Origin of the sequence: Posidoniimonas polymericola, from assembly GCF_007859935.1 — a bacterium.
Lineage (GTDB): Bacteria > Planctomycetota > Planctomycetia > Pirellulales > Lacipirellulaceae > Posidoniimonas > Posidoniimonas polymericola.
This window is the reverse complement of sequence record NZ_SJPO01000004.1, coordinates 1-115,343: the sequence shown is the minus strand read 5'-3', so window position 1 is coordinate 115,343 and position 115,343 is coordinate 1. Positions and strand designations below refer to the sequence as shown.

Annotated in this window: 92 protein-coding genes, 1 tRNA gene, 1 other RNA gene and 1 pseudogene (1 of these 95 running past the window's edge); 40 read left to right on the top strand and 55 right to left on the bottom strand. The window is 67.3% G+C overall.

Going from position 1 to position 115,343, the window contains the following annotated elements:
• The 16 genes from Pla123a_RS09575 to Pla123a_RS09505 all read left to right on the top strand — a co-directional run.
• Positions 1–157, top strand: the end of a protein-coding gene (locus tag Pla123a_RS09575) for a hypothetical protein (protein WP_146586289.1). It extends 371 nt beyond the left edge of the window; the window shows 157 of its 528 coding nt (coding positions 372–528); the start codon falls outside the window, past its left edge; the stop codon is at positions 155–157.
• Complete coding sequence (locus Pla123a_RS09570; protein ID WP_146586287.1) at positions 154–450, top strand: hypothetical protein; 297 nt, start codon at positions 154–156, stop codon at positions 448–450. The genes Pla123a_RS09575 and Pla123a_RS09570 overlap by 4 nt, the downstream gene beginning before the upstream one ends.
• A gap of 48 nt (positions 451–498) precedes the next feature.
• A complete protein-coding gene (locus Pla123a_RS24550; protein WP_197527830.1) occupies positions 499–642 on the top strand; it encodes a hypothetical protein in 144 nt (47 codons plus the stop codon).
• 3 nt (positions 643–645) lie between these two features.
• Positions 646–915, top strand: coding sequence for a hypothetical protein (locus Pla123a_RS09565; RefSeq protein WP_146586285.1), 270 nt, complete (start codon positions 646–648; stop codon positions 913–915).
• A gap of 114 nt (positions 916–1,029) precedes the next feature.
• Positions 1,030–2,469: a matrixin family metalloprotease gene (locus Pla123a_RS09560; protein WP_197527829.1), complete on the top strand. Its 1,440-nt coding sequence runs from the start codon at positions 1,030–1,032 to the stop codon at positions 2,467–2,469.
• Between the two features lie 551 nt (positions 2,470–3,020).
• Positions 3,021–4,067, top strand: a complete 1,047-nt coding sequence (locus Pla123a_RS09555; protein WP_146586281.1) for an AAA family ATPase — start codon at positions 3,021–3,023, stop codon at positions 4,065–4,067.
• Between the two features lie 48 nt (positions 4,068–4,115).
• A complete protein-coding gene (locus Pla123a_RS09550) occupies positions 4,116–5,051 on the top strand; it encodes a DUF58 domain-containing protein (protein ID WP_146586279.1) in 936 nt (311 codons plus the stop codon).
• Entirely contained in the window at positions 5,048–7,123 is a 2,076-nt protein-coding gene (locus Pla123a_RS09545; RefSeq protein WP_146586278.1) for a BatA domain-containing protein, read from the top strand. Before Pla123a_RS09550 ends, Pla123a_RS09545 begins: the two co-directional genes overlap by 4 nt.
• A complete protein-coding gene (locus Pla123a_RS09540) occupies positions 7,120–9,315 on the top strand; it encodes a hypothetical protein (RefSeq protein ID WP_146586276.1) in 2,196 nt (731 codons plus the stop codon). The genes Pla123a_RS09545 and Pla123a_RS09540 overlap by 4 nt, the downstream gene beginning before the upstream one ends.
• Positions 9,316–9,429: 114 nt before the next feature.
• Positions 9,430–12,684 (top strand): hypothetical protein, encoded by a 3,255-nt coding sequence (locus Pla123a_RS09535; RefSeq protein WP_146586274.1) that lies wholly within the window; start codon positions 9,430–9,432, stop codon positions 12,682–12,684.
• The gene (locus Pla123a_RS09530) at positions 12,684–13,622 is read left to right on the top strand and encodes a hypothetical protein (RefSeq protein WP_146586272.1); all 939 of its coding nucleotides are present in this window, start codon (positions 12,684–12,686) and stop codon (positions 13,620–13,622) included. Before Pla123a_RS09535 ends, Pla123a_RS09530 begins: the two co-directional genes overlap by 1 nt.
• Positions 13,623–13,625: 3 nt before the next feature.
• Positions 13,626–14,468: a hypothetical protein gene (locus tag Pla123a_RS09525; protein ID WP_146586270.1), complete on the top strand. Its 843-nt coding sequence runs from the start codon at positions 13,626–13,628 to the stop codon at positions 14,466–14,468.
• Complete coding sequence (locus Pla123a_RS09520; RefSeq protein WP_391542183.1) at positions 14,465–15,535, top strand: DUF6288 domain-containing protein; 1,071 nt, start codon at positions 14,465–14,467, stop codon at positions 15,533–15,535. The genes Pla123a_RS09525 and Pla123a_RS09520 overlap by 4 nt, the downstream gene beginning before the upstream one ends.
• Positions 15,536–15,539: 4 nt before the next feature.
• Entirely contained in the window at positions 15,540–18,689 is a 3,150-nt protein-coding gene (locus tag Pla123a_RS09515; protein ID WP_146586268.1) for a TlpA family protein disulfide reductase, read from the top strand.
• 124 nt (positions 18,690–18,813) lie between these two features.
• Positions 18,814–19,968 carry an AraC family transcriptional regulator gene (locus tag Pla123a_RS09510; RefSeq protein ID WP_146586266.1) on the top strand — a complete coding sequence of 385 codons (1,155 nt, stop codon included), beginning with the start codon at positions 18,814–18,816 and terminating at the stop codon, positions 19,966–19,968.
• Between the two features lie 540 nt (positions 19,969–20,508).
• The gene (locus Pla123a_RS09505; RefSeq protein WP_146586263.1) at positions 20,509–21,666 is read left to right on the top strand and encodes a hypothetical protein; all 1,158 of its coding nucleotides are present in this window, start codon (positions 20,509–20,511) and stop codon (positions 21,664–21,666) included.
• A gap of 435 nt (positions 21,667–22,101) precedes the next feature.
• Here Pla123a_RS09505 and Pla123a_RS09500 read toward each other — a convergent pair whose 3' ends face one another.
• The 7 genes from Pla123a_RS09500 to Pla123a_RS09470 form a co-directional block, all read right to left on the bottom strand.
• Positions 22,102–22,905, bottom strand: coding sequence for an Fpg/Nei family DNA glycosylase (locus Pla123a_RS09500; protein ID WP_146586262.1), 804 nt, complete (start codon positions 22,903–22,905; stop codon positions 22,102–22,104).
• A 13-nt stretch (positions 22,906–22,918) separates the two neighbouring features.
• Positions 22,919–27,715, bottom strand: coding sequence for an Lhr family helicase (locus Pla123a_RS09495; protein ID WP_146586260.1), 4,797 nt, complete (start codon positions 27,713–27,715; stop codon positions 22,919–22,921).
• 178 nt (positions 27,716–27,893) lie between these two features.
• Positions 27,894–28,973, bottom strand: coding sequence for a DUF1559 family PulG-like putative transporter (locus Pla123a_RS09490; RefSeq protein WP_146586832.1), 1,080 nt, complete (start codon positions 28,971–28,973; stop codon positions 27,894–27,896).
• Positions 28,974–29,120: 147 nt separating this feature from the next.
• Positions 29,121–30,476: a LamG domain-containing protein gene (locus Pla123a_RS09485; RefSeq protein ID WP_146586258.1), complete on the bottom strand. Its 1,356-nt coding sequence runs from the start codon at positions 30,474–30,476 to the stop codon at positions 29,121–29,123.
• Positions 30,477–30,545: 69 nt separating this feature from the next.
• Complete coding sequence (locus tag Pla123a_RS09480; protein WP_146586256.1) at positions 30,546–33,527, bottom strand: dockerin type I repeat-containing protein; 2,982 nt, start codon at positions 33,525–33,527, stop codon at positions 30,546–30,548.
• Between the two features lie 108 nt (positions 33,528–33,635).
• A complete protein-coding gene (locus Pla123a_RS09475) occupies positions 33,636–34,544 on the bottom strand; it encodes a hypothetical protein (protein ID WP_146586254.1) in 909 nt (302 codons plus the stop codon).
• A 64-nt stretch (positions 34,545–34,608) separates the two neighbouring features.
• Positions 34,609–36,684, bottom strand: a complete 2,076-nt coding sequence (locus tag Pla123a_RS09470) for a sulfatase-like hydrolase/transferase (protein WP_146586252.1) — start codon at positions 36,682–36,684, stop codon at positions 34,609–34,611.
• 443 nt (positions 36,685–37,127) lie between these two features.
• On the opposite strand from Pla123a_RS09470, the gene Pla123a_RS09465 reads away from it, so the two are divergent.
• The 3 genes from Pla123a_RS09465 to Pla123a_RS09455 all read left to right on the top strand — a co-directional run bounded on the left by Pla123a_RS09465 (position 37,128) and on the right by Pla123a_RS09455 (position 41,268).
• Positions 37,128–37,706: a sigma-70 family RNA polymerase sigma factor gene (locus Pla123a_RS09465; protein ID WP_146586250.1), complete on the top strand. Its 579-nt coding sequence runs from the start codon at positions 37,128–37,130 to the stop codon at positions 37,704–37,706.
• 65 nt (positions 37,707–37,771) lie between these two features.
• Positions 37,772–39,592, top strand: coding sequence for a LamG-like jellyroll fold domain-containing protein (locus tag Pla123a_RS09460; RefSeq protein ID WP_146586248.1), 1,821 nt, complete (start codon positions 37,772–37,774; stop codon positions 39,590–39,592).
• 2 nt (positions 39,593–39,594) lie between these two features.
• Entirely contained in the window at positions 39,595–41,268 is a 1,674-nt protein-coding gene (locus Pla123a_RS09455; protein ID WP_146586246.1) for an arylsulfatase, read from the top strand.
• A gap of 34 nt (positions 41,269–41,302) precedes the next feature.
• On the opposite strand, the gene phnD is transcribed toward Pla123a_RS09455, so the two are convergent.
• A complete protein-coding gene (gene phnD / locus Pla123a_RS09450) occupies positions 41,303–42,376 on the bottom strand; it encodes a phosphate/phosphite/phosphonate ABC transporter substrate-binding protein (RefSeq protein WP_197527828.1) in 1,074 nt (357 codons plus the stop codon).
• 70 nt (positions 42,377–42,446) lie between these two features.
• Entirely contained in the window at positions 42,447–43,589 is a 1,143-nt protein-coding gene (locus Pla123a_RS09445) for a DUF1559 family PulG-like putative transporter (RefSeq protein ID WP_146586243.1), read from the bottom strand.
• Between the two features lie 424 nt (positions 43,590–44,013).
• Here Pla123a_RS09445 and Pla123a_RS09440 point away from each other — a divergent pair, with 424 nt between their 5' ends.
• From Pla123a_RS09440 to Pla123a_RS09430, 3 genes are all read left to right on the top strand, one after another.
• Positions 44,014–45,264, top strand: a complete 1,251-nt coding sequence (locus Pla123a_RS09440; protein WP_146586241.1) for a PEP-CTERM sorting domain-containing protein — start codon at positions 44,014–44,016, stop codon at positions 45,262–45,264.
• 115 nt (positions 45,265–45,379) lie between these two features.
• Positions 45,380–47,038, top strand: coding sequence for a hypothetical protein (locus Pla123a_RS09435; protein WP_146586239.1), 1,659 nt, complete (start codon positions 45,380–45,382; stop codon positions 47,036–47,038).
• A gap of 50 nt (positions 47,039–47,088) precedes the next feature.
• Positions 47,089–48,909: an endonuclease gene (locus Pla123a_RS09430; protein ID WP_197527827.1), complete on the top strand. Its 1,821-nt coding sequence runs from the start codon at positions 47,089–47,091 to the stop codon at positions 48,907–48,909.
• A 4-nt stretch (positions 48,910–48,913) separates the two neighbouring features.
• Here Pla123a_RS09430 and Pla123a_RS09425 read toward each other — a convergent pair whose 3' ends face one another.
• Both Pla123a_RS09425 and Pla123a_RS09420 read right to left on the bottom strand, forming a co-directional pair.
• The gene (locus tag Pla123a_RS09425) at positions 48,914–49,627 is read right to left on the bottom strand and encodes a 3-keto-disaccharide hydrolase (protein ID WP_146586235.1); all 714 of its coding nucleotides are present in this window, start codon (positions 49,625–49,627) and stop codon (positions 48,914–48,916) included.
• A gap of 233 nt (positions 49,628–49,860) precedes the next feature.
• Positions 49,861–50,946, bottom strand: coding sequence for a substrate-binding domain-containing protein (locus tag Pla123a_RS09420; protein ID WP_146586233.1), 1,086 nt, complete (start codon positions 50,944–50,946; stop codon positions 49,861–49,863).
• A gap of 382 nt (positions 50,947–51,328) precedes the next feature.
• On the opposite strand from Pla123a_RS09420, the gene Pla123a_RS09415 reads away from it, so the two are divergent.
• From Pla123a_RS09415 to Pla123a_RS09395, 5 genes are all read left to right on the top strand, one after another.
• The gene (locus Pla123a_RS09415) at positions 51,329–52,081 is read left to right on the top strand and encodes a hypothetical protein (protein ID WP_146586231.1); all 753 of its coding nucleotides are present in this window, start codon (positions 51,329–51,331) and stop codon (positions 52,079–52,081) included.
• Positions 52,082–52,122: 41 nt separating this feature from the next.
• Entirely contained in the window at positions 52,123–53,133 is a 1,011-nt protein-coding gene (locus tag Pla123a_RS09410) for a hypothetical protein (RefSeq protein ID WP_146586229.1), read from the top strand.
• Positions 53,134–53,222: 89 nt separating this feature from the next.
• Positions 53,223–54,371: a DUF1559 domain-containing protein gene (locus tag Pla123a_RS09405; RefSeq protein ID WP_146586227.1), complete on the top strand. Its 1,149-nt coding sequence runs from the start codon at positions 53,223–53,225 to the stop codon at positions 54,369–54,371.
• A gap of 223 nt (positions 54,372–54,594) precedes the next feature.
• Positions 54,595–55,950, top strand: coding sequence for a hypothetical protein (locus Pla123a_RS09400; RefSeq protein ID WP_197527826.1), 1,356 nt, complete (start codon positions 54,595–54,597; stop codon positions 55,948–55,950).
• A gap of 127 nt (positions 55,951–56,077) precedes the next feature.
• Positions 56,078–57,382: an MFS transporter gene (locus Pla123a_RS09395; protein WP_146586223.1), complete on the top strand. Its 1,305-nt coding sequence runs from the start codon at positions 56,078–56,080 to the stop codon at positions 57,380–57,382.
• Between the two features lie 56 nt (positions 57,383–57,438).
• Here Pla123a_RS09395 and Pla123a_RS09390 read toward each other — a convergent pair.
• A tRNA-Val gene (locus Pla123a_RS09390) sits at positions 57,439–57,512 on the bottom strand.
• A 147-nt stretch (positions 57,513–57,659) separates the two neighbouring features.
• On the opposite strand from Pla123a_RS09390, the gene ssrA reads away from it, so the two are divergent.
• Positions 57,660–58,024, top strand: a transfer-messenger RNA (tmRNA) gene (gene ssrA / locus Pla123a_RS09385).
• A 207-nt stretch (positions 58,025–58,231) separates the two neighbouring features.
• Positions 58,232–59,215: a DUF1559 domain-containing protein gene (locus Pla123a_RS09380; RefSeq protein WP_197527873.1), complete on the top strand. Its 984-nt coding sequence runs from the start codon at positions 58,232–58,234 to the stop codon at positions 59,213–59,215.
• Between the two features lie 42 nt (positions 59,216–59,257).
• Here the strand turns inward: Pla123a_RS09380 and corA are convergent, their stop codons facing one another.
• Both corA and Pla123a_RS09370 read right to left on the bottom strand, forming a co-directional pair.
• Positions 59,258–60,316: a magnesium/cobalt transporter CorA gene (corA, locus tag Pla123a_RS09375; protein WP_146586219.1), complete on the bottom strand. Its 1,059-nt coding sequence runs from the start codon at positions 60,314–60,316 to the stop codon at positions 59,258–59,260.
• Positions 60,317–60,379: 63 nt separating this feature from the next.
• Positions 60,380–61,540: a transporter substrate-binding domain-containing protein gene (locus tag Pla123a_RS09370; protein WP_197527825.1), complete on the bottom strand. Its 1,161-nt coding sequence runs from the start codon at positions 61,538–61,540 to the stop codon at positions 60,380–60,382.
• A 150-nt stretch (positions 61,541–61,690) separates the two neighbouring features.
• Here Pla123a_RS09370 and Pla123a_RS09365 point away from each other — a divergent pair, with 150 nt between their 5' ends.
• From Pla123a_RS09365 to Pla123a_RS09355, 3 genes are all read left to right on the top strand, one after another.
• Positions 61,691–62,485 (top strand): sulfotransferase, encoded by a 795-nt coding sequence (locus Pla123a_RS09365; RefSeq protein ID WP_146586214.1) that lies wholly within the window; start codon positions 61,691–61,693, stop codon positions 62,483–62,485.
• Between the two features lie 30 nt (positions 62,486–62,515).
• Entirely contained in the window at positions 62,516–63,418 is a 903-nt protein-coding gene (locus tag Pla123a_RS09360; protein ID WP_146586212.1) for an aminotransferase class IV, read from the top strand.
• Positions 63,419–63,513: 95 nt separating this feature from the next.
• A complete protein-coding gene (locus Pla123a_RS09355; protein ID WP_146586210.1) occupies positions 63,514–64,167 on the top strand; it encodes a hypothetical protein in 654 nt (217 codons plus the stop codon).
• Positions 64,168–64,913: 746 nt separating this feature from the next.
• Here Pla123a_RS09355 and Pla123a_RS09350 read toward each other — a convergent pair.
• The 29 genes and pseudogenes from Pla123a_RS09350 to Pla123a_RS09210 all read right to left on the bottom strand — a co-directional run bounded on the left by Pla123a_RS09350 (position 64,914) and on the right by Pla123a_RS09210 (position 93,994).
• A complete protein-coding gene (locus Pla123a_RS09350) occupies positions 64,914–65,894 on the bottom strand; it encodes a hypothetical protein (RefSeq protein ID WP_146586208.1) in 981 nt (326 codons plus the stop codon).
• Between the two features lie 75 nt (positions 65,895–65,969).
• Complete coding sequence (locus Pla123a_RS09345) at positions 65,970–66,794, bottom strand: hypothetical protein (RefSeq protein ID WP_146586206.1); 825 nt, start codon at positions 66,792–66,794, stop codon at positions 65,970–65,972.
• A 593-nt stretch (positions 66,795–67,387) separates the two neighbouring features.
• Positions 67,388–67,621: pseudogene (locus Pla123a_RS24975) on the bottom strand (DUF1559 family PulG-like putative transporter); the annotation flags it as partial.
• A 943-nt stretch (positions 67,622–68,564) separates the two neighbouring features.
• The gene (gene flhB, locus Pla123a_RS09335; RefSeq protein WP_146586202.1) at positions 68,565–69,647 is read right to left on the bottom strand and encodes a flagellar biosynthesis protein FlhB; all 1,083 of its coding nucleotides are present in this window, start codon (positions 69,645–69,647) and stop codon (positions 68,565–68,567) included.
• A 45-nt stretch (positions 69,648–69,692) separates the two neighbouring features.
• On the bottom strand, positions 69,693–70,505 hold the full coding sequence (locus Pla123a_RS09330) for a flagellar biosynthetic protein FliR (RefSeq protein ID WP_146586200.1): 813 nt from the start codon (positions 70,503–70,505) through the stop codon (positions 69,693–69,695).
• Between the two features lie 113 nt (positions 70,506–70,618).
• Positions 70,619–70,885 carry a flagellar biosynthesis protein FliQ gene (gene fliQ, locus Pla123a_RS09325; RefSeq protein ID WP_146586198.1) on the bottom strand — a complete coding sequence of 89 codons (267 nt, stop codon included), beginning with the start codon at positions 70,883–70,885 and terminating at the stop codon, positions 70,619–70,621.
• 43 nt (positions 70,886–70,928) lie between these two features.
• Positions 70,929–71,837 carry a flagellar type III secretion system pore protein FliP gene (fliP, locus tag Pla123a_RS09320; protein ID WP_231956376.1) on the bottom strand — a complete coding sequence of 303 codons (909 nt, stop codon included), beginning with the start codon at positions 71,835–71,837 and terminating at the stop codon, positions 70,929–70,931.
• Entirely contained in the window at positions 71,827–72,819 is a 993-nt protein-coding gene (locus Pla123a_RS09315) for a flagellar biosynthetic protein FliO (RefSeq protein WP_146586194.1), read from the bottom strand. The genes fliP and Pla123a_RS09315 overlap by 11 nt, the downstream gene beginning before the upstream one ends.
• 115 nt (positions 72,820–72,934) lie before the next feature.
• Entirely contained in the window at positions 72,935–73,558 is a 624-nt protein-coding gene (fliN, locus tag Pla123a_RS09310) for a flagellar motor switch protein FliN (RefSeq protein ID WP_146586192.1), read from the bottom strand.
• 43 nt (positions 73,559–73,601) lie between these two features.
• A complete protein-coding gene (locus tag Pla123a_RS09305; protein ID WP_146586190.1) occupies positions 73,602–74,159 on the bottom strand; it encodes a hypothetical protein in 558 nt (185 codons plus the stop codon).
• 24 nt (positions 74,160–74,183) lie between these two features.
• Positions 74,184–74,891 carry an OmpA/MotB family protein gene (locus Pla123a_RS09300; protein WP_146586189.1) on the bottom strand — a complete coding sequence of 236 codons (708 nt, stop codon included), beginning with the start codon at positions 74,889–74,891 and terminating at the stop codon, positions 74,184–74,186.
• Positions 74,892–74,924: 33 nt separating this feature from the next.
• The gene (locus tag Pla123a_RS09295) at positions 74,925–75,698 is read right to left on the bottom strand and encodes a motility protein A (RefSeq protein WP_146586187.1); all 774 of its coding nucleotides are present in this window, start codon (positions 75,696–75,698) and stop codon (positions 74,925–74,927) included.
• 12 nt (positions 75,699–75,710) lie between these two features.
• Positions 75,711–75,965 (bottom strand): flagellar FlbD family protein, encoded by a 255-nt coding sequence (locus tag Pla123a_RS09290; protein WP_146586185.1) that lies wholly within the window; start codon positions 75,963–75,965, stop codon positions 75,711–75,713.
• Positions 75,966–76,142: 177 nt separating this feature from the next.
• The gene (locus tag Pla123a_RS09285) at positions 76,143–78,584 is read right to left on the bottom strand and encodes a flagellar hook-basal body complex protein (protein ID WP_231956375.1); all 2,442 of its coding nucleotides are present in this window, start codon (positions 78,582–78,584) and stop codon (positions 76,143–76,145) included.
• A gap of 115 nt (positions 78,585–78,699) precedes the next feature.
• A complete protein-coding gene (locus Pla123a_RS09280; RefSeq protein WP_146586181.1) occupies positions 78,700–79,467 on the bottom strand; it encodes a flagellar hook assembly protein FlgD in 768 nt (255 codons plus the stop codon).
• A gap of 13 nt (positions 79,468–79,480) precedes the next feature.
• Positions 79,481–80,995, bottom strand: a complete 1,515-nt coding sequence (locus tag Pla123a_RS09275; protein WP_146586179.1) for a flagellar hook-length control protein FliK — start codon at positions 80,993–80,995, stop codon at positions 79,481–79,483.
• A 35-nt stretch (positions 80,996–81,030) separates the two neighbouring features.
• Positions 81,031–81,708, bottom strand: a complete 678-nt coding sequence (locus Pla123a_RS09270; protein WP_146586177.1) for a hypothetical protein — start codon at positions 81,706–81,708, stop codon at positions 81,031–81,033.
• A complete protein-coding gene (locus tag Pla123a_RS09265) occupies positions 81,705–82,169 on the bottom strand; it encodes a flagellar export protein FliJ (protein WP_197527824.1) in 465 nt (154 codons plus the stop codon). Before Pla123a_RS09265 ends, Pla123a_RS09270 begins: the two co-directional genes overlap by 4 nt.
• Before the next feature lie 15 nt (positions 82,170–82,184).
• Complete coding sequence (locus tag Pla123a_RS09260) at positions 82,185–83,567, bottom strand: FliI/YscN family ATPase (protein ID WP_146586173.1); 1,383 nt, start codon at positions 83,565–83,567, stop codon at positions 82,185–82,187.
• 33 nt (positions 83,568–83,600) lie between these two features.
• Entirely contained in the window at positions 83,601–84,269 is a 669-nt protein-coding gene (locus tag Pla123a_RS09255) for a FliH/SctL family protein (protein WP_146586171.1), read from the bottom strand.
• Positions 84,269–85,369, bottom strand: coding sequence for a FliG C-terminal domain-containing protein (locus Pla123a_RS09250; RefSeq protein ID WP_146586169.1), 1,101 nt, complete (start codon positions 85,367–85,369; stop codon positions 84,269–84,271). Before Pla123a_RS09250 ends, Pla123a_RS09255 begins: the two co-directional genes overlap by 1 nt.
• 40 nt (positions 85,370–85,409) lie before the next feature.
• Positions 85,410–87,062, bottom strand: coding sequence for a hypothetical protein (locus tag Pla123a_RS09245; protein ID WP_146586167.1), 1,653 nt, complete (start codon positions 87,060–87,062; stop codon positions 85,410–85,412).
• A 97-nt stretch (positions 87,063–87,159) separates the two neighbouring features.
• Positions 87,160–87,459 (bottom strand): flagellar hook-basal body complex protein FliE, encoded by a 300-nt coding sequence (gene fliE, locus Pla123a_RS09240; RefSeq protein WP_146586165.1) that lies wholly within the window; start codon positions 87,457–87,459, stop codon positions 87,160–87,162.
• 39 nt (positions 87,460–87,498) lie between these two features.
• Positions 87,499–87,909, bottom strand: a complete 411-nt coding sequence (gene flgC, locus Pla123a_RS09235; protein WP_146586163.1) for a flagellar basal body rod protein FlgC — start codon at positions 87,907–87,909, stop codon at positions 87,499–87,501.
• 26 nt (positions 87,910–87,935) lie between these two features.
• Complete coding sequence (gene flgB, locus Pla123a_RS09230; RefSeq protein WP_146586161.1) at positions 87,936–88,364, bottom strand: flagellar basal body rod protein FlgB; 429 nt, start codon at positions 88,362–88,364, stop codon at positions 87,936–87,938.
• A 202-nt stretch (positions 88,365–88,566) separates the two neighbouring features.
• Complete coding sequence (locus Pla123a_RS09225; protein ID WP_146586159.1) at positions 88,567–89,967, bottom strand: sigma-54-dependent transcriptional regulator; 1,401 nt, start codon at positions 89,965–89,967, stop codon at positions 88,567–88,569.
• On the bottom strand, positions 89,964–90,974 hold the full coding sequence (locus Pla123a_RS09220) for a sensor histidine kinase (protein WP_146586158.1): 1,011 nt from the start codon (positions 90,972–90,974) through the stop codon (positions 89,964–89,966). The genes Pla123a_RS09225 and Pla123a_RS09220 overlap by 4 nt, the downstream gene beginning before the upstream one ends.
• A gap of 4 nt (positions 90,975–90,978) precedes the next feature.
• A complete protein-coding gene (locus Pla123a_RS09215; RefSeq protein WP_146586156.1) occupies positions 90,979–91,473 on the bottom strand; it encodes a flagellar export chaperone FlgN in 495 nt (164 codons plus the stop codon).
• 19 nt (positions 91,474–91,492) lie between these two features.
• On the bottom strand, positions 91,493–93,994 hold the full coding sequence (locus Pla123a_RS09210) for a tetratricopeptide repeat protein (protein ID WP_197527823.1): 2,502 nt from the start codon (positions 93,992–93,994) through the stop codon (positions 91,493–91,495).
• Between the two features lie 208 nt (positions 93,995–94,202).
• On the opposite strand from Pla123a_RS09210, the gene Pla123a_RS09205 reads away from it, so the two are divergent.
• From Pla123a_RS09205 to Pla123a_RS09190, 4 genes are all read left to right on the top strand, one after another.
• Positions 94,203–95,453: an LptF/LptG family permease gene (locus tag Pla123a_RS09205; RefSeq protein ID WP_197527822.1), complete on the top strand. Its 1,251-nt coding sequence runs from the start codon at positions 94,203–94,205 to the stop codon at positions 95,451–95,453.
• 173 nt (positions 95,454–95,626) lie between these two features.
• Positions 95,627–97,384, top strand: a complete 1,758-nt coding sequence (locus Pla123a_RS09200; RefSeq protein WP_146586150.1) for a sensor histidine kinase — start codon at positions 95,627–95,629, stop codon at positions 97,382–97,384.
• A gap of 78 nt (positions 97,385–97,462) precedes the next feature.
• Complete coding sequence (locus Pla123a_RS09195; protein ID WP_197527872.1) at positions 97,463–98,815, top strand: sigma-54-dependent transcriptional regulator; 1,353 nt, start codon at positions 97,463–97,465, stop codon at positions 98,813–98,815.
• Positions 98,816–98,900: 85 nt separating this feature from the next.
• The gene (locus Pla123a_RS09190; RefSeq protein ID WP_146586145.1) at positions 98,901–99,773 is read left to right on the top strand and encodes a hypothetical protein; all 873 of its coding nucleotides are present in this window, start codon (positions 98,901–98,903) and stop codon (positions 99,771–99,773) included.
• On the opposite strand, the gene Pla123a_RS09185 is transcribed toward Pla123a_RS09190, so the two are convergent.
• The 3 genes from Pla123a_RS09185 to Pla123a_RS09175 all read right to left on the bottom strand — a co-directional run bounded on the left by Pla123a_RS09185 (position 99,770) and on the right by Pla123a_RS09175 (position 102,159).
• Positions 99,770–100,897, bottom strand: coding sequence for a sodium ion-translocating decarboxylase subunit beta (locus Pla123a_RS09185; RefSeq protein WP_146586143.1), 1,128 nt, complete (start codon positions 100,895–100,897; stop codon positions 99,770–99,772). The two genes, Pla123a_RS09190 and Pla123a_RS09185, sit on opposite strands and share 4 nt — an antisense overlap.
• A gap of 1 nt (position 100,898) precedes the next feature.
• Positions 100,899–101,279, bottom strand: a complete 381-nt coding sequence (locus tag Pla123a_RS09180; RefSeq protein ID WP_146586141.1) for an OadG family transporter subunit — start codon at positions 101,277–101,279, stop codon at positions 100,899–100,901.
• A 91-nt stretch (positions 101,280–101,370) separates the two neighbouring features.
• On the bottom strand, positions 101,371–102,159 hold the full coding sequence (locus Pla123a_RS09175) for a biotin--[acetyl-CoA-carboxylase] ligase (protein ID WP_146586139.1): 789 nt from the start codon (positions 102,157–102,159) through the stop codon (positions 101,371–101,373).
• A 204-nt stretch (positions 102,160–102,363) separates the two neighbouring features.
• Between Pla123a_RS09175 and Pla123a_RS09170 the strand changes: the two genes are divergently transcribed.
• Positions 102,364–103,245: a hypothetical protein gene (locus Pla123a_RS09170; protein WP_146586137.1), complete on the top strand. Its 882-nt coding sequence runs from the start codon at positions 102,364–102,366 to the stop codon at positions 103,243–103,245.
• A 398-nt stretch (positions 103,246–103,643) separates the two neighbouring features.
• A complete protein-coding gene (locus tag Pla123a_RS09165; protein ID WP_146586135.1) occupies positions 103,644–104,981 on the top strand; it encodes a sulfatase family protein in 1,338 nt (445 codons plus the stop codon).
• Between the two features lie 7 nt (positions 104,982–104,988).
• Here Pla123a_RS09165 and Pla123a_RS09160 read toward each other — a convergent pair whose 3' ends face one another.
• The 6 genes from Pla123a_RS09160 to mtnB all read right to left on the bottom strand — a co-directional run bounded on the left by Pla123a_RS09160 (position 104,989) and on the right by mtnB (position 110,485).
• Positions 104,989–105,354, bottom strand: coding sequence for a hypothetical protein (locus Pla123a_RS09160; protein WP_146586133.1), 366 nt, complete (start codon positions 105,352–105,354; stop codon positions 104,989–104,991).
• A 90-nt stretch (positions 105,355–105,444) separates the two neighbouring features.
• Positions 105,445–107,241 (bottom strand): sodium:solute symporter family protein, encoded by a 1,797-nt coding sequence (locus Pla123a_RS09155; protein ID WP_146586131.1) that lies wholly within the window; start codon positions 107,239–107,241, stop codon positions 105,445–105,447.
• 197 nt (positions 107,242–107,438) lie between these two features.
• The gene (locus Pla123a_RS09150; protein ID WP_146586130.1) at positions 107,439–108,143 is read right to left on the bottom strand and encodes a hypothetical protein; all 705 of its coding nucleotides are present in this window, start codon (positions 108,141–108,143) and stop codon (positions 107,439–107,441) included.
• Between the two features lie 271 nt (positions 108,144–108,414).
• Positions 108,415–109,146: an acireductone synthase gene (gene mtnC / locus Pla123a_RS09145; RefSeq protein ID WP_231956374.1), complete on the bottom strand. Its 732-nt coding sequence runs from the start codon at positions 109,144–109,146 to the stop codon at positions 108,415–108,417.
• Positions 109,143–109,724, bottom strand: a complete 582-nt coding sequence (locus Pla123a_RS09140) for a 1,2-dihydroxy-3-keto-5-methylthiopentene dioxygenase (protein ID WP_146586128.1) — start codon at positions 109,722–109,724, stop codon at positions 109,143–109,145. Before Pla123a_RS09140 ends, mtnC begins: the two co-directional genes overlap by 4 nt.
• A 101-nt stretch (positions 109,725–109,825) precedes the next feature.
• Positions 109,826–110,485 carry a methylthioribulose 1-phosphate dehydratase gene (mtnB, locus tag Pla123a_RS09135; protein ID WP_146586126.1) on the bottom strand — a complete coding sequence of 220 codons (660 nt, stop codon included), beginning with the start codon at positions 110,483–110,485 and terminating at the stop codon, positions 109,826–109,828.
• Between the two features lie 104 nt (positions 110,486–110,589).
• On the opposite strand from mtnB, the gene Pla123a_RS09130 reads away from it, so the two are divergent.
• Entirely contained in the window at positions 110,590–111,528 is a 939-nt protein-coding gene (locus Pla123a_RS09130) for a hypothetical protein (protein ID WP_146586124.1), read from the top strand.
• Here Pla123a_RS09130 and Pla123a_RS09125 read toward each other — a convergent pair.
• Positions 111,503–112,141 carry an ECF-type sigma factor gene (locus tag Pla123a_RS09125; protein ID WP_146586122.1) on the bottom strand — a complete coding sequence of 213 codons (639 nt, stop codon included), beginning with the start codon at positions 112,139–112,141 and terminating at the stop codon, positions 111,503–111,505. The genes Pla123a_RS09130 and Pla123a_RS09125 overlap by 26 nt on opposite strands.
• A 170-nt stretch (positions 112,142–112,311) precedes the next feature.
• Between Pla123a_RS09125 and Pla123a_RS09120 the strand changes: the two genes are divergently transcribed.
• The gene (locus Pla123a_RS09120) at positions 112,312–112,923 is read left to right on the top strand and encodes a GNAT family N-acetyltransferase (protein WP_146586120.1); all 612 of its coding nucleotides are present in this window, start codon (positions 112,312–112,314) and stop codon (positions 112,921–112,923) included.
• A 137-nt stretch (positions 112,924–113,060) separates the two neighbouring features.
• Here the strand turns inward: Pla123a_RS09120 and Pla123a_RS09115 are convergent, their stop codons facing one another.
• Positions 113,061–113,825, bottom strand: a complete 765-nt coding sequence (locus Pla123a_RS09115) for a hypothetical protein (RefSeq protein WP_146586118.1) — start codon at positions 113,823–113,825, stop codon at positions 113,061–113,063.
• Positions 113,826–114,151: 326 nt separating this feature from the next.
• A complete protein-coding gene (locus Pla123a_RS09110; RefSeq protein WP_146586116.1) occupies positions 114,152–114,865 on the bottom strand; it encodes a hypothetical protein in 714 nt (237 codons plus the stop codon).
• Between the last annotated feature and the right edge of the window lie 478 nt (positions 114,866–115,343).

Sequence of the window (115,343 nt, the reverse complement as noted above, 5' to 3'; positions counted from 1 at the left end):
CGGTTGCTCGGGTGGCCTGCACGACCTGGTCCACGAGGGACGCCACGTTGGCTTTTTCTTGCGGCGCCCCGGGGACGGCGAACCGACCACCCGGGCGGCGTCTTGCGGCGTTCTCCGCGTGACTACCGCGACAATCCAACGAGGAACCTTCCGATGAAATTGATTCTAGCGGGCACGCTCCCCCTTTTGCTGGCGGTTCCGGCCGCCGCCGATCATATTAGTTTTGACGGGCGCGGCCTGTGCGGGCGGGGCCATGGCGGCGGTCACGACTTCTCGATTCACGGCCATCGTGGCTGGGACTACGACGGCGACCTCCAGTCGTACTTCGAGGACGCGTTTGCCCAGATCGTAGACGACTACGACACCGGCCTGGCTGAGATTGAGGACTACTACGCCTCGGACAACTACGTGGGGGTCCTAGACAGCCTGGAGCGGCTCGTCACGCGGTGAGGCTTTTTTGTTGACGCTGCCGAGCATCGGCTCGACCGGCTCGATTCCTTGATCACCTTCACCACCGAGGAGCTCGAAGACTACACGCTGCTGCTGGAGGAGTATTCCGTGACCGCAGACGCGGACGGGTGGCTGACGAACGCCGTGAGTCGGCTCGAGAACACCACCGAGCGGCTCGCGTCGCGTCTGTAGTCGTTGACAGAACGGCAGTCGTCGCTCGCAATCGACGTGGCGGGCTACGCCACACTCGGCGACAGCCTCGACGCCTACCTGGCGACGATCAGCGAGGCCGGCGGCGGGGTTTCCACCGACGTCACCCCCGACGCCGCGCTCGCAGCGACCGCCAGGGACGAGTCGACGCTCGGCGCCCAGGCGGCCGTGGCGCCCGAGCCGCTTGGCCGAGTGCTGGCGCTGTTGGCGTCGTGCCTGCTGGCGGCGGGGCTGCGTCGTCGGTCAGCCGCCTAGCGTGTTGTTCCGTTAGCTACTAACCTTCGGGGCGCCAGCGGCGTGCTGGTTGGCGGTGGACCGCCAACGGCCATCAGCCGCCGCTGCGTCCCCGCTTGCTCACCGGATACCACCGTGAAGACTACTTGGCTCATTGCACTCGTGCTGGCGAACTCGGCCGCGACCGCGGTGGCCTACGTGCCCGACGACGCGTGGACGACTACCGCGTCGGGGAGGGTGTCGGCGGGACAGGGCGCCACGCTTACTTGGGGCATCGCCGAGGACGGGACCACCATCTCGGGCGAGGACCCGAGCGACCTGGTCAGCTACCTCGACGACCTCTTCAGCGAGACCTCCTCCTCGTCCGACCTAACCTCGCGCAGCTGGTTCAGCGTTTTTCAGCAATCGGTCGACCGCTGGTCGGAGTTGGGCGGCATCACGTTTGTCTACGAGGAGAACGACAACGGGTCGATGGTCGGGGGATCGGCGGGGCGGCTCGGCCAACTGGCCGACGTCCGGATTGCCGGCTCGTACAACGACGGGCCCAGTGGCACGCTCGCCTACACCTGGTTGCCCAACAACGGCGATATGGTTATCGACACCGGTGAGACCTCCTATTTCTCTCGCACCGCCAGCGACTACCGGACGTTCCGCAACACCGTCATGCACGAGCTGGGCCACGCAATCGGGCTGTTGCACATCGAGTCCGACACGTCGTCATTGCTGATGGAACCGTACATCAACACCACTTTTGACGGCCCGCAGCTCGACGACATCCGTGGGCTCCACGGGCTCTACGGTGACGTCTACGAGAAGGCGTACAGCGGGCAAGGCAACGACACCGCCGCCCGCGCGACATCGCTGGGGCTGCTTTCCTCGGGCGGGGTGCTTGGCGTTGGCCTCGACGCGGCGGGCGACCAGGCCGTAGCCGCTACCGAGACCGACTTCGTCAGCATCACCGACGGTTCGGACATCGACTACTACTCATTCTCCGTCGACACGCCGCTTGAGGTCTCCCTGACGCTGACGCCGCGTGGCGGGTTGTTCCAGCAGGGCGTGCAAGGGGGCACGCAGAGTACGTTCGACGCCAACGCCCGCAACAACCTGTCGCTGGCGGTCTACGACTCGGATGGATCGACGCTACTCGAGCAGGTCGACCTCACCTCCGCGGGCGGGGCAGAGTCGATCACCGGGCTGCAACTGGCGGCGAGCGGCGAGTACTTTGCGCGCGTGTTGGGCGCGGATGACAGCGTGCAGATGTACGACTTGGTGATCTCGGCGTCCGCCATGCTGGTGGCGTTGGCGGGCGACTACAACGACGATGGGCTGGTCGACGCCGCCGACTACTCGGTATGGCGGGACTCGCAGGACGACATTGGCGGCAGTCTGGCGGCCGACGGAGACCACGACGGCGATGTCGACCTGGCTGACTACGTCGTTTGGAAAAACGGATTCGGGTCCTCCTCGAGTGGGTCGTCACCGCTGGCCGTTCCCGAGCCGGTCGCGACGCTGCTCGCGGCCTTCGGCATGCTCTTTGCTCGGCACAGGCGACGCGCCCTCTCGCGAGGCTGCTAGCCGTTTTCTAAACCTGCGGCGCCAGCCTCGAAGGCGCCGCGCCGCGACGGCCATTTCTAGCGATATCTCTTGCTCTATCGCGCAGGCGAACGCCCCGAGGCGAACAAGTCTCGATTTCTTCTGAGCAGTGGGGAACCCTCGCCCGCGTTGGTTCGTCTTAGACGGCGGCGTGGCGGGCTGCTGGGGCGCGGGCGAATTCGGCTGCTAAGTCGCGGGCGACCTGGTCCCATGGGCTCTGTTCTTGGCTACGCTGGATTTTCCCGACATCGATCCACGGCCAGCGAATAAGTGGTCCGTCGAGTTGCGAACGTGGAGCGCGTGGCTGCCGAGCGAGATTTAAACAATCTGAAAAGAAGTGAGTGAATTCTCGCTTGCGATCGTCTATAAGAAATGGTCGCAGGTAACCGCATCCGTCCCGCCGCCCGCCTCAAATAGATCCTGCGACAGTAGATCCTGCGACAGTAGATCCTGCGACAGTAGATCCTGCGACAGCGGCCGCCGTCACGCGCGTTCCCTTACTCTCTAACAGTGCCCCCAGCCTGGTCCGGTCTATGACTCAGACGTTCAATTCTGCGGCGACACCCGAATCTGCTCCCCACGCGCTTAGCGATGACGATGTGCAGGCAGTCGACGAGCTGCGTGGCGCCTACGCCAGGCTCCGCGAAGAACTCGGCCGGGTGATTGTCGGTCAGCGAGAAGTCGTCGAGCTGCTGGCGATCTGCCTGTTCGCGCGGGGGCACTCGCTGCTGATGGGCGTGCCTGGGCTCGCCAAGACGCTGCTGGTCAGCAAGCTTGCCGAGACAATGTCGCTAAAGTTCAGCCGCATCCAGTTCACCCCCGACCTGATGCCGATGGACATCACCGGCACCGACATCCTGCAGGACACCGGCGACGGCCGGCGGGCGTTTGAATTCATCCACGGCCCGGTGTTCGCCAATGTCGTGTTGGCCGACGAGATCAACCGCGCCCCGCCGAAGACGCAGGCCGCCATGCTCGAGGCGATGCAGGAGAGCCGAGTGACCGCGGTCGGTAAGACCTTTACGCTCGACGCTCCTTTCCTGGTGCTGGCGACCCAGAACCCAGTGGAGCAGGAGGGCACCTACCCGCTCCCCGAGGCCCAGCTCGACCGGTTCATGTTCCTGATCGAGCTCGACTACCCGAATACCGAGCAGGAGGAGATCGACATCGCGCGCAGCACCACGGGCGACGCGCTGCCGACCCTCGACCACCTGATGGACGCCGAGGAGATCATCCGGCACCAAGAGCTGGTGAGGCGGATCCCGGTTCCGGACCACATCTACACCTACGCTGCCCGCCTGGTCCGCAAGACCCGCCCCAATCACCCCGACGCGCCGGACTGGCTGCGGCCGCTGGTGGCGTGGGGCGCCGGGCCCCGCGCGGTGCAGAACCTGATCCTTGGCGCCAAGGCGCGGGCGGCGCTGCTGGGGAGCTACATGGTGCGGCTCGAGGACGTCCAGGAGGTGGCCAGCCCGGTGCTGACCCACCGTGTCATCACGACCTTCGCCGCCCAGGCCGAGGGGACCGACGCCAAGGCCGTGGTCCGTCGCCTGATCGAAGAGGCCGACACCGAACGCTAGCCTGTCGCAACCACGGAAGCCGCGCCACACGAGGAAGCCGCCGCTAGTATGGCCGCCCCGGATCAATCCCGATCGTTCCTAGAGCCAGCCGTCCTCGCGCGGCTGGCGGCGGTGCCGCTGTTCGCCCGCCGGGCGATGCAGGGGAGCGTCTCTGGCCGGCACCGCAGCCCCCACCGCGGCGCGAGCGTCGAGTTCGCCGAGTACCGCAAGTACGTCCCCGGCGACGACCTCCGACGGCTGCACTGGCGGGCGCTCGCGCGGACCGGCAGGCAGTACGTCAAAGAGTTCGAGGCCGACACCAACCTGCGGTGCTGCCTGGTGGTCGACACGAGCGGCTCGATGCGGTTCGGCTCGCACCGCCAAGCCGATTCTGGACGGGGCGGGCTGAGCAAGATCGACTACGCCCGCCGCCTGGCCGCCTCGCTGGGGTACCTCGCCATCCAGCAGGGCGACGCCGTGGGCCTGTCCTGCGTGTCGGAGAAGATCACCACCGAGATCCCCCCCCGCCGCAACCCGGCGCACCTGAGCTACCTGTTCGACACGCTGGAGCAGATCCGCCCAGCTGGGGCGACCAAGCTGACCCCGGCGCTGCACGAGCTGGCCGAGACCATCCGCCAGCGGGCGCTGGTGGTGGTGATCTCCGACTTGTTTGTCGATCCCACCGAGTTGCGCGAGTGCTTCGAGCACTTCCGTTTCCGCAACCATGACCTGGCCGTGTTCCACCTGCTGGACCAGCAGGAACTGAACTTCGAGTTCAAGCGGCCGATGCGGTTCGTGGACCTGGAGGGGGGCACGAGCATCCTCGCCGAGCCGACCGAGATCGCCGACCGCTACCACAAGGCGCTCAAGGCCTACCTCGACGCGCTCAAGCAGGCCGTGCTCGAGACCGGCGTCGACTACCACCCGGTCCGCATCGACGAGAGCTACGAGAGCGTGCTGCGTCGGTTCCTTGTGCGTCGCACCCAGAGGACCGGCGCCCGATGAGTTTCCTCCAGCCGTGGCTGTTGTGGACGCTGCCGATCGCCGGCCTGCCGATCCTCATCCACCTGATCAACCAACGCCGCTACCGCACGGTCGAGTGGGGGGCGATGCAGTTCCTGCTCTCCGCCAACCGCATGTCGCGCGGCTACGCCCGGATCCGGCAGTGGCTGATCATGGCGATGCGGGTGCTGGCGATCGCCGGGCTGATTATGGCGATCAGCCGCCCGCTGTCGAGCGGGTGGCTCGGCCTGACCGCGGGCGGCCGGGCAGACACCACCGTGGTGCTGCTGGATCGCTCGCCGAGCATGCAGCGTCGGGTCGACGGCGTGTCGGGCATCGACTCCGCCCGGCGGCAGCTGGCCGACGTGCTGGCGACGCTCGGCTCGAACCGCTACGTGCTGATCGACAGCGCCACCGCCGAGGCGCAGGAGATGGAATCACCAACCGCGCTGCTCGAGTCGCCCGCCGCGACCGGCGTCAGCGCCTCGGCCGACCTGCCGGCGATGCTGCAGACGCTGCACGACTACATCAAAGACAACAGCCCCGGCCGCACCGAGGTGTGGATCGCGTCCGACCTGCAGGAGAACGACTGGCAGAGCGAGGACGGACGCTGGGCGTCGCTGCGGGACGCGTTTGTCGAGTTCCCGCAGGAGGTGCGTTTCCACTTGTTGAACTATTCGCCGCAGACCAGCCCGGCCGCGGTCAGCGCAGCGCGGCCCAACCTTTCGATCCGCGTCACCGAGGCCCGCCGCGTGCTGGTCGACAACCAGCCAGAGCTGCTGGTGTCGGTCGTGGTCACCCGCGACGCAACCGGCGTCGACGAGCTGCCGCCGATCAGCCTGCCGCTGCAGTTCGAGATCGACGGCTCCCGCACGCAGATGCGGATCGACCTGACCGGGGGCAGCTTCGAGCTCAAGGACCACCGGATCCCCTTGGCGGCCGATGCGGTGCGAGGCTGGGGGCGCGTGAGCCTGCCGGCCGACGTCAACCCGGCCGACGACGGCGCGTACTTTGTGTTCGACGAGCCGCCGCTGCGGCGGACCATCATTGTGTCGGATAACCCCGACGCGGTCCGGCCGCTCCAGCTGGCGGCCTCGATCGCCCCCGACGCCGCGCCGAGCGAGGCCGAGGTGTTGTCGCCCGACACGCTCCAGACGCTCGCGTGGGAGGAGCTCGCGTTGGTGGTCTGGGCCGCGGAGATCCCTGCCGGCAAGACCGCGGAACAACTAACCGACTTTGTCGCCCGCGGCGGGCAGCTCCTCTTCCTGCCGCCAGAGTCACCCGGCGGCGAGTCGTTCCTCGGCGTCCGGTGGGAGGCGTGGCGACAGGAGCCGCGCCCGCTGACGCCGGACAACTGGCGGAGCGACCAAGACCTGCTGCAGAAGACCGCCAGCGGCGCCTCGCTGCCGGTTGGACGCTGGCAGGTGCAGCGCTACTGCTCGCTGGCGGGAGAGTTCAACACGCTCGCCAGCCTGCCCGGCGGCGCGCCGCTGTTGGCGCGGGTGATCACCGAAGCCGGCGGCGTCTACTTCCTGGCGACCACTACCGAGCCGGACGCGTCGTCCCTCGGGGCCGACGGGGTGGTGCTGTATGTGTTTACGCAACGCGCGATCGAGGTGGGACTCGGCGTGCTCGGCGACACCCGCAGTCAGCCGGCCGGCCCCGCGCTGCCGGCGGTGGTCGACCCATGGCGGCGGCTTGCCGGGGACACTGCCCCCGCCGGCGAAGAAGTGCTGTCGACCGACTACCAGTACCACCAGGGCGTGTACGTCGCGGGCGATAAGCTCGTCGCGCTGAACCGGGTCTTGGGGGAAGACACGCCGCTGCAGGTCGCCGACGACCAGATCGGGCGGCTGTTCGCGGGGCTCGATTTCGATCAGGTCGACACGCAGCCCGGCTCCGACGCCAACCTGGTCCAGGAAGTCTGGCGGCTGTTCCTGGGGGCGATGATGATCGCCCTGACGGTCGAGGCCGGGCTCTGCCTGCCCCGGGTAGTGAAGCCCAGCCAGGAGTTTGTGTTGTCTCCTCGACCCGCGGCCGCCGCCCCGGAGCGGTCCCTGGAGGAGGTGGCATGAGCACGCGCAGCTCGCTGCTGTTCCAGACCGGTCCGTTCACGATTGCGATGGCGGTGGTCTCGGCGCTCGCCACGGCCGCCTTCGGCTACATCGCCTGGCGGCGGAGCGGCTACCGCCGGACCATTGGTCTGCTGGAGCTGCTGCGGTTGTCGATCGTGATCGCCGCTGGCTTGCTGTTCAATCAACCGGAGTGGGTCAAAGAATCTCGTCCTACTTCCAAGCCTGTGGTCGCCGTGCTGTGGGACAACTCGGTCAGCATGCAGACGCGCGACGTGGTGGCGAACGGAAAGCCCGGCGCCCCGGCGCAACGGAGTGAGAGCATCAAGCCGCTCACCGAACCGGGGTTCTGGAGCGAGCTGGCCGATCGGTACGAGGTCGTGCTGACGCCGTTTTCTTCGGCGGCGGGCGACACCGCGAGCGACCTGCACACGCCGCTGTCCGACGCTATTTCGCAGCACGGCCAGCTCAGGGCGGTGGTGCTGGTCTCTGACGGCGACTGGAACACGGGCGCCCCGCCGGTCGACGCCGCGACGCGGTTCCGGCTCCGCGAGACGCCGGTCTTCGCCATCCCGGTCGGCAGCGCCATCCGGCTGCCCGACGTCGAGCTGGTGAGCCTCGACGCGCCGACCTTCGGCATCGCGGGCAAGCAGGTGCGGATCCCGATCACGATCGAGAGCTCCCTGCCGCAAGACTACGTCACGAGCGTCCGGCTCGAGACCTCCAGCGGCGAGACCGTCGAGAAGCAGGTGCTGGTCGGCGCCATGAGCCGCTCGACCGACACCCTGGTCTGGAAACCGGAGCAGACCGGCGACTACACGCTTAAGGTGGTCATCCCGGAGCACAACGACGAGCAGATCCTGACCAACAACACCCGCACCGCTCCGATCGCGATCCGCGAGGAGAAGCTGCGGGTGCTGGTGGTCGAGTCGTACCCGCGGTGGGAGTACCGGTACCTGCGCAACGCGTTGTCGCGGGACCCGGGCGTTGAGGTGTCGTGCCTGCTGTTCCACCCCGGGCTGACGAAGCAGGGGGGCGGCAACGCCGACTACATCAAGGAGTTCCCGTCGGGGCTCGACGAGCTGTCGAAGTTTGACGTTGTGTTCATCGGCGACGTCGGCTGCTCCGGGGACCAGCTTACCGCCGAGCAGTGTCGGCTCATCAAGGGCCTGGTCGAGCACCAGGCGAGCGGGCTGATCGTGATGCCGGGCTGGCAGGGGCGGCAAGTCAGCCTGCTCGACACCGAGCTGGCCGACCTCTACCCCGTGCAGCTCGACGTGTCGCGGCCCGAGGGCTGGGGCGCACGCACGCCCAATCACTTCCAGCTCACCGAGACCGGCCGCCGCAGCCTGCTGACCAAGCTGGCCGACACCCGCGACGAGAACGCCGAGATCTGGGCCGACCTGCCCGGCTTCCAGTGGTACGCGCCGGTGCTCCGGGCCCGCGCCGGCAGCGAGGTGCTGTGCGTGCACGAGTCGGCCAGCAATCAGTACGGCCGTCTGCCGCTGCTGGCGACCCGCACCTTCGGCGCCGGCAAGGTGCTGTTCATGGGGTCGGACGGCGCCTGGCGGTGGCGCAAGGGGGTCGAGGACAAGTACCACTACCGCTTCTGGAGCCAGGTGATCCGCTGGATGGCCTACCAGCGGAACATGGCCCGCGGCGAGACCATGCGGCTGTACTACTCGCCCGACCAGCCGCTGCTCCGGCAGACGCTCACCATCAACGCCAACGTGATGGAGAACTCGGGCGAGCCGCTGGCCGACGGTGAGGTCGTCGCCCGCATTACCGCGCCGTCGGGCAAGGCGGAGACCATCCGCTTCCAATCAACCGGTCAGGAGTGGGGCGCCTTCAGCGGGCGGTTCACCAGCAGCGAGCCGGGCAAGCACACAGTGGCCCTCTCGGCAAAGCCTACCGGCGGCCTGCTCGAGACCTCCTTCTACGTCCAGGGCGACCTCGCCGAGAAGATCGGCCAGCCCGCCCGCATCGAGGTCCTCGAGGAGATCGCCCGCGTCAGCCGGGGCCAGACCATCACCATCGACAACGCCGACGACGCGATCAACCGGCTGACCGCGCTGCCCGACCCGCCCGCCGCTATCCGCCGCCTGCAGCTGTGGAGCAACCCGTTCGTGGCCGCGTCGATCGTGACGCTGCTCGGGGTGTTCTGGGTGCTGCGGAAGGCGGTCGGCCTGATCTGACCACACCCAGAAACCAAAGCAACTCGATAGCATCTACCCGATACCAAGGCACGCGACTCCCGCCGATCCGAGCGGGGCGACCAGGATCCTTCTTCCCTCACAAGCAGCGAACCCATGAACACGGATGACAACAAGCTGTTCGTTCCCGAGTCGCTCCAGCAGCAGCTCGGCGACTACCGCCGCCGCGTGTGGCTGCTGAAGATCACCGAGGCGCTGGCGGTCGCGCTGTTCAGCATCGGTTGCGCCTACGCGGCGGTGTTTGTGCTCGACCGGTTGTTGGACACGCCCCGCGCTGTCCGCGCGGTCGTCTTTGTGGCGGCTCTGGCTGGCTGCGCGACGCTGCCGTGGTTCCTGCACCGCTGGGTCTGGCGCCGACGCACGCCCGCACAGTTGTCACGGCTGCTGGCCCGCCGGCTCCCCCGCATGGGCGACCAGCTGCTCGGCGTGATCGAGCTGGCCGAGAACCGCTCGGAGCAGGCCCGCTCGCGGACGCTGGTGCGGGCCGCTATCGAGCAGGCGGCCGCGGACGCGACGCGGAGCGACTTTGCTGCCGCGACGCCCCCCTCCCGGCGGGCCATGTGGGCCGGGCTCGCCGGCGTGTTCCTGTTGATCGCGGCCGGGCTGGTCGCGGTGTTCCCCGCGGCCGCCCAAAACGCCTGGGCACGGTTCCTCCAGCCGTGGGGCTCCACGGCCCGCTACACGTTCGCCGCGGTCGAGCCGCTGCCGAGCGAACTCGTGGTCGCCCACGGCGAGCCGTTCAACCTGCGGGTGAACCTGGCGCCCACCACCGAGTGGCGGCCGGAGAGCGCCGAGGCGCGCATCGGCCGGCAGCGACCCGTGCAGGCGCCGCAGGCAGACGACGCGTACGAACTGCTGATGCCGGCCCAGATTGGCGAGGACGAGATGCGCATCCAGGTCGGCGATGCGTCGCACAGCGTCCGCGTGAAGCCGACGGTCCGCCCCGAGCTGACGGGGCTCGCCGCCCGCGTCCGGCTGCCGGCGTACCTCGGCCGCGAAGAGCCGGTGGAGAAAGAGATCCGCGGCGGGGCCGTGTCGGTGGTGAAGGGGAGCACGCTCGGCGTCACCGCGACCGCCAGCCGCCCGCTTGAGTCGGCGACCGTCGACGCCGAGCCGCAGGCGCCACGGGACGCGTCGTTCGACGTGCCGGACGCGCTGATCGAGGAGTCGCAGCAGCGGGAGTTGGCCTGGGTCGACGAGCTCGGACTGTCCGGCGCGGATCCGCTGCGGGTGTCGATCACCGCGCTCAATGACGAGCCGCCGTCGCTGATTGTAGAGAACCTCCCGAACCAAGAAGTGGTTCTCGAGTCCGACATCATCAACTTCACCGCCCGGGTTCGCGACGACTACGGCGTCCGCCGGGTAGGTTTCGAGTGGAGCAGCCTGCCGTTCTCGCGGCGCCCCCCGGAGAAGGGCGAACGCTACCTGGCCGCCGGCAACTCCTACGCCGAGGCGCTCAACGCCCAGGGCGCGTTCTCCGCCAGGTCGCTTGGCATCACGCCGCAGCCGCTGGCCGTGCGGGTGTTCGCCGAGGACTACTTCCCCGAACGCGGCCGCGTCTACTCGGCGCCCCACGTGCTCTACGTGCTGACCCCCGACGAGCACGCCATCTGGATCACCGAGCAGCTCAGCAAGTGGCGCCGCCAGGCCCTCGAGGTGCGGGACCGCGAGCTGCAGTTGTACGAGGAGAACCGGGCGATCCGCGGCCTGGCCGCCGACGACCTCGACCAGGCCGACACCCGCCAGCGGATCGAGAAGCAGGCCGCGGCCGAACGCGCCAACGGCCGCCGGCTCCGCCGCCTGACCGCGGCCGGGGGCGAGCTGATCCGCGAGGCCGCCCGCAACGCCGAGATCGGCGTCGGGCACATCGACCGCTGGGAGTCGATGATGAAGCTGCTCGATGAGATCTCGGCCAACCGGATGCCGTCGGTGGCGGACCTGCTCAGCGAGTCTTCGGACGCGCCGAAGGTTGCCCAGAGCCAGCAGCCGTCGGCGCCGAACGCCGGGCAGAACCGAGATGCGTCGGGCGGCAAGCCGGGGCAGAGCGACCCCAACTCGAAGCCGAAGCCGGCCGTTCCGACGATCGCGGACCGAGAGTCGAGCTTCCGCGGCCCCGATGAGCCCGGCGGCGAAGGCAACCCGACCAAGAAGAAGAGCTCCAAGGCCAAGCTGACCTTCCCGGTCACGACAATCGCCGGCTCCGCCAAGCCCAAGGCCGGGGGCGACAACCCCGCGGGGCAGAAGATGGAGCAGGCGGTTACCGAGCAGCGGGACCTGCTCGATGAGTTCAGCAAGATCGCCGACGAACTCAACGAGATCCTCGCCAACCTCGAGGGGAGCACGCTGGTCAAGCGGCTCAAGGCCGCGGCGCGGGCCCAGTACCAGCTGGCGGGCGATCTGGGCCAGAGCATCCCGGGATCGTTCGGGCTGATCAAGCAACGCATCGACAAAGAGGTCAAGGAGGTCCTGAGCGGCGCCACCGCGCGTGGGGACGAGAACGTCCAGGCGGTGTCGTACATCATGGACGACATGCACGCCTACTTTGAACGCCGGCGGATGACCCGCTTCAAGCTCGTGCTGGACGAGATGCGCGAGCTCGACATCCTGCAGGGGCTGCGACGCGTCTCCGGCGACATCGAGAAGAAGCAGGGCCTGGCCATCGCGCAGAGCGAGTTCTGGTCGGACACGCTCGACCGCTGGGCCGACGACCTTGTCGACCCGGCCTGCTCGGGTCAGTGCCCAGGCGGCGCCTCGCCCGAGAGCCTGCCGCCGTCGATCGTGCTCGAGGCGATGCGGATCCTCGAGGCCGAGATCGGCCTCCGCGAGGAGACCCGCGTCGCCGAGCAGTCCAAGCCGGCGGTCGAGGAGCTTGAGCACAACCGCGAGGCGGTCCGGCTGAGCGAGTCGCAGCGGGGCCTCGAGCTCCGCGTCGGCGAGCTGAGCGACCGCATCCTCGAACTCGAGGAAGCCGAGCGGCACTTCGCGAAGGAGCTGCGGCTGCTGCAGAACGTCTCGATCGTGATGGACGACGCCGTGGACATCCTGTCCCGCCCCGAAACCGGCTCCGAGGCGATCGCCGCCGAGACCGAGGCCATCGAGCTGCTGCTGCGTTCCAAGAAGCTCAACCCACGCGGCGGCGGGGGCGGCGGCTCATCGCCGGGCGGCGGCGGCGGCGGCGACACCGACACCCCGGCCCTCGAGCTGGCCGGCGAGGGCAAGAACGACAAAGAGGTCCGCGAGCACCACGATGTCTCGCAGGTGACCGGCGAGTCGGGCCAGGCGTTGCCGGCCGAGTTCCGCGCCGGCCTGGACGAGTACTTCAGCCGGCTCGACAGCCCGGGGGGCGCCTGATGAGCGGATCGATTGGAAGATCGCTTCTTGCGGCGGGCGTCGCGGCGGCCTGCGTTGTTGCGGCCACGGCGGCGCCAGCGGCGGCCGATGATGGGGAAGTGTTTGAGGTGGTCGTAGAAGCCGAGGCCGCGGCCGCTCCCGCGGTGCAGCTGCAGGCGGTCCAGCCGGCGCCGGTGATTGCGTTCGAGGCTCAACCGGGCGACGGCCCCAACGACGAGCTCGACGCGCAGGCCAAGGCGATCATCGCCGAGCTGCGGCCGCAGCTCGCCGGCAAGCTCAACGCCCATCTGCACGCGATCCGGAGCGTCGCGAATCCCACTAAGGAGCAGCAGCAGGCCATCCTCGAGCGCACCAGCAAGGTGCTCGACGAGTCGCTGCGGGAGTACGCCAAGCAGATGGTCAAAGGCAACCAGAACATGGCCCAGTTTATGAACGGCGTCGTGTTCAACGGACAGGGGAACGCCAACGAGCCGTGGGATGTCGTCCGCGAGGCCATGGCGGAAACGCTGAAGGAGACCCTCACCGACGAGCAGTACGCGCTCTACGAGCAAGAGCAAGAAGCCCGGGAGGCGTTCCTGAGAGAAGCCACCGCAACCAATTTTGTCAGCGCGCTAGACAAGCAGCTCGGCCTCAACGAGGACCAACGCGTGCAAATCCACGACGCCATCCTCGATGGCTGGCAGGATGGCTGGCAGGGATCGCTGCGTGGCCTGCTCCACAACTCCACCTACATGCCCAAGCTGCCCGCAAGGATCGTGGAGCCGCACCTCACCAAGCGGCAGCAGCAGGTCTGGCACAAGACGCAGTGGCACGGGCAGGTGATGTTCGGCGACAACGGCTTCCTGGGGCACGGCGAGTTGGAAGTCCCGCAGTTTGAACCGCAGGAGCAGGTCGCCGCCGACGGGCCGGCTGCCGCCGTCGCCGAGGCAGAGGAGTAGCCAATGCCCATCATCCCCCATCGCAGACAGCACATTGCCGCGGCCGCCGCGTTGGTGGTCCTCGTGGCGTCCGGCGGCGTTCGGGCCGAGGACGACGGCTGGCTCGAATTCGAGGAGAAACCTCAGCAGCAGCAGGACCAATGGCTGGTGCAGCCCGAGCACTTCGACCAGTGGGTGTTCCAGAACGCCCGCGACGTGCCGGGGCAGCGGGCGGCGTTCGAGAACAAGCTCGAGGTGAACATCGAGATGCTGCGGCAGACCTGTGGACTGACCGACGAGCAGGAACGCAAGCTGCGTCTGGCGGGGGAGCTCGAGATGCGCCGGTTCTTCCTCCGCTATCAGAAGGTCAAGGACCACTACATCCAGAGCAAGCCTAACCAGAACGAGTTCAATGAGATCTGGCAGCTGATCGAGCCGCTGCAGCAGCAGGCCCAGGCGGGGCTGTTCGGCGCCGGGTCAACCTACAAGCACGTCGCCCGCAACGCCCTGAAAGAAAATCAGCTCAAGGCCCACCGCGAGGTCGAGCGGCAGCGGCGGGAGTTTCGTTACCGGGCGTTGGTCGAGATGTATGTCATGATGCTTGATGAGCACGCCACGCTGACCGCGCCGCAGCGTGACGGGTTGGTTGATCTCCTGCTCACCAGCACGGCGCCGCCCAACGAGTTCGGGCAGTACGACCAGACCTACATCATGTACCAGGCCAGCACCGTAGGCCCCGAACAGATCAGGGAACTGGTAGACGGCCCGATCGGCGAGATCGTGGTGGGCGCGTTCCGCATGGGCCGGGGCTACGAACGCCACCTGGAAAGCCAGGGTATCCACCCCTTTTCGGAGGACGACGAATGAAACCGGGAATGAGCCTGACGGCCTGGGGGGTGTTGGCGATTGCGTTTGGCGCGCTTGGCTTGCCGCTGGCCTGCCGGCGTGCGGCAGCGCAGCCGCCGATGGCGATGCACGGCGAGGCGGTTCCGCGTGACGTCCGCGAGATGTACGACCGGGGCCTGCAGTACCTGGCGGGCGCCCAGCACGAGGAGGGCGGCTGGGGCGGCAGCTACCAGGGCGCCGGCACCACCGGCATGGCGGTGATGGCGCTGCTCGCCTCGGGCGAGGACCCCAACTTCGGCGTCTACAGCAACCACCTGCGGCGTGCGCTGCGGAGCATCATCCGCCAGCAGGATGCCAACACCGGCTACTTCGGCAACAGCATGTACCACCACGGCTTCGCCACGCTCGCGCTGTCCGAGGCCTACGGCGCCGTCGACGACCGCGACCTCTGGCCCGAGGGGGAGGCCCGCGACCAACGCTCGATCGGCGCCGCGCTCGAGCTGGCGGTCCGCGGGGCCCTGACTTCGCAGCAGGGCAACCCGACCTCCGCCTGGCGGTACTCGCCCCAGGCCAACGACGCCGACACCTCGGTCAGCGGCGCGATGCTGATGGGCCTGCTGGCGGCCCGAAACGCCGGGATCGAGGTCCCCGACGAGTCGATCGACAAGGCGATCGAGTACTTCACCAACATGACCAGCGAGAACGGCATGGTCGGCTACTCCGGCGGCTTCGGCGGCGGCTTCGACGAGTCGATGGCCCGGATCTCGATCGCCACGCTGGTCTACGCTATATCCCGCCGCAAAGACCTGCCCGAGTACGAGGCGACCCTCAAGCACCTGATGCAGAACCTCGAGAAGACCGGCGGCGGGCACTACCAGCAGTACACCGACTACTACCAGGCCCAGGCCCTGTTCCAGGGCGACATCAAGTCCTGGGAAAAATGGAACAAGCTGCTCGTCCGTCGGCTCAAGGAGAGCCAGCTCGAGGACGGCAGCTTTACCGGGCAGTTCGGCGGCGAGACCAGCACGCAGCTCAACCTGCTGGCGCTGGCGCTCAACTATCGTTTCCTCCCTATCTACGAGCGGTGACCGCGTGCCTGCCAAACTACTGCTGAAACTGGGCGTGCTGCTGCTGGTCGCCGCCGGGGCGTCGGCCGCGGGTCCGCCGGGGACCCTGCTGCTCTCCAACGGCGACTTCCTCGCCGGCGAGTGGCGGGACAGCGAGTCGGCCGAGTGGATCAAATGGCAGCCGTCGTTTGTGGCTCGGCCGTACGAGTTCGAATGGTCGGCTATCGGCTCGATCGCCTTCCCCCCGCCCGCCGAGCCGACGCCGATCGCCGGAGCGTTCCGCTTCGACCTGTTCAACGGCGACGCGCTGATCGGCGACCTGGTCGCGGTGTCGGACGAGCGGTTCACGATCGCCACGCGGCTCGAAGGGCAGGGCGAGCCACAGCAGCTCTCGGCGCCGCGGAGTCTTGTCCGCAGCATCCGCCGGGTCGGCTCCGACGCCGGCAAGCTGAGGTTCTCTGGGCCCGGCGACCTCGCCGACTGGAATACCATCAAGAACGTCGGCTGGGTCTACAGCCGCGGGGGGATCGCCACCAACATCAAGGGCGCCAGCGCAAGCCGCGACGTCCCGCTGCCGCACCTGGCGCTGATCGAGGTCGCGCTGTCGTGGGACAAGAAGGCCGACTTCTCGCTGGAGCTCGGGGTCACCAAACGCCGGCTCAAGGCGATCACCGACGGCTTCGAGATCTGGATCCAGGACGTCAACGGACAGCCAGTCCGAGTGCGGGAGGCCCGCAACCAGCGGCAGATCGAACGCGAGCGGCAACGCGACAACCAGGTGACCGACGCCTTCCGCTTGGAGGTGGTCGGCGACAACCTGATCGCCGTGCGCGAGACCCAGGAGTCCGCGGACCTCCAGCCGCTGCAGCAGATCGAGCCGGGGGCGGGGCGGCTGCAGCTGCGGCTGTACCTGGACCAGAACAACAACCGGTTGATCGTCACCACCGCGAGCGGCGTTACTCTGGCGGACCTGCATGTCGAAACCCCCTACAGCCCGTTTGATAGTGGTGTGCAGCTCAACAACCGCGACGGCGACATCCGGCTGGACCGGCTGTCCATTACCGAGTGGAACGGCGAGCCGCCGGTGAGCGGCGCGGTCGACCAGTCGGCTTTCCAGCTTGCCAATGGCGAGACCCTGCGGGGCGACCTGGTTGGCTTCCGCGCCGCGGACGGCGAGCTCTTGATCGCGGCCGAGGCGGACGCTTCTAACCAGCCGGCGAGCGGCGACGACCGTGACGCCGGGCAGCCCGAGCCGGGCTCCGACAGCTCGGACTCCGCCGAACCGGCGGTAGCCGAGCCGGACGCCGAAGAGTCGGACTCCGAAGAGCCAGACGCCAAAGAGTCGGACGCCGAAGAGCCAAGCACACAAGAGCCACGCACGGAGGATCCCGACGCAGAAGACATGCCCGCCCAACAATCGCCGCACGTGGTCCGCCTCGACCAGCTTGTCAGCGTTGTTTTTCCGACCCCGGCCGGCGCCGACGCCTATCGGCGCGCGGGCGACGCCACGCTGCTGACCGCCACGTTGCAGGGCGGGGTGCAGGTGACCGGATCGCCCCAGGGCTTAGTGGACCGGCGCCTTCGGTTGTTCTGCCAAGATTTTGACGCCACCATCGCGGTCCCGCTGGCGATGCTGCAGTCGGTCCGCGTGGCGTCGGCGGGCCTGCCGGCGACGGCCTCTGCGGCGGCGGGTGCGAAGCCCAGCAAGTTCCCGCGGCTCGAGACCGATGATGTCCGCTCCGTGGGAGAACTGGCCGGCGCCCCCGATACGGACGGCGCCAGCTGCCTGCTGTGGCGGCCCTTCGGCAGTCGGAACGCGGAGCCGCTGCTCGACGGGGTGTCGGGCCGGGTGCTGTTCCGTGAGCCTCCCCCCCCGAAGTCGGCCGAGCCCGACAAGGTCGCGGCCCCGCAGCCCGCCCGGCAGCGCGGCGTGCTGGGCGCGATCGCGTCGGTCTTCTCGTACACGCCGCCCAAGACCACCAAGCAGGCGAGCGCCCCCCAGCCCGCCACCATGTACCTTCGGGCGGGCGACAAGCTGCCGTGCGCCATCGAGCGGATCGACGACGAGGGCGTCTACTTCAGCTCGCCGTTTTCCGCCGCCGGTTTCGCCCCCCACAAACACGTCAAGGCGATTGAGCTGGTGACCAGAGGGGTCGATGGCCGCCTCACCCCCGACCGCCGCGACCAGCTGCTCACCCTCCCGCGCGGGCAGACCAACAACCCGCCTACCCACCTGCTGGTCTCTACCAAGGGCGACTACCTGCGCTGCCGGCTGCTGAGAGTTTCCGAGGAGACGGTCGCCGTTGAGGTCCGGCTGGAGGAGCTGGAGATCGACCGCTCGCGCGTCGCCCGCATCATCTGGTTCGATCCGCCGCCCAAGGATTCGGAGGAAGCCGCCGCCGGAACCGGCCGCGACGAACCGGGCGACCACCCTCGGGTCCAGGCGGTCCGACGCGACGGCGTGCGGCTGACCTTCGACCTGCGGCGGCTCACGTCCCCCCAAGGCGAGGACGCGCCCGCCGCTCGGCTCGAGGGCGTCAGCGAGGTGCTGGACGAGTGCAGCGTGTCGCTTGACGACATCGACCTCTTGCTGATGGGCCACCGCGTCGAGCAGGCGGCCGCGGAGCTGTCGTATCAGCGGTGGAAGATGAAGAACGCCATCCTCCCCCGCGAGCCCGAGGAGGGCGACGCCGGCGACGCCTCGGCCAGCTTCCCGCTGGTCGGCGAGGTCGCCCCCGAGTTGCCGCTGCCGTTCTTCGACGGAGGCGCCGAGCCGCCCGCCAAGGAGCTCGACCTAGCGAGCTTCCAGGGCAAAGTGGTGGTGCTCGACTTCTGGGCCAGCTGGTGCGGACCCTGCATGCAGGTGATGCCGGTGCTGCACAAGCTGGGCGAGGAGTACGCCGATCGGGACGTGCTGGTCGTGGCGGTGAACCTGCAGGACCCGCCCGAGGCGATTGCCGCCGCGCTCGACCGGCTGGGGTTCAAGCCGGTCGTGGCCCTCGACCGCGACGGCGTGGCGGCCCAGCGGTACCAGGTTACCGGGATCCCGCAGACGGTGGTGATCAACCGCGAGGGCGTCATCGCGAATGTCTTCGTGGGGGGCGGCGCAAAGTTTGAGCAGCGGCTGCGGGCGGCGATCGAGGCCGCGGTCCAACAGGCGAAGGTCGAAGAATAGCGTCCCCGGTTGACGCGCGGCGGCTTCAAAAGCCGGCCGCGGCCGGACGGGAGGTTGCAGACGCGGCTTTTGTTAGCCAAGCTGGTTGGTGGGCGGTTCATCCTCTTACCACGATTATTCTTTCGTGCCTAAACGACAGCAGATTGCATTGGCGTTCCCGCGCGGGGCCCACCAGGAAGCGTTCATCCACGGGGTGTTCCAGTACTCGTCCGACAAGGGGCTCGACTGGACCTACACGATTGCGCCGGAGTCGCTGGCGTTGTCGGTGCTCGACCTGGTCGACTGGCCGGGCGACGGCGTGCTGGCCGCGCTCAACACGGCCGAGGAGGCCGAGTACGCCAAGGCGATGCGGCAGCCGGTGATCAATATCTCCAGCGCGCTGCCCGAGTCGCCCGTGCCGCGGGTGATGGTCGACAACATCGCGGTCGGGCGGGTCGCGGCCGACCACCTGATCACGCGGGGCCTGCGGAGTTTCGCGTTCTACGGCCTGGCGGACGTCGAGTACTCCAAGCGTCGGTGGATGGGTTTCGTCGAGCGGCTCGCCGAGTCCGACTTCACCGCCACCCAGCACCTGGCGACCCCCACGTTCGGGTTCCGCGGCTCGGTCTGGATGCGGCAGCACAAGGAGCTGGCCGCTTGGCTCAAGTCGCTGCCGACGCCGTGCGGCGTGTTTTCGGTCTCCGACTACCGGGCCCGCCACGTGCTGGACGCCTGCCAGCAGGTCGGCCGCAAGTCGCCCGAGCAGATCGCCGTGCTGGGCGTCGACAACGAGCACGTGATCTGCGAGCACATCTCGCCGACCCTCAGCAGCGTCGCGCGTAACGACGCCCTGGAGGGCTACCGCGCTGCCGAGCTCTTGCACCAGCGGCTCAACGGCGAGTCGTCCGACGACGCCGAGGCGCCGGTTCCCCCGCTGGAGGTGGTCTCCCGCGAGTCGACCTCGGCGTTCGCGGTGTCCGACCCGCGGATGAAGACCGTGCTCGAGTACCTGCTGTCGAACGTGGCGGAGCCGATCACGATCGACGAGCTGGCCGAGCACGCCGACGTCTCACGGCGGTGGCTCGAGTACGCCTTCCGCGACGCCCTCGGCGAGACCCCCTACCACTACCTGCAGCGTCAGCGGCTCCTGCTGGCCAAACGCCTGCTGCGCGACGACCCGACCTCGCCCATCTACCGCATCGCCCAACGCACCGGCTTCTCGTCGGTCAAGCAGCTCAACAAGGCGTTCCAGAAAGAGTACGGCGCGACCCCGGGCGAGTACCGGAAGCTGTCGCAGTAGGGTGAGCACGCGTGGCAACGCCTATCGGCGTCACTGTCTTGCTTGCTGGCAGTGCGACGCGTGCGCCGGATTCGCACTGCCAGACGAGCTGGCAGTGGGACCCGGCGCCGCGGTCGTGCACGCGACCTCCAACGGGCTTGCCGACGCCTTGCTCGAGATCGAGGTGCGCTAGCACCGACGGCCTCATCCGGCGGCCGGGCGTTCGCCCTGCGAGTCAGGGCTCGGAAGATGGAACCGCCAAGTCGCCAAGACGCCAAGTACGGGTGTCGCGCCCTGTCAGGGCGTGGTGAGTCACTAGTTGGGTCTCGCATCGACTAGCGAGGCGCCAGAAGCGGTGCGTAGTTCCCGTCGGCGGATCGAGCGCAGATCCGGCTGGGGAAAGCTGTTACGGGGGGAGCGGGCCTGGTCGCGGTTGGGGTGGGCGCGGTTGTGCCGATCGTTGGGCGGCCGTCATTTCTGGCAACGCCGGCACAAACGCGCAGGCGATACACGAAGCAAAGCGGGGTCTCCCGAGGTAACCGATCGAGAGAGGTTCGTGCAATGAAGGCAGGGAAGCTGGCTGGTCGTCTCGTTGCCGCGGGAATCGTCGCGTTCACTCTCGGCCGGACGGTCAGCGCGAACGGCGATCTCGGCGGTTGCGGCAGCGACCGTTGGGAGGTCGCCTGTGGCGACTCGGTAGAATCGAGCCGGGTGCGTCACGATCCCGTAGTGGGGATGTTTGGCGACGGCGGTCTCGTCAATCCTCGGGCCAATCCGCTGAACGGCGGCCTGCAGGTCTTCTTCCAGAACCACGCCTACAAGGCCGCGGAGAACAACACGGCGCTCCCCCAGGACCGCGTCGGATTCAACTTCAACGCGATGCAGGATGTCTACAGCGGTCAGTCGGGCGGCCCGGTTGAAAACGACATCTACGAGTACCGACTGTTCGGAGAGAAGACGCTTGCTGACGGTCGACTCTCGGTCGACCTGATGGTCCCGTTCTACACGACGTCCGTGTACGACTACGACCCGCTTGACCTGGCGCTCAACGGGCCGAGCACCGACGGCTCGTTCGGTGACCTGGCTTTTGGCTTCAAGTGGCTGGTGCACGAATCGTGTGCATCGGCCTGCTCGCTCGGGTTGCGAATCGAGGCCCCGACCGGCGAGGAGATGGTCGCACGAGGCGCCCTGAGCAGCTTCTACACGTCTTTGGACGACGACGTCTGGCACTTTACGCCGTACGTCGCCAACCTGTGGACGCCCTCGGACAGGACGTTCATCCAGTCGTTCCTGTCCTACCGCCTGACTTCTTCGAGTCTCCAGAGCTCCTCGGGCGCCTCGTCGATCCGGGAGCAGAGCTACTTTATGGGCGACATATCGGCGGGATACTGGCTCTTCCGAAACCGATGCGGGAGGCGGCTGACGGGGCTAGCCACGGTCCTGGAGCTGCACTACACGGGGGCGTGGGACAGGGAGACCGCGCTCAACAGCGGCATCGCGGTCGACACCAGCACCAATTCGATCTACGGAAGAACCGACCGGCTCAGCCTGACCGCGGGCCTCTCGGCGTTCTTTGGTCCGCGTTGCTCGGCCGGCGTTGCGGTGGCGGTGCCGCTCCGCAGCAAGGAGGTAGGCATCGCTGGCCCCGCGGTCGTCGCCACCGACCGGGCGTACGACTGGGCGGTCCTTACGCAACTGACGTACTACTACGGGCGCTAGTTAGGCCGATTCGAGCGTCGGCCGCCCGTGGCGGGCGGCTGAGTAATCGAGGACCGCTACGAAGCACGCCGGCAGGTGGCGCCAAAGAGCCTGCTTTGCCGCTGCTGTGAGAATCCTTCTTCCTCGAACATTTTCTTGTGGCAGGTCACCACTCCGCGCGGTCCAATGGTGGTAGTCACACGCTCTGTCGCCTGAGGTCGCTGCTCGGTATCCACCGTGCGCTCGGTTCGTGCTGCGCGGTTGGGAAGGTTGGCTGTTCCGTTGGGTGATTGCGGCGTGGTTTTGTCCCCTAGGGCAGGCGGACAAAACTGGCGGACAAAACCCTCGGCCCCGGCGGAACCGCTCGAGCCATTCATACTGGTATAGAAGCGTGAAACAAGAACGAGGGGGAAATCGGCTCGGGGGTTTTGTCCCCTCCACTCGATATTCCGGACTTTACCGTGCAGGCGGCTGGCAGCGGGGGCACCAGTAGGTGGTGCGGCCGGCGTCGCCCTGGCGGCGGAGGCGGATCGGGGTCTCGCACTTGAAGCACGGCTCGCCCCGGCGGCCGTAGACCCAGAACCGCTGGCCGTCGCCGGCGAAGCGGGTGGTCCGCTTGCCCGACTTGCGGTTGATGCGCATCAGCCGGTGGGTCTCGGCCAGGTAGTCGGTGAGGCGGAGGTCGCTCAGCTCGCCGACTAGCGTCCACGGGTTGATCCGGCAGATAAATAGGGTCTCGGACTTGTAGACGTTGCCGATGCCGGCGGCGATGGTCTGGTTCATCACGGCCTCGCCCATGGGGGCCGCGTTGTGCACCCGCAGCCGCGGCAGCACGGCGGCGAGCTCGACGCCCGGCAGCATCAGGTCGGGGCCGAGCCGCTGCAGGTAGTCGTTGCGGCGGAGCGTGGTGGCGGTGACCAGCTTGAGCAGCTTGGGGTTGAAGTTCACGACCTCGTGCGTGGCGGTGCGGAGGGCCAGGCCGGCCTGGCGCGGCGGCTTGCGCCACGGGTCGCCGATGCGGTAGGCGTGCCAGGAGCCGGTCATGCCGAGGTGCGAGTGCACCACGCGGTGGTCGTCGAGCGTGATCAGCAGGTGCTTGCCGCGGGCCTCAACCGTGGTGACCACCCGCCCGACCAGCGACTGGGCGTCGATCGCGGGGACCTGCGGCGAGGCGTTGCTCAGCGCGGCGGCGATCGTCTGGCCCGCCAGCACGGGCCTGACGTTCTCGGCGATGCGGTAGAGGGTGTCGCCTTCGGGCATGGTGGTAGGTCGGCTACCGCGGGTTGGCGGGGAGTTCGGACGCGTCGTCGAGGCTGCGGGTCCAGCGGTCGCGTTTGCCGCCGGCCATGAAGTCGCTGCGGCACAGCAGCCCGCGGGTGGTCGGCGAGAACCCGGCCGCGACAAACGCCTGGGAAAGGGGTGAGGTGATCGCCGGTCGTTTGTCGATCTCCTCGATCAGCAGCGACCGCCGCCGGTGCGATTCTTCGGCGAGACACTCGGCGAGCCGCTTCGCCTGCGTGGCGCGGCGGGCCTCGTCGGCGGACAGGAAGGTGGTGAGCGCGCGGTCGCCGCGGCTGAGGTAGCCGAGCAGGTCGCCGCCAAGCAGCACGACGCGGGCCCCGGCAGTGCGCTGCGGCCGGGCCGACTCGTCCTCAGCGGCGGGCCAGGGGAGGGCGGCGCCGTAGGCGTTGGCCGGGTCGGTGGCGGCGAGCAAGAGCGTCGGCTCGTCGTCCTTGGGGGCGGAGCGGAGCAGGTCGTCGGCGCCGGAAGCAGCGAACTGGGCGCCCCCTTGGCCCTCGACAAAGTAACCGCGGCGGATCTTGCCGGCCTCCTCCATCGCTTTGAGCACGGGGTAGACCGCGGAGAAGCCGCCCTCGATCTGTTCGCGGCTGATCTGCTCGCGGGTCAACACGCCGTGCCGCTCAATGAGCTGCGCGGCGAGGGCGGCGGCCCGTTGGGTAGGGGTTGCCGGCTCGGCGTCGGCCAGCGGGAGCAGCGACCAGCGGCCTTCGGAGCCCGGCAGCCGCTGGCGGCGGCGGGAGCGGTACGCGCGGCGGCCCCGTCGGGTGGCGGCGCCGACCGCCTCGCGAGAGCCGCTCCCGCCGGAGCCGATCAGCGAGCGGAGCGGCGCGAGCGTGTCGTTGGTGACTTGGCCCCGCCACACCAGCCGCCAGAGCGCAGCGAGCAGGTCATTGGGGAACGAGCCGGTCGCGCGGCACAGCTCGTCGAAGAACAAGGCGCCGCGTTCGGTGAACAACTCGAGCAGCCGCGCGGCCAGCGGGTCTTCCTGCGGGTCATCGGCCACAGGGAGGCGGCCGAGCAGCGGCAGCTGATCAGGCAAGTACAGGGAGACCCGACCATCCGAAACGCCGACACTCTCCAGACCCTGCCACGCCACCTCGCCGGCAACGAACAACTCGTCGAGCAGGCCGGGCTGGTAGTCCTTGACCCGGGCGGGGAGGATCTGGGTCTCGAGCACGCTGGCGGCGAGCGGGGCGCCCTGCAGCTGCTCGACCGCGTCGAGCACGCCGTCCGGCCCCGCGCGGCGGTTGGTCACCCCCTGCCACACCGGCAGGAAGCGGGCGTAGGCCTCGGTGGGGACGGCCTCGACCTGCTGGCGGAGGGCGGCGAGTGATCGGCGTTTGATGATCCGCAGCACGCCGGCGTCGCACCACTCGCGGCCGCGGCGGCCGGGGAGGAACTCCCCCTCGACCACGCGGCCGGCCTCGCGGAGCTGCTCGAGGGCGGTGCGGACCGGCGCCTCGCCGAGGGCGAACCGCGCGGCGGCCTCGGCGGCGGTGAACGGAGCGTGCGTGCGGGCGTAGCGGGAGAGCAGGTCGCCGAGCGGCGCGGCGACGCTCTCCAGGAACGCGCCGGGCAGCCCGGCCGGCGGCGCGACGCCGAGCGCGTCACGCAGCCGCGCGGCGTCTTCGGCCGCGGCGTAGCGTTGCTCGCCGGCGATGCGGACAAGGATGATCCGCCGGGCGGCCTGCAGCTCGGCGAGCCAGGCGTCGAGCGCCGACCGGTCGGCCGCTTGATGGTCGCAGCGGGCCCACAGCTCGTCGGCGGTCTGGTCGCCAAGCGAAAGGAGCAAGTCATGCACGGCGTCGGCGCTGCGGCAGGTCGGTTCGACGAGCCGCTGCAGCTCGAGGGCGACCTGGTCGATCACCTCGCCGCTCAGCAGGTCCCGCATCTCGTCGCCGCCCAGGAGCTCGCGGAGCTGGCTGTGGTCGAGCGCGAGGGCCTGGGCGCGGCGTTCGGCGAGCGGCGCGTCGCCCTCGTAGACAAAGTTGCCGACGTAGTTGAACAGCAGCGAAGCCGCGAACGGGGAAGGCTGCTGCGAGCGGACCTCCTCGACGCGGACCGCGCGGCGTTCGATGTCGCGGAGCACGCCGATCAGCCCCGGCAGGTCGAACACGTCGCGGAGGCACTCGCGGTAGGTCTCCAGCAGGATCGGGAAGCTCGGGTAGCGGGCGGCGACCGCCAGCAGGTCGGCCGCGCGGCGGCGCTGCATCCACAGCGGCGAGCGGCGGCCCGGCTGCCGCTTCGGCAGCAGCAACGCCCGGGCGGCGTTCTCGCGGAAGCGGGCGGCGAACATCGCGGTCGAGCCAACCTGCGAGGTCACCATGTCCTCGACCTCGCTGGAGCTCGGCACGAAGAACTCGACCGGCGGCGGCTCGGGCGACTCCGGCAGGCGGAAGATCATGCCGTCGTCGGACCAGCTGTAGTCGACCTCGCCGAGGTCTTCCTGCCGCAGCCGGGCCGCGATCGCCATCGCCCACGGCGCGTGCACCCGCGAGCCGAGCGGCGAGAGCACGCAGACCCGCCAGTCGCCGATCTCGTCGAGGAACGACTCGATGATCACGGCCTTGTCGCTGGGGGGCTCGCCGGTCGCCTCGGCCTGGTCACGGATGTACTCGATCAGGTTGCGCGCGGCCTTCTCGCCGAGCGCGTGGCGGGTGGTGAGCTGGTCGTGCATGGCGTCGGCGTCGCCGTGGGCCAGCTCGCCTGCGAGGCGGCCGATCGCGCGGCCGAACTCCAGCGGCCGCCCGGGGCCGTCGCCCCGCCAGAACGGCATCTTGCCCGGCTCGCCGGGGGCGGGCGCCACGAGCACGCGGTCCTTGTCGATCTCGAGCACACGCCAGCTGCTGGCGCCGAGCAGGAAGACGTCGCCGGCGTGGGTCTCGAAGACCATCTCCTCGTCGAGCTCGCCGACGCGGCTCCCGCCCGTCCCGCCCGGGCCGTCGCCGACCAGGAAGACGCCGTACAGCCCGCGGTCGGGGATGGTGCCGCCGTTGAGGACCGCGATCCGCCGCGACGTATTACGAGGCGACACGACGCCCTGCACGCGGTCCCAGGTCACGCGGGGGCGCAGCTCGGCGAACTCGTCCGACGGGTAGCGGCCCGACAGCAGGTCGAGCACGCTATCGAACGAAGTGCGTGGCAGCTCGGCGAACGACGCCGCCCCGCGGACGGTCGCGTACAGCTCGTCGACCTCGATCGGACCGTCGGAGATCAAGGCGACCATCTGCTGGGCGAGCACGTCGAGCGGGTTGCGCGGGTAGTAGGTCTCTTCGACGTGGCCGGCCAGCATCCGCCCAGTCGCGCCGGCGCAGGCCAGCAGGTCGCCGCGGTACTTGGGGAAGATAATGCCGTTGGACAGCAGGTCGACGCCGCGGCCGCTGCGGCCGATCCGCTGCACGCCCGACGCGATGGTGGGGGGCGCCTCGATCTGAATGACCAGGTCGACCGCGCCCATGTCGATGCCAAGCTCGAGCGAGCTGGTGGCGATGATCGCCGGCAGCTGACCCCGTTTGAGCCGGTCCTCGATCTCGGCCCGCTTGTCCTTGGCCACGCTGCCGTGGTGGGCCAGGCAGATCTCGACCGGCGCCGTGGGCGGGGCGTCGTCGGGCTGGTTTTTGTTCAGCTCCTCGTTGGCCAGCTCGTTGATGGCCGCCGCGAGCCGCTCGGCCAGGCGGCGGCTGTTGACGAAGATCATCGTCGAGCGGTGCTGCTGGATCAGCTCCAACAGCCGCGGGTGCAGCGCCGGCCAGATGCTTGGCGTCGACGGTCCCATTGCGGTGTTGGCGTTCTCTGCCGGGGCCGCCGGCGCCGGTTCCGCGGGCTTGCCGTCGGCCGCTTCGTCGAACCCACTGGCGTACTTGGCCTGGCGGGTCTCGTCGACTTCGTCGTCGCCCAGGAAGGTGTGCATCGGCTGGGCGAGCCGGGCCATGTCCTCGACCGGGACCTCGACGCGGATCTCCAGCCGCTTGGGCTCGCTGGCGTCGACGACACGCACCGGCCGGGGGCGGGCGGGCTCTTCCGGGTCGGCGGTTGTCTCGGCGCCGCCGAGCAGCCGGGCAACCTCGTCGAGTGGGCGTTGGGTGGCGGAAAGGCCGACCCGCTGCAGCGGCTGGTAGCTGCGTTGGTCATTGTCCGCGGCGAGCCGTCGAAGCCGCTCCAGGCGTTCGAGCGTGAGGAACAGGTGCGCGCCCCGCTTGGACGGGACCATCACGTGGATCTCGTCGATGATCACGGTCTCGACGCGCGACAGGATGCCGCTCGCCTTGCTGGTGAGCATCAAGTAGAGCGACTCGGGCGTGGTGATCAGGATGTCGGGCGGGTTGCGGGCGATCCGCTGCCGCTCGCGCTGGTCGGTATCGCCGGTGCGGATGGCGATCTCCGGCACGCGGAAGTTGCGGCCGGACCGTTCCGCAGCGGCCCGCAGGCCGGCGATCGGCGCCCGCAGGTTGCGGTCGATGTCGACGCCCAGCGCTTTGAGCGGTGAGAGGTACAGCACCCGCACATGCCGGTCCGCCTTGCGGCTGCCCTTTGTGGGTGACGGCGCCGACGGATCGAACATCAGTCGGTCGAGCAGCGAAAGGAACGCGGCCAGCGTCTTGCCCGAGCCGGTCGGCGCCAGCAGCAGCGTGCTCTCGCCCGATCCGATCGCAGGCCAGGCGAGCTGCTGGGCCTTGGTCGGACCGGCGAATGACTCCCGGAACCAAGTGCGTGTCGGCTCGTAGAACGAGTCGAGTGGGTCGGCGTCGATCGGTGTCGGTTTGCTCACCCCACTAGTGTAGAAAGATACAGCGGGGTGACCATGCCGTGGCCGACTAAACCCTGCGCCGAGCTGGAGTTAGCACGCGAATAGACACGCCCCGGACGGGAAGCCCGACCGGGGCGTGCTGGGCAACTCAGGGTCCTGGCATCCCGAGTTGCTGACTGGTCTCGATTTCGGAGAGACGCTAGCTTCCGAACGGCCCGCCGCCGCCGGAGCCGACCGCCTGGGCCGCGTCGACCTCGCCGCCGGAGATGGTCGCCTTGGCCTCGAGGACGTAGATGTCGGTGTCGGGCGTCAGCGAATCGACGTGCCCGTCGAGGTAGGCAAACTGCATCACGCCGGCCGAGTGCTTGGACGCATAGGCAAAGCGGCACGGCTGGTCGACTAGGCCGAGCTCCGACTTGCACTTGGCGAAGTCCGGCGTGCCGATGGCGCCGAGCATGTTGCTGCTCGAGTAGTTGGGGCTGTAGACCGCGCCCATTGACATGTACGCCCGCCAGCTCGACCACGACGCGTAGTTCCAGTTCGATTGGTTGGCAGGGTCGAAGATCTCTTCGGTGTGGTACTCGCCGATGGCGAGGGTGTCGCTCGTGCCGTCGGAAACCATCCGCAGCTTAATCCGCTTGATGCCAGTCGGCTCGAAGACGGTGGTGAACGCGCCACGGAGCCGCTTGCCCGCGGGGTTGGTCGCGAAGCCCTGCGGCTTGCCGGTAGTGGTGTTCATGACGCTCTTCACGCGTCCCCACGGCCACTGCCCGCTCGCGACGCCCGAACTGCCGACATACGACGAGCGGCCGAAGTCGTACGGCTGCTGCCCGTAACCGCCCGGCAGGCCGTCGGAGGGGCAGAGGAACTCGGGCAGCTCCTTGTTGAGCAGCGAGCGATTGGGCTGCTGGTCGAGCCGCAGTCCGTCCTGGAACGCGTCGCTGAGCGCCTGGTTCTCCATGTACGGCAGGGCTTCGACGCACCAGGTCGCCCAGACCGCCTTGAAGGTGTTGTCCTCGGGGACATCCGCCGGCTGGCCGTTGGCGTTCTCGAACACGTTGATGCCGGCGGGCAGCTCGCCGTGGGACGACTCGAAGTTCAGGATCGCAAGTGCCTGCTGCTTAAGCTTATTGGTGCACGAGCTACGCCGGGCCGCCTCGCGGGCTGCCTGCACGGCGGGCAGCAAGAGGGCGATAAGCACGCCGATGATCGCAATGACAACGAGCAACTCCACAAGCGTGAACGCCCGGTTGCGGCTAGGTGAGGTGGTCCGTTTCATTGCGAAAATCCTTTAGGGCTGGTTGGGCGGTAAGGGACGGGACGCTGCCCCGCGTCCCGTCCTGGGTGGCGTGCGATCGCCTGTCGTGATTCCTTCGGGTCGATCGGTGTGGCTTACGGGTTTGCTCCGGGACTCCCCGGTTGATGGTTAATGATTGCGCCGACGCGGGCCGCAGCAGGCGAGAGCACCCGCTGCGAGCAGCACGCAGGCGGTCGGTTCCGGTGCGGCGTTCAGCTGCGCTAGCGACGGCAGCGATCCGAGCGGCGGGTTCAGCAGCCGCAGCACGACCCAGTCGTCGACGTCGGTGTCGCCGTCGAGGTCGAGGTCGCCCAGGGCCAGCGTCTGGTAGTCGCCGACCTGCAGGCCGGCGCCCGGCAGGTCGGGCCGTCGGGAGAGCCAGCCATCGATGAAGACCTGCACGTCGTCGGCGTCGAAGTCGCCGTCGAAGTCGATGTCGCCGTCGATCCACTGCTGGCTGTTGTGCCCCGTGGATGCATTCAGGGTGAAGCCGTAGCCCGACTGCGACGGAAGGAAGACGTCCGTGAAGTAGCCGTTGTCGGTCAGGTAGTCGAACTGGCCGTAGGCGGAACCGTCGTCGATGACGAACATCTCGATCTCGTCGATGATGCCGGCGTAGAAGCCGGGGTTGGTCAGGTCCGCGGGGGGAATCTGCAGGTCCGCGTCATCAGTCTCGGAGTTGGCGCCGACTAGCAGCTTGGCGACCGAGCCGGAGTCGTAGCCGAGCCCCTGCGTCGAGGTAGCGATGCCGTTCACGTAGGCGGCGCCCGTGCCAAGGCCGGCCTCGTCGTGGACTACCATTAAGTGGTCCCACCCGTTAGTCGTGGCCATGACGCCGGAGTCGACGTTGTCGTCACGGAGCTTGGCCGACCAAGCGCCGCCGGTGGCGAGCGACACGCCGTGCTCGTCGCCGTCGTCGACGAGCCACTGGGGGATCTCCCCGGGGCTGAACGGGTAAGCCCACAGCTGGAAGCCGCGGTCCTGGGTGCTGTAGCTGACGTTCGAACCGGGGGCCGTGACCGACGGGTCGTTGAGGGCGACGCCCTCGAGATAGTCGTCGACACCGTCCAGGCGGATGCCGAAGCTGTTCATCGAGCTGGCTCCGGCGACCGGGGCGGCCGGGTTGCCGCCGACGCCGTACTGGACGTAGGTCGGCGCGCCGTCGGCTCCGATGGCCGTCAGAGCTTGGAAGCTATCGTTGTCAGTTGCGGCGCTGTCGTAGGTCACGCCCGCTATCGAGGCGTTCGATCCGACCTCGGCGCCGTTTGAGGCCGACTCGGCGCTGCCGGTGCCGGCGAACAGCATGTCGTCGCCCATCTGGTACCAACGGTCGAGCGTGTAGGCGGCTCCGGCCCGCTCTGCCGACAGCCCGATCGCCATGCAGGCGAGGGCGCCGAACGCGGCAAGCTTGACGAGGCTCATCGAGCGAGGGTCCTGATTCATGGCTTCCAACTCCATCGTGTTGGGCTTGGTGAGAAGATTCATAGTGTGTTTCGCTTGTCTGAGGCGGGGCGGCCGCCAAGGTGCGACGACCGCCCACGCTGCGATTTCGGGTTACTTCGACAGACCGTTGCGACGGCGTCGCAGCAGCGGCAGCAGTCCGAAGGTGAGCAGCACTGCCGAGGGCTCGGGGGCCGACACGGTTCCGCTCGGCGCAACGAGCACGGTGGCGCCGTAGTTGGCCTTCCAGATCGAGTAGTCGGCTGCAGTGACGTTCCCGTCGCCATTAGCGTCGCCGTCGGCGAACGCGGCGCCGCCAATCGTGCCCTCATTGTCACGCCAGACGGTGTAGTCGGCGGCGTCGACTGTGCCGTCGCCGTTGAAGTCGGGCAGTGAGGTCAGGCTGAGGTACTCGACAAATCCCGGCACCGTCGAGCCATCCGGCAGGTCGTAGAAGAACTGCAGGTCGCGGCTGTCCGCCGTGGTGTCGTACACAGCGCCGAGCGAGGTCGCCGCCGCGCCGGCCGACACGGTCGACGATGCCTGCAGGTAGCTCTCATTCAGCAGTCCGCTGGTCTGCACGCCGCCCTGCTCCCAGCCGTTGCCCGAGCCGTCGCCGGCGGGGAAGCCGGCGGCGCCGGCCAGACCGGTGAACGCTCCAGCGACCAGGCCGCCCGTGGCGCTGCGGATCTCGTAGTAGTCGAGCTCGTTGGCGACGTCGCCGCCCGCGATCGAGACGCTGCCGGTCGCGGTGTCGACCTGCAGCCGCAGCGGGTTGATGGCGGCGTCGGTGACGGTCTCGACCGCGAAGTTGTCAAAGATCACGGCGCCGCCGTCACGGCCGTCGATGCCAATGTAGTTGCTCTGGTCCTCGGACCACTGGAAGGCGCCGTAGCCCATCGACACGTCGTCGACGAAGACCTCGTAGGCGACCGCGTCGCCGGCGTTGAAACCGGTCGGAGCGAACGTCGCCGACACAACGCCGGTCTTGGCGGCCAGGGCGCCCTCGGCGGCGCCGTAAATCGGGCCGTTGCCGCCGCCCCAGGCGAGCGAGTTGTTGCCGCGGATCGCGACCCAGAAGTCGGAAACTACGTTCTCGGGCGCCGGCAGCGTATTGCCGATGAAGCCGAGGTCGTTAAACGCGGCGGTCATCATCACGTCGTCGCCGCCGGCCGCGTCGCCGGCCGAGTCGGCCCGGGCCTGCGACATTCCGATCGCGAATCCGCCGCCCTGGCCACGGGTCCCGCCGCCGTAGCCGAGCACGCCCAGTGTGACCCTGAAGCCGCCGTCGGCCAGGATCTGGTTGTTGACGAAGTTGTGGTTGACATACGCGTTAGACGTTCCCGCGCCGACCGCCAGCTGAAGCTGGCCGCCGAGGATCTGAGTGCCGCCGCCGTTGACGGCGTCGCCGTCCTGGGGGCCGGGGTCGTTGGCCGGGTCGACGAACGGCTGCGAGTAGACGCCGCCTACGCCGAGCGTCGTGCCGGTGTTGTTGGCGACGCCGGTCAGCTCGGCGTCGATGTTGCGGGAGTCGGCGCGGTCGAACGTGTCGGCGAACAGCGTCACAGCCTGGGCGCTGGTGGCGCTCAGCGAGAGGCCAAGCACCAACGCGACAACCGCCGCCCCGCGGCGACGCGCCGCACACGGGGCCGCCAGCAGACCCAGGGCCAGCAGGGCGATCGAGGTCGGCTCGGGGGCCGCCACCATCGCGGCGAAACTCATCCCCGGGTTGGCCGCTTCCCACAGCCCCTTGAACTGCCGGAAGTCCGCGCGGTCGACCACGCCGTCGCCGGTCAGGTCGCCGCTCAGGTAGGCCTCGAACGGCGTCAGGGACGAGACGTCCGAGACCAGGTTGTCGCGGATGGTGGGCCAGTCGCCGGCGTCGATCGTGCCGTTGCCGTTGTAATCGCCGGCCTGAATCGGGTCGCCGACGTACTGAACCACGACGGGTACGTCGTTGCCATTGACGTCACGCAGCTCGAGCTGGACGTCCTCTGCCGGGCCGGGGATCCAGGCATCCCCGAAGTTGATGGAGTCGTTGGCCGAGCCGGACGCGCCCAGCGCGTACGAGCCGACCGTGCCCTCGGAGATGTCTGTCAGCACAGGGCCGGTGGTGTCGGTGAGGGTGATCCAGTCGTCGTCGGCGTCGATGCCCTGAGACTCGATCGTTGCCCAAGCGTCGCGGTCGAAGCCGCCGTTCTGCGAGGTAATCGAGTAGACGATCATCGACAGGGGCTGGGCGGTTTCGTTGGTCAGTGTGATGTTGCCGGTGGCGCGGTCGATCGTTAGCGACGGGACCACGGGCGGGGTCGATGTCTCGACCGTGAAGTTGTCGAGGCTGAGGGCGTTCCCCGTGCGGCCGTCGAGGCCAATGAAGTTGGCGTTGTCGTTGCTCCACTGGAACGAGCCGACGCCGACATTGACTCCGTCGAAAAACACCTCGTAGGTCACAACCGATCCGGCACTGAAGTCGGACACGCCGAAGTTGGCCGAGACCGTGCCAAACTTATTGCCGACCGGGGCCGACTGTATGGAGTCGCCGTCGCCCCAGGCGATGGTCGAGTCGCCGCGGATGCCGACCCAGAAGTCGCCCACGGGCGTGCTGTCGGGGTTGAAGGCGTCGGAGAACGTAGGGCCGCCGCTGCCGGCGCCGTTGGCGTCGCCCGCGGTGTCGGCGTCGGCCTGGGTCATGCCAATCCCGAAGGCCGCGCCCTGGCCGGCCGACGTTCCACCGTAGCCGTCGAGCACGTCGAGCGAGACGCTGAACGCGCCGGCGGTGAGGATGTCGCTGTTGGTGAAGTTGTGGTTGACGTACGCGTTGGATGTGCCCGCGCCGACCGCGAGCTGCAGGTTGCTGTTGAGGATCTGGGCTCCGCCGCCGTTGGTGGCGTCGCCGTCCTGCGGGCCGGGGTCGTTGGCCGGGTCGAGGAACGGCTGGCTGTAAACGCCGTCCACGCCGAGTGTGGTCCCGGTGTTGTTGGTGATGCCGGTCAGCTCGGCGTCGATGTTGCGGTTGTCGCTCCGGTCAAAGGTGTCGGAGAATAGCACGACCGCGGAGGCCTGCCCCCCGATGAATATGAGAGCCAGTGCGGCCACAACCGCCGCCTGCAGACGATTTCTGCGAGATCCAAATAATTGCATGTCCGATGTTCCTTAGCAGTGTGGCCGTACTGGCTTGATTCCTGCGATTGACGGAGGAGTTAATTACAGGCGGCGGCCCACCAGGCCGCAGCCGCTGATCATGGCGAGCAGGGCCAACGAGCCGGGCTCGGGGAGCGTGCTCACGCTGAAGTTGTCGAGCGACACGATCTGCGCGTCGCGGGTGTCGATGCCGATGTAGTTGGCGTCAGAGTCGCTCCACTGGAACGCGCCGGTTCCCTGCAGCACGCCGTTGAAATAGATCGAGACCGCCACGTCCGAGCCGGCCGCGAAGCTGCTGAAGCTGAAGTCGGCCGAGATCGTCCCGGTTTTCGAGTCGAGGTCGACAACCTGGAAGCTGGGGTCGCTGACCGGCACCGGGCCGTTCCCCCAGGCGAGCTCCTTGGTCCCGTCGCCGCGGAGACCGACCCAGAAGTCGGAGACCGTGTCGGTGAACTCGGTGGGGAAGGCGTTGGTCATCTTGGCGTTTGAGGGGTTGCCGTTGAAGGCGTCGTTCGTGGCGGCCGCTTCGGCGGCGGTCATGCCGACCGCAAAGGCCCCGCCTTGTCCCTCGCTGTTCTGGCTGAAGTCGTTCACGTCCAGCGAGACGCGGAACCCACCGGCAGCGAGGATCTCTGGGTTGATGAAGTTGTGGTTGACGTAGGCGTTGGAGGTGCCGGGGCCGACCGCCAGCTGCAGCTGGTTGTCGCCGATCTGGGCTCCGCCGCCGTTGCCGGGGTCGCCGTCGTAGCCGGTGGTCTCGTTGGCCGGGTCGACCCAAGGCTGCGAGTAGACGCCGTCGGCCGACAGGGCCGAGCCGGTGTTGTCGACGATGCCGGTCAGCGATTCGTCGATGTTGGCGCTGTCGGCGCGGTTGAAGCTGTCGCTAAACAGCACGCCGGCGTTGACGGTTGCCGGCATGGCGGCGAGCGCCGCCGCGCCGATGGCGAGCCGATGGATCCAGTGGTTACGCATTAGCTGTCGCTCCCAAGTTGCAGAAAAGAATCGGTGGATCAAAGAGGAGATGAGGTTGATTGGGCTATTTCTTGCTGTCGGTCGAGGGGCGTTGGCGGCGGTGGAAACCGAGCCGCGCCAGCAGCATCGCGGCCACCGAGGCGGCGCCCGGTTCCGGGATCGACAGGGAATTGGCGAACGACTCGACCGCCTGCGCCTGGCCCAACTGGCCGAACGCCTGGTAGACGAGCACGAAGTCGTCGATGTCGGTGTCGCCGTCGAGGTCGACGTCGCCCAGGGCGAAGGTCGAGTTCGAGCCTAGCGCCTCGCGGTGCAGCCAGCCGGTCTTGAACGCGGCGAGGTCCGCGGCGTCGAGCACGCCGTCCTTGTTGAAGTCGGCGGCCGACCAGGGCAAGGCGGACGACACCTTGTTCTGGTATGCCCACCGCTCGTAGCCGGCCAGCATCAGGCTGAACTGGTCCGCGTACGCGGCGTTGTCGGCCAGGTCGACGCTCTCGGTCGGGTCGGTCGACAGGTCGTACAGCTCCCATTCGTCGACGCCGGCGCCGCCGGGTTGAGTGCTGCCAAAATTACTTGAGACCAGCTTCCAGTCGCCCAGGCGGAAGGCGCGGTTGCCCTCGTGCTGCCAGCCGAGCTCGCGGTCGCCGGTCTCGACGCCGGTCGCCAGGTATTCGGCCAGGCTCTCACCAAAGATGGGCTGGGTGCCGTAAGTCTGGCCCGACAGGTCGGTCCACTCGGAGGGGTACTGGGCTCCGGCGACCGCCAGCAGCGTCGGCATCAGGTCGCGGACGTCGCCGACCTGGGTCCCGACCTGGCCGACGAGCGACGGGTCGAGCCCGTTGTTCCACTGCACGATCGCCGGCGAGAGGATGCCCCCCTCGTGGGTGTAGTGCTTGTAGTTGCGGTAGGGGGACTGCCCCGCGTTCGCCCAGCCGGAGCCGTAGAAGATCTTCTCGTCCACCGCGTTGGTGGTCGTGCCCATGCTGTCGAGGTCGGCGCCGGTGCGGGGGACCTCGCCGGCGTTGAAGCCAAACTCGTGCCACTCGGCGTCGGCGCCGTTGTCGGAGAGGAACATGACAATGGTGTTGTCGAGCTCGCCATTGGCCTCGAGGTCGTCGAGGATACGGCCGACGTTGTAGTCGACGCGTTCGACCATCGCCGCGTAGATCGCCATCCGACGCGTCAGATCGGCCTGCCGGGTCGAGTCGAGGGAGTCCCACGCGCGGATCTGGTGCAGCGCCTCGCCGTGGCCGGTCTGGGCGACGTCGCCCCGCGGAGTTAGCTCGATGTTCGGATCGATCAGGCCCTCGTCCTTGAGGCCCTGCAGGCGGCTCTCGCGGAGGGCGTCCCAGCCCTGCTCGTAGCGGCTCACCAGCGGGTCGACCCACTCGTCGCGGGCCTGCAGCGGAAAGTGCGGGGCCCCGAAGGCGACGTACTCGAAGAACGGCTGGTTGTCGCCCTCGGCGTTCTTCTGCCGATTGTGCTCGAGGAAGTCGAGCGCATAGTCGCCGATGGCGTCGGTCTGGTAGAACGTGCCGGGTTGGCCGTTGCCCGAGGTGGTGGTGTAGCTCCGCTCGGGGACCTCGTCAGAGAGCAGCCGGTAATTCCCCTGGAAGTTGTCCTGGCTATGGTTCTCCGTGAAGCCGTAGTAATGGTCGAAGCCGCGGACGCGGGGGTCACGGTCGTGCCCGTCTGGCAGCGAGCCAAAGTTGGTCGTGTTCCCCAGGTGCCACTTGCCGGACATGTAGGTGCGGTAGCCGCTGTCCTGCAGCACCTCGGGGATGAACACGTTGTTCTTGGGGAGCCGCGTGCCGTCCCCCGCCAGGTTAGGCAGGCCGACCGCGTGCGACTGCTGCCCCGTCAGCAATTGGGCGCGGGTGTTCGAACAGCGGGGCGTGACGTAGAAATTCTGGAAACGCACCCCCGCCGCGGCCATCGAGTCGAGGGCCGGCGTGTTCATCTCGCTGCCGTAGGGACCGATGTCGGTCCGACCGAGGTCGTCGGCCATGATGACCAGGATGTTGGGACGCGTGGCTTGCGCCGCGGCCTGATTGCCGAGCGACGTTGCTAGCAACGCCGCGGCGATCATCGCCACTCTGCGGCGAGCCGCGTTGGTGGAGGCGACTCCGACGAGCTTCATAGGTGCTTCTTCTCTGCTGTACACAGCCGTCGGCACGCCTCAGGGGGAAGGCCGGGTGCGGCCCGCAATCCGGGAAAACGTGCGACAAATCACCGTGTTCGATAAGACGGCTGCCGCGGCGGCCCTGGTTGGGGATGCCACGACAGGTCTGATAAGCTGCTGCGTAGAGGCCGTGTGAAACGGGCGCCTCTGCTGGAGTAATGCCTGGGGCGGGGGCGATCTGAGTCTGAAAAGCCAAAAAACGCGCCGCACATCGGTCGTTCGAGGCCGCGGTGGTGTTGGCGGTAGGGACCCCGCTTTTTTCAGAACTTTGTGAGTCATTTTGGGGGATGGGACGGCATATAGGGTTGGTGGCCGTTGCGTGCTGATTCCCCTGGTTCGGCTAGGCGCAGGGCTGAAACTACTGCCCGGACTCCAGTCCTCACTTATCTGCGGCGTGGCGAATGTCTGAACCAGACGGCAGCGAGTCCCGTGATGAAGAATTCCTGCAACTGTTTGCGCAGTCGCAGCGGGCGCTGCACGCCTACCTGATCGCCCTCGTGTTTGACCCGAACACGGCGGCCGACCTGCTGCAGGAGACCAACATCGTGCTGTGGCGGAAGTTCGATCACTACGAGTCGGGGACCAACTTCTTCGCCTGGGCGAGAGAGGTCGCGCGGCTGACCGTGCTGCGGCACCGCCGGACATCGTCGCGGCGGATCGCGACGCTCGACCCGCAGCTGCTCGAGGAGTTGGCGGGGCGGTTCAGCGAGTCGCAGGAAACGGCCGACACCAACCTGAACGTTCTCAGCGGGTGCCTGGATCGGCTAAGGCCTGGGGACCGTGAGTTGATTGTCGGCCGCTACGCCCCGGGCGCGAGCGTCACCGGACTGGCCGAAAAGCTGGGCCGGCCGGCCAACAGTATTTCCCAGTCGCTCTGCCGCATCCGCAAGGCCCTGGCCGACTGCGTGCAGCGGCAGGCGTCTGCCCTTGAGCGGGGCGCCGATGGCGTCGGTGGAGCCTGGTCCAGTGTGGACGCGTAGCCGCAGATAGCGTTAGATAGCGACAGGCGAGAGTTTCAAGATCCCGTGATGAGATCGTCGGACCAATGGACCGCAAGACCATACAACTACTGAACGACCTGATCGAGAGTCGTCTCGACCAGGAGCAGGCCAAGCAGCTCAGCGAGCTGCTGCGCGACAAGCCCGAGGCCGCCCGCGCCTACCTGAGGCTGCTTGGGATCCACCTCCAGATGGCAGAGTCGGTCGCGCCGGTGCGGCCGTTCTCGCTCGAAGAGCTTAAGGCGATGCGGGCGGTAGACGCCACCTTCGGTGGGGGTGACCCGGACACGGGCGTCGAGGCCGCCCCTGCCGCCCCTGCCGAGGCTAGCCGGGGCCGCTCGGCGGCCGCCGATCCATCGGACCTGCGTCGGTCGCAGCTCTGGACGCTGGTGTTGTCGCTCGCCGCGGTGGTCTTGCTGGCAGTGGGGGTGATGAACTGGGGGGGAGCGTTGCTGGACGGGGGAGGGGATCCCAAGGAGGCGATCGCTCAGGGCAGCGTTGGCGTTCCCGGAGTTGAGCTGAACCCGGTGGTGGCGCGGATTACCAAGAAGATCGATTGCGACTGGGAAGACGACCGCTGGAGCGTGGCGACCTCGGCAGAGATCACGGCCGGCCAGCGGATCAACCTGTCGCGCGGCCTGCTGGTGCTCGAGTTTACCTCTGGAGCAGTAGTGGCGCTCAACGGACCCGCGACGCTCATCCCGACCTCGCCGCTAGGCGCCCAGCTGCTGGACGGCACGCTCAGCGCGAACGTCCCACCGAGTGGGCGCGGCTTCAAGATTGAGACCCACGCCGGGCAGTTCATCGACCTCGGCACCGAGTTCGGAATGGTGGTCGGCGACGACGGCGCCGTCGAGACCCACGTCTTCAAGGGGAAGGTGATCGCGGAGCCCAGCGGCCTCGCCAACCGCCGCACCGAGCCGGTAACCCTTGAGGGCGGGGCCGGCTGGACGCGTTCCGGCATGAACGGCGTCGACTCGATGATCAAGGCCCGGCCCGAGCGGTTCCTGCGGCCCATCATCGACGGCGAGAGCGAGGGGCTCAATCAGCCGCCCGATGTCGGCAAGGTGGGCGTCTGGTTCAACGCCGAGAGCCGGGTCCAGCAGGACCAGCGGGGACGCGTTTCTGCGTGGGGCGACAGCCAGTGCGCCGGCAACCCGACCTCCGAGGACGCCTGGCAGGTGCTGGGAAACAAGCGGCCGCGGTACGTGGCCGACGCGATGAACGGCCGCCCGGCGCTGCGGTTCAACGGCTACCAGTCCTTGGTTACCGAGCCGATGCCGCTCGGCGCCAACCAGTCGTCGGCGGTGGTGTTCCGCGTCAACCGCGAGGCCGCCAGCCGGCTGGTCCGCCGTCGCCGGGACTACAAGCACTTGGGCGTCCAGCTCTTGAACCTCAACGGCCCGCCCCACACCGTTGTGCAGATCAACGGCGACGCCCGACTCGAGGCCCGCGTCCACCTGGCGTGGTTGCGGAACACCAAGATCCCCGAGGACACCGGCCTGCTCCGCAGCGCCACGCCCGTCAGCGATGGTCCCCACGTGGCGGTCTACTCGTACAACAGCGATCAGTCGACCGCCACGCTCTACCTGGACGGCGAGTTGATTAGCGAGTCGGCCGACGCGCCGGTGGTCAACTCCACCACGTCGCCACGCTATATCGGGTCGCACTTCGACCGCGACGGTTTTGGTTTCACCGGCGACATCGCCGAAGTACTGGTTTACGACTCAGCGCTCTCGCACGACCAGTCGGCCCGCCTCTCCGCCTGGATGGCGGAGAAGTACGGCATCCCCGGCGTCGAGCAGCCCGCTGCAGGGCAAACGGAAGTTCAGCAAGAGTCTCCCCCAGAGGAAGGCTCACAGGAGTAAATATGCGGACCAAGTCTTTTGTCGAGTTTTGTCTGGCGGTGGCCGTTTCGGGCGCCGCAGTAGCCGCGGACGTCGGCAACGCCGCCGACGAACGGCCCGCGCGGCGGCCGAACATCGTGGTCGTCATGGCCGACGATATGGGCTACTCGGACGCCGGCTGCTACGGCGGCGAGGTCGAGACCCCCAACATCGACGCGCTGGCCAGCGAGGGCGTGCGGTTCACGTCCTTCTACAACTGCTCGCGCTGCTGCCAGACCCGCGCCAGCATGGTGACCGGAGCCTACCCGCACCGCGTCGGCATGGCGGAGTTTGGCCAGACAATGGACCGCACCGTGCCGACCGTCGTGGAGAGCCTCAAGACCGCCGGCTACTCCACCGGAATGGTCGGCAAGTGGCACCTGACCAAGCTGCCGGCAACCGACAATGAACAGGACCGCATCCGCTGGATGAACCACCGCTTAGACCTCAACATCCCCTTCGGCGACATCCGGAGCTACCCGACCCGCCGCGGGTTCGAGAAGTTCTACGGCATTATCTGGGGCGTCGTCGACCACTTCGACCCGTTCAGCCTGACCGACGGCGAGCAGCCGGTCCCCGAGGTCCCCGAGGACTTCTACTTCACCGACGCCATCACCCGCCGGTCGGTCGATCAGATCGAGGAGTTCAGCCAGCGGGACAAGCCGTTCATGATGTACGTCGCGTACACGGCGCCGCACTGGCCGCTGCACGCCCGGCAGGAGGACATCGCCAAGTACAGTGGCCGGTACGACGCGGGCTGGGAGTCGATCCGCAAGAGCCGCAGCCAACGCCAGGCCGAGCTGGGCGTGATCCCCGCCGACGCCCCGCTGGGTGAGAACTCGGCGCGTCGTTCCAACTGGGAGCGGCTCAGCCCCCGCCAGCAGCGTTTCCAGGCGGCCAAGATGGAAGTCCACGCCGCGATGATCGACCGCGTCGACCAGGGCGTGGGGCAGATTGTGGAGAAGCTGCGCAGCACCGGGCAGCTCGAGAACACGGTGGTGTTCTTCCTGTCGGACAACGGAGCCTCGCCTGAGATCCCCGGGCACGCCGGGTACGACCGCAACGGCGGCACGCGCGACGGCCGCGACTCGCTCCGCGAGGCAGAGTTGCGGCGTGGCGACAATGTCGAGAAGGTTGGGACCGAAGAAAGCTACGCCGGCATCGGCCCTTCCTGGGCCAGCGTCAGCAATACCCCGCTCCGCTACTGGAAGGGCGAGTCTTACGACGGCGGCTGCCGCACGCCGATGATTGTGCACTGGCCCGCCGGCCTGCGTGTCGCGGCGGGGGAGATGACCAGCGAGGTGGGCCACGTTATTGACCTCGCGCCGACCTGGCTCGAGCTGGCCGGCGCCGAACCGCTGCCGGGCTCGCTGCTCGACGGCGTCAGCCTCGCGCCGGTGCTGGCCGGCAAGGTCCTCGACAAGGAGCGGACCCTGTACTTCGATCACCAGGGCGGGCACGGCGTCCGCAAGGGTCGCTGGAAGGCGTCCAAGCTGTCACGCGGCGATTGGCAGCTGTTCGACATTGTCGCCGACCCCGCCGAGACGCGCGACCTTGCCGAGAGCCGACGCCCCGTGCTCGACGCGCTCGTGCAGCAGTGGGACAGCTGGCTGGAACAGGTCTCTTCGGAGCGGAAGAAAGAATTCGCCGCCCGGTGATGCGGCAGCGCCGCCCAGCCCTCAAGCGGTCGAGCTACTCGGACAGGTTCCGCATGGCGTCGTCGATGCGTCGGATAACGGCCCAGTCGTCCTTGTAGTCGACCGCCACAAACTTGACGCTGCCGGTCGGGCCGAATCGCTGCTCGAGATCGGTGCCGGCCCAGTCCAGGCCGACCAGTGCGGTGCGGATCTGATCGACCATCTCGGCCGGTAGATCGTGGGCGCAGCCAATCACCGCCGGTGGGAAGGCCTCGGACTCGTAGAGGATGGTGTACTCGGCCTCGTCAATGTCGCCCTGCTCGAGCATCTTAGCGAGGATGTCGCTCGCAACCGGCGCCACCCGGGCACGCCCAGCGACCACGTCCTTCATCGAGCCTTCGTGGGACATCGAGAAGCTCCACTCGTAGTCGCGTTCGGGCAGCAGCCCGGCGTCGTTGTAGAGTTGGACCAACGCCGCCTTGAAGCCGGAGTTGGAGGTCGGGCGGACAAATACCACCTTGCTGCCCTTGATGTCGGCGAGGTCCTTGATGCCCGCATCGGCGGCGGCCACCAGCAGCATCTTGTAGCCGACTTCGCCGTCGGCGTTGGCCATGGTGCACAGTGGCACGTAGCCGGCGGTGTTCACCGCTAGGGGCGCGGCCCCCGTTCCCAGGCCGAGGATGTGCAGCTCGCCCGTGCGCATCGCCTCGAGCTGGTCGTTCACCTGCTCGTAGGCCCGCACCTTAACGGGCAGCCCCGTGGCGTCGCCGACCGCGGTGGCCAGGGCGCCCCAACCATCGGCTTCGGTCGTCTGGTCCGACTCGTCGCCCTCTTCGGCGATGTAGGAGAAGACCAGCGTTTCAGGCGACTGCAGCTTCGCCTCATCGGTCGGCGTGTCGGCGACCAGGTCTTGGTTCGCGTCCTTGTAGTCGGCGGCCAGCTTGGAGCTATCGGCCCAGTCGGGCAGCATCACCGAGAGGACGTTCTTGTTCAGCTCGTCGGTGGCCGACTGCTGAAGCGAGGCCCCCCACCACTGAACGGCAAAGGCAGTGACCGCTGCCGCGGGGACGGCCACCAGCAGGGTTCGCAGCACCGACGAGCCCTGCGAAGACTCCGTATTCGCGTCCATCAACGATCCTCTCGCAGTCATGCGGTTATGAGAATTGAGCCTCACGCCACCGGACGAACCGAGGAGTCCGCTATTCTGCGAACGACTCTCCGCCGTTGCGAGAGCCCGACGCCCGCCACACATTGAGGTCGACGCTTTCGGTGACGAAGTCGACGTGACCATCGCCATACGCGACATTCACCCCGCCCGGATGGTCGCTCCTGGCCGCCACTACAGCGTGCTCATGAGGGGCGTCCGGGATAGAGTTCACGCCGCAGTCAATACCAGACCAGTTTGGCGGAGCGACGTGGTTATACTGCGTGCTGTCGTAACCCGCAAAGGGCCAACCATTTGACCAATCTCCAACCCAGCGTCCGGCGGCTCCGAAGACGTAGCCCATTGGCTCGGCTGGCGGGGTGCTCTCGGCGATGAACGCGCTCTCGATAGCCGTCGCCTGCGCCCGCGGATTCACCAGAGTTGAGCTCCGGCACCGAAGCATGTCGGCGCGGGTCGGCACGACCTCGGCGCCGCTCTCATAGTCGTGGCCACTCCCCTTGATACGTTCCGAGAAGAACGCGGTCTTGGAGAGTCCGTCGATGTACTTGCCGACCTTCAGCCCCTTCGCGCCGCTGGTGAACGCCCCGTTGCCGCCGACATGCCAGGTTTCCGTGGGGACGATGCCGTAGGCGGCGTTGCCGTTCTGGCCGCTCCTTCCTCCGGCGCCCGGAGTGCTCCCTCCGAAGTTAGATCGGTAGTTGTTCTCCGAAATGACGATCCCGGTGTTCGCATCGCTGGGGCAGATGAACAAGTCTTGAGCGGTCGAGTAGGCGTCGAAGTGGGGGTTACGCGGGTTCTGCATCTTCTTGTGCTGACCGATACTGAAATCGATCAGGTCGAAGACGTTGCCTGCCTCCATGTAAGGGAGCAGCCAGATATGAACCGAGTAGAAGCCGGTGCGCGACCGCGGCGAGATGCCATCATACTCGGTGTAGCCGAGCGGCAGCTCCTTGTCGACGATCGCCCAGTCGGGGCGCAGCCGGCCCGGGGGGAACCGCCCCTGACCGCTCTCGTAGTTGATCGCGCCCAGCGCCATTTGCTTGACGTTGTTCACGCACTGGGTGCGCCGTGCGGCTTCGCGTGCCGCCTGCACCGCGGGTAGCAGCAGTGCGATCAGAATGCCGATGATGGCGATCACCACCAACAGTTCAACGAGCGTAAATCCATTGCGTCGCATGTGTGCCTCATATGCGAAATACTCTTACTTGCCTGTTCCGCTAGAAGAAGCGATTGTAGCACTCGCATCGCCGACGGAAACGATATTTAAGGAAAACGCACGCTGCTGACAGCTGATCACCGCTAGGGCCGCTACCAACTGCATGGGATGCAGCTGTCTCGCAATAGTGAGAATGGCGTGCGCCTTTCGATTGGAGCGTGCCGGGACTGCCGCGTTGAGGCCAGGTCGGCGTCACCGGTTGGCGGTGGTCCGTGTTCTTGCGGGAGGCCGAAGGGGTTCTTCGCTGATTCTTAATGCCAACATGCTGGTGAGGGTTGTGCCGGTTGCGCTATACTGAGCAATTGTTCCAACCGGCCGCCCACCTGATCCCACCTATACGGCCGACTCCGCCCAAGAAGCCGCACCACTTCGGAGCCAGATTGCCATGACCAGTGTTCGTTTGAGTTTCTGCGTCGCGTCGCTCGCGATGGCCCTCGCCACCAGCGCCGCGCTAGGGGCCACCCCGTTTGCCGGCGAAGATTTCGATAGCGGTACAACCAATGGCGGTTTCACCTCGATCACGCAGACGCTAACGCCGGACCTAGGGCAGGGCGGCGCATTCTCGAGCTTCTTCGACCGTTTTGGTGTGATGAGCCGCGCCGACGGGCTTCCGTTCGACTTCCTGGACGATTCGGCTGGTGACTTCACTGCAGACACCTTCGGCATCATCCGTACCGGTAAGACCGACAACTTCATCGGCGTCTCCGACCCCGACAATGGCGACAACCCCGGCGGCGCCGTCAGCGGCGTGTGGACTTTCGATATCTCCGGCCGCTCGAACATTGAGCTTAGCATCGATCTGGCGATGATTGGTGACTTCGAGGCATCCGGCGACACGTTCGATTTCAACTACTCAATCGACGGTGGAGAGGCGACGAACGCCTTCAGCATCCGCGCCATAGACGGCGTCCAGTACGGCGTCACCCTCGAGTCGGGGGCGTTCAGCCCGGTCTACACCGACCCGTTCAGCGGCTTCGACGAGCCGTTCTGGACAGACCTCTCGTTGGGCGGCATGTTTACCGACCCGAACGATGACGTCATTTACGACTTCCTAATGGAAGACGACGGAACCACCAACGGCGACAGCACCGCGAATGACGGTTTCGTTCCGATCGAGGCCGGCGGCGGCTTCGTCGAGGTGCGGGCCTACCGCACTTCGGATGACAGCGGCGAAACCTTCGACCTACAAATCGAGAGCGAACCGTTTAAGGACCCGCTGTTCCTAGGCGACACGCAGCTCACGAACAACCTGACCACCTACACCACGCCGTTGTCCGGCGCCGGCAGCACTCTGACCCTCGAGTTCGCTGGCGTCTCGAACGGCAGCCTCGAGTACTTCGTGTTTGACAACATCTTGCTGAGCGAGGGTGACGGCCCCGCAGACCCCGGCGACTTCAACGGCGACGGGGTCGTCGACGCCGCCGATTACACCGTGTGGCGTGACAACGAGGGGGCGTCCGAGGGTACGCTGCTGAGTGGAAACGGCACCGGCGGCACGATCGACGGCGACGACCTCGCCCTGTGGCAGACCAACTACGGCGCGGGCACTACCTCCGCTGCGTCTGCCGTACCCGAGCCCGCTGCTCTGTGCTTCGCGGCTATCGGCCTGGTTGCTGGGCTCGCGCGGCGTCGCTAGTTCTGAGAGATTTAGAACGGATTCAAGCACCCCACCCGAGACCTCGCGAAAGCGTTGGTCTTGGGTGGGGTGCTTTTGTGAATCGAGCACCCTCCGCCCTGCACCGGACTATCCGTTGAACGCCCGAAGACTCCTCGCGCTCGCATCTGCCTGCCTGCTCTCGGCTCCGCTGCAGGCGCAGCTTCGGGTGGTCACCTACAACACGCTTGACAAGCCGGCCTCCGAAACCGACTTAGACGATCTTGGCCTGATCATGGCCGCCATCTCACAGACGCCCCGCAACGGGATAACAAAGCGGCCCGATATTGTTGCATTGCAGGAACAAACGACCTTTTCGCTAATAGACTCCACCGCTGTACGGGTTGCAGACACGCTCAACGGGCTCTTCGGCGTCGAGTCGTATGAGGCGAAGGTGCTCGGGTTTGGGGTGGATCGACTCGCGGTCGTTTACGATTCCGCCACTGTCGCCGTGGGGGCTTCATCTGGCGTCGGTACCGGCGGACCGCGGCCTGTGCAGCGGAGCTCGTTCACGCTGCCGAAATATCCTGAAAGCGGGCCGCTGTACCTCTACAACGCTCATTTCAAGGCCGGTTCGGCAAGTGCGGACAGGTTGACTAGGTCTGGTGAGGCAACTGCACTGCGGTCAAACCTGGCGGGGGTAGGTCCCGATGTGAACGCAATTGCGCTAGGAGACCTCAACATCGGCGCCAGCAGCGAGGCGGCCTTCGCGAACCTGACCGCGTCAGGCACGCCGAGCCTCATAGACCCTATCGCCCTCGGCAGCTGGCCCAACTCGGCGGCTGCTATCCACATGACGCAATCGACGCGCACCAGCTTCCTCGCCGACGAGGGCGCCACCGGCGGAATGGATGACCGCTTCGACATGCAACTTGTTACCCAGACGCTGCTGGACGGTGAAGGGCTGAGCTACCTGGGACCGACATCTGCCGGGTCGGGGGCGACTGAGCATTCCTACTATGCCTTCGGCAACGACGGTGTGTCGTGGAACACCCGGATCAACAATACCTTACTGGGGCGATCACAGTCGGCCGAAGTGATCAACGCTCTCCACGATCTGAGCGACCACCTGCCGGTGGTTGCCGACTACCAGCTCCCCGCCGTTCTCGAGGTGCTGGCGGGGTCCCTGCCGGCGACGCTGACGCAGGGCGAGGTGTTCGAGCTCGAGGTCGTGGTGCGGAACGCGGCCGACGTGCTCGCGGCGATCGGGGCCGACGAGCTCGACTACACGCTCTCGGTGACGGGCGACCTGACCGGTTCATTCTCGGGAAGCGTGCCGGCGCTGGCCGATGGAGACACGCTGGGCGTTGGTCTTGAGACCAGCACGCTCGGGCAGAAGGGCGGCGTGCTGACGGTCTCGACCGACAGCCAGGGTGCCGCCAACGCGCTGTTCGAGCTGCCGATCGCGTTCGAGGTCGTCGCGCCGATGCTGCTTGGCGACTTCAACTTCGATGGGCATGTCGACGCCGCCGACTACGCCGTCTGGCGGGACGGCCTGGCGGGCGGCGGCTATGACCAGCAGGACTACCTCGATTGGCGGGGCAACTACGGCAATTCAGCAGCGACGACCAGCTCCACGGCGCCCGAACCGTCGGCGTGGATGCTGATCGCGGCGGCCGCGGGGTCGCTCTTTGCTTCAGGCCGATCGGCAAGCGGCTTTTTTCGAGGGCCTGCATCCTTCGGCCCCGGTTCGCCGCAGCTTCCAACAGGCGGGGCGCCATCCGGGCGCGTGCGACGATCGACCGGTCTACAATGAGCCGTTCGCAGTCAACGGGCGGATTTTTGGGAAACGCAAGCAGGGTTGTTGTGTTGTTTGTTTCGAAGCAGAGTTGGTTCTCCCTGGTCGTCGTCTGGTTGCTGGCCGCCACGGCGGTCGCTCAGTTTGACCCACCGGTTGGCTACTACTCCGCGGCCACCGGGACGGGTGCGCAGCTCAAGAGCCAACTGCACAACATTATCGATGGCCACACCGACATCGGCTACAACGCGTTGCGGACCGCGCTGCAGGTGACGGACGAGGACCCGGACAATCCAGGACATATCTTGCTAGTCTACGACCGGACTTCGCTCGACTTGTCGAGGATCGGCGGCAGCCTCTCCGGCTGGGACAACGGGAACTCGTGGAACCGCGAGCACACCTGGCCACGGGCACACGGCGTCGACAGCTCGGGGCCCGACAACAGCGACCTGCACAACCACCGCCCGTCGGATCCGCAGATAAACTCGGACCGTGGCAACTTCAACTTCGGCGGCGCCTACGGCGGCCAGTCGTACGGCATCGTCAGCGACGCCGGGACCAAGTGGTACCCGGGCGACGCCGACGCGGGCATGATCGCGCGGCAGGAGTTCTACATGGCCGTCCGGTACGACGGCAGCGACTCCGCGACCACCGACCTCGAGCTCGCCGCCGGCGATCCTAGCGGCAGCCTGCTCGGCGACCTCAACCGCATGATCGAGTGGCACTTCGCCGCGCCGGCAGACGCGTTTGAACGCCGCCGCAACGAGCTCATCTACGGCTACCAGAACAACCGCAACCCGTTCATCGACCACCCCGAATTCGCGTGGAGCGTGTTTGTCGACCAGGCGAACGACAGCCAGGTCACTTTGGCGGGTGGGGCCTACACGGGCAACGGCGGGACCGCGCTGAACATCAACCTCGGCCGGGTCTACAAGGGCGGCGCCGGTCCTCAATCCCAGAGCGTCACGCTCAGCAAGGCGGGGGTGGACGGAACGTATTTCGGTGTCACCGCCGATGGCGCGGCGACCAGCACGCGTCTGGGCAGCTACAACGCCTTTCGCACTGGGCAGACCGACTCGGCCCAGATGGTGGTTGGCCTCGACGCGACTTCCTCTACGCCAGGTCTGTTCAGTGGCGAAGTCCGCGTTGACAACCTCGACGTGACCAGCGGCGGGGGCTCCGGCCGCGGCGCGCTGGACGCCGACGACGTGATTTCACTCAGCTACAGCGTGCTGGACCACCCGGTTGCCTCGTTCGCGGCGGACTCGATTCAGCAGAACCTAACGATCGACCTCGGCACGCTGCCGCGTGCAGACGAGGTGCTGCCCGTTTCTCCCTTTTCCGTCTTCAATTACGCCGGCGCCGGCGGCCCGTCTTTCGCGTCGTTCCTCGAGATCGACGCGATCATCGGGCAGGGCGACACCACGCAGTTGCAGCTTTCCGCAGCTCCGTTTGGCGATCTGGAGCAGGGCGAGGCCGGACTGCTCGACGCGGCGATCGACGCCTCGACGGTGGGGCTCTTCTCCGCCACGTACGAGCTGCTGCTCTCGGGCGAGGACCTGGTCGGCGACCAGACGCAGTCGCTGTTCCTGACGCTGCTGGCGACAATCGAGTCGGCGGGCCTGCCCGGCGACTTCGACGCCGACGGCGTGGTCAACGCGGCCGACTACGTCGTGTGGCGGGACGCCAACGGCTCGGCGGCCGACCTCAATGGCAACGGCGTCGACGATGGCGTTGTCGACGCGCTGGACTATCAAGTTTGGCGAGAAAACTTCGGCGCGGTGGCGGCCGGCCCGTCGTCGACCAAAGCAATCCCCTCGCCGGGGTCGCTCACGCTGCTCGTCAGTCTGTTGACTCACACGCCGCAACGCCGTGGCCGGCGCCGCTAATTCGCTACTCGGCGGCCTCGCCGTCGAGCGGACGGAGGTAGATATTGCGGAACCGCATCTCGCCGCCGTGCGTCTGCAACTGGATCGGGCCGCGCTCGGGCAGCTTTCCTTGGCGATCAAAGTAGTTGTGCATTTCGGCGTCGTCAACCACCAGCACGTTGTTCATGTGCACGGTGACGCGGTCGCCAACCATGCGGATCTTCAGGGTGTTCCACTCGCCCACCGGCCGGTCGGCCAGCGCCAGCGGGTCCTTGCCGGGCGAACCGGGGTTGTTGTTCCACAACGCCCCAGAGCCCAGGTGGCCGCCATGCTGCTTCTTGCTGGGGTCGGAAGGATCCCAGATCTGCACCTGGGGGCAGCCGCGTAGGTAGACGCCGCTGTCGGTGTTCGGGTCGACCATCTTCCAATCGATTAGCAACTCGAAATCACCGTAGTCGTCCACGGTGGTGCAGAACACGCCGTGGCCGTCGTTGACGATCTGTTCATCTTCGACGCTCCAGTGCTCGGCCAGATCGGCGTCGGCCTTTGTTTGGCGAGCCTCCTTCTCCTCGTCGGGCAGGTTGCGGTATTCAACCGGGTCGACCTGCTCGCGGCCGCACCAGCCGGTCAGGTCTTCGCCGTTGAACAACGAGACAAAACCCTCGGGAGCTTCTCCGGCCAGCGAGGAGGAAACGCACAATGACAAGGTCCAAAGCAGCGCGGGTACAGAGCGTGGCATGCAACAATTCCTTAAAGTTCTCCGCGGCGCGAGTCCGCAGTTGTTTGCCAAGGCGGTAGGTGGGACGCCGCCCACGCCGCGACGCGAGGGCAGGGCCGCATACCCTGGATGATAGCCTCGTTCACTACGGGTCGCGAGAGGTCAGCGGAGACACGGACCGCCGTTTTGCGCACGGCGTCCGCGCAAGTACGCAGCTGCTGAGGGGCGCGGATCGATCTCGATTGGCGCCGCTCTTAGCGACTGCCATGCGAACCCGCGAACGCCACGCTGGGCGCCCCGGCCGACTCGCCCGCGAATAGCGCCGACCCGGATGGTTCGAGGAGCATGCGCCCGCGCCACGAAGAAGTCCCAGCAAACCAGTCGAAGCACTTGGCAAGCACGCCGGTTAGTTCGGGCGTGTTGAGGCCGGTGATCGACGGGCAGAAGAACTCCGCGGGTGGCTCGAGATTGACCGCCGCAATCGACAGATCCGAGCCGACGGCTAGCCCCCGTTCGTAGCACGCCCTGATGGCGCCAATCGCCGCGGGACAGGTCGTGCCGATGAAGGCAGTCGCCTCGACTTGGCGTTGATCGAGCAGCCGCGACATTAGCCGGTAGGCCACGATGGTTGGGTCGGTCGCTACGGGCGCGGGGTCGTCGTGCAGCTCGCCCTCGATCGAGTGGCGCTCCTTCCAGCGGCGCCAGATCTCGATCCGACGCTCAATCTCGAGGTTGCGGTTCTGGGTGTTCAGGCAGTCGAGCCGCCGGTGTCCGAGGCCCCGCAGGTGATCGAGTACGGCCACGATGCAGTCGTCCGAGAAGAGCCGCACCGACGGCAGCCCTTTTGTCGAAAAGTCGCCGTCGAGGATCACGACCTTGTGCGCGTTGAAGTGGTGGAGCAGCCGCGATGGGATCGGCGGCCCGTGGGGGATAATGATCGTGCCCTTCGCCTGCGACACGTTGTCGTATACCAGCTTCTCATCCCAATGAACAAACTGCGTCGGCCGCAGATTGATCGTCCTGCGGGTCGCGAACTCTGAGACCGCAACCCGGAGCTGGGTGAGGTAGCTCGAGGGGTACGCCGGGTATAAGAGCACGACCTCGGCGGGCTTGATACGTTTGGTGTAGGTCGGGTGCACCTCGAGTGCACCGCTCTCGTCGCGGATTAGCACTTCGTCGTCGAGCAGTTGTCGCACCGCGCGGCGGGCGGTCATGTAGCTGACGCCGGTTTCTTCAGCCAGGCGGCGTTCGCCGGGGATGCTGTCGACGAGGTAGTCCCCCTCCGAGATCCGGCGCTTGATGACCGACATCACCTCGTTGTACTTGGCGGGCGCCGCCATCTTGGGTTGCTCCGAGGCTAGGGGCGGGGCCGGTCGGCATCCGCGTCGGAAGAATTGTAGCTCTCTGACACAGCAGGTTTCGAACGCGCCGAGTCCCGGCTGTGCGGTGGACCCTCAAGCCATTTTTTGGCCGGAAAGAGTTTGACACGCCGATACAGAGACTATAGCATATGTGCTATACATTGCCAGTCGGCGTCCGGCCGGCAATGGAACACCTTTTCAGTAGAGCTATTCCTGGCGCGAGGCTCCGGACGGGGTGGTGGTGATCCTCCAGCAACCTCCGGAGCAAGGTTTGAGAGTGATGAGCATGCCTTGCTAGTCGAGGCGCGTCTGGCTTGTGACTTCTTATTGCGCAATACTCTTCTACAACTGGGGACGACTCATGGCCAACAGTGACTCGATTCGGCGTTCCACGGCCGCTTGCGCGGCAGCGGCATTGATTGTGTTAGGTTGCTCGGCGGTACAAGCCGAATCATGGCTAATCGACCTAGGGAACGACGCCTCGTACCGGGGCGCTTCGACGCCCAGCGCAGACGCCAACGGCAACTACTGGACGAGCGTCTGGTCGGGCGCGTTCTACCAAGACCTCCCCAACTCGGACGGCGTCACGACAGCGGTCGATTTCGGTTTCACCACGCCCGGGGGCACCGACTCCTACAACGGTCCCGCAGGCGCGACCGATGGCGGCCAGCCGCCCTCTAATTCTGTGTACGATGCGGCGGCGCTTGGTGACCTGGGAGTGGACGAGGCGGTTTACGACTTCTATACCAACTCGACCTTTCAGATCCAGGAACTCCAAGTCGGCGGACTCTATGACCTGACGTTCTTCGGGTCGCACAAGTACAACGGCAACAATACGACAAGGTACACGGTCTACACCGACGCCTCGTTCACGACGCCGGTCGCTTCGGTCGATTTGGTAGTCGGCGTAGACGACCTGCACAATCAGGACACGGTTGCGACGCTCAGCGGCGTGTCGCCGGCGGCCGACGGGATCCTGTACGTTGGTTTTGGGGGCGCCGGAGGTGGCGAGGGGTACCTCAACGCGATCCAGCTGACCGCCGTGCCCGAACCAGCGTCCTTGGCGCTATTGGCGGCGCTGTGCGCCCCGATCTGGCCCGCGCGTCGCCGTTAGGGGTTCGCACCTACCCACTACACCGAACTGAGGCGACAGCTATGCGAAGACTAGAGTTAAGGCCGAGGTCCCCCCGGCTGTGGGCGGCGGTCGCGGTGGCGATTTGCCTGTCGTCGTCGGCCCGCGGGCAGAAGCTGCTGCTGGATTTCGGCGCCGACTCATCTTTCCGCGGCCTGAGCGTCGCGGGCGCTGACGACAACGGCAACTACTGGACCAGCATCCCGACCGGCGTGTTCATCGAGAACCTGGTCGACGTCAACAACGTGCCGACAACCGTCGATTTTGGTTTCAGCACGCCGGTTGCCACCGACAGCTACAACGGGCCGGCCGGACCGACGACCGCGGGCCAGCAGGCGTTTGATGTGTTCCTGACCGACATTGACGCGCAGGCGTTGGGAGACCTCGGCGGTTCGCTCGCCGCGGCGTTCGACTTCGTCGCCGGCCCGGGGACCGACCCCAACAACGTCCGCTTCGAGCTGCAGGGCCTCGACGCTTCGAAACGCTACAACCTGACGTTCTTCGGCTCGCACAAGTACAGCACCGACCAGACCACGGTGTACTCGGTATACAACGACAACACTTACTCCACGCTGGTGGACTCGGTGTCGCTGGAGGTGCAGGACGGCGTGGACGCGTCGTCGCACAATCGAGACGCGGTGGCCGAACTCATCGGGCTGGCGCCCCAGGACGGGGCGATCCTTTATGTCGACTTCGTCGGAGCCCAGGGCTCGCTGGGGTACCTGAACGCGATGAGCATCGAAGCCGTCGACGTCCCCGCGATCCCGGGCGACTTTAACGGCGACCTGGTCGTCAACGGCGCCGACTACACCATCTGGCGTGACAACCTCGACGGCGACGAGTCGGCGTTGGGGGGCGCGGGAGACGGCAGCGGAATTGTGGACGGCGAGGACTACGACCTGTGGGTCAGCAACTACGGTGGCCCTGCGACCCCGCCGGGGGTCGGTTTTACGGCGTCCGTCCCATCACCCCCCGCCGCGTGGCTGATCGCCGTCGCCACGGTTGTTGGGTGCGGTCCGCGGCGACGCGGTTAGCGTCGGAACTCGGGGGCTGGGGCAGGCCCCCGACTTACTGCGGGCGGCGTGCGCAGGAGCTCTCTTCAGGCCCGGATCAGGAGGTTGGAATGGCCAGTCAGCAACATCATCGGCGAGCATTCACGCTCGTAGAGCTTCTCGTTGTGATCGCCATCATCGGCGTGCTGGTAGCGTTGCTCCTGCCGGCGGTGCAGTCGGCGCGCGAGGCCGCCCGGCGGACACAATGCACCAGCAACCTCAAGAACATCGGGCTGGCGTTGCAGAACCACCACGACACCTACGGGTACTTCCCGAGTGGCGGCTGGGGGTACCTGTGGATGCCAGAGCCTGACGGCGGCGCCGGAAAGTCTCAGCCCGGCAGCTGGCTCTACAGCATCCTAGCGTTCCTGGAAGAGGGGACCCTCCGCGAAATAGGAACGGGCACGGCGCCCAACTCCGCTGCGCGCGACGACGCCATGCGACAACTGCTGGTGACGCAGATTTCCGTGATGAACTGCCCCAGCCGGCGCCAGGCCGACCCGTACCCTCTGCTGGATAACGGATCAAACAACAACAGTGGCTACCGCAACACGGGGGCCGACTTCGCTCAGAATCCGGGGCTGGCCTTCCGCAGCGACTACGCCGGGTGCCGGGGTGGCGGCACGCAGCAGGCGTACGACGCGGCGGCCGCGTCGGGCAGCGCCGTCGAGGTGCGTCGTTTCCTCATGCTCGACGGTCCGGGGCCGAGCAGCTTTGCCCAGGCCGCGGCCTGGGACAAGAGCCTGCCCGGCTTGGGCGTCGACAACTGGTTCGCGCGGATGGGGTCAGGCAGCAACGGCATGATCCTGCCGCGAACGCCGGTGCCGATGCGCAAGATTACCGACGGCACGTCGAAGACCTACATCGTCGGCGAGCGGATGCGCGAGTCGGACCTGTACTCCACCGGCACGTCGTTGTTCGACGACCAGGGCGCCTACAACGGCTTTGACCGCGACAACATCGTGTCGGCGTGGGTGCCGCCGCTGCCCGATATGAGTTCGGGTGAGTACCAGCAGTGGATGACGAAGACCGGCGACTCGGCCTACTACCCAGCGACTGCGAGCGAACGCACGTTGCAGTTCAACTTTGGTTCGGCCCACACTGGCGTGTTCCAGGTCGTGTTTTGCGATGGTTCGGTCGATAGCGTCAGTTTCAATATCGACCTGGAGGTCCACCGGGCGCGAGGGAGTCGCAACCTAGAGGACCTGGTCGCGAACTAGCCGACGCCCCTCCCGGCGGCGTGTTAGACTACAGCGGTCGACGCAGGCCCGCGTGCGTTGTCATCTCATTCCATCCGCAGCTCCGGCGTCTCGGATCTCTATGCGTATTGCCTCTCGAAGAACAATTCTCTGGCTCTTGTTGGCTCTGCTGCTACGAGTATGCTGCTGCGTGACTCCGGCGCACGCCGCTCAGGTTGAAAAGTCGAACCCGGCGAAGGTGTACATGCACTACATGCCCTGGTTCGAGACCCCCGACACCCTCGGCCCTGGACAGTGGGGCTGGCACTGGCGGATGAACACGCAGAACCCCAACGTGATCGACGCCAGCGGTCGCCGGCAGATCGCGTCACACTACTACCCCAAGATCGGGCCGTACGCCTCGAGCGACCCCGACGTGATCGAGTACCACCTGCTGCTCATGAAGCTCTCGGGCGTCGACGGCGTGATGATCGACTGGTACGGCGTCGAGGGGACCAACGGCGACATCGGCAGTCTGCTGTCGAACAGCAATGCACTTGTCGACCGGCTCGGCGACTTTGGGCTCGACTTCGCGGTCGTGCTCGAGGACCGCTTCTCCGCCAACATCGGACAGGCCGAAGCGAACGTCTCGTACTTGAACGATAACTACTTCAGCCACCCGAGCTACATCCGGCTGGGCCCTTCCGCAGAGCCGCTGCTGGCGTCCTTCGGCCCGATCAACTTCCAGACGGAAAGCCAGTGGACGCAGATCCTCGCCCAGGCAGACGAGCCGGTCGCCTTCATGCCGCTGTGGTACGAGTCCCAGGACGCGGGCGGCAACGCCGCGGGCGAGTACGCGTGGATCTACGAGGACGAGGCGCAAAACAACCACCTTGGGCATCAGGACAGCTTTTATCGCTACCGTGCGCCGAACCTCGAGTTGGCCGGCGGCGTCGCCTACCCAGGTTTCGACGACTTCTACTCCGAAGGGGGCGCCGGCTCGCCCGTGCCGTTTGAGATCCCCCACGATGGCGGCGCGACTCTCGACGCCGTATTGAACCAGGCCGCTCAGTTCGCCAATCGAGTCGACTTCCTGCAGCTCGCGACGTTCAACGACTTCGGCGAAGGGACCATGTTCGAGCCGACCAACGAAACCGGCTTCGACTACCTCGCACGCGTCCAGGAGCACACGGGAGTCGCCTACGGTGAGGCGGAACTCGAACTCGTGTACCGCTTGTTCCTGGCGAGGAGGTCCTACGCCGAGGACGCCGGGGCCATGTCGAACCTCGACGGGGTCTCCGGCATGCTCGCCGCGCTCGAACTATCGGCGGCCGCTGAGCTGCTCGAGTCGACCGCCCCCACGGGCGACTACGACCACGACGGCGTCGTGGGAGCGGGTGACTACCTCGTGTGGCGGGGAGCGTACGGAGCAAGGACCGCCGTCTACGGCTCGGGCGCCGACGGCAACTACGACGGCGTCGTCGACGCCGCCGACTACGCCGTCTGGCGTGACCACTTTGGCGGTAGAAGCCTTCCGGCGGCCGCCGTCCCCGGTCCCAGCTCGCTCGCGCTGATCGGTCTCGCGAGTCTCGGCTGCTGGGCGCGCGTAGGACGATCGTGATGTGACGGTCTGGGAGCGAGTCGGTGGCGTGCGGCGGCTGGCGCTGCTACTCTTGAGTGTGCCCTACCGCAGCCCTGCTGGGCTGGTGCGTGGCCGCTGAACGCTCCAACGCCGCCGCTCGCTCTTCATGCCCGAACGCCCAACCAGCGGCGACACGAGACCGCCCAGCAACATCTTCCCGCGGATCGCCGCGATGATGTTGCTCCAGTACTGGCCATTGGGCGTCTGGGCAGTGACCGTGGGGACGTACATCGGCGCCAACACCGGAGAGCAGGGCGCCGCGATCTTCTCCGCGGGGTTTATTGGCTTCAGCACGATCTCCGGCGCGATCGGGAGTCTGGTCTCGCCGCTGGTATTCGGGTTCCTCAGCGACCGCTTCCTGGCGGCCGACCGGTTGGTCGCGTTGCTGCACGTCGGTTGCGCGGCGGCGGCATGGTGGATGCACTCGACCGACAGCGAGCAATGGTTCTTCGTCGCGTTGCTGCTCTACTGGAACTGCTTTAACCCGTCGTGCTCGCTGACCAACAAGATCGCGCTCGAGCACCTCTCCGATCCCGAGCGGCAGTACCCCCACGCGCGGCTGTTCGCGACCGGCGGCTGGATCTCGGCGGGCCTCTTTATCGGCGTTGGCTGGCCGTGGCTCTTCGGCGCCGAGATCGAGAGCACGGGCGTTCCGCTGGCAATTGGCGCTTGGTCCAGTCTGGCGATGGCGGCCTACGCGTTGAGCCTTCCTCGGACCAGGCCCATGCTCGCCGAGCGCGGCGGCCAGCAGAAGGACCGCCGCCCCACGCGGGGGCTCGCGTCGAACCGACCGCTCATCGGCTTCCTGGTCATCGCCGCATTGGCCGTGGTGCCGAGCATGGCCTACAACAACTACGCCAACCTGTTTCTTAATTGGGCCGGCTACCCTAGCCCCGCGGCGTTGATGACCCTGGGCCAGCTGTCGGACCTCATGTGCCTTGCCGCCCTGCCGATGTTGTCCGCGCGGCTCGGGCTGAGCCGGGTCTTCTTCCTAGGCGTCCTGGCCTGGTCGGTTCGGTACGGACTGCTGACGCTCGCGTCGTCTCTCGGTTGGACCGCAGCCGTGTACGGTGCCATCATCGTCCACGGCCCCTGCTACGTGTTCGTCTATGTAGCGGGCGTGATGATCGTCGATCAGCTCTCGGGGCCGGCGCAACGCGGCGCCGCCCAAGGCCTTAACGCAATCGCGACCGGCGGCGTCGGCCACCTCGGCGGCGCGCTCTTGGTCGGGTTTATGCAGCAGGCTTCGCTCACGCCCGAGGGGGTGTCGCCACCGCCGTACGATTGGTCGACCTTCTGGCTGGCGCCCGCCATTCTCAGCACGGCCACCGCCGTGGCGTTCGCGATGGCGTTCCTCGTACGCGGCCGTGCCGCCCGACGGGCCGCACCCGACCCTCAGCGAGCTAGCTAGCGCGGCGGGTCCAATCGGGCCCCAAAAACGACGTTTCCGAGCAGCAGAAAAAGAAGTGGGCGATGAGGGACTCGAACCCCCGACATCCTCGGTGTAAACGAGGCGCTCTAGCCAACTGAGCTAATCGCCCGCAAGACCCCAAGAATAGTAGGAGGCCGGCGGCGGTGTCAATCGAGCCAACCAGGGAGTTTGACCCGAAGTCGCCGCCTCCCGCGGATTTTCGCTGCTATCCGCGGTGCAGCCGACCGAATACAATAAAGAGCTGCGCTAAGCTTTCGGGGGCGAACTGGGTTCGACCGGATGGCAGAAGCGTGCAGTTGCGTGCCGTGGTTGATCGGTGGCCCACGTAAAAAGCCGATTAAAACCTTCAATTGCCGAAGGTAACTACGCTTTGGCTGCCTAGAACTAGGCTGCCCGAGTCCCAGTTGGTCGCCGGAATCGGCTGACGACTCGTATAACCCCCTCCGGATCGTCGCGGGTCACTGCTGGGCACGCCCGCGACTAAATCAAGTTCTCGGCTAGCGTTGCGGTAGCCCTGTCGGCGAGGCGACCGTAGCGCGAAATCAAACCCGCCGACTATGCACGTAGACGCTCACGTGGAACTATTGCGGGACGCGGGTTCGATTCCCGCCGCCTCCACTTTTCATCGCCGGTCCACGCTTTCGGCGTGGCCGGCGTTTGCGGTCGGTTCCGAGGTTTCCTGCCTCCCCCTCGGCGCCGTTCTGTCCCGTGCGGGTTAGTTGGACTAGCATGGAGGCACCGCGTGGCGTGCGTCTGTCCGCCACCGAGCACCCCCGCAACGTACGCGGCTTTTGCCGCTGCGCTACCAACCCGAGGCAAGGCACTCCGTTGACGCTTGCGCACTGCAACCGCCGCGCGTTCACTCTGGTTGAGTTGCTGGTTGTCATTGCCATCATCGGGACGCTGGTCGCGCTGCTGCTGCCGGCGGTGCAGGCCGCCCGCGGCGCCGCCCGGCGGGCGGCGTGTTCCAATAATCTCAAGCAGCTTGGTTTGGCGCTGCACTCGTTCCACGCCGCCCACCGGCGGTTCCCGGCGGGGCGGGGGGCGCCGCTGCCGGAGGTCTTCTCTGCCCAGACACACCTGCTCGAGTACCTCGAAGGGGGAAATCTGTTTGCAACGATGGACCTTTCCCAGGCGCCGACGACCTTCGGCATCGGCGGCGGGGTGGTGTTCGATGGTCAGGCAAACTACCCCGCGGCGACGACGCCGGTCGCCACCTTCCTCTGCCCCAGCGAGCCCCACGCCCCGCGTGTTCCGGGGGTCGAGTTCGCCGCAACAAGCTACGCCGCCAACGCCGGTTCGGGGACCGTTGACTACGGCAGCCTGACCGACGCCGACGGCGTGTTCTATTCGGCCTCGACCACCCGCTTCCGCGACCTGACCGACGGCTCTTCGCACACCGTTGCGTTCGCCGAGCGGACCCTCGGCCCGGGAGCGGCGCCGGCGGACCTCGTCCAGCCGACCGGCGCCCAGTCGCAGGAGTACATGCTCGAGCTCCCCGGCGGCGCCGACACTCCGGCGGGTGACTGCCAGTCGGCGTCGAGCGGCGGTTGGTACGGCGAGCGCGGCGCCAAGTGGGTTCTCGGGAACTACGGCAACACCCTCTACAACCACGCCCTGCTGCCCAACGCTTCCGAGTGGGACTGCATGAACGCCCGTCAGCAGAGGGCCCGCCTGGCCGCCCGCAGCCACCACCCCGGCGGCGTGCAGCTGCTGCGGTGCGATGGTTCGGCCGCGTTCGAGTCCGGTTCCGTGGAGCTTTTGGTTTGGCTGGCGGCCGCGACACGGGCCGGCGGCGAGGCGCCGCCCTAGGCTTGCGGCCTCGTTTCTGCGAACGCTACGAGCCTCCCAGCACTACGGCCCTCCCCCCAGCCAGCCCTTCCGCCAGAAGAACACCAGCATCCCGCCGGCGGTGGCGATCATCGTGAACCACACGGCCGGGTAGGCCCACTTCATGTGCAGCTCGGGCATGTGCTCGAAGTTCATGCCGTAGATGCCTGCCAGGAAGGTCAGCGGGATGAAGATGCTGGCCATGATGGTGAGCACCTTCATCACCTCGTTGGTGCGGTTGGCGACCGCCGACATGTAGGTGTTCATCAGGCCGGTGATCATCTCGCGGTACATCTCGGCGACCTCGGCGGTCTGCACACAGTGGCTGTAGGTGTCGCGGAGGAAGACCCGCAGCTCGTCGGTGATCAGCTCGCTGTCGTCCCGCATCAGGGTGTTGACCGCCTCGCGTTGGGCCCACAGCCAGCGGCGGAGCATCACCAGGCGGTTCTTCATGTCGTTGAGCCGGCGCAGCAGCTCGGGGCTCGGCTGGCTGATCACGACCTCGTCGAGCGCATCGATCTCTTCGCCGATCGCGTCCAGCACCGGGTAGTAGCCGTCGATGATGGTGTCGGCGATGGCGTACGCCAGGTAGCTGGCGGGCTGCTGGCGGATGATCCCCTTGCCGCCCCGCAGCCGCCGCCGCACCGGGTCGAGGATGTCGCCGTGTTTCTCCTGGAAGGTGAGCACATAGTGCGGCGCCAGCACGATGCTCACCTGCTCCGCGTCCAGCTCCCCCTCGTCGTCGAGCCGAACCATCCGCACCACCAGCAGCAGCTGGTCACCGTAGTCTTCGGCCTTGGGACGCTGTGGCACGTTGACCAGGTCCTCGAGCAGCAGCGGGTGCAATTCGAACATGTCACCGAGCTCGTGCATCAGCGAGCGGTCGCCGAATCCTTGCACGTCGATCCACGTGACGTCCGACTCGTCGAAGGCCTGACGCAGGTCGTCGGTCTCGGTGACGGGTCCCTCCTGCAGCTTGTCCGGATCGTAAGTGATCATATGGATCCGCGGCTCGGGCGCCCGTTTGGGGATCGCCAAGGTGCCGGGGCGGGCGCCGATTTGGGGGCGACGCTTGCGAAACATAGGGAGGGTCCTGGAGGGAAGGCGGCCAGAGTGAGCTCGAGGGGGCGGCGGGGCAGGCGACGATTACAGCTCGTCGAAACGCTCGCCCAAGTACTTCTCCAGCGACTGCCGCCAGGCCGGCTGGCCGGTAACGCGGAGCAGGGTGCGGTTGATTGGCTCGCGGAGTTTGCTCTCGTTGGGGAGTGGGAACGCGTATTCCTGCGGAGCAAAGATTACCGGCAGCGCCGCGAGCCCGCCACCCGATTGCTGCGCAACCTGGTAGCGGAGTATCGGGGCGTCGTAGACCACCGCGTCGACCTCGCCGCTACGCAGGCTCGCCAACGCGTCCGCCGCCGTGCCGTGAAGACTCGCACCAACGCCACGCGCCCGCAGGTAGGCGTCCGCGGTCGAGCCCTCGACGGTCGCGACGCGTGCGTTGACTAGATCGCCGGGGCCCGTGATGCCTGCCTTGAGCTGGTTGATGGTCAACGCCGAGGTCACCGACGCCGTGAAACTGGCGATGATGAACAGCCCGGCGAACATCCACACCAACCCGATCAGCCGACCGGGCAGGGTCTTCGGCGCCTTGTCGCCGTAGCCCACCGTGGTCAGCGTCACCGCCGCCCACCACATCCCGGAGCCGATCCCGCGGACCGCTCCGCCGCCGAACTGCTCGGGGTTGCCACGCCGCTCGAAGAAGTATACCGCCACCGCGCTGACCAGCAGCGCCGCGAACAGGCCGGCCACGACCTTGACGAAGGTCGGCGACAGCACCGCCCGGGCGACCCCCAGCCAGCTGTCGTCTTGTTCCTGGGAGCCAATCGCGATGCCGAGGCCCGAGCTGTGGAACGGGTGCGAGAAGTCCATCCGCCGCTCCCGTTCGTAATTGACCGTGATCGCGCCGACGCCGAGGTCCACCTCGCCCTGCTCGACCGCGGCGAGCAGTTCGTTCAGGCCGAGCTCGCGGAACTCCAGCGAGACCTCGTTGTCGGTCGCCCCCTGCAGGTCGGCCTGCACCTCGCGGAGCAGGTCGATGCAGATGCCGGACCACTGCCCGTCGGGGCCCTTCATCGTGAAGGGCGGCGTTTCGCGGGCGGCGATCACGATGGTCTCGCTGGCGGGCGCTTCGGTGGCGTCTTGCTGAGAGTAGCCGGTCGCTGGCCAGGCGAGGGCCACGCTGAGCACAGCCAGCAGGGCGGGGGGGAAAAACCGCAGGGGGACAGCAGCGAGCGATGGTGACGGCATACAACTCCTTTGCGAATCGGCGGGGCGGAACTCGTGTTCGGCCGCGGCGGACTGCGTGGGGGCCGCCGGCGCCCCTCTTCGGTAACAGGCGGGGCGGCTCAGTTCAAGGCGCCGCTCGTGCGGCGGGGACTTCCCCGGTAGATTGGTGGCATGCAAACCACCAAGTACCCCTCCGGTGATCCGGAAACTCAACCCGCGGCGCCCCATCGTATCGCGATGTGGTCCGGGCCGCGGAACATCTCGACCGCGCTGATGCGATCCTGGGGCGCCCGCCAGGACACCGTGGTCTGCGACGAGCCGCTCTACGCCTACTACCTGTTGCAGACCGGCATCACGCACCACCCGGGCTGGCAAGAGGTGGTCGAGGTGCACGAGGGCCAGCTCCCCGAGGTGCTCGCCTGGCTGACCGGGCCGACGCCGGCCGGCAAGTCGATCTTCTACCAGAAGCACATGGCCCACCACCTGCTGCCCGGCATGCCGGTCGAGTGGACCGACCAACTCACCAACCTGCTCTTGATCCGCGACCCGCGCGAGATGCTGCTGTCGCTGACCAAGGTGTTCGAGTCTCCCTCGCTCGAGGAAACAGGCCTGCCCCAGCAGCTCCTGCTTTTCCAACGCGAGCTCGACCGCACCGGCCATCCGCCGGTGGTGATCGACAGCCGGGACCTGCTGCAGAACCCCGAGGCGATGCTCCGCCAGGTGTGCGAGCGGGTCGGCGTGCCGTTCGACCCCGCGATGCTGAGCTGGCGGCCCGGTCCCCACGACACCGACGGCGTGTGGGCCAAGCACTGGTACGACAACGTCTGGAAGTCGACCGGTTTCGACACGCACCGCCCCCGCGAGGGCGATCTGCCTGCGGAAATGCAGGACCTTCTCAAGCAGTGCCAAGAAATCTACGACCAGCTCGCCGCCGCGAAGCTGACCTGCCCCACCGCCGGCTGCTAAACAATCCCCGCCACGAACCCGCACGACCCCATGCTGCAGAAGTACGACGAGCGAAACGCCGACCTGATCATCAACATCAACGGCGACCTCAAGCACCGCGACCAGGCCGGCGTCAGCCCGTTCGACTCGGTCGTCCAAGGTGGGGACGCGGTGTGGGAGGGGCTTAGGCTGTACGACGGGCGGATCTTCCGGCTCGAGGAGCACCTCGACCGCCTGGCCCACTCCGCCAAGGCGCTCGCCTTCCGCGAGATCCCCACGCACGAGCACATCACGAGCGAGATCCGCCGCACGCTCGAAGCCAACAACATGCGCGACGGCGTGCACATCCGGCTCACGCTGACCCGCGGGGTGAAGATCACCAGCGGCATGGACCCGCGGCTCAACCAGGCGGGCCCGACCCTGATCGTGCTCGCCGAGTTCAAGCCGCCCGTGTACGACAAGTCGGGCGTCAAGCTGGCGACCTCCTCGTACCGCCGCCCGGCGCCCGACGTGCTCGACCCCAAGATCCACCACAACAACCTCCTCAACTCAATCCTCGCCAAGATCCACGCCACGGCCGCCGGGGCCGACGACGCCCTGATGCTCGACCCGCGTGGCTTCGTCGCCGAAACGAACGCCACCCACCTGTTCGCCGTCGACGCCGGCCGCGTGCTGACCCCGCGGACGGTCGCCTGCCCGGAGGGGATCACCCGCTCGGTGGTCCTCGAGCTGTGCGATCAGCTCTCCATCCCCGCCGAGGTCCGCGACATCAGCGTCCCCGAATTCCTCCGCGCCGACGAGGTGTTCTGCACCGGCACCATGGGCGAGCTGGCCCCGGTGCTGGCGATCGACGGCTGCCCCATCGGCGATGGCGAACCGGGTCCGATGTGCGCCCGCCTGGCCGACGCGTTCCGGGCCCTGACCGCGCAGTCCGGCACGGTGATCGTCGACTAGTTCTCCTGGGGGCTACCGGCTCTCGTTGCAGTTGCACGCAGTCCACAACCGATCTAGGTAAGCGGACGCCGACCGACCGCAGCGAGGACGCTAGCATGGACCGTGACCCGCTCTCATTCGCCAATCAAACACCCGCGCAGAAGTTCTGTTCGCACTGCGGCCAGCCCGCGGAGAACAAGTTCTGCGCAAGTTGTGGCCAGCCCCTGGCCGGGCCCGCGCCGGCCCCGGCCGACGCTAGCTGGCGGCAGGAAATCAAATTCGATCGCATCGCCTCGGTCCCCGAGGTCCGCGCCCGTATCCAGGCGAGCTCCGCCCGCAGTTCCAAACGCATGTCGGGCGAGGAGTTCCTTTCGGTCGCCGCGACGGTCATGTCGATCCCGGTGCCGCTCGATAAGCTCGCTGGCCTGGTACAGCCGATGTACGCCCGCTGGGGCGTGAAGACCGGCAAGGAGCAGCAGCAGGCGGTCGCAATCCCACCCGGCGAGGTTATCGTGCGCGTGCTTTGTTCCCTTGCCGAGCGTGGCCAGGAGCTCGAGGCCGTCGAGCAGGGGGACGACGCGTGCACCCTGGTGGCGACCTTCCCGTCTGACATTTGGGCCCTGGCTGGCAAGCTGCTGATTACGGTGTCGGCGGCTAACGGCGGCAGCCTGGTCACGGCGGCGACTAAGATCGAGGGGCAGTACTTCGACTGGGGCAAAAGCCGCCGCGGACTCGAGCGGCTGTTCGACGACGTCCGCCGGGCGGCCTGAGCGAGTCGCGGCGACTGTTTAGTCCGATTATTCGACCGAAGGGGACAAAACCCCCACGCCCGTCATCAAGGAATTGCCACAACTCCTTTCCTGGTAGCGGGTTGCGGATTCGCCGCTGTGGACGCGCCTGGGAGTTCTGTCCAAGCACCACGCGAACCCACAAGACTCTGGCCCCACTAATCGCGTCCCACCCTACGCAAGCTCAGCCCATCACGCCCACGAGCCAACCGGCGAACCCCTTAGTCTACCACGGGCCGGGGCGGACTTCTTAAAGAATCAGGGGTTGCTCGGCGCCATTACTACTGGCGCCTCGAACTTGCTTGCCTGCCGCAGGTCAGCGCCGCGGGCCTGAGAGGCGCCGCCCGTTGAAGGGCAACCGTCGCTGAAACGTGCGGCGCCGGTTGGGAGCTTGAGGCACGGAGACGCCAGTTGCGGTTGTGACAACCTCAGCGGGGTCGGGGATTCTCTCCGGCGCAGCGGACGATGCAACCGATGTGAATTGGGACGCTCTCGCCCATCCGAGCGATGCGTTGATTCAGTATTTCAACAGCTGATCGACACGCTCCGGGAAAGGTTATCGTTATTCGCTGCAGCGAACCGCATCGAATCGACGGTCGGGCTGTCGGCTGGAACATCCGCAATTCTTGTCACAAGCTAGTCTACTACCCCCTTGTGAGGGGAGAATCGGCGGCCACTTGACACAGCCAGCTGAACGAGCGCGAGCCTCAGAAGAGGTGTCGGGCGCCTCAATGATTCAAACGACGTGCGGGCGCGGTGCAAACGAACGCAGCGAGAACAAGCAACGCAACGCCTGTCGGCTCGGGCGTCGAATAGCTCACCAGCAATGCGACGTTCGCCATCTGATCCCGCCACACGGTGTAGTCTGCTGCGTCGACGACGCCGTCGTAGTTCCCATTGGCGCTGCCGTTGCCGATGGCGAAGTCGCCCGATGATCCGAACTGCTGGCGCCAGAGCATGTAGTCCCACGAATCAACCTCGCCGTCGAAGTTGAAGTCGCCCTCGAGCAGCAGATCGTCGACGTGCTCGGCTACCCAGGGCAGGGCGACATCGTCCAGTACGCTCGCGGGGATTGAACTCGTGGCCGCGGCGACGAAGAACGGCTCCGAGCTGGCGAACCCGTCTGCCCTCACCTGCATCGCAATGAGGTAGATGCCCTCGGGGGTCGATGTCTGCGAGTCCATAAAGAACCATCGGTGGGCGTGCAGGGCAAGGTTGTCGGCGGTGGTGACCCCCAGCCGCTTGCCCCGCACCATCGCCGCGGCGCCGTCGACGCTGGCGTTATCCGTAAATCCCTGCGTGTACAACGTCAGTGTGGTGTCGGTTTGCGGCGCTGGCGAGAAGTGAACGTCTTCGGGTTGACCGCCCGATGCGTCCCAAAACATCAGGTTTGATGTCACTCCGTCGAAGTGCATAGGCAGGAAGTCCCAGTAGAGGTTCGACCCCACCGGCAGCGACGCACTACCGCTTGGGGCCTGCGCGAACGACAAGAACGATGGGACGTCGTTTGCGAGGGAGGAAGGGAAAAGCAACGCGAACGCGCGGTCGCCGATGGTCTGCAAACCGCTTGTCTCGTCGTCGTAGCCGGTAACCAAGCGGCCATCGATCTGCTGCACAATGATGCCGCCCTTGTGCGCCATTGCGGAGTGGCACAGTAGCGTGGCGCAGATGAGCAGCGGGAGCGCTACTCTTGCGATTCGGTGCGTCATAGGAACATGCCTTGGGAAGCGCCGAGAACACCGCCGGGGCGGACCCCGGCGGTGCGTTACTCGGCTTAGGGGTAGCTAGAACGAGCTTCGCTGAACGCGGGCCGCGGCGCCGAACGCCAGGCAGAGCGCGACTAGTACGCCACTAGCCGGCTCCGGAACGGACGCCATGCCGCGCACGTGCATCACCGCCTCGGCGTAGTAGGTGAAGTCCACCCCTTCGTAGACAGGAGTTGGGCTAGCGAGTGGATCCGCGGCGTAGTTGCGGACCAGCGCACCGATGGCCTCTGCGGCTTCGATGCGGTGGTCCTCGTCGGTGATTGCGGTGACGCTGTCCGAGATTAGCGAGACCATGTAGTAGGGGTCCGAGTCGCTCAGCCCTTCGACGCTCACGGTCAGTTTGCCGACGTAGACGCCTGCCGGCGGCGCGGCGCCTGCTCCCTCAACTCCAAAGAGCGGGTGGGAATGGAACCCGCCGTCGGGGAACGACTGCAGCGGCTGGGGCGCAACCCCGCCGCTGACTCCGGTAAGTGACGAGAAACTCATCGGCCCGGCGCCATTCCAGTACTGTAGCTCGATCAGGTTCATAACGATCTCGGCGCTTGGCGGCAGCGAGCCCTCGTTCGCGTCGAGCCCCGGCTCGGGCGACCCAAAATCCCAAGGGACGACCGGATTAGGCGCCTGCGGAAGTAGAACCGAGAGGAAGACATTTTCGTCGGGGTCGAACACTACCTGCAGGTCATCGTCGTCGTCGAGGATGGCGAAGCCAAGGTCCGCCTGCCCGTCGGTCGCGAAGAGGGCGATGTCGCCGCCCCCTCCGTGCCCGTAGGCGGTTGAACTACCGGCGGCAACGGCGGCAGCGAGCACGCAGGCGACGGCGTGTTGTAGGTGGAATCGTCTCATGGGAGTATCTCCAAGGTTAGATCTATGAGGTATAGCGAGCCACAGCTCCAGGCGTGGCGCGGAGCGTCGAGTTGCAGAAGCTACTGCGGCGGTCGGGCAAAGTTCTCGCCCGAACGGCACCACTCGACAATCGTCTCAGCCGGGAGCGCGTCCACGTGCCCATCGGCGTACAAGTAGTTCGCAACTTGACCGGTGTGACGGTCGGTCGCCACCTCGGCGGTCACCGCGTCAACCACGAGTTTGTTGCGAAGGTTCTCTTCCGCGAACCACAGGTAGCTGTGCACGTGGTCGTAGTGCACACCTAACCGGGCGGCGGTCCCCTCGAACATCACGATCGTCGCGTGGGTCTTCAGGAGGTCGTAGAGCTCAGGCACCAGGCCGTCGTTCCTAGCGGCAACAGCGGCGGCCAAGGCAGGCGGCAGGCCCGAGGTGTCGATGTCGTCAGCCTCTCGCAGGTAGCCGTTCATGGCGTAGCTGGTGGCCGTGTCGAACACCTGTTCGCGCCGCTCAAGGTCGTCCGGGCAGAGCCGCAGCTCGTCGACTTTCTCTGCGTAGGGCGACAACGTACTAATCCACGACTTCTGTTCTTGCAGCGACGGCGAGCTCGACTGGTTGTGGTACGCCATCAACGGGAAACGCCCCTTGTGAGTGGAGGCGTACTGATGGATCGCCAGCCCCAGCTGCCTCATGTTGTTTGCGCACTGTGACCGGCGGGCGGCCCCGCGGGCGGCCTGCACGGCGGGAAGCAGCAACGCCACAAGTGCAGCGATGATGGCGATGACAACCAGCAACTCAACCAGCGTCATTGCGCAGCGGCGGACGCCCATGCAAACGCACCTCGGCCAAATCTAAATGCCCCGGACCCGCTGCGCGCACGCGCCGAGAGGGTCGGTCAATGCAAGATGAGAGGATCTACGCGAGAGCCAAAGAGGGTGGGCCGCGAGGAAATCGCAAACGGAGCGACTGTTGGCGCCGACGGAGAGTCGATCGGTCTTGACACGTGGAAAGGACCCGAGGGCTTAGGAAACGGGTGCTCCACGGGTTGTACCCGATCTTGAGTGTAGAACTAAGCGACAGGAGGTGGCACGCGTGCGGTTGGTGTGTTGCACCCGCTCCACGCAATACGTTGTGGCCGGCTACCTCGGGAACACGGCCTTCCTGCGCGATCCCGATCGGCTGATCCTGCGCGGCGCTGTGGAAGTGCCAGTGGTTATCTGGCGAGTGGCAGTGAAAATAGCCGTGTGGGTGATTGTGGCCGTGCGATTCGGCATGCCCCTCGCTCGTTGCTAACTTGTCTGCGAGTGGATGTAGCGCATCGCCAGTCAGCCCAACCGCCAGGTACACCAGCGAGAGCAGCAGGCAAGTCGTTTGATTAACGCGTCCGGCGGGCATTTGGATGTCGATCTTCGGAATGGGCCTAGATTATGCCCCATTCCTCACCAGGGGTGAAGCATTGCCCGATTGACTTACTTTTGAAGGGTGCACTTGGATTTCGATCTCCGGAGCGGGCTGGATCTTGCCTCAATCCTCACCAGGGGGGCAGGGCTTCATACGATCAGAAGACGACGCGACTTGCAGTGGTCCCCAAGCGGTCGGCCGCATGCATGCCGAAGTTGGACCTACCGACCGAAGCTAGCCCCGCCGCTAACTCGCCGAGCTGTTCCCAGCCTCAGCAGTTGCTCCCTCTTTCCAATACCAGCCGCGGCGGGCTACGCCGAACGCTTGTGGCGTGGGCAAGAACATCGGGACGAGACATCGAGCCTTAGTCACCTACGCCGCGCGCGGCTGCGGCGCCTTCTTGCCCTTCAGCTGGTAGACATAAGCCAGCACCTCGGCGACGGCGGCGTAGCTGTTGTCGGGCACGGGGTGGTTGAGCTTGACCTCTTTGTAGAGCAGCTGGGCGAGCGGCTTGCGCTCGACGATCGGCACGTTGTTCTCCAGCGCCAGGCGGCGGATCCGCTGGGCGATGACGCCGGCGCCCTTGGCCACCACGATTGGCGCCGCCATGCGGTCGGGGTCGTAGCGGAGGGCGACCGCCAGCTCGGTCGGGTTGGTCACCACGACATCCGCCTGCGGCACCTCCTGGCCCATCCGGTTGAGGGCCATCTGCCGCTGCACCTGCTTCCGCCGGGCGATCACCTGCGGGTCGCCCTGCAGGTTTTTCATCTCCTCCTTGACCTCCTGGTGCGTCATCTTCAGGTCCTGCTCGTGCTTCCATTTCTGGAAGGCGAAGTCGGCCAGCGCCAGGACCAGCAGCGCAATGCCGACCCACAGCAGCGACTGCGTCACGACGTCGCCGGTTAGGATGGCGAGGCCGCCGATCGACAGCGCGCCGGCGTTGAGGATCTCCTCGGACCGCGCCAGCACGACCGCGGTGCTCACGGTCGAGACGATCGCCACCTTGAACATGCCGAACCCCAGCCGCATCACGCCCTGCAGCGAGAGGATCCGCTTGACCCCCTGCAGCAGGCTGAGCCGCGACAGATCGGGGGCCAGCCGGTTGGGGACAAACAGCAGGCCGGTCTGGAACACGCTCGACGCGATCGACGACAGCATCAGCAAACCGAACACCGGCAGCAGGGTCATGCCGATCGCGGCGCCGATCTCCATCGACTGGTCGATCATCGCCTGGGGATTGGCGTGCAGCACGCCGACCTCGCCGAGCTGGCGGTGGAGCATCTTGGCGGCGGCCTCGGCGACGCGGCCGCCGAGCGACATCATGATCAGCGCCGCCGCGACCAGGAGGGCGGCCGAGCCGAGGTCCTGGCTGTACGCGACCTGCCCCTTCTCGCGCGCCTGCTGGCGCCGGTGCGGGGTGGCGTCGAACGTCTTGTCGCCGGATTGCTCGGCCATCTGGGGTTGCTACTCGAGCGGCGTGAAGCCTTTGCGGCTGGGTGGCTACGGGACGGCCGACTCGGTCGACTGCACGGTCTGGCTGAGGTTGATCAGGGCGTCCTCTAGCGGCTGCTGGAAGACCCAGGCGATGCCGCCGATCGTCGCGAAGCAGAGGCCGAGCGTCAGCAACGCGTTGGCGCTGAAGCCGACCACGATCACGTTGATCTGCGGCATGGTCCGGCTGATTAGGCCGAGCACAATAGTCGAGAGCAGCAGCGCAATCAGCAGCGGCGCCGCCGCCCGCAGCGCCAGGTCGAAGCTCTGACTCAGGAGCGTGACCATCAAATCGGCGTAGTCCTCCCCGAGCGACACCCGGCCGGGCGGGGCCCAGGTGAACGTGTTGAGCAGCGCCTCGATCGCCATCCGCAGGCCGCCGATGGCGACAAACGTGGCGAAGGTGACGTAGTAGAACATCGTGCCGAAGATCGACACGCTGCTGTCGAACCCGGGGTCGAACAGCTCGCCGATCGCCATGCCGGACATCTGGGCGACGATCTGTCCGGCCATCTGCACGCCGGACAGGATCACCATCACGCCCTGGCCGAGCATCGCCCCGACGATCACCTCGAGGATGATCATCTGGCTGAAGAGGACCAGGTTCATCCCGTCAGACAGGATCGAGTCGGCGCTGGTCAGCGGGGCGCCGTGGCTCGGCAGGATGAGCAGCGAGAGCGCCACCGCCAGCAACGCCCGCACGCGGATCGGCGCCGCCTGGGCGCCGAACAGCGGGGCCGTGCCCAATAGCGCCCCAACCCGCGCCAGGATCAGCGTGAACGCCGCGGTCTGGTTCAGCAGGTAGGGTTCGAGCCAGGGCATGCGGGGCGGTCGGTGGCAGAGATCGCGTTTGGGCGATCAGGAAACTAAAGGCGGTCGGGGCCCGCGTAGACAGGCGGTCAGGGCCGGCAACAAAAGACGATCAGGGCCCGCATCTAAAGGCGATCAGGGATCGACGCGATCAGGCCGCCGGAGTACTCCATCAGCCGCGACAGCAGCCACGGCAGCGTCATCGCCAGCGCGACGACCATTGCCAGCAGCTTGGGGACGAACGCGACGGTCTGTTCTTGGATCTGGGTCAGCGCCTGCAGCAGTCCGATCAGCAGGCCGACGATCATGCCCGCCAGCAGCACCGGGGCGGCGATGATGGTGGTGACCAGCAGGGCCTCGCGGCCGAGGTCGATGGCTTGTTGTGGGTCCATGGGGAGTGCAGCTCGCTAGCGGCGCCGGTCGGATTACCGGGGTTTAAATGACCGTGAACAGCGAGAAGCTGTGCAGCAGCATCTCGATGACCAGCCGCCAGCCGTCCAGCAGCACGAACAGCAGCAGCTTGAACGGCAGCGAGATCAGCACCGGCGGCAGCATCAGCATGCCCATCGAGATCGTGACGCTCGCGACGATGATGTCGAGGATCACAAACGGCAGGTAGATCTGGAAGCCGATCAAGAAGGCGGTCTTGAGCTCGCTGAGCATGAAGGCGGGGAGCAACGCGGTGATGGGGACCAGCGTCTCGCCCTCCTGGAGGTCGTAGTAGGCGTAGTCGCGCATCTCGCCGGTGTCGGGGTCGATGCCGCCGTCCGGCTGGTGGCTGAGGAACAGGTAGACGTCGTCGTGGTTGCCGGTGTGCGAGATCTGGTCCGCCATGAAGATCCGCACCGGCTCGGTGGACCGCTCGAACGCCTGCTGCAGGTCGATCTCGCCGTTGGAGTACGGCTTGATGCCGTCCTCGTAGCTCTTGGTCCAGACCGGGGTCATGATCAGCAGCGTCACGAACAGGGCGATCGAGGTCAGCACCTGGCTCGGCGGCAGCTGCTGCGTGCCGAGCGCCTGACGCAGCAGGCCGAGCACGACGATGATCCGCACGAAGCTGGTGGTCATCAACAGCACCGCCGGGGCGAGGCTGATGACCGTGAGCATCAGCATGATCTGCAGCGACGAGCTCAGCCGCTCGCGGCTGGTCCACTCGCTCGGCCCGCCGATCCCCTCGATGGCAGACTCGGCGGTGGCGTCGAGGCTGCCGAGCGGCGAGTTGGCCGACGTGCTCGCGGCGGTCGTGGTGGTCTGAGCGGTCGCGGTCGGCGCCGCGGAGCCGCACAGCGTCAGCACAACGGCTACCGCCCAGGCACGCGTATTTGTATTCAGTCTAGCGTCCACCGCGGCCTCCCGGCGTGTTGGCATAGGCGGCCGCCAGCTCTTGGCGGTTGACCAGTGACGACTCGGCGCCGAGGAAGCCCGGCGTGGCCGGCTCGGCGGCGAGCTTCTCGAACACGTCGGCGAACGCGGTCGACGCGCTGTGCTCGCCGCCCTGCTCGCACAGGCCCAACAGGCGGTTCACCTCGGCCGGGTCGGTGACCTCGGTCAGCGGCTTGGCGCCGTCGGGCGTGATGTGCACGAGCACGAGTTTCGAGCCGACCTTGAGCAGGTGGGCCGACTGCTTGCCGCCCAACGAAATCCGGCCGAGCAGGCTGCCGACCTCGCCCGGCAGCAGGCGTTGTGACTTGGGGGCCGCGCGTTTGAAGACCGCCGCGGTGAGCAGGAACAGCCCGACCACCAGGCCGAGGGCCGCGGCGGAGGTCGCCGGCTCGACCGGCAGGTCGTTCCAGTCGAAGCCGAGCAGCCGGGGACGCTCGCCCGCGGTGGGCGCCTGAGTGCTCGGAGTCGGGGGCGCCAGGCGGCGGAAGCTGTTGTCGGCCGCTGCCGAGGCCGGCGGCGGGGACAACGGCGTGCTCACGGCCGTCTGGCCAACCGAAGCGGTGTCGAGTGCAAGCGGCGGCGGGACGGGCGACCGGGCTTGCTCGGCCTCGCTCGGCTCGGCCGAGGAGGGCAGGGCGGGGGCCGCGTCGTCGACCACGGGCGTGAGCGGGTGTTCTGCCGGGCGCGCTTCGACAGGATCGTCGGTTGGCAGCGGCAGCGGCGGCTCGGCGGGCAGGGCAGCCGGCGTTCTGTCGCCCACGATCGGTTCCTCAAACGAGGCCTGGCGGACGGGGCTGGGGAGGCCGACCGGGCCGTACGCCCGGAACGGGTTGCGGGCGGGTTCCGTAGAGTTGTTGGTCGACGGGGCGCTGGTCGATTGGGCGGGCGCAACGGCGGCCGACGCGATCGCCAAGGCGGTCAGCAACACACGGGTAGCGGCCATGCTCGCACTTGCTCGGGGGGTAGCGATTCCAAACGGGAAGCTGTCGAGCAGGGCTTATAGAAAAGACGCGCGGCGTCCGCCACCTCATTCTTGGGGGTGCTAGCAAGCGGTCGGGCTACGCGACTGCGCTGTCGCCTACCACGAGCTCTGTAACACGCACGCAGAAGTTGTCGTTGAGCACCAGCACCTCGCCGCGGGCGATCAGCCGGCCGTTGACCAGCACGTCGACCGGGTCGCCTGCTAGCTTGTCGAGCGGCACCACGGCGCCGCTCTTCAGCCGCAGCACGTCCTCGAGGTGCATGTGGGTGCGGCCGAGCTCGATCTTGAGGTCGAGCTGGACGTCGCGGACCAGCTCGAGCGTGGCGGCCTCGGTCGAGGCGGGCGTGCCGCCAAGGTCGTCCAGGGCGAACGGCTTCATGCCCGCGGGCAGTTCGCCGGCCGGTTGGTCGATCGACGCGATCGCCTCTTCGGCCTTGCTGAGCAGCACCTCGACGTCGCTCGCCATCGATGTGGTGGACGGCGGGGAGCCTGCCGCGGCGGGCGGGGTGAACTTCTGCGGGGGCGCCTCGGAGGTGGGCGCCTGCGAGATCAGCCGCTCGATCTCACTCTGGTCGAGCGAGATGTCGCCGGCCGGCGGCGGTGGATCCGGGGCCTTGGGGGCGGGCGGTTCGGCCGCGCCGCCCTGCGCCTGCTTGAGCAGGGCCTCGATCTCGTCCTGATTGATTTGGTCGTCGGCCATGGGGATTCCTTTCCCTGCCAGGCGTGCTAGCGGCGGCGGCCGCCTACCGCTGAACGAAGTTAAACCGCGTGAGGAAGACCTCGCGCACCAGCGGCTTGCCCAGCGCGCGGTTGGTTCTCTCTAAAATGCGGCGTTTGATCAACCCCAGCCCGCCGTCCGACAGCTCGGACGGCTCGGCCGCCTGGATCGTGAGGTTGATCTGCTCGCGGACGCGGTTCTTGTTGGTCTTGTAGATCTCGTTGAACTCGTCCTGCTCTTCCGCCAGCACGGTCGCGTAGACCTCCAGGTCGATGTTGACCGTCTTGTCGGCCTCCATGTTGTAACGCGTGATGCTGAACCCGTCGATCAGGATCTCGACCACCTCCTGCTCGGGGGGGCCGGCGCTGTCCTCGGTGTAGCTCGCCTCGGCCAGCTCGTCCGACTCCTCGCCCGACTTGGCGGAGGCCAGGTCGCGGGCCAGCTTCTCGGTCGCCTCGGGCGTGGGGATCACAAACGACGCCGCGACCACCTGCACGATGACCAGCACCGAGAGGATCGCGAGCGCCTTGATGATCCCCATCAGGCCGCCCTTGGAGTTCGCTTGTTCTTCGTTCTTGGCCATGCTGGGCCTCGCTGGTCGTTGGGGTTAGAGCGTCGTCTGCGTCGCGATGGGTTCGTCCCACATCAGGATCTCGACGCGGGCGTTGCGCTTGCGGTTTTCTTCGTTGAGCCCGTTGTCGAGCGGCTCGGTGTCGGCGGCGGAGCTGACGCGGATGCGTTGCTGCTCGATGCCTTGCTGCAGCAGGTAGTGCATGGTCGCCTCGGCCCGGTTGAACGCCAGGGCCCACTTGTCGCCGTCGGCCGGCGGCTTGCGTGACGCGTGGCCGCGGATCTCCAGCCGCTGCGGCTTGCCCCGCACCTGGGCGGCAATCTGCCGCAGCTGCAGCTTGGTGTCCTCGCTGAGGGTGTCGGAAAGCTCGTCGAAGAAGATCACGCCGCCGGTCGTGGAGCTGGTCCCCGGCCGGATGGTCTGCACCTGGGGGCTCTCGCCCGAGACCGCCTGCACGGGGTTGCCGCCGCGCATGATGTCGAGCCGCTTGGCCCGGCCCATCGACGCCAGCGACGACATGGTCGAGTTGCGCGGGGTGCTGTCGCCCGGCAGGATGTTCGAGACCGTCGCCTCGTGGCCGAACTGGCGGCGCATCGACTCGAGCATCGCCTGGAACTTTTTCTCTTCCTTGATCTCGCTCATCGAGACCAGCATGATGAAGAACGTCAGCAGCAGCGACATCATATCGCCGAACGTGACGACCCACTCGGGGATGCCCGGTTCTGGTTCTTCTTCAATCGCCATAGCAGTCTCCTCGGCCGCGTCGACCCGGTGGGGTTAGGCGGCCTCCTCCTCGGTCACGCGTTGCTTCGGCGGGATGAACGTGTTGAGCTTCTGCTCGATGATCCGCGGGTTCTCGCCCGACTGGATCGCCATGATGCCGCGGACGATGATCTCCATCGTCAGCAGCTCTTGCTTGTTGGTGAAGCCGAGCTTCTCGGCGAACGGCAGGAACACCACGTTGGAAGCGATGGCGCCGTACAGCGTGGTCAGCAGCGCGACCGCCATGCCGGCGCCGATCTTCGACGGGTCGCTCATGTCGCCGAGCATGATGATCAGCCCCATCAGCGTGCCGATCATGCCGAACGCCGGCGCGAAACGCCCCATGCAGTCCAGCAGGCCCTTGCCGTCGCGGTGGCGGGTGGCCACGGCGTCCATCTCGGTCCGCATGATGTCTTCCATCACCTCCGGCCGGGCGCCGTCAACCGCCATCTGGATCCCCAGCACGATGAACGGGTGCTCGATCTCCGCGACCCGCCCCTCGAGCGCCAGCAGCCCGTCGCGGCGGGCGGTCTCGGCCAGGCTGACGAGCTGGGTAATCACGTCCTGCGTGGAGTGCAGCTTATACAGGAAGACCTTCATGCTGACGCCGAACACCGACAGGAAGTTCTTGAGCGGGTACGAGATCAGCGTCGCGGCGATGGCGCCGCCGATCACGACCATCACGGACGCGGGGTCGATGAACGCGCCGAAGCTGCCCCCGCCCAACACAATGGACACCAGGATCAGCACGATCGCGATCACGACGCCGGCGGAGGATGCAATGTCCATGGGAGCAAGTAGCTAGGTGGTTGCGGTGTGCTTTGGTGTGGTCGATTTGGCCACGCCGCAGCCAAGGGCGGCTTGGGCGCCGGGGATCAGGTTCTTCGACTGCTGGTACTCGACGGCCGCCCGCAGCACCTGTTCGGGGGTCTCGCCCACGACAATGTGGTCGCCCGTGGTGAGGGTCAGGATGGTGTCCGGGCACTTCTCGACATACTTGATCAGCTCTGCGTTGAGGATGAACGGCTCGCCGCTCAGCCTGGTCAGCTTGATCATCGTTACTACCCTTTCATCCGGACCCGCCCCGTTGGGGGCGCAGCCATCGCGCACGGCCCCGTCAGCCGGGGTCCGAGCAACCGTAGCTCACCCTGGCGGCGCCCACGGGCTTTTGCCCGCAAATCGGCCCGTGGAAGCCCGATCCGCCGGTCATCTAGCCGCTACCCGCGGCCCCTTCTACCTCCGCAGGGCCATCAGCTCGTCCAGCAGCTCCTGGGCGGCGGTGATCACCCGGGCTCCGCCGCGGTACTGCGTGGAGGCCAGGATCAGCTCGATCAGGTTCTGCCCGATGTCGGTGTTGGACAGTTCCACGGCGCCGGAGGTGAGCGTGCCGATGCCCTCCTCGCCCGGCTTGCCGATCACCGGCTCGCCCGAGTTGACGCCCACCGAGTACAGGCTGTCGCCGACCTGCTGCAGGCCGCTGTTGTTGGTGAAGCGGGCCATCATAAGCTGGCCGACCGTGCGCTGCGTGCCGTTGGAGAACTGGCCCTGGATGAGCCCGTCCTCGGTGATCACGAAGTCGGTCATCACGCCCGGCGGGAAGCCGTCCTGGCTGCTGACGTTCAGCGTGCTGATCGGGTTGCCCTGGGCGTCGACCTCGCCGAGCGACTTGACCGACGAGAAGTCGAGCGCGATGTCGAGCGGCGAGGAGCTGGCGGTCTGGGTGCGGAAGAGGGTGATCCGCTGGTCGCCGGACGAGGCGATCAGGTCGCCCTCGCTGTCGAACGTCAGGATGCCGTCGCCCACGACCGTGGTGTTGCTGCCGGTCGCCTCGTTGTCGGCGCTGGTGGCGTACCACCGATAGCGGGTGCTGTTGCCCTGCTCAGAGGTGGGCGACTCTTCCAGCACGGTCGTGACGCGGACCTTGAGCGGCAGGCCGAGGCTGTCGTAGACGATCATTTCGGTTGACGTGCCGGGGCCGTTGGCCGCCTGAATCGTGCCGAAGTTGAGCGTCACCGAAGAGCTGACGTTGCTGCCGGTGGGGAGCAGCGTGAAGGCGGACTGCGAGATGCTGATCGCGTTCTCCTCGCCCATGTTGCTGGTGACCTCGATCTTCCCGTCCACCAGCGCGACGTCGGCCGTGGGGGTGGGCAAGCCGTTGTCGGCGCCGCCCACGTCGGAGGTCTTGTCGAGGCCGAGCGCGCCCTCCATGAAGAGCATGAGGTCGGAGATCGTGGTTGTGGACGTGACCTCGAAAGTCTGCTCCGCAATGTCGACGCCCGACTTGGTGCCGCCGAAGGTCAGTGTGCCTTCCTGGAACGGCGTCTCGTAGATGTCGCCGTTGCGGGTCACGATGGCGGTGAGCGCGGTTCCGTTGGTGGCGTTGGGGCCGTCGAGGTTGAGCTCGGGCTGCGTCGCCAAGAACGCATCGTCGGCAGTGTCGACGTAGCTGTCCACGAAGCCGCCGGCGCCGGGAGCAGGGACTGTGTCGACCAGCCGGAAGTTGGACCCGTCGGTTGAGGTGTTGCGGTAGATCCGGATCTGTGTGAAACGAGAGTCGGTCGGCGTGCCGATGCCGTTGAGGTCGAGCCGGATGCGTCCGCCGGTCGCCTCAGAGATTGACTCGCCGGTGATCTCCGCGGTGGGTCGGGTCTCCAGGCCGCCGCTGGTCGGGTCGTAGTAGGTGACGAAGTAGCCGTAGTTGCCGGCGTCGATGTTGGTGTCGTCTAGCACGGCGCCGCCGGTCAGCGCCGCCTCGCTGACATCGTCGGTGAACGTGTCGGTATTGGTCGTGCCCACCTGGTAGAACGTGCCCGTTCCGTCATCGCGGTACACGGCGGTGCTGACCCACGGCGAGTTGGGCAGCGGCAGGTCGGAAAGGTCGATCTCGTTGCCGGGCGTGCCGTGCGCGACCGTGAACGCGGCCGAGATGTCGCTCTCCAGTCCGTTGGCGTCAACGAACGCGAAGCGGTAGATCTCGGTGGCGTCGGCCGGACCCACTACGCCGGCGCCCGATGCGCCGACCATGGAGGCGGTGGAGGGCTCGCCGGCGAGCACGGCCGGGTCGGTGATTGTGCTGCTGAGGGTTGGCTGCTCGATCGCGCCGTTGCCCAGCACCATCGACTCGATGATCTGGGGCGAGGTGCCGGCCGGGACCGCCGGGTTGAGGACGCCCTGCAGCACGGCGCTCTCGGTCGCCTGCGCGACGCGCTCGGCGCCGAGCGGGATCTGCAGCGTGGTGAGGTTGTCCGTCTGGATGTCGTACTGGTCGTTGACGCCGTAGCCGAGCACCCGCTGGCCGGTGGTGGTCACCACCTCGTTGGACGAGTTGAGCTTTAGCTGGCCGTTCCGCGTGTAGTAGCGGTCGCCTCCGCCCTGGACCATCAGGAAGCCATCTCCCTGGATGGCCACGTCGAGTGGGCTGCTGGAGATCTCGATGGTGCCCTGGGTGAAGTCGGGCGTGATCTCCGCTACCTTGACGCCGAGGCCGATCTGGCGGGGGTTGGTGCCGCCGCCGTTGGTGCTCGGCGCCGAACCGATCGACTGAGTCTGGAGGAACTGCGTGGCGAATATGACGTTCGACTCCTTGAACGCCACCGTGTTGCTGTTCGCGACATTGTTGCCGACCACGTCGATCGTGGTCTCGGCGGCTTGCAGCCCGGTGAGGGCTGTCGTCATGGCGGATTGAAGGCCCATGTTAGTTCACTCCCTTAGATTCTTACTGGCTTGTGTGTGGCGGGTTTGGCGTTGCGTGCCGCGGAGTCCCCTTCCGCGGCCGGGGGCAGCGCTCTTGCTAGCGGGGCGGGTTGATCTCGGAGATGTTCTTCAGCGAAACGGTCGCCTTGCGGGCGAAGTCGACCAGCTGCGGCTGGGTGTTGAGCGCCTCGGCGCCGCGGTTGGCGTCCGAGACCGTGTCGAGCATCGCGGTGGCGCCGCCGCGGATCGAGCCGATCAGCTGCTTCGACCCCGAGCCCGACTTGTCGGTGCGGTAGATCAGCTTCTGAGTGGAGGTCTCCGGCAGGTTGTTGATCTGCACGGATCCGTCGAAGCCGGTCAGGCCGGCGGTGTTGGCCTGAACCTCCATGCCGAACAGCGCCCCGCCGGCCCCCTCCCAGACGATGTTGTAGAGGTACGTGCCGTCGTCGAGGTCGCCCTCGGTCGCGCCGGCGGACGTGCCGATGTCGACCGCCAGGTCGAGCTTCGGCTGGCCGTCGGCGATCGTGACGCTCTGCACGTTGCCGTTGACCCGCTCGCCCTTGTCGGTGAGCGCCACGACGTCCGCGCCGATCAGGTTGGTCGCGCTCGAGACGTTCTGCCCGATCAGCACGGCGTCGAGGGTCTCGGTCAGCTTGTCGGTGGCGCCGACCTCGCGGATCTGACTAATCTGCGCGAGCAGCTGGTCGTTCTCGAGCGGGTTGAGCGGGTCCTGGTTCTGCAGCTCGGTGATCATGAGCTCCAGGAACACGTTGAGGTCGATGTCGTTGAACGCGTCCTTGCCGGTGGACGCGGTCGCCGAGTTGGAGCCGGCGCCGGCGCCGAGCGCGTTGGTGAGTTGGGACATGTTCGCGGCTTCCTTAGGCGACTAGGTTGATTTGATCGGCCCCGGGCGCCACGGCGCCCGGCGGGGACGCGGAGGCGTCCTGGGGGGCGGCGTTCGCCTCGCCGGTTGGGGCCGGGGCCGAGCCCGGTGTATTGAGACGCTGCGCCCGCTGCTCGTCGCGCTGCTGCTTTGCGCCGCTCCAGTCCTGCTGGCCCTGGCCGTCCTGCTGGACGTCGACGTCGAACTGCTCGATGCGGATCTCCATCGAGGCGAGCCGCTCGCGGAGCGCAGGCAGGTTGTCGAGCAGCACGGTCCGCGCGGCGGCGGTCTCGGTCTCGACCGAGGCGTGCATCGTCCCCTCGGCGGTCACCGACAGCTTGATCTGCATGGCGCCGAGTTCGGGCGGGCTCAGCCGCAGCCGCACCTCGCCGCCGCGCTGGCTGGCGGCGTCGAATGCCTTGCTGACCCGGCTAACAAAACGGGCCGGGTCGACCTGGGGTTGCGTTAACGGGCCGGAGGCCTCGGCGGTGCGGCCGCTGCCGAACCGCGAGGAGGCCAGCCGCTCGAGCGAGCTGTGCGCCGGCTGCGACGGGGCCGCCGGCTCGGGCTTGGAGTCGGTGGCCGCCTCGAACTCGGCCGGGGCGTCTTGGCCGGCGGTTCCGACGACCGCAGCGACTGCGCCTAGCTCCGCGGTCGGCTGCTTGGTGGCCTGTTCGTTGGTGGCCGTCTCGCCAGCGTCGGCGGAGGGCCCGTCGCCCCGCTGGGGGCGGGTTTCGCGGGCCGCCGACTTTGTCCGTTTGTCGGCGGCTTGCTGTTCGGTGGCTGCCTGCTCGGCAGCCGGCTGGGTCGCGTCGTCAGTGGCTTCGAGCGAGTCGTCGGCGCCCGCATCGGTCGTGTCCGTTGACGGGACCGAGGTGGCGGCGGGGCGGGGCTGCTCGGAGTCGCTGGCGGGCTGCTCGGCCTCGGCGACCGGCTCTTCGGCTTGAGCCGAGTGGTCGCCTGCGGGCTGCTGGCCGGTGGCCGCGGCTGGCAGCGGCGCCTCGGGCTGATTGGTTTCGGCTGCCGGCTCGTCTGGCGAAGAAGCCTGCGCCTCTTCGGGGGCGACCGGCTCGGCTGCGGCCTCCGATTCGGTGTGGTCGGGCGTCTCGCCGCTGGCCGATTCGGCGCCTTCTTCGCTGGCGGTCACGGCGACCTCGGCCGAGATCTCCACGACGTCTTGCGGCTGCGCCGCCGCGGGCGCGGCGGCCACGGCCGCCTCGACCGCGTCGCCGGTGTCGTTCTGGTCGGCTCCGGCGTCGTCCTGGGTGTCGGGGTCCTGCTGCTCAACGGCCGCCGCGGTTTCGTCCTGTTCGGGGGCCGCCGGGGGCGCGTCCTGCGGCTTGTCGGCCGGCTTGCTGTCGGCGGCTTTGGGCCCTTCCTGCGGCGCGCGCCTGCCCGCCTTGCCGGCTTCGGCAAGCCGCTCGGCGAACGCGTCGCGGTCGACCCGCTCGCTCTTGGGGGGCGAGGGGGGCGGCAGCGGCAGGCTGGGGTCGATTGAAATCTGAGTCATGGCGTCTTGCCTCGGCGGCCGGGGCCGCGGTCCGTCTACTTGGACTTGAGCTTGTTGAGTTCTTCCAGGGCGTTCTCGAACACTTCCTGCTGCGGCCCACCGTTGAGCATCGACTGCAGGATGGTGTGCAGCTCTTCCTGTTCTTCGGGGAGGATAAACCGCTGGAGGATCTTCTTCAGCTTGTTGGTGTTCATGGTCTTGGTTAGCTTGATGACATCCGCGACGCCGTCCTCTTCCTGCAGGATCCGCCGCAGCTCTTCCTTCGCCTGGTCGGCCTTCATCAGCTCCAGGTTTTGCACCACCTTCTGCACACTTTGCTTGTTGGAGAGTTCGCCTTCTTCCTCCAACTCCTTCTGCAGCTTGGTGGCAATCTCGTCGAAGCGGTCCTTCTCGGTGATCAGCGCCGAGAGAGAAGCGTCGAAGTTCAGCTTGCCCCGCTTGAGGGCCTCCATCTTGACCTCGTGGTTGCGGGCCAGGATCTGGCGGCGTAGGCGGACGTCCTCCGGCGAGGGCTCCTCGTCGGGGATCTCCTCGGCCGCGACCCCGGTCTCCTCGGCGATGCGGTCGACGTCGACGTCGTGCAGCAGCGCGACCATGCGGAACATCTTCTCGTCGTCGACCCGGTTGGTGCCGTACAGGTAGGCCAGCCCGAGCGTGACCGAGAGCACGGTCGCGGTGCAGACGTAGCCGACAAGCGTCATCAGCATTCTCATTGCCGTTTACCTCCTGCCCGGCGGATCGCCTGCAGCTCGAGTGCCGTGGCGTCCATCGCCTTGGCCTCGGCGCGCTGCTGGTCGACGCGGTGGGTCTCGCGTTGGCGGTCTTCGAGTTTGTCGAGGGTGCGGACCTCGCGGTCGGCCTCGGCGACCAGCTGCCGCCGGCGTTCTACCTCGTCCTCGACCAGCTTCAGCTTCTCGGCGAGGGCAGCGGCCTGGCCCTGCAGCACCAGTTCGTACCGCTGGTGCTCGACCATGCTGCTGATGCTCAGGTTCGTGTCCCGCGCGATGGCCTGCTCGCGGGCGCGGATCACGCGGAGCTCCTGCAGCACCTTCTGCCGCTCTCCGCTGACCACCTCGGCTGCGCGGAACGCGTCGGCGAGCTGACCGCGCAGCTCGTCCCGGCGCGCCTCGCGGAGGCGCCGCACGGGTTCGAGTCGGAAGCGGTAAGCGGACACAGGCAAAGCCAAGGGTTAGACGGTGGTTGTGGGGGCAGCGATCGGCGCGGCGGTCGTGACGATCGGCGCGACCGGGGTCGGCTGGGTCCCGAGCGCGGCGGCCGCCCGAGCCCCGAGCGCGTTGAGCGCCTGGATGGTGGTTTCCAGCGGGCTGTGCTCGTCGCGGGTCTGGCGGAGGAAGCCGTTGATCTCGTCCCGCAACGCGAGCGCGGCGTCTACCGTGCGGTTGCTCCCCTTGCGGTAGGCGCCGATGGTGATCAGGTCCTCGTTCTCGCGGTACGCGGCCAGCAGCCGCCGCAGCGCGATGGCCGACTGCTGCTCCTGCTTGCCGGCGACCTCGCTCATCAGACGGCTGATGCTCTGCAGCAGGTCGATCGCCGGGTAGTGGCCCTCGCCCGCCAGTTTGCGCGACAGCCAGACGTGCCCGTCGAGCAGGCCCCGCATGGTGTCCGCGATTGGTTCGTTCTCGTCGTCGCCCTCGACCAGCACTGAGTAGAAGGCCGTGATGCTGCCGAGTTTGTTGCGGCCCGCCCGCTCGACCAGACGCGGCAGCAGACTGAAGGTGGACGGGGGGTAGCCGCGGTTGGTGGGGGGCTCGCCGGCGGCCAGCCCGATCTCGCGGTTGGCCATCGCGGTGCGGGTGACCGAGTCGACCAGCAGCAGGACGTCCTTGCCCTGGTCGCGGAACCACTCGGCGATTGCAGTCGCGGCCGAGGCCGCCTGCAGCCGCATCAGGGCCGGCTCGTTGCTGGTGGCCACCACCACGATGCTCTTCGCCAGGCCGTGGGGGCCGAGGTCGCGTTCGATGAAGTCGTTCACCTCGCGGCCGCGCTCGCCGACCAGGCAGATCACGTTAACGTCCGCCGCGGTGTGCTGCGCCATCATTCCCAGCAGCACGCTCTTGCCGACGCCCGACCCGGCGAAGATGCCGAGCCGCTGCCCGCGGCCGCAGGTCAGCATGCCGTCGATCGAGCGGACGCCGGTCGACAGCGGCTGCAGGATCCGTGGCCGGTCGATCGGCTCGGGCGCGTCGCGCTCCAGCGGCGTGCGGTCGGTCAAGAACGGGTGGGGCTTGCCGTCGATGCAGCGGGCGTGGGCGTTGACCACGCGGCCCAGCAGGTTGGCGCCGACGCGGATCTGGCGCTGGGTCCGCTTCAGCCGCACGCGGCAGCCGCGGCGGACGCCGGCGATGCTCTTGAGCGGGTACAGCACGGCTCCGGCGTCGGAGAAGCCGACCACCTCGGCCTCGATCGCGTCGCCCGACGGCGAGGTGATCTCGGCCAGCGCGCCGACCGGCGCAGGGAAGTCGGCCGCGGTTGCGGTCAGGCCGACCACCTCCACAACGCTGCCGGTCAGGGCAGCGGGCGTGGCGTTCTGTAGTGTCCGTTCATAGTCCATGGGGACGGTCCATCGTCCGGGGGTCGCCTGCCGTTAACTCAACTCTTCCGCAATCCGTTCGAGCTGCGACTCTAGCTGCAGGTCGATCGAGCCGTGACGCGTCTCAACCAGGCACCCGCCGGGGCTGACCGCGCTGTCGGCGATAATCCGTGTCTGGGCCAGCTTGCCCAGGTCCTGGGCGATCTCGTCGGCCTTCGGCGCCAGGTGCGCGTGGTCGGCCGGGTTCAGCCGGACGGCGATGTCGCCGCCCCCGGCCGCCATGGTCAGGGCTTCGGCGACCCACTCGGCGGAGATCTCCGGCCGGGCGGTCAGCTCCCGCCGGACCAGCCGCTCGGCGATCTTCACCGCCAGGGCGACCGCCGCCTCGCGCCAGTGCTCCTGCCAGCTGTCGCGGGTGGCGTTCAGCTGGTGCACGATCTTGTTGACCGCCGGGCGGAGCGTGTCGATCTGCTTGCCGACCATCTCGCTCAGCACCTTCTCGATCGCCTGCTCGGCGGTCTCGCGTCCGGCCTGCTCGGCCTTGCGGCGGATCTGCTCGGCGTCGGAGTGCGCCTGCTGCACGATCTTGGCGGCCTCGTTCCGGACCTCTTGGATGTACTCTTCGGCGCGGTGCGACATGTCGTGGAAGTCGAACGCCACGGCCCGCACTGGGTTGTTCGTGGCGTGCGCCGAGTCGACGCCGCCGCGGATGATGCTCGCCATCAGGCTGCCCTCCGCGCGGGGCCAAGCACGCGGGCGGCGGCCTGACCGACGACCTGCTGGGCGTGGGAGATGTCGCTGAGCCGCAACGGGCCGAGCCGCTTGATGCTCTGCTCGAGCGCCCGCTGCTGCTTGGCGGTCGTGACGCCGCGGATCCGCTGGAGCAGGTTCTCGCTGGCGCCAAACAGGGCGACCAGCAGCACCGAGCGGTCGACCTCCCCGAACACCGCGGCCAGCTGCTGGCCGTCGAGCGACTCTAACTGGGCGAAGGGGATCTCGGGAGGCGGCGCGATCGGCTTGCGCGGCGCCGGGGGGAGCACGACCGATACCTGCGGCGGCTCGGGCCGAGGTTCGCGTTTGGGCTTTGGAATCGGCTCTGGTTGCGGTTGCGGCTTGAGCTCGGGGAATCGCGTCGCGAGGCGGTCGACCAGCAGCCCCCGCGTGCCCGCCGGCGACGCCAGGAGGATCGCCTGCAACGCGGCCCGACGGTCTTCCTTGCGGCGGCGGTCCTGGGTGTGCTGCGCGATCCACGACTCGAGCTCCGACGCGATCACGTCGAGGCTGTCGGGGTCGATGTCGCCCATGTCGGCCAGCCGGTCGATCGCCCGGCACCGCGCCTCCTCGGGCAGGCGGCTGAGCACCTCGGCGGCGCGTTGCGGCGGCAGGCAGGACAGCACCACCGCGATGGTCGCCGGCTGCTCGTGGGTGAGGTACGCGATCAGGGCCTCGGGGTCGGCCTGACCGAGCTTGTCGATCCGCGGGTTGGCGTTCTCGATCGGGCTCGGGGCGGCGGGCCGGGCGAACGCAGCCGCCGAGGGCGCCGAGTAGGCGCCGCTGACCGCAAACTCGACCCCAGCCGCCGCCGGGGCGGGCTCGCTATCGAACTCTGCCGGCTCGTGGGCGCCGCCGCGGAGGGCGGCCGCCACGGCCTGGCGGTCCTCGTCGGTGATGTGGTCGAGCTCACGCACCGCCTGCCGGACCGCCTTGGCCTCGGCCGGTGAGAGCCGCGACAACAACGCGGCGACCGACTCCGCGTCGAGGCTGCGGACCAGCACCGCCGCCTTGCGGATCGAATGGTCGGATTGGAGGGTCGCGGTCGCCATGGGTGCTTGCTTGGAGGTGCGGTGTCGTTTCAGGAGGGGCTTAGCTGGCGTTGCTGATCCAGTTGCTCAGGATCGCCGCGGCCGCGTCGGGGTCGTCGCGGACCATCTCGGCCAGGTCGTCCTTAACCGGGTCGGGCTTCTTGAGGCGGAGTTTGGGGCGGTTGTCGTCGTCCATTTCGGTCTCGCCCGCGGCGCCCGCCGACTTCTCGGGCTTGAGCTGCAACGCCGGTCCGCCGAGGGGCTCGTCGGTCGAGCCGCCGCGGACCATGGTGCGGAGCATCAGCAGGCTGAACGCGGCCAGGCCAAGCATGGCGAGCGAGTTGCCGTACTCGCCCAGCCAGTAGAGCCCCTGCGAAGCGATTGACGGCTCGGGGATGGGGTCGCTCGGCACGGTGTCGTAGACCACGACCTTGACCTGCGAGAAGTCGTCTTTGCCGGCGCTGAGCTCGGTCATCAGCGGCTCGACCGAGGTCTTGATGTCGTTGATGATCTTGGCCTCAACCAGCTTGACCTCTTCGGGGGCGACCAGGTCGGGCTCCTTGCCCTCTTCCTCCAGCTTCTTCTTCCGCCAGATGCCGATGACGTACTCGCGGGGGATCTCGATGCTGGCCCACATCGACTTGGGGACCAGGCCCGAGGTCACCGTGGCGACCCTTGCCTCGAACGGCTTGGTGGTCGACTCGGCCTTGCGGACGGTGCTCTCCGACGAGTTGGTGCGAGCGGGCGCCGGGTCCCGCGTGCCGCGGCTCGGGCCGGACGCCGTGAGTCCGGGGGGCGCCCCGCCGTCGTTGTTGGTCATCTTGCTGGTCTCTTCCATCTCCGACTCGTGGGTGGTGACCGGCGTTCCCTCGGGGCGGGTGGCCAGCGACTCCTCGGAGAGCTTCTCGTCGAGCTCCACCTTGATCTGCACCTTCGCGCCGCGGATGTGGCTCAGCAGTTGCTGCACGACGGCCTTCTTGGCGCTCTCCAGCCGGGCCTGCTCTCTCAGGTACAGCGTGTGGAAGTCGTCCGGCGAGACCTCGGCGTTGCCGGCCAGTTCGTCGCCGTTGAGGTTGATGATCACCACGTCCGCCGGCTTCATGCTGGTGAACGCGCCGGAAACCATGTTCTGCAGGGCCCGCTGGCGGCGGGTGTCGATCACCTCGCCCACCTTCGGCCTAACGGAGACCGTCGCCGAGGCGACCGTCATCCGCCGCAGGCCGCGGACGTCCTTCTCGTCGTACATGACGCTGGCGTGCTCGACCCAGTTCATGTTGCTGATGTTGGAGGAGAACTGCTGCTCGCGGGCCGCCTTGTACTGCTGCTGCTGCTGCACGTTGGAGCTGAGCGGGCTGAGGCCGTTGATCGCGTCGGCCATGATCGACTTGCCGTCCTTGGGCCCGGCGTCGGCCGAGGCGATGGCGGCCAGGTACAGGTGCTTCTTGGTCCGCGGGACCTTGACCATGTTGCCGTGGACCGCGTAGTCCGACAGGTCGGCCTGCGACAGCGCGTGCTGGACGTCGATCAGCTCCTGCCGCGTGAGCGGCTCGCCGCCGTACAGGTACTCGTCCGGCCCGGAGGTCGACTGCTTGAACAGGAAGCCGATGCTCACCACCACCACGGCCAAGAGCGCGCCGGTTGTGAGCCGGGCGCCGGGCGTCATGCTCGCGAACAGGTCGCGGAGCTGTTCGAGGTATTTGTTCAGGAAGTCCATTAAGTGGGCGCTGGTTGTTGGGCGCTGGGCGCTAGTGATCTTGGGATGCGGTCTGCACGCGTGATCCAGCGCCTAGCGTCTGGATCGTTGCGCCTCACTAAATCCGGATGTCTTTGATCTCTTGGTAAACTTCCATCGCCTTGTTCCGCATCTGCATCGTCAGGCGGAACGCGAGGTCGGCCTTCTGCACGGCGGTCAGCACCTCGGCCGGGTTGACGTCGCCCCCGGTGAACAGGGTCTCGACCGCCTGGTCGGCCTGCGACTGCATCGAGTTGACGCTCTGGATCGAGTCGACCAGCATCCCCTTGAACTGCCCGGCGTCCGGCGCGTTGCCGACCCGCAGGGCGGGGCTGGTCAGGTTGGTCGGCTGGAATCCGCCGGCGGTTATGGGGTTCATAGTCGGTTAGCCCTGCGGCTGTGCGGTCCGTGGCGGACGCTAGGCAATAATCCTGAGCGTCTGGGCGCCCAGGTCTTTGGTGATCTCGATGACGCCGATGTTGGCCTCGTAGGCGCGGGTCGCCTCGAGGGCGTCGACGAACTCGGTGGTCATGTCGACCGCCGGGTACGCGACAAAGCCGTGCTGGTCGGCGTCGGGGTGGCCGGGCTGGTATTTCATGTTGGGCGGCTCGGTCGACTGGTCGACGCTCGCCACCCGCACGCCGGCCCCGCCGCCGGAGGTCTCGATGCCGGTGTCGGTCTGGAAGGTGACGTAGCGGGGGCGGTAGGCCTCCGGCTCGCCGTACTCGTTCCGGGTGGTGGACATGTTGGCCAGGTTCGACGAGATCGCGTTGAGGCGAGTTCGCTGCGCCACCAGGCCGCTTGTGCTGACGTCGAATGCTGTGAACATGTTGGTTGCCGGGAGTTAAGTGCTTGTTAGACCTGACGCTCGCTGATCGCCGACCGCAGCTGGCGGAACTGCGTGCTCATCAGGTTGACCGCCAGGTTGTGCTGCGCGTGGTTCTTGCTGATCTCCGCGATCTGGTGCTCGAGGCTGACGTCGACGCCGTCGTGGCGGAGGATGCTCTTGAGCGAGTCCTTCACCTTGGCGATCGAGTCGAAACGGTCCTTGCCTCCGCCCCCCGACGCCGCGCCGGCCTGGCCAGCGCTGGCCGGCCGTCGGCTGTCCTCGATCGCCTGCTTGAGGTTTTCTTGGAACAACTCCGGCGACAAGTCGCGGGTCTTATAGCCGGGCGTGTCAAGGTTCGCAATATTGCCCGCGAGCACCCCGTGGCGTGCTTGCGAGAAATTGACCACCTGCTCCAGGACCGGCAGGGTCGACGAGCGGAAGATGTCAGGAGCCATGACTGTTCAGCGGTTGAGGTTGGGGAGTGGGAGGCAGCCTAGGCAACCGGCGCGCCAACGGGGCGGCCGATTCGCAGTACGCTTCGCAAGTCGTTGTGGCTTCACCAGATCGCCACCTCAAGCCTGTTGTGCGCCGTCCCCCCAGTTGGTTTGCCAGCGGCAGCTTCTGCCGCTGGCGCCCGGCAGACACTGCCGGCCCGCTTCAGGCAGAACGGGCCAGCTGCTTCTCGCCGGGTGGAACGCCGTAGTCGCGTAGCTTGCCGCTCAGCGTCCGCACGCCGATGCCGAGCGCCGCGGCGGTCCGCGCGCGGTGCCCGTCGTTGCGGCTCAGCGTGGCCAGGATCACCTCGCGTTCGATCTCGGCCAGCGTCCGGTCCGCGCTGGTTTGGTGGGCGAGCGTCGGGAACCCGCCCGCCGCTGCTTCGTGAGAGCGGATCGACTCTTCCGCCAGCCACGGGCAGATCAGGTCGGCCTCGATCTGGTCGGACTCGGCCAGCACGCACGCCCGCGTGATAATGTTCTGCAGCTCCCGCACGTTGCCGGGCCACGAGTAGCTCATCAGCAGATCGCGGGCGGAGTCGGACACCACCCGCTGGCGCTGGAGCCTCGCGGCGGCCTGGCCGGCGAAGTGGTCGGCCAGCAGCAGCACGTCCTCGCCGCGGTCGCGCAGCGGCGGCGCGTCGATCGGCACCACGGCCAGCCGGTAGTAGAGGTCTTCCCGGAACCGCCCCGCGCGGACCTCGTCCTCGAGCCGCCGGTTGGTGGCCGCGACGACCCGCGCGTCGAGCGGGGTGGGCTCGCTCGAGCCGACCTTCTCGAACACGCGTTCCTGCAGCACCCGCAGCAGCTTGGCCTGCAGCTGCGGGCTGATCTCGGTGACCTCGTCCAGCAGGATGGCCCCGCCCTGGGCGGCCTCGAACCGGCCGACGCGGTCGGCGTCGGCGCCGGTGAAGGCGCCCTTTTTGTGGCCGAACAGCTCGCTCTCGGCCAGCTGCTCCGACAGCACCGGGCAGTTCACCCCGACGAGCGGGCCCGCGGCCCGACGGCTGAGCGAGTGCAGGGTCTGGGCGATCAGCTCCTTGCCGACGCCGCTCTCGCCGCAGATCAGCACGGTCTCGTCGGTCGGGGCGATCAGCCGGATCTGCTCCATCAGCCGCCGCATGGCGGGGCTGTCGCCGATCACCCGCGGCGCGTCGGACGCCGCCTCGGCCAACCCGCGGCGGCTCACCGCCCGGGCGACGCTCGCCTCGAGCCGGTCGACGTCGAACGGCTTCTCGATGTAGTCGAAAGCCCCGATCCGCATCGCGTCGACCGCCGTCTGGACGCTGGCGTGCGCGGTCATCATCAGCACCTGGCAGGCGTGCCGGCGGCGGGTGAGCTCCTGGATGAACTCCAGTCCGTTCATGCCCGGCATCTGCAGGTCGGTCACCACGACGTCCGGCTCGGCGCGCTTCACGTGGGCCAGCGCCTCGACGGCGCTGGCGCACTGCTCGACCGCGTACCCGGCGCACGACAGCACGTCGGCGACCGAGCGTCGGGCGGCGGCGTGGTCGTCGACAACCAGCACCGAGGCGTTCGTGTTGGGCGTGTTCGGGTCGCTCACGCGGCGGCCTCCATGGCGCGGCGGGGGATCTTCAGCGTGAAGGCGGCGCCGCCCTCGGGGCAGTTGATCGCGGTCACCTTGCCGCCGTGCGACTCGGCGACATGGAACACCACCGACAGGCCCAGACCGGTGCCCTTGTCTTTGGTGGTATAGAACGGCTCGAACAGGCGGCGCTTCTGCTCGTTGGACAGCCCGGGGCCGCTGTCTGCGACCTCGAGCTCGAACTGGCGGACGCCGTCGTAGCCGGTGATGACCAGCTCGCCGCCGGAGGGCATGACGTCCATCGCGTTGAGCACCAGGTTCAGCACGGCCCGGCGGATCATCTCGCGGTCGGCGGTCAGCACCGTGTTGGGCGGGACGTCGATGTCGATGGCGATGTCCTGGGCCTCGAGCTGCGGGGCCATCGACTCGCACACCTCTTCCACCAGCGAGCAGACCAGGAAGCTGCGCCACTGCGGCTGACGGTGGGCGGTGAAGCTAAGTAGATCGTTCACGGTAGCATCCAGGGCGGTGAACCCTGCCTCGACGTGAGAAAGGATGTCCAGGCACTCGGACTGTTCCGAGAGCCGCCTCCGCAACAGGCTCAGGTAGAGATTGACCGGCACCAGGTTGTTGCGGACCTCGTGCGCGACGTGGGAAGCCATCTGGCCGAGGTCGGCCAGCCGGTTTTTTCTTGCCAGCTCTTGGTTCTTGATCTCCAGCTCGTTGCTGAGCCGCGTGACCTCGGTCTGCAGCACGGCGTGCGTGTGCTCGAGCCGCAGGGTGGCGTCGTTCCAGGCGGTCAGGAGCTCGGCGATATCATTGGCTCCGCCTGCTGGCGCCTGCTCGTCGAAATCGCCGGCCTCGCCCGCTGACGCTTGCTCGTCGAAATCGCCGGCCTCGCCCGCTGGCGCTGGCCCGGCGAAATCGCTGGTTTCGTCTGCTGGCGCCTCGGGCTCGTCCAGGCCGACCACGCGCAGCCGCGGCGCGTCGGTTCGGGCAGTTGGTTGTTTCTTGGCGGGCTGCATGGGTTCAGGTTCCGGAGGTTAGGTCGAGGCTCTCGCTGGGCGGGCCCAGGTCGACCGGCGGGGCCGGCGTGTGCCGGCGGGCCTGCCGGCCGTAGGCGCCCGCCGCCTGGTGGGCCGAGTGCGCCGTGCGGAGCTGCTGCGCGACGCGGTCGCGTTGTGCGGTCATGGCTTGTTCGTGTTCGCGTTCCATCTGCACGACCGCGTCCAGCAGCCGCGCGCACTCGGCCGCGTCCTCGGCGGCCGCCGCGCGGTGCCCGGGGGTGGGCCACGGACGCGTCTCGGGGTCCTGGTCGCGGAACGGGGCCAGCGCCTTCTCGGTCTGCTGCAGCGCGGACAGCAGCGTCTGCTTGGCGCCGAGCACCTTCAGCAGCAGCGACGCGTCGCCGCCGCTGACCAGCTCGCCCTGGCGGACGCCGATCCGGTGCAGCTGCGTCAGCACCTGCCGCTTCTGGCGGAGGAGCTCCGCGAGCCGTTCTGGGGTGTGGGGCTGAGTCGTCATGCGGGTTGGGCGCTGGGGATCACCAGCTCTGCATCTCCGTGAGCATGGCGGTCCATTCGTTGCGTGACAGGTTGGTCGTGGAGTCGAAGTCCATGTCCCGCGGCATCTGATCGAGCAGGCCCAGGGCACGGACAATCTGGCCGCGGGCCTTGACCTGGTCGTCCAGCCGCCGCCAGCACTGCGAGATCTGCACCAGCACCTCGAGGATGATCGGCTCGTCCTGGAACTGGGCGGAGAGGTCCGAGTACGCCTGCACCGCGGCGGTCAGGTGCTCTTTGGCCTTGGCCGTGTGGGCGGCCGTGACTTCTTGTTTGCCGTCGCCGGCGGAGCGTTCGGCCTCGTCCTGCTCGAGCACGCCGAGCTGGAACAGCACGCTCCCTTTGAACAGGTAGCAGTTGCGGATCATGGTGCGGTCGTCGCTCGACCACGCACTCTGCAGGGCGATCTCGCGGCGGACGGTTTCGTAGTAGTCGAGCGCGGCGCCAAGGTCGCGGTTGACATTCTTGTAGTTGAGCTCCCGCTCGTTGACGGTCTTGGCCTCGGCGTAGAGCCGCAGCGGCGCCTCCGCGGCGTAGCGGTACGCCTCGGCTACCAGGTACTGCGCCAGCCGGGTCTGGGGGTTGTCCGGGTAGCGGAGGATGCACTCCTCGAGGTGCTCGATGGCGTCGCCGTACTGCTGCTGCGCGTGGAGCAGCCGGCCCAGCTCGAACTTCGAGTCCCGCCACTCGGGACTCTGCGGGGTCAGCGTGCTGCCGATCAGGTTCTCGTCGAGCAAGGCCCGCGCCTCGTCCGGCTTCTTGACGTCGCGGTACGCGCGGGCGCACTCCAGCCGGGCCGAGTAGGTCGCCGCGTCCCGCGGGTGGAACTCGATGCACTCGTTGAACGCGTCGATCGCGCCGGCCGGTTTGTCCATCGCCAGCAGGGTCTGCCCGAGCCGCAGCAGGGCCAGCGCGTTGCGTTGCTGCGGTTCGTTCTTGAGGTACTTGCGGATCACGCGCAGGGCGCTGGTGTAGCTCTGGCCGTTGAAGTAGGCCTCGCTGGCCTCCCAGAGGTGCTCGGTGAAGCGTTTGGTGGCGAACCGGGCGTCGGCGAGCAGCTCGTAGTTGACGCCCGCCTCGCGGAGCTTGGCACGACCCTCTTCGCGGAGTTTCTCGGCGGCCCAGTCTTCTTTGCCAGCGCGCTCTAGCAGTCGCGTGCCCCAGGCGGCGTAGGTGTCGGCCTTCATCTCGAGCTGCTCGTTGCGCGAGAAGACCGGGTGCATCCGCTCGACCAGCTCGGCCGCGGCGTGGTGCTTGTCCTGCGCGGTGAACGACGAGTGCGCGGCCATGATCTGGGTGTGCAGCTGCGCCAGCGGCAGCAGCTCGCTGCGGTAGCTGACCGGGTCGTTGACCGAGTCGAGCGCGACGCGGTACTTCTGCACCGCCAGCTCGTCCTCGTTCAGCTCCTGGTACAACTGGCCCTCGGCGACCGCCGCCGCGACCCCCTCCGGCTCCTGGCCGTGGGTCTGGTGGACCTCTTCCAGCAGGGCCAGGGCCTGGGTGTTGTCGCCCTGCATGCGGTTGATCAGGGCCCGGAAGTAGTTGTTGGCTCCGCGGCGGGTCGCCAGCTTGTCGGCCTCCCACGCCTTGTCGAGCAACGCCAGTGTGTCGGCGAACCGCTGGTCACGCTCGGCCGGGGCCGGCGGGGAGAGCGAGGTCAGTTCGTGCTCCAGCTTCTGCACCTCGATCTGCGACGCGACCAGCAGCTTGCGGGCGGCGCCCCCTTCGGGCTCCGCCTGGGCGAGCGTCGCGGCGGCCTCGTCGAACTGATCGAGCGCCGCCAGCGAGAGCGACTTGAGGATGATCGCCTGTGAGCGCTCTGGCTCCTCCAGGGCGGGGGTCGCCAACGCCTTGTCGAGGTGCTTGAGCACCAGCGGGTAGACGGGGCGTTCGGAGTAGTAGTAGGCCTCGGCGATCAGCCGGTGCGTGTCCTCGATCTGGTTCTGCTCGGTGTGCAGCGCTTCCTCGAGCACCCGGATGCCCTGCTTGAGCTGGTTGCTGCGGATCAGCGCCTTGCCGAGCAGGTACAGCCCCTCGTGCTCGCGCCCCGGCGGGAACCCGGCGTCGCGGGCCTTAGTCAGGTAGCCGGCAGCCAGCAGGTAGCCCCGGCGGCGGAGTTCCGGCGAGAATTCGGCGGCGGAACGGGCCGCCTTCACCGAGCCCAAGACGAACAGCGGTCCGCCGATGTCGTTCGCCGCCACCACCCCCGCGGCCTGGATCTGCAGCACGAGGTCTTCGGCGTACTCGTACTCGCCGCGGTCGAGCGCCTCGAGCGCGTTCTCTACCGAGGCCATCTGGTGCGGCGAGGTCATGTCGGCCAGCACCAGCCAGCCCGCCATGGTCGCGACCGCGGTCAGCCCGAGCAGTCCGCCGACCAGCATCGTGCGCTTCGGGTGCTCGCGGCTCCACTGGCGCAGCCGCTGCATGCGGCTCGCCTGTGGGGCGTCCTCGGCGTCTTCGGTGTTCGGGGCGTTGTCGGCCACGGGGTGGGAAACCTTTAGCGGAATTTTTAGAACCGCGCGGCTTGTACAAGACCGCCGGCAGGGGTGTCAATGCGCGTTGCCCGCCCGGCCGGCGGGCGGCGCCGGTGCTAGCGTGGGGGATTGTCGTTCACCGGCGGCGGAAGCCTTGCTACACTCCGCCCCACGCCGCGTCCCCGCTCCCCTCAACCAAGCAACCGCCCGCCGTCCCGTGCGCATCCTCACCCGCTACGTGCTGATGGACCTTGTGCAGGTGTTCCTGGTGACCCTCATCGGGATGACGACCCTGGTGTTCGTCGCGCTGGTTGGCAAGGAGGCGGTCGACCGCGGCATGGGGCCGGGGCCGATCATCCGACTCGCGCCCTACATCCTGCCGCAGGCGATGCAGTTTGCCGTGCCCGGCGCGCTGCTGCTAGCGACCACCAACGTGTTCGGGCGGCTCTCGGCGTTCAACGAGCTCGTGGCGATCAAGTCGATGGGAATCTCGCCGTGGGCGATCGCCTGGCCGACCTTCGCCTTTGCGGCGGCGGTCAGCCTGGCCGCGGTCGCGCTGAACGATGTCGCGGTCTCGTGGGGGCGGATGGGGGTCGAACGCGTGTTCATCGAGTCGCTAGAAGAGGTGATCTACGGCAAGCTCCGCGTCGACCGCGCCTACACCGACCGCAACCTCAGCATCACCGTGCAGCGGGTCGAGGGCAAGAAGCTGGTCCGCCCGGACGTCACCCTGCAGGACAAGGGGGGCGGCAAGGACTGGAACGTCACGGCCGACTGGGCCGAGATTGGCTCGCAGCCCGGCTCCCGGCAGCTGGTAATCCAATTCTACAACGCCATGGTCGACGGCCCGACCACGGTCGCCTACCCAGAGAAGTTTGAGCATGTCATCGACCTCGACGTGCTGTTCGGCGACGACCGGTCGAGCGGGCGGAGCCCCTCGACGTACTCGCTGGCCGAGATCGGCCCGGCGATCCTCCGCACCGAGGGCGACATCGAGCAGATCAACAACGACATGTCCGCCCGCGCCGCCTACTCCATGCTGACCGGCGAGTTCGAGCAGGTCTCGCGGGCGTCGTGGGAAGAGCGGGGCCGCGACCTCGACGGCGCGTACTTTGTCCTCAACCGCCTGCACGTCGAGCCGTACCGCCGCTGGGCGGGCGGGTTCTCGTGCCTGGCGTTTGCGATGGTCGGCGTCCCCGTGGCGATGATCCTGCGGAAGAGCGACTTCCTGGCGAGCTTCTTCGTCTGCTTCGCCCCGATCCTGATCGTCTACTACCCGATGCTGATGGTCAGCGTCGACCAGGCGAAGGGGGGAAAGTTCCCGCCCCAGGCGGTTTGGGCCGGCAACCTGGTGCTGCTAGCGGCCGGGGCCCTCCTGATGCGGGCGGTGATCTGCGACCGCGACCGGATTCTTTCCGCCCTCGGCTCGGCGTTCACCGCCTGGCTGCCGAAATGGGGCCGGGCCTGAGCTGCGAATTGCCGCGACCCGCCACGGGCAGCGGTTTCTGTTGTTGTAAGTTTTTCACGATCCCTGATACACTGCCCGCCGTCGCGACCCGGCATCACGGAAGATGGCCGCCGCGACGCTCATCCGCCACCTGACAAGCGGCGACGTAGAAGCAGCGACAAGGAGGTCGCACCGTGCTCTCACACCTGCCTATCCGCGACAAGCTACGCATCGGCCTCGGGCTGTTGGCGGTCAGCACACTGACGCTGTTCATCGCGGCGATCTACGGCCTGTACGCCTACCGCGGGCTGGTCAAGACGCTCAGCGCGCGCTCCGCCGAGCTGCCGCTCGCCAACGAGCTGAGTCGCCACGTCGGCGACCTGCGCGTCGTCCTCGCCCAGGCGGGCGAGCGGATCGCAGCCATGGACCGCGACAAGGCGCTGCAGCCCAACCTGCTCGCCGAGGGGGGCGCCGCCGGGGCGCTCGACTTGTCGGACGACTCCGAGGAGCTCCAGAACCCAGCCGACAACACCGCGGGGATCTTCAACCTCGCGGAGGAAAAAATCTACCTGCTCTCTCAGGTGCCCCAGGCCGGCGACGACCCGTGGGACCTAAAGCTGCTCCGCGAGCGCTACCGCAGCCGCTTCGAGCAGTTCCAGGACACCCTGGCCGAGTACCGCGAGCAGCTCGACGAGAACCGCCTGCACGACAGCTCGAGCATCGGCGACGACCGGCTCGAACGCGCCACGCTGATCCGGGTCGAGGAGATCTTGGCCACGATCCGCGACCAGCGGCTCGACGACTCGATGCTGCTCGACGAGTTGAACGACGACTCCGCGCAGCTCGAGCAGCTAGAGGGCTCGATCGAGCAGCTCCGCGACCTGGTGGACGAGCTGCCGAGCCACCTGCACGGCCGGCTGCACACGCTGGCCGGCGAGGTCCGCACGCAGTACCACGTGGCGATCCCCCTGGCGTGGATCACCGCGGTCATCGCGGCCGCGCTGATGGTGATGTCGATCCAGGTGTTCCGCCACGCGGTCGCCCGGCCCCTGCACAGGCTGGTCGAGGGCGCCCGCGAGGTCGGCGCCGGCAACCTCGAGCACCGCGTCCAGCTCAACACCTCCGACGAGATGGGCGAGCTGGCCGAGGCCATGAACGCCATGACGACACAATTCAAGGAGACCCGCGACGACCTCGACCGCCAGGTGCAGCAACGCACCAAGGAGGTGGTCCGCAGCGAGCAGCTGGCGAGCGTCGGCTTCCTGGCGGCCGGCGTCGCGCACGAGATCAACAACCCGCTGGCGTCGATCGCGATGTGCAGCGAGTCGCTCGAGGGTCGGCTCGCCGAGCTGGTCAACGCGGACCAGAGCGGCAGCCCGGAGTGGGACGTCGTCCGCAGCTACCTGGAGATGATCGGCCGCGAGGCGTTCCGCTGCAAGCAGATCACCGAGAAGCTGCTCGACTTCTCCCGCATGGGCGACTCGCAGAAGCACGCCTCGGAGCTGCGCGAGCTGACCTCCGGAGTCATCGAGATGGTGCAGCACCTCGGCCGCTACCAAGACAAGCACATCCTGCTGCAGGACGGGCCCGCCGTGGTCGCGGACGTCAACCCGCAGGAGATGAAGCAGGTGATCCTCAACCTGGTGACCAACGGCCTCGACAGCCTCGACCCGGGCGGCCGCGTCACGGTCGGCGTGGAGCCCCACGCGGGCGGCGCGCGGGTGGTGGTCTCCGACGACGGCTGCGGCATGAGCGACGAGGTCATCAAGCACCTGTTCGAGCCGTTCTTTACCCGCCGCCGAGGAGGGCAGGGGACCGGGCTCGGGTTGTCGATCACCTACCGGATTGTCCAGGAGCACGGCGGCGATATCGAGGCCGCCAGCGACGGCCCCGGGGCCGGCTCCAAGTTCATCGTGACGCTGCCCGCAGCGCCGCTCGCGGCCGCCGCCTAGCCGCTAAACTGACTTAACCACACCCCGTCAACCGCCAAGCTCACGAAGATGTCTGATTCGAATCAAAAGCCCGAAGGCCTGGCCCTGTTGTTCGCCGACGACGAGCGGTCGCTCCAGGAGCTGATGAAGCTCGAGCTGCCGCGCATGGGCCACACCGTGACGGTCTGCCCCGACGGCGAGACCGCGGTCGCGGCGATCGAGAAGAACAACTACGACTGCATCATCGTCGACCTCGACATGCCCGGCCTGACCGGCATCGACGTCATCGCCAAACTGAAGGAGCAGTCGCCCGACACCGAGGCGGTGATCCTGACCGGCAAGAGCACCACCGAGAGCGCCATCGCCGCGCTCCGCTACGGCGCCTTCGACTACCTCACCAAGCCGTGCAAGCTGGTCGAGATCGAGGCCTTGCTGCGGCGCGTCAGCGACAAGCGGAAGCTCACCAAGCAGTACCACGCGGTCAAGCGGCGGCTGGAGAGCATCGAGGGCGCGCCGAAGCTGATCGGCGACTCCAAGCCGATGGAGCAGGTCAGGCGGTTGATCGCCCGGGTCGCCCCGACCGAGTCGACCGTGCTGATCCGTGGCGAGACCGGCGCCGGCAAGGAGCTGGTCGCCCGCGCCGTGCACGACCAGAGCGACCGCGCCGCCGCGCCGTTCGTGGCGATCAACTGCGGCGCCCTGCCGGAGACCCTCATCGAGAGCGAGCTGTTTGGCCACGCCAAGGGCGCCTTCACCGGCGCCGACGAGCACCGCGTCGGCCTGTTCGAGGTCGCCAACGGCGGCACCATCTTCCTCGACGAGATCGGCGAGCTCCCCAAGGCGATGCAGGCCAAGCTGCTGCGGGTGCTCGAGAGCCGCGAGATCCGCCGCGTCGGCGAGAACAAGACCGTGTCGATCAACGTCCGGGTGGTCTGCGCCACGCACCGCAACATCGAGGACATGGTCGCCGAGGGCGACTTCCGCGAAGACCTGATGTACCGGATCAACACCTTTGAGATCCACCTGCCGGCGCTCCGCGAGCGGTCCGCCGACATCCCCGAGCTGGCCGTGCACCTGCTCAAGCGGTTCCGCCCCGGAGCGAAGCCAATCCAGCAGCAGCTGAGCGACGACGCCATCGAGGCCCTCACCTCGCACGTCTGGCCCGGCAACGTCCGCGAGCTGGCCAACGTGATCGAGCACGCCACGATCCTGTGCGACGAGGGGCCGATCTACGCCGAGCACCTGCCTCGGCACTTCGGCAAGCGTCAGCTGACCGGCGCCGCCAAGAGCCGCGGGCCGATGACGCTCCGCGACATGGAGATGGAGGCCATCCACGAGTCGCTCGAACGCCACGACGGCAGCAAGCCGAAGGCGGCCGAGGAGCTCGGCATCAGCCTCAAGACGCTGTACAACAAGCTCAACAGCGAGTCGGGCGCCAAGAACGCCGCCTGACGCGGCCGCGTTGGCGGACCGGATTGCCGGATGTTGAGTAGCGGGGGTACCTTGTGGTTGGCGACGACGCTCCCGGGGCCCGCAGATGGCGCGCAGCAAGAAGTCTGAGCAGAAGATCCCGCTCACCCAGGCGGACCTCGAACGCTTCCACGCGAACGCCGCCGCTGCGCTCGCCCGGCGGGGCGGGGCCTACATGTGGGAAGAAGTCACCGGCGGGCTGCAGACCGTGCTGGCCGGCGCCGTGCCGCTGGTGGGTCTTGGCTGGTGGGGCTGGTCCGCGGTCGAGATGATGGTCTTCCTGCTGGTCGGCGCCTGGGTCGGCATCCTCTGTGACGCCGCCAAGGTGCTGCTGCTCCGGGAGCGGGCCGAGGCGTTCGCCGCCACCATGTACGACGACTGGCACGTCTGGGTCGTGGTCGACGCGCTCCGCAACGGCAGCCACGCGGCCCACCCCTCCCACCTGCGGGCCAAGTGGGACCCGCTCGGCGGCGTCTTTGTCGATTTCGCGATGGGCGGCATCTCGACCCTGTTGATTGTCATGACGCTGATCCACGAGGCCGGCCTCGACCTCGCGACGCTCGAGTCCCCGGGACTGCTGGCCTGCCTGTTGGGCTACGCCTTGTTGAGGGTGGCCGACACGGTCTGGGAGATCCTCCACCACCGAGCCGCCGACCGTAATCGCCAGCCTAGGGGAGAACACGCGACCGTCCGCCCCGACAGCGACCGCCCGGTGCGGGCCGTCGTCGGGCTCCGCGGAGTCGGGTTGTTCCTGCTGGTGTTTTTGGTGGTCATCCTGACCGACGAGAAGACCGACCTCCACGGCGACGTCACGTGGATGTGCATGGCGGTGCTCAACGCCCTGGTGATCGTTGTCGGCGGGCTCAACTTCACCGGGCCGATCTGGCTCGGGCCCGAGACCCGCTGGCTGCGGCGGTACCTGGCCGACCGGGCGGCCTAGCCGGTCAGCACCGACCACAGCACGCCGGCGGCCACGGCCGAGCCGATCACGCCGGCCACGTTCGGAGCCATCGCGTGCATCAGCAGGAAGTTGTGGGGGTCTTCCTTCTGGCCGACCATCTGCGCGACGCGGGCCGAGTCGGGCACGGCCGACACGCCGGCGGCGCCGATTAGCGGGTTGATCTTGTGCGTCAGGAACAGGTTCATAAACTTGGCGAACAGCACGCCGCTGGCCGTGGCGATGGCGAACGACAGCGCCCCTAGGCCGAAGATCTGCAGCGACTGTTCGGTCAGGAAGTTTTGGGCCTTGGTGCTGGCGCCGACCGAGAAGCCGAGCAGGATCGTGACGATGTCGATCATCGCGGTGCGGGCCGTGTTGGCCAGCCGCTCGGTCACGGTGCTCTCCTTCAGCAGGTTGCCGAGGAACAGCATGCCGATCAGCACCAGGGCGCCGGGGGCGATGAACGTGCAGATCAGGAACGCGGCGATTGGGAAGATGATCCGCTCACGCTTCGACACGTGCCGCGGCGACTTCATCTGGATCAGCCGCTCCTGGCGGGTGGTCAGCAGCTTCATGATCGGCGGCTGGATCACCGGCACCAGCGCCATGTAGCTGTAGGCCGCGATCGCGATCGCGCCGAGCAGTTCCGGGGCCAGCTTGGCCGCCAGGAAGATCGCGGTTGGGCCGTCGGCCCCGCCGATGATGCCGATCGCGCCGGCCTGCTCGGGCGTGAAGCCGAGCCACATCGCGCCGAGCAGCGTCAGGAAGATGCCCATCTGCGCCGCGGCGCCGAGCAGCACGAGCTTTGGGTTCGACAGCATCGTGGAGAAGTCGGTCATGGCGCCGATCCCCAGGAAGATCAGCGGCGGGAAGATGCCCTGGCTGACGCCGAAGTACAGGTAGCTCAGCACGCTGCCCGAGTCGTACACGCTCAGTCCCATGCTGGGGTCGGTCGGGATGTTGCCGACCACCGCTCCGAAGCCGATCGGCAGGAGCAGCAGCGGCTCGTAGTCCTTGATGATCGCCAGCGCGATGAACACGAGCCCGATCAGGATCATGATCCCGTTGCCGAACGTGAGCTGGGCGAACGCGGTCGTTTCGAGAAAGCCTTTGAAGATATCCATGCTAGGCCTTTGCTCCCTTGCCCGCGGACGAACTGGCGTGCACCGCGTAGCCGATCGCGGCGATCACGGCGCCGTCGTCTTGCTGGGCCGGCGCCGGACCAGCGGCGGGCAGCGACCCGGCGACCGCGACAACCGTGGCGGGCACCGCCGTTGGGGCCGGGGCTTGCGGCGCCGCCGGGGAGGCGTGGTGATGGCCGGCCGACTCGGGGAAGATCGGCTCGATCAGGGCCAGCAGCTTGGGGAGCATCGCGATAAAGGTGCTGATGGTCGCCAATGCGACAAAGACAATCAGCATGCCGGTGACTGAGATCGCCAACCCGCGGCCTTCCACGATGCCTTGCCAACCGCTCGCTTCGGCCAGAATCGGTAGCAGCAATGCCATGCACTCAACCTGAAAGAGATGTGTGGGCTCTCGGAGAGTCCCTAGGATAGTTGGCCGAGAGGGTTCTTTGAATCCGCCCCGCCGGCCTGTTTCACTCGAACCGCTCGACCACGCCGCCGTAGCAGGCCCGCTCGCCCGAGGGCGTTTCGATGAGCAAGGCCCCGTCGTCGCCAATTCCCCGGCAGACCCCCTCGATCGCCTCGGTCGGCAGCGCGAGCCGCACCTTCCGCCCGTCCAGCAGCGACGCCGACCGCCAGCCGCGGGCGAGCTCTTCCGAGCCGGCGAGAAGCAGTTTCAGGCACGCGTCGAGCTGCTGCAGGCAGGCGATCAGCACGTCGGTCAGGGGCAGCGACTGCCCGGCCGCCTCGGAGAGGGAGGTCGCCAGGTCGCGGACCTCGGCGGGGGCGTCAGTTAGCGGGTTGTTGACGTTCAGCCCGATGCCGATCACGAACCGATCGACCGAGTCGCCCGGCGACTCGATCAGGATGCCGGCTGCCTTGCGGCCGTTGAGGAAGACGTCATTGGGCCACTTGAGCTGCGGATGGCCGCCGCCGACAAACTGCTCGACCGCGTGGCACATTGCCAGCCCGGCCGTCAGCGAGATCCGCGGTGTCTGCTCGCGGGGCAGGCTCAACCGCGGCGTGATCAGCGAAAACGTCAGGGCGCCCTCGCCGGCGTGCCAGCGGTTTTCGCCGCGTCCTTTCCCCCGCAGCTGTCGGCTAGTCAGCACCAGCTCAGACTGGTCGGCGGCCACTTCGCCCGCCCGATGCAGCGCAACCTCGTTGGTGGAATCGGTTTCCGGCAAATAGTGCACATGATGCACCGGCGCCTCGTCGATCAGGCGGCGGATATCGATCGTGTTGTCGGACGCGTTGCTCATGCAGCGGAGCGTATCAGAGCGCCCCCCCGAGGACAAACCGGCTGGTCGCGAAACCGGCGTAAGTTTTGCACTCCGCTAACTGGCGGACCCCCAATTGGGGCAATCGGGCCACCGCGGTTTGCCCCCTGGGTGGCCCGCGACCTACAATAGTGGGCTTAAAGCCCGCCTAAATTACCCGTTCGAATCTGCGAACCGAGGTCCCCTATGCTGTTCCGTGCCCTGCTGACCATTGCCGTTGTCTTCCTGTTCGCCGGCGAGGCCGACGCTCAGCGGTTTTACCGCCGCCGCGCAATGATGTACGGGGCGCCTGGGGTTGGAGTCGCGGTCGCGCCGGGGGTTGGCGTCTCGGTCCGGGCGCCCGGCTTCTCGTATGGGTTCCCGTCGCCGCGGGCCTACGGCGCCCGCTACGGCTGGCCGGGCGTTAATGTGCAGGTGCAGGCCCCCTCGTCGGTCAGGCCTGCTTCGCCTGCGCTCTACGGCCCGACGCCGGCCGACAACGAGTACGACCCGTCGCCCGCCGACCAGCAGTACGCGCCGGCGCCTACCGCCGCCTACAACCTCGCTCCCAATTTTGAGCCGACCAGCGCCACCCGTGCGGGGCTCGAGGGCGAGCTGGCGGTCGCCCACGCCGGACTAAACGACCGTCTGGATATGTTCAACGGCGGCGAGGGCTGGCAGAAGTACTTCGCCCTCGACCAGCGTGAGCTGACCGACCCGGCCAAGACCGAGCGGCTGCTCCGCCGGATGGACTCGGTCGCCGCCGACCCGAAGTTTGAAGCCGTGTCGAGCCTCGACGAGTTCCAACGCACACGCGCCGCGCTGCAGGCAATCGCCTCGACCGATCTAGGCCAGGCGCCACCCGCACAGGCGGGCCCGGATGAGGCAGCCGCCGACACCGCTCAGACCGAGGCGCCCCGCTTCGAACGGCGCCCGCTCGACGAGGCCCAGTTCGAGGCGATCCCGGCCCCGCAGGCAGGCCCGCAAGCAGGCTCGAGCACGCCGCCCGCCAAGCCGCAGCCCCCCGTGGCGCCAACTGCTGGACCGCAATATGAGGGCGGGGAGCGCTCGGTGCTCCGCGACGAGTAGCCGCCCGCCGCAGACTTTTGTCCACAACTAGCGCATCGGTTTATAGGGACAAAAGTCGGATTCCATTTCGAGCCGGAGGGCTCGTTTCGCGCTGCAAACGAAGGGTCTAGATCCTCACCGGCGGCAAATGACCGCCCGACTTTTGTCCCCTCGTGCGCGCTAACTCGGACATTAGTCGGAAGCAGCGAAGGTTGGTTGGAGCGAGAACCCGATCGGCAGAGGCCCGGATCTCGCAGAGATTCGATGTGTAGAGTACGGCAGGCGGCGCGTCCCCCTATTGGATTGTAGCAGGTGGCTCTTTTCTACTAGAAATTGGGTATCCGATGCATTGGCTTTGGCCCAGATTGCTAAGCGTCCAACGGGCATGCTGGTTGGTCTGGGGTGGCGCTGCGTTGCTGATGGCGACCGCCGCTCAATTGCAGGCGGCGGCCCCGCCGGCTGCCTCTCGTGAGCCGCTCAACATCCTGCTGCTCTACGCCGACGACTGGCGCCACGACACGCTCGGCGTGGCCGGCAACCCGGTCGTGCGGACGCCGTGCCTCGACCGCTTGGCGGCCGGTGGCGTCCGCTTTGCGCGCAACTGCGTCACGACCTCGATCTGCGGCGTTAGCCGAGCGAACCTCCTTACCGGCCAGACCATGTCGCGGAACGGCTGTCGCGGGTTCTCCCGGTTCAATACGCCGTGGGCCGAGACCTACCCCGGCCTGCTCCGCGCCGCGGGCTACCACGTGGGCCACGTCGGCAAGTGGCACAACGGCCTGTTCCCGGCAGAGCGCTACGACTTCGGCCGCTCGTACCACGGCAAGCATTGGTGCCAACGCGCCGACGGCAGCCCAGTGCACGTCACGCAGCGGAACGAGGAGGACGCGCTGGAGTTTCTCGCCACGCGGCCGGACGACAAGCCGTTCTGCCTGACCGTGGCGTTTTTTGCCACCCATGCTGAGGACCACAACCCCGAGCAGTACCTGCCGCAGCCCGGCAGCCTATCGCTGTACGAGGACGCGTTCGTCGAGCCGCCGACCAACGCGACCAGCGATTCTTGGGAGCGGCTGCCGCGCTTCTTCGACGCCCAGAACGAGGGGCGGAACCGCTGGACCTGGCGATTCGACGAGCCCGACAAGTACCAGCGGATGATGAAGAACTACTACCGCCTGGCGACCGAGGTCGACGCCGTGTGTGGGCGGCTGGTCGAGGAGCTGCGTCGGCAGGGTGAGCTGCAACGCACCCTAGTCATCTTCACGACCGACAACGGCTACTACCACGGCGAGCACGGCCTGGCCGACAAGTGGTACCCGCACCAAGAGAGCATCCGCGTGCCGCTGATTCTCCTCGACCCGCGTCTGCCAGACGACCGGCGGGGCGATGTCAGCGATGCCCTCACGCTCAGCATCGACCTGGCGCCGACCATGCTGGCCGCTGCCGGGCACGACGCGCCGGCCGGGATGCAGGGCGAGGACCTCGCGCCGCTTTACCTGACGAGCGAAGCCGCGGACTGGCGGCACGACTTCTTCTACGAGCACCCCACCATCCGCAGCAAAGATTTCATTCCTGCCTCCGAGGCCCTCGTCGAGCGGGACTGGAAGTACTTCTACTGGCCCGCGCACGGCGTCGAGCAGCTCTTTCATCTAGCCGACGACCCGCTCGAGGAAAAAGACCTCGTCAACGACCCGCGGCACGCCAAGCGGCTCCAAACCATGCGGACTAGGTTCGCCGAGCTGAAGGCGGCCGCTCGCTAGCCGCCACTCAATCCGCCGCGGCGACCTGCTGGCCATCAACCAGCAGCTCGTAGCCGTTGGCGTCGATCTCGATCCGCACCTTATTCGCGGCGGGTTTGAGCTCCGCGATCGGCTCGCCGTTGAGCGTCACCCGGTCCTCGTAGACCACGAACGTGCGGGCGTCCATGACGACCGTGACCCCGGGCCGGGGCGTCATTGTCGACGAGATGTTGGTGGCGTCGTGCGGCGTGTCGGTCACACACTCGACCCGCAGCGTCGAGCCGTCCGACTTGGACAACTGCGAGGCGAGGCTCGCTCGGTAGCTGGAGCCGGAGACGAAACAGCCGGCCATCAACGGCGCGACGAGCAGCAGCAGGGCGGTGCGGCGGATCAAGGCAGGGGCTCCGGTGTCCGAGTGCGTAGGGTTGAGCGGCTCTGGAGGGTGGTTCGCCGCCGGTCAGGCGATCTTGCCCCACCCACGCAACTAGCCGCGAACCACCGCCGCGCCGCGACGGAAGCTCACCGCCAGGGCCCCGCCCGCGACGACTGCCACTACCGCCAAGGCGACCGCAGTCGCCGACTCGCCGTACAACGCCTTGCCGATCGCGAACAGCGCGCCGTAGATCGCGGCAATGCCGAGCGCCATCCGCAGCAGGCCGAGCCGGATCGAGTCGCGCGGGTCGGTCTCGATGGCGTGCCCCTCGGCGGCGGCCCGGTCGTAGACCCGCTTCCAGCCGGGCCCGCGCGGCCGGATCAACCTGAGGAACGAGAACAGCGTCGCGTCGGGCTCCGGTCGGGTAAGCAGGGTCGCCGTGAGCCAGATGAGGGTCGTGACGCCGACGCTCAGCCCCATCACCTGCCACGGCGCGAAGTCGTGCTTGGTGAACTGGAAGAAGGCGGCCACCAGCACCGAGCCGATCATCGCGGCGATCTCGCTGACCGCGTTGATCCGCCACCAGTACCAGCGGAGCACAAACACGAGGCCGGTCCCCGCGCCGACGCTCAGCAGCAGGTCGAACCCTTGCCGCGCGGTCTGCAGGTACACGGCCAGCAGGCTGGTCAGCACCATGATGACGACGGTCGTGACCCGGCCGACCACGACCAGCTGCTTGTCGGAGGCCGCGCCGCCGGTCAGCGGCTTGTAGAAGTCGTAGGTGATGTACGACGCGCCCCAGTTGAGCTGCGTCGAAATGGTCGACACGTACGCCGACAGCAGCGACGCCAGGATCACGCCCCGCCAGCCGGTGGGCGCCTGGGTCAGCATGGCGGGGTAGGCCAGGTCGTGCCCGAGCTTGGCCGGGTCGAGGTCGGGGAACGCCCGCTCGAGGTCGGCCAACTCGGGGTACGCCACCAGCGAGGCCAGCGCCACCACGATCCACGGCCAGGGCCGCAGCGCGTAGTGGGCGGCGTTGAACAGCATCACCGCGCCGACCGAGTGGTTCTCGTTCTTCGCGGCCAGCATCCGCTGCGCCATGTAGCCGCCGCCGCCCGGCTCGGCGCCGGGGTACCAGACGCTCCACCACTGCACCAGCAGCGGCATCAGCAGCACCGTCATCAGCAGGTTCCGCGACTCTTCGGTGCTCCAGTCCCACGGCGGCAAGATCGCCTGCTTGGCGGCCACTTCCGGGTGGTTGAACAGTTGGCCGAAGCCGCCGACCGCCGGGTGCTGCACCGCAAAGTACGCGGCCGCAAACGAGCCCGCCATCGCCACGCCGAACAACAGGCAGTCGGTCAGCACCACCGCGCGGAACCCGCCGATCGTGCTCAGGATTAGCGCCGTCAGCCCGCCGTAGAGCAGCACCTCGGTGGTCGAAAACCCGAGCATCACGTGGCCGATCTTGATTGCCGCGATCGACACGCCGGCCATCACCAGCCCGTTGAACACCAGCCCCAGGTACAGCGCGCGGAACATCCGCACCAGCCGCGCCGCGGGCCCGTGGTACCGCAGCTCATAAAACTCCAGGTCGGTCGCCACGCCCGACCGCCGCCACAGCCGGGCGAACAGGAACACGGTCAGCATGCCGGTCAGCAGGAACGCCCACCACGCCCAGTTGCCCGCCACGCCCTGCGTGCGGACCAGCTCGGTGACCAGCCCGGGCGTGTCGGTCGAGAACGTGGTGGCGACCAGCGAGATGCCCAGCAGCCACCCCGACATGCCGCGGCCCGACAGGAAGTACTGGTCGGGGTTCTTGCCCGCCTGCCGGCTCGACCAGAGCCCCACGAGCACCGTGACCGCGATCACCGCGGCGATAATGACTAGGTCAAGCGTCTCGAGCAGCATCGCGACTCCGGGGGCGCCGTGAGGGGCGTTAGGCCTGTGGTAGTCGCGGCATTGTAATGCGCCGGCCGGGCGGTTGCACTGCGGGAATTGCAGTGGGGAGGTTTTGAACCGACAAGTCGCCAAGGAAAGGGGCGGCGCCGCTGAATGTACCGACGGCTCTCCGAGCCGTCACGCCGTTCTAGCCCGGGGGGCGGGGATCAGCTGAAATCGAGGTCGAATGCTAACATCCTGAAATAGACCGCCGTTGCGAAATAGAGCCACGCTTGCATTAAGTCGAGTTGGGCGTCGTGGCGCCTCAACACGAGATCGCCATTCGTTGGAGTCGGAAGTAGGAAACCAGCCGGCGTAAACAGGCGGAGTAAGATGTCGATCGCATTCACGAGGGAATCGACCCTCGCAACTCGCAGCGGAAGAGCATCGCCGCCGAGACGATCGATGCACAGACTGTCGGCGTTCACAACCATGCTCCGCTCAACAGTCCCAAAGGTACGGTCGCCAAGCGAAATATTCCAACGCCATGGCAAAGCGACCGCCAGCACCTTCCGGTGTTCGGCGATCTCGATGGCGCCAATCTCCAGTGAGTCACGATAGACACGAGACAGGTTGGGGGTATCGCTCCACTCCACGATCTCCAATGTCGAGCCATCCACAAACGCCGTGGCAAGGTAGGTGCGTATCGGCCCAAGCTGTAGGTTCTTTCGAACTTCTATCGCACCCGCGGTTTGACGAGTGGCGCCAATCTCGAGGCAATACCGAAGCCCGCCCACGCTCCCCGGAAAGGCGAAAGCTAGGTCTTCGGCGGCAAATTCCAACGGCTTCGCCCGCCGTAACGTTTTGACGACACGAACGCGCCCGTCGTCAGCCGCGGGGCAGTTCGGAATATCTACGAATTTGAAGCTCACGAGAGAGCGAAGTGCGCGGAACGGATAGGGGCAGTCTAGTCACCATGTCGGTCTACAATCGCGAGCCTTCCGGCCCAGATCACCTGTGTGACTCTGGCTGGCAACGCGGACCCCATCGTAGCACGACGCTCCGCGTCGTGTCGCTCGATCCGAACGCACGAGAGACTATTCCAGACTCTCCAGGCAGCGCGAACGCTGCGGGATGTGCCCTGGCTTCATTCATTTGATGTGCGGGCGGGCCGGCAGCGACTCGACGCGGAGCGTCGAGCTACTATGGCCGCACTTCGATCTCACCGAAGCTCGACACCTCCGCGTGCCCGTGCCCTGGTTCGACCGGCGCGTTGTCGGGACGCAAGAGCAGGGCGGTTTGCAGGCCGGCGTCGCGGGCGGCGTCGAGTTCGGCCGTGATGTCGCTCAGAAACAGGATCGACGCGGGCGCGAGGCCCCAGTCGGCGGCGATGGAGGTGTAGCTGGCGGCCTCGCGCTTAGGGCCGGTGGTGGTGTCGTAGTGGCCGGAGAGCAGCGGCAGCAGGTCGCCCTGCTGGGTGTGGCCGAAGAACAGGTTTTGGGCCTGGATGCTGCCGGACGAGTAGATCCGCAGGTCGGCGCCCGCGGCCCGCCAGCGGTCGAGCGCGGGCGGCACGTCGGGGTAGACGTGGGCGACCATCTCGCCGGAGTCGAAGCCGTTCTTCCAGATCAGCCCCTGCAGCTGCTTCAGGCCGGTCGCCTTCTGGTCGGCGTCCATCAGGCGGGTCGCCTCGGTTTCTACCAAGTCACGTGGAGCGGCGTCGGCAGTCGACGACCAGGCTTCCAGCGACGCGTGCCCGGCGTCGGCGGCGATCTGCTCGCACGCGGCCTGGCAGGCGGGCTCGCCCCAAGCCTGCGCGAGGTACGCGGCGAGCTCACGCCGCGCGAACGGGAACATCACGTCGTACACGAACTTGACGGACGAGGTCGTGCCCTCGACGTCCATCAGCACGCCGGCCGCCTGGGCGTTGATCACAGTTTCACCGCGCCCTTGATCCCCTCGGCCTTCGGCAGGTAGCTGCCGCCCCAGCAGACCGGCTGGTGCTGGGTGTGCACGCCGCCCTCGATGTACTCAGGCGTCCAGCCGCTGGGGTCCTGGAACAGGCGGATGCAGCGGATCTGGCGGTCGCCGCAGAGGTGGAACCAGTGCTTTGTGCCGGCGGGGACGTTGATCAGGTCGCCGGTGGTGACTTCGACCGAGAAGACAGGACCCTCGTCGGGGCTGATCCAGAACACGCCGCGGCCCGCGACCGTGAAGCGGACCTCATCCTCGCTGTGGGTGTGCTCCTTGTCGAACTTGGCGAGCATCGCGTCGAGGTTCGGCGTGTCCGACTTGACGTTGATGACGTCGGCCGTGACGTAGCCGCCCCGCTCGCTCAGCCGGTCGATCTCCGGCTTGTACTCGGCGAGGATCTGCTCGTCGGTCGGCGAGTCGCCCAGGCGTCCCTCGACGTCCCACTTCTCGTACCAGATGCCGAACGGCGCGAGGAACTCGCGGATCGCCTCGGGGTCTTCGATGCGGCGGTTGTCGTCGGCTACGGTTACGGTCGCCATGGGAAACTCCAATCAGTTTTTAACCGCCAAGACGCCAAGGCCGCCAAGTTCAGGCTGGCACAAGTTGCTTGGCGTTCTTGGCGTCTTGGCGGTGAATGAATTTAGCTAAGGCTCAGCCGGCGCAGCTCGCAGTCCATCAGGAACTCGAACACCTCGATGTGGCGGCGGGCCTCGGCGATGTCGGCGCCCCAGGCGTACAGGCCGTGCTTGCGGATCAGGAAGCCGTGACGCAGCGGGTGCTCGGCGTCGGTGAGCCGCTCGCGGACCTGCTCGGCGAGGGTCGGGATGTCTTGCGTGTTCTCGAAGATCGGGCAGAGCTCGGTTGACTCGTGCGTGCCGTGCGCGGCCAGGCCCTTGAGCATCTCGTAGCCCGACAGCCGCAGCACGCCGTCGCGGGCGTAGCGGTCGGACAGCAGGGTCGCGGCGGGCGAGTGCGTGTGCAGCACCGCCCCGACGCCGGGCTGTTCGGCCAGCACGACGTGCAGCATGGTCTCAGCCGACGAGGACGGAGCGCCGGCCTCGACCGGCTTGCCGTCGGCGCCGACGCGGACGTAGTCCCCACGGCCCAGGCGGCCCTTGTCCTTGCCGCTGACGGTGACCATCAGCTCCAGTGGGTCGCGCCCGACCAGCACGCTGTAGTTGCTGCTGGTGCCGAGCGACCAGCCGCGGCGGTGGAAGTCGGCGCCGGTGGCCGACAGGTCGTCCAGGGCCGCGTCGAGGTCCGCGCCTTCGAGGAGCTGCGATGAGGTTGGGCTGAGCATCCGGTCAGTTTATCCGTGCCCCGAAACGCCGGAAAGGGTTGCGGGCGGACCGGACGGAATTTGGTACAACCACCTGCGTCTCACCTCAATTCACTCGCCAGAAAATGCCTTCCAGACTCACGCTGCGTGTGCCGGCCGACTTCGAGCTGAAGCGGGCGGTCTGCTCCTACGGCTACTTCCTGCTGGCCCCCAACGACTGGCGGCCCGCCGACCAGACACTGTACCGGCCACTGACCCTCGGGGCCGAGACGGTCGGCGTCACGCTGACCCAGCCCGGTGGGCCGGGCGCCCCGCTGCGGGTCGCCTGCGACGCGCTGCTCGACCGCACCGCCCAGCAGCGCGTGCGGGCGGCGGTGACGCGGATGCTCCGCATCGACGAGGACCTGACCGACTGGCGGCGGCTCTGCCCGGCCGCACGGCGGCGGGGGTTCGGCCGCATGTTCCGCTCGCCGACACTTTTCGAGGACCTGGTCAAGACCATCACCGGCTGCAACGTCACGTGGCGGAACACGATCAGCATGAACCGCCACCTGGTCGAAAAGGTCGGCCAGGGCGCCTTCCCCACGCCGGCGCAGCTCGCCCGGCTCACCCCGTCGCGGCTCAAGGCGAGCTGCCGCGTCGGCTACCGGGCGGGGCGGATCATCAATCTCGCCCGGGCGTTCGAGCGGGGCGACGTTGATCCCGACTGGTTCGAGCACCCCGAACGCGGAACGCTCGAGCTCCGCGAGCGGCTGCTCGAGCTCAAGGGGATTGGCCCCTACGCGGCGGCCAACATGCTGCAGCTCCTGGGCCGCTACGACCACCTGCCGATCGACACGGAGACCTACCGGCACTACTGCCACGTGACCGGGGCCGAGCGCCCGAAGAACGACAAGCTGCTCGACCCGCTGATCCACGCGCGGTACGACCCGCTCGCGCCGTACCAATTCCTGGCGTACTGGTTCGAGATCTGGCGCGACTACGAACGCCGCTACGGCGACGCCTGGAACTGGGACCCGGCTACTACCGGCGCCAACTTCACTGCCGCGGTGCTGAACAAGTAAGCGACAGCCACTCGCTCGCCCGCTGCCAGCCGATCCGCGCGCGGGCCTCGGTCAGCCCGAGCTGCACGGCGACCTCGCCGTCGCTCAAGCCGCCGAACAGTTTAAGCACAGCGACTTGGCAGTGGCGGGCGCTGCGGCTGTTGAGTCGGTCGAGCGCTAAGAGCAGCGTCACGAGTTCGGCTCCCCCACGAATGCCGGGCAGGTGGAGCCAGACATCGGTGCGTTGGCCGGTCCGCAGATAGTTCTCGGCAACGAGCGCCTCGAGCATGCCGCGGAGCGCGTTGGCCAGGAACGCCAGGTAGCCGCCCGGATCTTCGATCTCCTGGAGGCCGCTCGCACCGATGGTGTGGCGAGCCGCCTCGTTGACCAGCGTGCGGAGGTCGATGCACCGAGCGGCGCCTCGCGCCCGCACCAGACCCTCAGCCAGCCGGTTGAGCTCGGCGTAGCTCGCCCGCAGCATCGAGCGTGACGGCGCGAGTCGTGGGGCTGTGGGACGCAGAGTATTGGGCCGCCCGGCAGTGGGGCGCGCGGCGGTGGGCCTCGCAGCGCGGCGGCAGGCCGGCGGGATCTCGGGGACGTCGGTCAGGTTGTCGGATTCAGGCAGGGCGTACATGGGCGTCGGAGGGCTTGGTGAGGAATCAGGAAAAGTCGGGCGCCACACCCCTAGTACGCGGCGCCCGCCCTCCTGTTACGGCAGATCAGCCTCGGAGGGTCGGGACCGCCAAAAATCCCGGAAAAACCTTCGTTTGCCCGCCCGGAATCGCGCGGTAGGCTTTACCTAACATGCCGACGACCACGACCGACGCTGCTAGCATGACCCTGACCGACCAAATCCTGCCCCTGGCGACCCTCGACCCGGCCGACCTCCGGGCGATCGCCGAGCTGATCTACCGCACCTGGCCCAAGCCGGAGAAGGACGCCGCGTTCCGCGCGCGGCAGCTGCAGGACCTGGCCGACGCGTACGGCGGAGCCGGCGATCAGGCGCCCCGCGCGTTTGTCGTGCGGGACGGCGATCAGATCATCGCCAACGCGATCATCGAGCCCCGCACCATCCACTCGCCAGCCGGCGACCTCACGGTGCTGGGCCTCGGCAAGGTCTGCAGCAACCCGGCGCGGCGCGGCGAGGGCCTCGGCGCACGGGTGGTGCGGGCGGCTTTCAACTTGGTCGACCGCGGCGTGTTCCCGTTCGCCCTGTTCCAGACCAGCGAGCCGGTCCGCCCGTTCTACGAACGCCTCGGCGCCGTGACGGTCGCCAACCCGATCGTCAACTCGCAGGCCGCCAACCCCGCCGCCAACCCCGCCGCCAATCCGTTCGGCGACTCGGTCGTGATGCGCTACCCGACGAACGAGGGCTGGCCTGACGGCGTGATCGATCTCCGCGGTCCGGCGTATTAGGCGAGGCAGATTTGCGAACCACGTGCCACTGTCCGGCTTGTCCGGCAGCGCGCCCCTGGTACCCGCGTCGCACTGTCAGCAAGCTAATCAGTGGCGCCGAGAAGCAGTGCCACCAGCCGCGGCCCTTGGACCGCTCCTTAGCGGCGACGCCGCAGCGGTGTCGCGACGCTCGACGCGGCAGCGAGCAGGCCAAGAACGCTCGGCTCGGGGACGCCGACAAACGCCAGACCACCGCCTCGGCCCAAACCCGTGTCGCCAATAAACGTGCTGGCGGCCGTGTTGGGGTTTACGCTGTAGAGGCCGCCCGCATCGTTGATGGCGTAGAAAAGGTCGACGCTCGGGTCGTACGCCAGGCCGGTGCTGTCCGCGAAAGGGATCGAGGTGGAGCCCACTGTCGACCAGGAGTCTCCGGCGATCGAGTAGCGGTAGAGGGTGTCGTCGGTTCCACCGAACCCGTAAATCGAGTCGCCCCTCCAAGCGAGTCCTTCAACCTCGGCTGGAGTAGTGGCCAGCGTAGTCAATCTGTTGGCGGTCGAGGGGTCGAGCGTGAAGAAAGATCGATTGATATAGCCGTACAAGGTCTGCGTGTCTGGCGCCCAGGCCAAGCCCTCCGCACCGCCGGAAATACTCCCGATAATCGTGTGCGTTCCGCTGCTGATGTCGATCGTGGCGAGATCGTTCCAGGTGCTCCCGTACAGGATGTTGGGGTCGTTCGACTCGGACAGACCGACCGTGTTGCCCGACACCCCGGTGGTTCCAACGAGCGTTGGCGCAGCGGTCGAGAGATCGAGTTGATAGAGCGCCGACGAGCTGTCGATGCTGAAGTAGAGGCCGGCGGCTCCTGCCGACGACGCGGCGGTTGCCGCGGCAAACGCGGCAACCGCGAAAAGTTTCAGCTTCATTAGTCTCACTCCCGAAACAGGGTGCGCTGGAAGGTGTCTGAGGGGGGCGGGCGGCGGGGCCCGGTTATAGCATGGTAATCGGCAAGTCCCAGCAACTCCACCAGGCGCCGATCAGCGGGCACGCATTCAATCTGCTCCCTTTGCAGCAATTTCGCATCTAATCCGGGCCCCTGCATTCCAATTACATGCGTGCTCACTCCCTGTTGCGTGTGAGTATGCCTCCCGGTTTGGAGTTTCGTGGCACTGGTGTACCCCGCATCTCTGCTCTCTCTGCGTCCTCCTGTTTCTTCCGACCAGACGAGCGATCGCCAGTCCCTGTCCCGCCGTCAATCGGCGTCGATACTTGCTGGCTTCCCAGCCGCCGCTTTCCCTTCCTCTCCGGGCAGATGACGCACGTAGTCTCGATACACGCTGACGATCGCCACGCACAGGACGACGGCGTACCCCCAACCCAAGTGCGCGCGGGAGAGGATGCGGAAGAATGTCAGATCATCTAGGTACAGGAAGGAGCAGTAGAGAACAGCAACGAACATCGCCAGCGAAAGCAGCAAGATCCGCGTGCGGATCTCGCCCGGAGAGCAGTAGGCCAAGCCCAACGCAATGAGCCCGGCGATCAGATTCGAGCACGAGAATACTCGCAGGTCGGTGATCAATGCGTTTAGTGTGTCGTAGTAGAAGGTCCGCACCTTGTTCTTGATCGACGCAACTTTCTTGAGCAGGGGATTGGCGTTCTCGATCGGAGCGGCGTCCTGCTTTCGTTCGGCCAAGTCGGTGACGTACCCACGAGGGTCGGCGTGGTACGCAGTTATCTCGCTGCGGATGGCATTCGCTTGGTCGTCGGAGAGGAGCTTCTTTGCAAGCGGCGACTCAAGCGATGCCTCACCAACTTCCACCAACGGCCCGGCGTACTCAAGTGTCTTCTCGACGACAAACTCACGGGCGAGTGACTCTAAGTGTTGGCGTGCAATCACCGTGTAGGCAAGGAATCCCACAAAGAACACCACGACGACCGCGTTGAGGACCATCGCCAGCTTGCGCATAGAAAAGTCGCCTAGTAAGGATCGCTGATTTTCCGCCCGCCAATGTACGGGATGGACAATCATCCCCTCAAGGCAACGACCGAGCAGTTGTCGGTGTATTGCGACAAGAGGCGTTCGAGCCGCAAGCGTACGTCGGCGCCGCAATGCCTCTTGGGCTTCGCCCACCGACAATCGTTCGAACGAGCGGACCCGCTGGCCGGCCGCGGTGCGAACGACTGTCGGTGCTACCCCGGTGCGCAGGAGGCTCACTCCTGGGCGTCGAAGGATCCGGGCTCAAAGTCGCTGAGGTTGGGCACGCCTCAGCAAGATAGACGACTGCCCTAACGGTAGCCGTAACCGGGGACGGCGAGTTGACTTTCCATTTGCAAACGCGCGACGCCGTCCTCCGGTTCACGGCATTGTGTACGCCCGGCACGGGCGTGATTGTTGTGGGGTGCAAGTCCCCTGTACGAGACTGGGAGTCTCACGGAGATCAGTC

Bases quoted from the DNA above. Each gene is read 5' to 3' on its own strand.
- Pla123a_RS09555 (WP_146586281.1), top strand. From the start codon at position 3,021: ATGACTCAGACGTTCAATTCTGCGGCGACACCCGAATCTGCTCCCCAC.
- Pla123a_RS09155 (WP_146586131.1), bottom strand. From the start codon at position 107,241: ATGCTGCTCGAGACGCTTGACCTAGTCATTATCGCCGCGGTGATCGCG.
- Pla123a_RS09485 (WP_146586258.1), bottom strand. From the start codon at position 30,476: ATGAATCTTCTCACCAAGCCCAACACGATGGAGTTGGAAGCCATGAAT.
- Pla123a_RS09520 (WP_391542183.1), top strand. From the start codon at position 14,465: ATGAAACCGGGAATGAGCCTGACGGCCTGGGGGGTGTTGGCGATTGCG.
- Pla123a_RS09525 (WP_146586270.1), top strand. From the start codon at position 13,626: ATGCCCATCATCCCCCATCGCAGACAGCACATTGCCGCGGCCGCCGCG.
- Pla123a_RS09280 (WP_146586181.1), bottom strand. From the start codon at position 79,467: ATGTCCCAACTCACCAACGCGCTCGGCGCCGGCGCCGGCTCCAACTCG.
- Pla123a_RS09365 (WP_146586214.1), top strand. From the start codon at position 61,691: ATGCAAACCACCAAGTACCCCTCCGGTGATCCGGAAACTCAACCCGCG.
- Pla123a_RS09305 (WP_146586190.1), bottom strand. From the start codon at position 74,159: ATGGCCAAGAACGAAGAACAAGCGAACTCCAAGGGCGGCCTGATGGGG.
- Pla123a_RS09170 (WP_146586137.1), top strand. From the start codon at position 102,364: ATGCTGTTCCGTGCCCTGCTGACCATTGCCGTTGTCTTCCTGTTCGCC.
- Pla123a_RS09545 (WP_146586278.1), top strand. From the start codon at position 5,048: ATGAGTTTCCTCCAGCCGTGGCTGTTGTGGACGCTGCCGATCGCCGGC.
- Pla123a_RS09550 (WP_146586279.1), top strand. From the start codon at position 4,116: ATGGCCGCCCCGGATCAATCCCGATCGTTCCTAGAGCCAGCCGTCCTC.
- Pla123a_RS09355 (WP_146586210.1), top strand. From the start codon at position 63,514: ATGGACCGTGACCCGCTCTCATTCGCCAATCAAACACCCGCGCAGAAG.
- Pla123a_RS09475 (WP_146586254.1), bottom strand. From the start codon at position 34,544: ATGCGTAACCACTGGATCCATCGGCTCGCCATCGGCGCGGCGGCGCTC.
- Pla123a_RS09395 (WP_146586223.1), top strand. From the start codon at position 56,078: ATGCCCGAACGCCCAACCAGCGGCGACACGAGACCGCCCAGCAACATC.
- Pla123a_RS09275 (WP_146586179.1), bottom strand. From the start codon at position 80,995: ATGACTCAGATTTCAATCGACCCCAGCCTGCCGCTGCCGCCCCCCTCG.
- Pla123a_RS09370 (WP_197527825.1), bottom strand. From the start codon at position 61,540: ATGCCGTCACCATCGCTCGCTGCTGTCCCCCTGCGGTTTTTCCCCCCC.
- Pla123a_RS09490 (WP_146586832.1), bottom strand. From the start codon at position 28,973: ATGAAACGGACCACCTCACCTAGCCGCAACCGGGCGTTCACGCTTGTG.
- phnD (WP_197527828.1), bottom strand. From the start codon at position 42,376: ATGGACGCGAATACGGAGTCTTCGCAGGGCTCGTCGGTGCTGCGAACC.
- Pla123a_RS09215 (WP_146586156.1), bottom strand. From the start codon at position 91,473: ATGACGACTCAGCCCCACACCCCAGAACGGCTCGCGGAGCTCCTCCGC.
- Pla123a_RS09125 (WP_146586122.1), bottom strand. From the start codon at position 112,141: ATGTACGCCCTGCCTGAATCCGACAACCTGACCGACGTCCCCGAGATC.
- Pla123a_RS09460 (WP_146586248.1), top strand. From the start codon at position 37,772: ATGGACCGCAAGACCATACAACTACTGAACGACCTGATCGAGAGTCGT.
- Pla123a_RS09470 (WP_146586252.1), bottom strand. From the start codon at position 36,684: ATGAAGCTCGTCGGAGTCGCCTCCACCAACGCGGCTCGCCGCAGAGTG.
- fliQ (WP_146586198.1), bottom strand. From the start codon at position 70,885: ATGGACCCACAACAAGCCATCGACCTCGGCCGCGAGGCCCTGCTGGTC.
- Pla123a_RS09420 (WP_146586233.1), bottom strand. From the start codon at position 50,946: ATGGCGGCGCCCGCCAAGTACAACGAGGTGATGTCGGTCATCAAGCGC.
- Pla123a_RS09175 (WP_146586139.1), bottom strand. From the start codon at position 102,159: ATGAGCAACGCGTCCGACAACACGATCGATATCCGCCGCCTGATCGAC.
- Pla123a_RS09110 (WP_146586116.1), bottom strand. From the start codon at position 114,865: ATGCGCAAGCTGGCGATGGTCCTCAACGCGGTCGTCGTGGTGTTCTTT.
- Pla123a_RS09270 (WP_146586177.1), bottom strand. From the start codon at position 81,708: ATGAGAATGCTGATGACGCTTGTCGGCTACGTCTGCACCGCGACCGTG.
- Pla123a_RS09530 (WP_146586272.1), top strand. From the start codon at position 12,684: ATGAGCGGATCGATTGGAAGATCGCTTCTTGCGGCGGGCGTCGCGGCG.
- Pla123a_RS09410 (WP_146586229.1), top strand. From the start codon at position 52,123: ATGCGAAGACTAGAGTTAAGGCCGAGGTCCCCCCGGCTGTGGGCGGCG.
- Pla123a_RS09180 (WP_146586141.1), bottom strand. From the start codon at position 101,279: ATGGCATTGCTGCTACCGATTCTGGCCGAAGCGAGCGGTTGGCAAGGC.
- Pla123a_RS09400 (WP_197527826.1), top strand. From the start codon at position 54,595: ATGCACTACATGCCCTGGTTCGAGACCCCCGACACCCTCGGCCCTGGA.
- fliE (WP_146586165.1), bottom strand. From the start codon at position 87,459: ATGAACCCCATAACCGCCGGCGGATTCCAGCCGACCAACCTGACCAGC.
- Pla123a_RS09285 (WP_231956375.1), bottom strand. From the start codon at position 78,584: ATGACGACAGCCCTCACCGGGCTGCAAGCCGCCGAGACCACGATCGAC.
- Pla123a_RS09425 (WP_146586235.1), bottom strand. From the start codon at position 49,627: ATGCCACGCTCTGTACCCGCGCTGCTTTGGACCTTGTCATTGTGCGTT.
- Pla123a_RS09405 (WP_146586227.1), top strand. From the start codon at position 53,223: ATGGCCAGTCAGCAACATCATCGGCGAGCATTCACGCTCGTAGAGCTT.
- Pla123a_RS09535 (WP_146586274.1), top strand. From the start codon at position 9,430: ATGAACACGGATGACAACAAGCTGTTCGTTCCCGAGTCGCTCCAGCAG.
- Pla123a_RS09290 (WP_146586185.1), bottom strand. From the start codon at position 75,965: ATGATCAAGCTGACCAGGCTGAGCGGCGAGCCGTTCATCCTCAACGCA.
- Pla123a_RS09250 (WP_146586169.1), bottom strand. From the start codon at position 85,369: ATGGCGACCGCGACCCTCCAATCCGACCATTCGATCCGCAAGGCGGCG.
- Pla123a_RS09245 (WP_146586167.1), bottom strand. From the start codon at position 87,062: ATGGACTTCCTGAACAAATACCTCGAACAGCTCCGCGACCTGTTCGCG.
- Pla123a_RS09455 (WP_146586246.1), top strand. From the start codon at position 39,595: ATGCGGACCAAGTCTTTTGTCGAGTTTTGTCTGGCGGTGGCCGTTTCG.
- Pla123a_RS09115 (WP_146586118.1), bottom strand. From the start codon at position 113,825: ATGAAGCTGAAACTTTTCGCGGTTGCCGCGTTTGCCGCGGCAACCGCC.
- Pla123a_RS09120 (WP_146586120.1), top strand. From the start codon at position 112,312: ATGCCGACGACCACGACCGACGCTGCTAGCATGACCCTGACCGACCAA.
- Pla123a_RS09190 (WP_146586145.1), top strand. From the start codon at position 98,901: ATGGCGCGCAGCAAGAAGTCTGAGCAGAAGATCCCGCTCACCCAGGCG.
- Pla123a_RS09260 (WP_146586173.1), bottom strand. From the start codon at position 83,567: ATGGACTATGAACGGACACTACAGAACGCCACGCCCGCTGCCCTGACC.
- flgC (WP_146586163.1), bottom strand. From the start codon at position 87,909: ATGTTCACAGCATTCGACGTCAGCACAAGCGGCCTGGTGGCGCAGCGA.
- Pla123a_RS09360 (WP_146586212.1), top strand. From the start codon at position 62,516: ATGCTGCAGAAGTACGACGAGCGAAACGCCGACCTGATCATCAACATC.
- Pla123a_RS09345 (WP_146586206.1), bottom strand. From the start codon at position 66,794: ATGAGACGATTCCACCTACAACACGCCGTCGCCTGCGTGCTCGCTGCC.
- Pla123a_RS09445 (WP_146586243.1), bottom strand. From the start codon at position 43,589: ATGCGACGCAATGGATTTACGCTCGTTGAACTGTTGGTGGTGATCGCC.
- Pla123a_RS09140 (WP_146586128.1), bottom strand. From the start codon at position 109,724: ATGGCGACCGTAACCGTAGCCGACGACAACCGCCGCATCGAAGACCCC.
- flhB (WP_146586202.1), bottom strand. From the start codon at position 69,647: ATGGCCGAGCAATCCGGCGACAAGACGTTCGACGCCACCCCGCACCGG.
- Pla123a_RS09440 (WP_146586241.1), top strand. From the start codon at position 44,014: ATGACCAGTGTTCGTTTGAGTTTCTGCGTCGCGTCGCTCGCGATGGCC.
- Pla123a_RS09350 (WP_146586208.1), bottom strand. From the start codon at position 65,894: ATGACGCACCGAATCGCAAGAGTAGCGCTCCCGCTGCTCATCTGCGCC.
- Pla123a_RS09255 (WP_146586171.1), bottom strand. From the start codon at position 84,269: ATGGCGAGCATCATCCGCGGCGGCGTCGACTCGGCGCACGCCACGAAC.
- Pla123a_RS09300 (WP_146586189.1), bottom strand. From the start codon at position 74,891: ATGGCGATTGAAGAAGAACCAGAACCGGGCATCCCCGAGTGGGTCGTC.
- mtnB (WP_146586126.1), bottom strand. From the start codon at position 110,485: ATGCTCAGCCCAACCTCATCGCAGCTCCTCGAAGGCGCGGACCTCGAC.
- Pla123a_RS09295 (WP_146586187.1), bottom strand. From the start codon at position 75,698: ATGGACATTGCATCCTCCGCCGGCGTCGTGATCGCGATCGTGCTGATC.
- Pla123a_RS09330 (WP_146586200.1), bottom strand. From the start codon at position 70,505: ATGCCCTGGCTCGAACCCTACCTGCTGAACCAGACCGCGGCGTTCACG.
- fliN (WP_146586192.1), bottom strand. From the start codon at position 73,558: ATGGCCGACGACCAAATCAATCAGGACGAGATCGAGGCCCTGCTCAAG.
- Pla123a_RS09185 (WP_146586143.1), bottom strand. From the start codon at position 100,897: ATGGATATCTTCAAAGGCTTTCTCGAAACGACCGCGTTCGCCCAGCTC.
- Pla123a_RS09465 (WP_146586250.1), top strand. From the start codon at position 37,128: ATGTCTGAACCAGACGGCAGCGAGTCCCGTGATGAAGAATTCCTGCAA.
- Pla123a_RS09505 (WP_146586263.1), top strand. From the start codon at position 20,509: ATGAAGGCAGGGAAGCTGGCTGGTCGTCTCGTTGCCGCGGGAATCGTC.
- Pla123a_RS09540 (WP_146586276.1), top strand. From the start codon at position 7,120: ATGAGCACGCGCAGCTCGCTGCTGTTCCAGACCGGTCCGTTCACGATT.
- Pla123a_RS09500 (WP_146586262.1), bottom strand. From the start codon at position 22,905: ATGCCCGAAGGCGACACCCTCTACCGCATCGCCGAGAACGTCAGGCCC.
- flgB (WP_146586161.1), bottom strand. From the start codon at position 88,364: ATGGCTCCTGACATCTTCCGCTCGTCGACCCTGCCGGTCCTGGAGCAG.
- Pla123a_RS09570 (WP_146586287.1), top strand. From the start codon at position 154: ATGAAATTGATTCTAGCGGGCACGCTCCCCCTTTTGCTGGCGGTTCCG.
- corA (WP_146586219.1), bottom strand. From the start codon at position 60,316: ATGTTTCGCAAGCGTCGCCCCCAAATCGGCGCCCGCCCCGGCACCTTG.
- Pla123a_RS09415 (WP_146586231.1), top strand. From the start codon at position 51,329: ATGGCCAACAGTGACTCGATTCGGCGTTCCACGGCCGCTTGCGCGGCA.
- Pla123a_RS09165 (WP_146586135.1), top strand. From the start codon at position 103,644: ATGGCGACCGCCGCTCAATTGCAGGCGGCGGCCCCGCCGGCTGCCTCT.
- Pla123a_RS09130 (WP_146586124.1), top strand. From the start codon at position 110,590: ATGCCTTCCAGACTCACGCTGCGTGTGCCGGCCGACTTCGAGCTGAAG.
- Pla123a_RS09315 (WP_146586194.1), bottom strand. From the start codon at position 72,819: ATGGCCGCTACCCGTGTGTTGCTGACCGCCTTGGCGATCGCGTCGGCC.
- Pla123a_RS09220 (WP_146586158.1), bottom strand. From the start codon at position 90,974: ATGCAGCCCGCCAAGAAACAACCAACTGCCCGAACCGACGCGCCGCGG.